At 55.6% G+C, this 115,343-nt stretch carries 114 protein-coding genes, 2 tRNA genes, 1 other RNA gene, 6 pseudogenes and 1 CRISPR repeat array (1 of these 124 cut by a window edge); of the genes and pseudogenes, 75 read left to right on the forward strand and 48 right to left on the reverse strand.

Features of this window, described 5'->3' with window-relative positions:
* From csy1 to H6973_04510, 9 genes are all read left to right on the forward strand, one after another.
* On the forward strand, positions 1–1,243 hold the 3' portion of the coding sequence (gene csy1, locus H6973_04470) for a type I-F CRISPR-associated protein Csy1 (GenBank protein ID MCP5124899.1). It extends 74 nt beyond the left edge of the window; only the last 1,243 of its 1,317 coding nucleotides appear in the window; the start codon falls outside the window, past its left edge; it ends in the stop codon at positions 1,241–1,243.
* Complete coding sequence (gene csy2, locus H6973_04475) at positions 1,236–2,243, forward strand: type I-F CRISPR-associated protein Csy2 (protein MCP5124900.1); 1,008 nt, start codon at positions 1,236–1,238, stop codon at positions 2,241–2,243. The genes csy1 and csy2 overlap by 8 nt, the downstream gene beginning before the upstream one ends.
* A 12-nt stretch (positions 2,244–2,255) precedes the next feature.
* Positions 2,256–3,296, forward strand: coding sequence for a type I-F CRISPR-associated protein Csy3 (gene csy3 / locus H6973_04480; GenBank protein ID MCP5124901.1), 1,041 nt, complete (start codon positions 2,256–2,258; stop codon positions 3,294–3,296).
* A gap of 3 nt (positions 3,297–3,299) precedes the next feature.
* Positions 3,300–3,863: a type I-F CRISPR-associated endoribonuclease Cas6/Csy4 gene (cas6f, locus tag H6973_04485; protein ID MCP5124902.1), complete on the forward strand. Its 564-nt coding sequence runs from the start codon at positions 3,300–3,302 to the stop codon at positions 3,861–3,863.
* 130 nt (positions 3,864–3,993) lie between these two features.
* A CRISPR array of direct repeats spans positions 3,994–4,922; the repeat unit is 28 nt; unit sequence ATTCACTGCCGGATAGGCAGCTCAGAAA.
* Between the two features lie 25 nt (positions 4,923–4,947).
* Positions 4,948–5,151, forward strand: a complete 204-nt coding sequence (locus H6973_04490; protein ID MCP5124903.1) for a hypothetical protein — start codon at positions 4,948–4,950, stop codon at positions 5,149–5,151.
* Complete coding sequence (locus H6973_04495) at positions 5,148–5,927, forward strand: aspartate/glutamate racemase family protein (GenBank protein ID MCP5124904.1); 780 nt, start codon at positions 5,148–5,150, stop codon at positions 5,925–5,927. The genes H6973_04490 and H6973_04495 overlap by 4 nt, the downstream gene beginning before the upstream one ends.
* A complete protein-coding gene (locus H6973_04500) occupies positions 5,924–6,529 on the forward strand; it encodes a hypothetical protein (protein MCP5124905.1) in 606 nt (201 codons plus the stop codon). The genes H6973_04495 and H6973_04500 overlap by 4 nt, the downstream gene beginning before the upstream one ends.
* Entirely contained in the window at positions 6,519–7,001 is a 483-nt protein-coding gene (locus H6973_04505; GenBank protein ID MCP5124906.1) for a putative molybdenum carrier protein, read from the forward strand. The genes H6973_04500 and H6973_04505 overlap by 11 nt, the downstream gene beginning before the upstream one ends.
* Positions 6,998–7,327, forward strand: a complete 330-nt coding sequence (locus H6973_04510; protein ID MCP5124907.1) for a hypothetical protein — start codon at positions 6,998–7,000, stop codon at positions 7,325–7,327. Before H6973_04505 ends, H6973_04510 begins: the two co-directional genes overlap by 4 nt.
* A 5-nt stretch (positions 7,328–7,332) precedes the next feature.
* Here H6973_04510 and H6973_04515 read toward each other — a convergent pair whose 3' ends face one another.
* From H6973_04515 to H6973_04530, 4 genes are all read right to left on the reverse strand, one after another.
* Positions 7,333–7,749, reverse strand: coding sequence for a group II truncated hemoglobin (locus tag H6973_04515; protein MCP5124908.1), 417 nt, complete (start codon positions 7,747–7,749; stop codon positions 7,333–7,335).
* 171 nt (positions 7,750–7,920) lie between these two features.
* Positions 7,921–8,103, reverse strand: coding sequence for a hypothetical protein (locus H6973_04520; protein ID MCP5124909.1), 183 nt, complete (start codon positions 8,101–8,103; stop codon positions 7,921–7,923).
* Positions 8,104–8,105: 2 nt separating this feature from the next.
* Positions 8,106–8,294, reverse strand: coding sequence for a hypothetical protein (locus H6973_04525; protein ID MCP5124910.1), 189 nt, complete (start codon positions 8,292–8,294; stop codon positions 8,106–8,108).
* A 38-nt stretch (positions 8,295–8,332) separates the two neighbouring features.
* Complete coding sequence (locus H6973_04530) at positions 8,333–8,722, reverse strand: helix-turn-helix transcriptional regulator (GenBank protein ID MCP5124911.1); 390 nt, start codon at positions 8,720–8,722, stop codon at positions 8,333–8,335.
* Between the two features lie 126 nt (positions 8,723–8,848).
* Between H6973_04530 and H6973_04535 the strand changes: the two genes are divergently transcribed.
* Together H6973_04535 and H6973_04540 are read left to right on the forward strand one after the other, a co-directional pair.
* Entirely contained in the window at positions 8,849–9,055 is a 207-nt protein-coding gene (locus tag H6973_04535; protein ID MCP5124912.1) for a helix-turn-helix transcriptional regulator, read from the forward strand.
* Between the two features lie 18 nt (positions 9,056–9,073).
* Complete coding sequence (locus tag H6973_04540; GenBank protein ID MCP5124913.1) at positions 9,074–9,283, forward strand: hypothetical protein; 210 nt, start codon at positions 9,074–9,076, stop codon at positions 9,281–9,283.
* A gap of 19 nt (positions 9,284–9,302) precedes the next feature.
* Here H6973_04540 and H6973_04545 read toward each other — a convergent pair whose 3' ends face one another.
* Positions 9,303–10,328 carry an IS630 family transposase gene (locus tag H6973_04545; protein MCP5124914.1) on the reverse strand — a complete coding sequence of 342 codons (1,026 nt, stop codon included), beginning with the start codon at positions 10,326–10,328 and terminating at the stop codon, positions 9,303–9,305.
* Positions 10,329–10,452: 124 nt separating this feature from the next.
* Positions 10,453–10,983: a hypothetical protein gene (locus tag H6973_04550; GenBank protein ID MCP5124915.1), complete on the reverse strand. Its 531-nt coding sequence runs from the start codon at positions 10,981–10,983 to the stop codon at positions 10,453–10,455.
* Between the two features lie 308 nt (positions 10,984–11,291).
* On the opposite strand from H6973_04550, the pseudogene H6973_04555 reads away from it, so the two are divergent.
* From H6973_04555 to H6973_04565, 3 genes and pseudogenes are all read left to right on the forward strand, one after another.
* Positions 11,292–12,821, forward strand: a pseudogene (locus H6973_04555) (IS21 family transposase).
* A 68-nt stretch (positions 12,822–12,889) separates the two neighbouring features.
* Complete coding sequence (locus H6973_04560) at positions 12,890–13,594, forward strand: ATP-binding protein (protein MCP5124916.1); 705 nt, start codon at positions 12,890–12,892, stop codon at positions 13,592–13,594.
* Positions 13,595–13,789: 195 nt separating this feature from the next.
* Positions 13,790–14,844, forward strand: a pseudogene (locus tag H6973_04565) (IS110 family transposase).
* A 320-nt stretch (positions 14,845–15,164) separates the two neighbouring features.
* Here the strand turns inward: H6973_04565 and H6973_04570 are convergent.
* Both H6973_04570 and H6973_04575 read right to left on the reverse strand, forming a co-directional pair.
* Positions 15,165–16,052, reverse strand: a complete 888-nt coding sequence (locus tag H6973_04570; GenBank protein MCP5124917.1) for an IS982 family transposase — start codon at positions 16,050–16,052, stop codon at positions 15,165–15,167.
* A gap of 130 nt (positions 16,053–16,182) precedes the next feature.
* Positions 16,183–16,806, reverse strand: coding sequence for an IS5 family transposase (locus tag H6973_04575; GenBank protein ID MCP5124918.1), 624 nt, complete (start codon positions 16,804–16,806; stop codon positions 16,183–16,185).
* Between the two features lie 104 nt (positions 16,807–16,910).
* Here H6973_04575 and tnpA point away from each other — a divergent pair, with 104 nt between their 5' ends.
* Entirely contained in the window at positions 16,911–17,345 is a 435-nt protein-coding gene (tnpA, locus tag H6973_04580; protein MCP5124919.1) for an IS200/IS605 family transposase, read from the forward strand.
* Positions 17,346–17,418: 73 nt separating this feature from the next.
* On the opposite strand, the gene H6973_04585 is transcribed toward tnpA, so the two are convergent.
* Positions 17,419–17,703 (reverse strand): transposase, encoded by a 285-nt coding sequence (locus tag H6973_04585; GenBank protein MCP5124920.1) that lies wholly within the window; start codon positions 17,701–17,703, stop codon positions 17,419–17,421.
* Positions 17,704–17,831: 128 nt separating this feature from the next.
* Here H6973_04585 and H6973_04590 point away from each other — a divergent pair, with 128 nt between their 5' ends.
* Entirely contained in the window at positions 17,832–18,797 is a 966-nt protein-coding gene (locus H6973_04590) for an IS5 family transposase (GenBank protein MCP5124921.1), read from the forward strand.
* Between the two features lie 250 nt (positions 18,798–19,047).
* Positions 19,048–20,133 carry a helix-turn-helix domain-containing protein gene (locus tag H6973_04595; protein MCP5124922.1) on the forward strand — a complete coding sequence of 362 codons (1,086 nt, stop codon included), beginning with the start codon at positions 19,048–19,050 and terminating at the stop codon, positions 20,131–20,133.
* A 379-nt stretch (positions 20,134–20,512) separates the two neighbouring features.
* Here H6973_04595 and H6973_04600 read toward each other — a convergent pair whose 3' ends face one another.
* The 3 genes from H6973_04600 to H6973_04610 all read right to left on the reverse strand — a co-directional run bounded on the left by H6973_04600 (position 20,513) and on the right by H6973_04610 (position 23,060).
* A complete protein-coding gene (locus H6973_04600; GenBank protein ID MCP5124923.1) occupies positions 20,513–21,571 on the reverse strand; it encodes an IS110 family transposase in 1,059 nt (352 codons plus the stop codon).
* A 433-nt stretch (positions 21,572–22,004) separates the two neighbouring features.
* Positions 22,005–22,370 carry a transposase gene (locus tag H6973_04605; GenBank protein ID MCP5124924.1) on the reverse strand — a complete coding sequence of 122 codons (366 nt, stop codon included), beginning with the start codon at positions 22,368–22,370 and terminating at the stop codon, positions 22,005–22,007.
* The gene (locus H6973_04610; protein ID MCP5124925.1) at positions 22,371–23,060 is read right to left on the reverse strand and encodes an IS630 family transposase; all 690 of its coding nucleotides are present in this window, start codon (positions 23,058–23,060) and stop codon (positions 22,371–22,373) included.
* A gap of 403 nt (positions 23,061–23,463) precedes the next feature.
* Between H6973_04610 and H6973_04615 the strand changes: the two genes are divergently transcribed.
* A complete protein-coding gene (locus H6973_04615) occupies positions 23,464–24,351 on the forward strand; it encodes an IS982 family transposase (GenBank protein ID MCP5124926.1) in 888 nt (295 codons plus the stop codon).
* Positions 24,352–24,483: 132 nt separating this feature from the next.
* Here H6973_04615 and H6973_04620 read toward each other — a convergent pair whose 3' ends face one another.
* The 4 genes from H6973_04620 to H6973_04635 all read right to left on the reverse strand — a co-directional run bounded on the left by H6973_04620 (position 24,484) and on the right by H6973_04635 (position 26,309).
* Positions 24,484–24,945, reverse strand: coding sequence for a hypothetical protein (locus H6973_04620; GenBank protein MCP5124927.1), 462 nt, complete (start codon positions 24,943–24,945; stop codon positions 24,484–24,486).
* 73 nt (positions 24,946–25,018) lie between these two features.
* Positions 25,019–25,384: a transposase gene (locus tag H6973_04625; GenBank protein MCP5124928.1), complete on the reverse strand. Its 366-nt coding sequence runs from the start codon at positions 25,382–25,384 to the stop codon at positions 25,019–25,021.
* A complete protein-coding gene (locus tag H6973_04630) occupies positions 25,385–26,074 on the reverse strand; it encodes an IS630 family transposase (GenBank protein ID MCP5124929.1) in 690 nt (229 codons plus the stop codon). It lies immediately after the preceding gene.
* A gap of 52 nt (positions 26,075–26,126) precedes the next feature.
* Positions 26,127–26,309 carry a hypothetical protein gene (locus H6973_04635; protein MCP5124930.1) on the reverse strand — a complete coding sequence of 61 codons (183 nt, stop codon included), beginning with the start codon at positions 26,307–26,309 and terminating at the stop codon, positions 26,127–26,129.
* A gap of 436 nt (positions 26,310–26,745) precedes the next feature.
* Here H6973_04635 and H6973_04640 point away from each other — a divergent pair.
* Both H6973_04640 and H6973_04645 read left to right on the forward strand, forming a co-directional pair.
* Positions 26,746–27,674: pseudogene (locus tag H6973_04640) on the forward strand (IS1595 family transposase).
* Between the two features lie 565 nt (positions 27,675–28,239).
* Positions 28,240–28,485: a transposase gene (locus H6973_04645; GenBank protein MCP5124931.1), complete on the forward strand. Its 246-nt coding sequence runs from the start codon at positions 28,240–28,242 to the stop codon at positions 28,483–28,485.
* A gap of 275 nt (positions 28,486–28,760) precedes the next feature.
* Here the strand turns inward: H6973_04645 and H6973_04650 are convergent, their stop codons facing one another.
* The 4 genes from H6973_04650 to H6973_04665 all read right to left on the reverse strand — a co-directional run bounded on the left by H6973_04650 (position 28,761) and on the right by H6973_04665 (position 31,423).
* Positions 28,761–29,126 (reverse strand): transposase, encoded by a 366-nt coding sequence (locus tag H6973_04650; GenBank protein MCP5124932.1) that lies wholly within the window; start codon positions 29,124–29,126, stop codon positions 28,761–28,763.
* Positions 29,127–29,816, reverse strand: coding sequence for an IS630 family transposase (locus H6973_04655; GenBank protein MCP5124933.1), 690 nt, complete (start codon positions 29,814–29,816; stop codon positions 29,127–29,129). It abuts the gene before it with no gap.
* 110 nt (positions 29,817–29,926) lie between these two features.
* Positions 29,927–30,499 carry a hypothetical protein gene (locus H6973_04660; GenBank protein ID MCP5124934.1) on the reverse strand — a complete coding sequence of 191 codons (573 nt, stop codon included), beginning with the start codon at positions 30,497–30,499 and terminating at the stop codon, positions 29,927–29,929.
* 129 nt (positions 30,500–30,628) lie between these two features.
* Positions 30,629–31,423 carry a methyltransferase domain-containing protein gene (locus tag H6973_04665; protein MCP5124935.1) on the reverse strand — a complete coding sequence of 265 codons (795 nt, stop codon included), beginning with the start codon at positions 31,421–31,423 and terminating at the stop codon, positions 30,629–30,631.
* A gap of 832 nt (positions 31,424–32,255) precedes the next feature.
* Here H6973_04665 and H6973_04670 point away from each other — a divergent pair.
* The gene (locus tag H6973_04670) at positions 32,256–32,597 is read left to right on the forward strand and encodes a hypothetical protein (protein MCP5124936.1); all 342 of its coding nucleotides are present in this window, start codon (positions 32,256–32,258) and stop codon (positions 32,595–32,597) included.
* On the opposite strand, the pseudogene H6973_04675 reads toward H6973_04670, so the two are convergent.
* Together H6973_04675 and H6973_04680 are read right to left on the reverse strand one after the other, a co-directional pair.
* Positions 32,566–32,670: pseudogene (locus H6973_04675) on the reverse strand (transposase). The gene H6973_04670 and the pseudogene H6973_04675 sit on opposite strands and share 32 nt — an antisense overlap.
* A 31-nt stretch (positions 32,671–32,701) precedes the next feature.
* Positions 32,702–33,313 carry an IS630 family transposase gene (locus H6973_04680; GenBank protein MCP5124937.1) on the reverse strand — a complete coding sequence of 204 codons (612 nt, stop codon included), beginning with the start codon at positions 33,311–33,313 and terminating at the stop codon, positions 32,702–32,704.
* A gap of 61 nt (positions 33,314–33,374) precedes the next feature.
* On the opposite strand from H6973_04680, the gene H6973_04685 reads away from it, so the two are divergent.
* Positions 33,375–34,430 carry an IS630 family transposase gene (locus tag H6973_04685; protein ID MCP5124938.1) on the forward strand — a complete coding sequence of 352 codons (1,056 nt, stop codon included), beginning with the start codon at positions 33,375–33,377 and terminating at the stop codon, positions 34,428–34,430.
* On the opposite strand, the gene H6973_04690 is transcribed toward H6973_04685, so the two are convergent.
* From H6973_04690 to H6973_04700, 3 genes are all read right to left on the reverse strand, one after another.
* Entirely contained in the window at positions 34,397–34,645 is a 249-nt protein-coding gene (locus H6973_04690) for a winged helix-turn-helix domain-containing protein (GenBank protein MCP5124939.1), read from the reverse strand. The genes H6973_04685 and H6973_04690 overlap by 34 nt on opposite strands.
* Before the next feature lie 63 nt (positions 34,646–34,708).
* Positions 34,709–34,891, reverse strand: a complete 183-nt coding sequence (locus H6973_04695; protein MCP5124940.1) for a helix-turn-helix domain-containing protein — start codon at positions 34,889–34,891, stop codon at positions 34,709–34,711.
* Between the two features lie 234 nt (positions 34,892–35,125).
* A complete protein-coding gene (locus tag H6973_04700; GenBank protein ID MCP5124941.1) occupies positions 35,126–35,284 on the reverse strand; it encodes a hypothetical protein in 159 nt (52 codons plus the stop codon).
* A gap of 35 nt (positions 35,285–35,319) precedes the next feature.
* Here H6973_04700 and H6973_04705 point away from each other — a divergent pair.
* Positions 35,320–36,374: pseudogene (locus H6973_04705) on the forward strand (site-specific integrase).
* 6 nt (positions 36,375–36,380) lie between these two features.
* Here H6973_04705 and H6973_04710 read toward each other — a convergent pair.
* The 6 genes from H6973_04710 to alaS form a co-directional block, all read right to left on the reverse strand.
* A tRNA-Arg gene (locus tag H6973_04710) sits at positions 36,381–36,457 on the reverse strand.
* A gap of 67 nt (positions 36,458–36,524) precedes the next feature.
* Positions 36,525–36,617, reverse strand: a tRNA-Ser gene (locus tag H6973_04715).
* A gap of 73 nt (positions 36,618–36,690) precedes the next feature.
* On the reverse strand, positions 36,691–36,906 hold the full coding sequence (gene csrA / locus H6973_04720; GenBank protein MCP5124942.1) for a carbon storage regulator CsrA: 216 nt from the start codon (positions 36,904–36,906) through the stop codon (positions 36,691–36,693).
* A gap of 129 nt (positions 36,907–37,035) precedes the next feature.
* Positions 37,036–38,268 (reverse strand): aspartate kinase, encoded by a 1,233-nt coding sequence (locus H6973_04725; protein ID MCP5124943.1) that lies wholly within the window; start codon positions 38,266–38,268, stop codon positions 37,036–37,038.
* Between the two features lie 182 nt (positions 38,269–38,450).
* Positions 38,451–39,149 carry a queuosine precursor transporter gene (locus tag H6973_04730; GenBank protein ID MCP5124944.1) on the reverse strand — a complete coding sequence of 233 codons (699 nt, stop codon included), beginning with the start codon at positions 39,147–39,149 and terminating at the stop codon, positions 38,451–38,453.
* Between the two features lie 41 nt (positions 39,150–39,190).
* The gene (gene alaS / locus H6973_04735) at positions 39,191–41,824 is read right to left on the reverse strand and encodes an alanine--tRNA ligase (protein ID MCP5124945.1); all 2,634 of its coding nucleotides are present in this window, start codon (positions 41,822–41,824) and stop codon (positions 39,191–39,193) included.
* Positions 41,825–42,202: 378 nt separating this feature from the next.
* On the opposite strand from alaS, the gene H6973_04740 reads away from it, so the two are divergent.
* The 19 genes from H6973_04740 to recO all read left to right on the forward strand — a co-directional run bounded on the left by H6973_04740 (position 42,203) and on the right by recO (position 61,162).
* Positions 42,203–42,688 carry a HyaD/HybD family hydrogenase maturation endopeptidase gene (locus tag H6973_04740; GenBank protein ID MCP5124946.1) on the forward strand — a complete coding sequence of 162 codons (486 nt, stop codon included), beginning with the start codon at positions 42,203–42,205 and terminating at the stop codon, positions 42,686–42,688.
* 84 nt (positions 42,689–42,772) lie between these two features.
* A complete protein-coding gene (locus H6973_04745; protein MCP5124947.1) occupies positions 42,773–44,167 on the forward strand; it encodes a DUF4921 family protein in 1,395 nt (464 codons plus the stop codon).
* Between the two features lie 60 nt (positions 44,168–44,227).
* An RNA gene (gene rnpB / locus H6973_04750) (RNase P RNA component class A) lies at positions 44,228–44,577 on the forward strand.
* Positions 44,578–44,719: 142 nt separating this feature from the next.
* Complete coding sequence (locus tag H6973_04755; protein MCP5124948.1) at positions 44,720–45,364, forward strand: cupin domain-containing protein; 645 nt, start codon at positions 44,720–44,722, stop codon at positions 45,362–45,364.
* A 132-nt stretch (positions 45,365–45,496) separates the two neighbouring features.
* Entirely contained in the window at positions 45,497–45,736 is a 240-nt protein-coding gene (locus tag H6973_04760; GenBank protein ID MCP5124949.1) for a hypothetical protein, read from the forward strand.
* Positions 45,700–48,279: an EAL domain-containing protein gene (locus H6973_04765; protein ID MCP5124950.1), complete on the forward strand. Its 2,580-nt coding sequence runs from the start codon at positions 45,700–45,702 to the stop codon at positions 48,277–48,279. The genes H6973_04760 and H6973_04765 overlap by 37 nt, the downstream gene beginning before the upstream one ends.
* Positions 48,280–48,847: 568 nt before the next feature.
* Positions 48,848–50,275 carry a UbiA family prenyltransferase gene (locus H6973_04770; GenBank protein MCP5124951.1) on the forward strand — a complete coding sequence of 476 codons (1,428 nt, stop codon included), beginning with the start codon at positions 48,848–48,850 and terminating at the stop codon, positions 50,273–50,275.
* Positions 50,272–51,714, forward strand: a complete 1,443-nt coding sequence (locus H6973_04775; protein ID MCP5124952.1) for an FAD-binding oxidoreductase — start codon at positions 50,272–50,274, stop codon at positions 51,712–51,714. Before H6973_04770 ends, H6973_04775 begins: the two co-directional genes overlap by 4 nt.
* Before the next feature lie 63 nt (positions 51,715–51,777).
* Complete coding sequence (locus H6973_04780; GenBank protein ID MCP5124953.1) at positions 51,778–52,518, forward strand: SDR family oxidoreductase; 741 nt, start codon at positions 51,778–51,780, stop codon at positions 52,516–52,518.
* Between the two features lie 342 nt (positions 52,519–52,860).
* Positions 52,861–53,436: an RNA polymerase sigma factor RpoE gene (rpoE, locus tag H6973_04785; GenBank protein MCP5124954.1), complete on the forward strand. Its 576-nt coding sequence runs from the start codon at positions 52,861–52,863 to the stop codon at positions 53,434–53,436.
* Positions 53,437–53,451: 15 nt separating this feature from the next.
* Positions 53,452–54,063 carry a hypothetical protein gene (locus H6973_04790; GenBank protein ID MCP5124955.1) on the forward strand — a complete coding sequence of 204 codons (612 nt, stop codon included), beginning with the start codon at positions 53,452–53,454 and terminating at the stop codon, positions 54,061–54,063.
* A gap of 24 nt (positions 54,064–54,087) precedes the next feature.
* Complete coding sequence (locus H6973_04795; protein MCP5124956.1) at positions 54,088–55,098, forward strand: MucB/RseB C-terminal domain-containing protein; 1,011 nt, start codon at positions 54,088–54,090, stop codon at positions 55,096–55,098.
* Positions 55,095–55,568 carry a SoxR reducing system RseC family protein gene (locus H6973_04800; GenBank protein MCP5124957.1) on the forward strand — a complete coding sequence of 158 codons (474 nt, stop codon included), beginning with the start codon at positions 55,095–55,097 and terminating at the stop codon, positions 55,566–55,568. The genes H6973_04795 and H6973_04800 overlap by 4 nt, the downstream gene beginning before the upstream one ends.
* 122 nt (positions 55,569–55,690) lie before the next feature.
* Positions 55,691–57,496, forward strand: coding sequence for an elongation factor 4 (gene lepA, locus H6973_04805; protein ID MCP5124958.1), 1,806 nt, complete (start codon positions 55,691–55,693; stop codon positions 57,494–57,496).
* 47 nt (positions 57,497–57,543) lie between these two features.
* Positions 57,544–58,392 (forward strand): signal peptidase I, encoded by an 849-nt coding sequence (gene lepB / locus H6973_04810; protein ID MCP5124959.1) that lies wholly within the window; start codon positions 57,544–57,546, stop codon positions 58,390–58,392.
* A 45-nt stretch (positions 58,393–58,437) separates the two neighbouring features.
* Entirely contained in the window at positions 58,438–58,824 is a 387-nt protein-coding gene (locus tag H6973_04815; GenBank protein ID MCP5124960.1) for a DUF4845 domain-containing protein, read from the forward strand.
* A 10-nt stretch (positions 58,825–58,834) separates the two neighbouring features.
* Positions 58,835–59,500 (forward strand): ribonuclease III, encoded by a 666-nt coding sequence (gene rnc, locus H6973_04820; GenBank protein ID MCP5124961.1) that lies wholly within the window; start codon positions 58,835–58,837, stop codon positions 59,498–59,500.
* Positions 59,500–60,447 (forward strand): GTPase Era, encoded by a 948-nt coding sequence (gene era, locus H6973_04825; GenBank protein ID MCP5124962.1) that lies wholly within the window; start codon positions 59,500–59,502, stop codon positions 60,445–60,447. The genes rnc and era overlap by 1 nt, the downstream gene beginning before the upstream one ends.
* Before the next feature lie 7 nt (positions 60,448–60,454).
* A complete protein-coding gene (gene recO / locus H6973_04830; GenBank protein MCP5124963.1) occupies positions 60,455–61,162 on the forward strand; it encodes a DNA repair protein RecO in 708 nt (235 codons plus the stop codon).
* Between the two features lie 9 nt (positions 61,163–61,171).
* Here recO and H6973_04835 read toward each other — a convergent pair whose 3' ends face one another.
* Positions 61,172–62,359: a Bcr/CflA family multidrug efflux MFS transporter gene (locus H6973_04835; protein MCP5124964.1), complete on the reverse strand. Its 1,188-nt coding sequence runs from the start codon at positions 62,357–62,359 to the stop codon at positions 61,172–61,174.
* A 438-nt stretch (positions 62,360–62,797) separates the two neighbouring features.
* Between H6973_04835 and H6973_04840 the strand changes: the two genes are divergently transcribed.
* The gene (locus tag H6973_04840) at positions 62,798–63,046 is read left to right on the forward strand and encodes a hypothetical protein (protein MCP5124965.1); all 249 of its coding nucleotides are present in this window, start codon (positions 62,798–62,800) and stop codon (positions 63,044–63,046) included.
* Between the two features lie 100 nt (positions 63,047–63,146).
* Here the strand turns inward: H6973_04840 and H6973_04845 are convergent, their stop codons facing one another.
* From H6973_04845 to H6973_04865, 5 genes are all read right to left on the reverse strand, one after another.
* Positions 63,147–63,761, reverse strand: a complete 615-nt coding sequence (locus H6973_04845) for a Sua5/YciO/YrdC/YwlC family protein (protein ID MCP5124966.1) — start codon at positions 63,759–63,761, stop codon at positions 63,147–63,149.
* Positions 63,754–66,144 (reverse strand): DNA topoisomerase I, encoded by a 2,391-nt coding sequence (locus H6973_04850; GenBank protein ID MCP5124967.1) that lies wholly within the window; start codon positions 66,142–66,144, stop codon positions 63,754–63,756. The genes H6973_04845 and H6973_04850 overlap by 8 nt, the downstream gene beginning before the upstream one ends.
* A 133-nt stretch (positions 66,145–66,277) precedes the next feature.
* Positions 66,278–66,748 (reverse strand): DUF494 domain-containing protein, encoded by a 471-nt coding sequence (locus H6973_04855; GenBank protein MCP5124968.1) that lies wholly within the window; start codon positions 66,746–66,748, stop codon positions 66,278–66,280.
* Between the two features lie 120 nt (positions 66,749–66,868).
* Positions 66,869–67,999, reverse strand: coding sequence for a DNA-protecting protein DprA (dprA, locus tag H6973_04860; protein ID MCP5124969.1), 1,131 nt, complete (start codon positions 67,997–67,999; stop codon positions 66,869–66,871).
* A gap of 5 nt (positions 68,000–68,004) precedes the next feature.
* Positions 68,005–69,159 carry a LysM peptidoglycan-binding domain-containing protein gene (locus H6973_04865; GenBank protein MCP5124970.1) on the reverse strand — a complete coding sequence of 385 codons (1,155 nt, stop codon included), beginning with the start codon at positions 69,157–69,159 and terminating at the stop codon, positions 68,005–68,007.
* Positions 69,160–69,321: 162 nt separating this feature from the next.
* On the opposite strand from H6973_04865, the gene H6973_04870 reads away from it, so the two are divergent.
* The 12 genes from H6973_04870 to H6973_04925 all read left to right on the forward strand — a co-directional run bounded on the left by H6973_04870 (position 69,322) and on the right by H6973_04925 (position 83,632).
* Positions 69,322–69,834 carry a peptide deformylase gene (locus tag H6973_04870; GenBank protein ID MCP5124971.1) on the forward strand — a complete coding sequence of 171 codons (513 nt, stop codon included), beginning with the start codon at positions 69,322–69,324 and terminating at the stop codon, positions 69,832–69,834.
* 2 nt (positions 69,835–69,836) lie between these two features.
* Positions 69,837–70,781, forward strand: coding sequence for a methionyl-tRNA formyltransferase (locus H6973_04875; protein MCP5124972.1), 945 nt, complete (start codon positions 69,837–69,839; stop codon positions 70,779–70,781).
* Complete coding sequence (gene rsmB / locus H6973_04880) at positions 70,778–72,115, forward strand: 16S rRNA (cytosine(967)-C(5))-methyltransferase RsmB (protein MCP5124973.1); 1,338 nt, start codon at positions 70,778–70,780, stop codon at positions 72,113–72,115. Before H6973_04875 ends, rsmB begins: the two co-directional genes overlap by 4 nt.
* Positions 72,097–72,675 (forward strand): DUF4390 domain-containing protein, encoded by a 579-nt coding sequence (locus tag H6973_04885; GenBank protein MCP5124974.1) that lies wholly within the window; start codon positions 72,097–72,099, stop codon positions 72,673–72,675. The genes rsmB and H6973_04885 overlap by 19 nt, the downstream gene beginning before the upstream one ends.
* Positions 72,654–74,900, forward strand: coding sequence for a HAMP domain-containing protein (locus tag H6973_04890; GenBank protein MCP5124975.1), 2,247 nt, complete (start codon positions 72,654–72,656; stop codon positions 74,898–74,900). Before H6973_04885 ends, H6973_04890 begins: the two co-directional genes overlap by 22 nt.
* Positions 74,897–76,267: a sigma-54-dependent Fis family transcriptional regulator gene (locus tag H6973_04895; GenBank protein MCP5124976.1), complete on the forward strand. Its 1,371-nt coding sequence runs from the start codon at positions 74,897–74,899 to the stop codon at positions 76,265–76,267. Before H6973_04890 ends, H6973_04895 begins: the two co-directional genes overlap by 4 nt.
* Before the next feature lie 7 nt (positions 76,268–76,274).
* Positions 76,275–77,654 carry a Trk system potassium transporter TrkA gene (gene trkA, locus H6973_04900; GenBank protein MCP5124977.1) on the forward strand — a complete coding sequence of 460 codons (1,380 nt, stop codon included), beginning with the start codon at positions 76,275–76,277 and terminating at the stop codon, positions 77,652–77,654.
* Between the two features lie 107 nt (positions 77,655–77,761).
* The gene (locus H6973_04905) at positions 77,762–78,421 is read left to right on the forward strand and encodes a protein-L-isoaspartate O-methyltransferase (protein ID MCP5124978.1); all 660 of its coding nucleotides are present in this window, start codon (positions 77,762–77,764) and stop codon (positions 78,419–78,421) included.
* 132 nt (positions 78,422–78,553) lie between these two features.
* Positions 78,554–79,972 carry a TolC family outer membrane protein gene (locus tag H6973_04910; GenBank protein ID MCP5124979.1) on the forward strand — a complete coding sequence of 473 codons (1,419 nt, stop codon included), beginning with the start codon at positions 78,554–78,556 and terminating at the stop codon, positions 79,970–79,972.
* A gap of 113 nt (positions 79,973–80,085) precedes the next feature.
* A complete protein-coding gene (locus H6973_04915; GenBank protein ID MCP5124980.1) occupies positions 80,086–80,580 on the forward strand; it encodes an RDD family protein in 495 nt (164 codons plus the stop codon).
* Positions 80,577–81,533: an oxygen-dependent coproporphyrinogen oxidase gene (hemF, locus tag H6973_04920; protein MCP5124981.1), complete on the forward strand. Its 957-nt coding sequence runs from the start codon at positions 80,577–80,579 to the stop codon at positions 81,531–81,533. The genes H6973_04915 and hemF overlap by 4 nt, the downstream gene beginning before the upstream one ends.
* 191 nt (positions 81,534–81,724) lie before the next feature.
* Entirely contained in the window at positions 81,725–83,632 is a 1,908-nt protein-coding gene (locus H6973_04925) for a hypothetical protein (protein MCP5124982.1), read from the forward strand.
* A gap of 100 nt (positions 83,633–83,732) precedes the next feature.
* On the opposite strand, the gene H6973_04930 is transcribed toward H6973_04925, so the two are convergent.
* The 3 genes from H6973_04930 to H6973_04940 form a co-directional block, all read right to left on the reverse strand.
* On the reverse strand, positions 83,733–84,218 hold the full coding sequence (locus tag H6973_04930; GenBank protein MCP5124983.1) for a prepilin-type N-terminal cleavage/methylation domain-containing protein: 486 nt from the start codon (positions 84,216–84,218) through the stop codon (positions 83,733–83,735).
* Positions 84,219–84,374: 156 nt separating this feature from the next.
* A complete protein-coding gene (locus H6973_04935) occupies positions 84,375–85,412 on the reverse strand; it encodes a hypothetical protein (GenBank protein ID MCP5124984.1) in 1,038 nt (345 codons plus the stop codon).
* A 65-nt stretch (positions 85,413–85,477) separates the two neighbouring features.
* On the reverse strand, positions 85,478–86,077 hold the full coding sequence (locus H6973_04940; protein MCP5124985.1) for an HNH endonuclease: 600 nt from the start codon (positions 86,075–86,077) through the stop codon (positions 85,478–85,480).
* Between the two features lie 331 nt (positions 86,078–86,408).
* Between H6973_04940 and H6973_04945 the strand changes: the two genes are divergently transcribed.
* The 3 genes from H6973_04945 to H6973_04955 are packed head-to-tail and all read left to right on the forward strand — an operon-like array spanning position 86,409 to position 89,273.
* Entirely contained in the window at positions 86,409–87,530 is a 1,122-nt protein-coding gene (locus H6973_04945) for a Re/Si-specific NAD(P)(+) transhydrogenase subunit alpha (GenBank protein MCP5124986.1), read from the forward strand.
* A 27-nt stretch (positions 87,531–87,557) separates the two neighbouring features.
* Positions 87,558–87,860, forward strand: a complete 303-nt coding sequence (locus H6973_04950) for an NAD(P) transhydrogenase subunit alpha (protein ID MCP5124987.1) — start codon at positions 87,558–87,560, stop codon at positions 87,858–87,860.
* Between the two features lie 3 nt (positions 87,861–87,863).
* Positions 87,864–89,273: an NAD(P)(+) transhydrogenase (Re/Si-specific) subunit beta gene (locus H6973_04955; GenBank protein ID MCP5124988.1), complete on the forward strand. Its 1,410-nt coding sequence runs from the start codon at positions 87,864–87,866 to the stop codon at positions 89,271–89,273.
* 112 nt (positions 89,274–89,385) lie between these two features.
* Here H6973_04955 and H6973_04960 read toward each other — a convergent pair whose 3' ends face one another.
* A complete protein-coding gene (locus H6973_04960; GenBank protein MCP5124989.1) occupies positions 89,386–90,789 on the reverse strand; it encodes a DegQ family serine endoprotease in 1,404 nt (467 codons plus the stop codon).
* 76 nt (positions 90,790–90,865) lie between these two features.
* Entirely contained in the window at positions 90,866–91,960 is a 1,095-nt protein-coding gene (locus tag H6973_04965) for a nucleotidyltransferase family protein (protein ID MCP5124990.1), read from the reverse strand.
* A gap of 209 nt (positions 91,961–92,169) precedes the next feature.
* Here H6973_04965 and H6973_04970 point away from each other — a divergent pair, with 209 nt between their 5' ends.
* Genes H6973_04970 through H6973_04985 form a run of 4 tightly spaced genes read left to right on the forward strand, consistent with a single transcriptional unit; the run spans position 92,170 to position 94,337 of the window.
* Positions 92,170–92,499: a hypothetical protein gene (locus H6973_04970; protein ID MCP5124991.1), complete on the forward strand. Its 330-nt coding sequence runs from the start codon at positions 92,170–92,172 to the stop codon at positions 92,497–92,499.
* A 15-nt stretch (positions 92,500–92,514) separates the two neighbouring features.
* Complete coding sequence (locus H6973_04975) at positions 92,515–92,808, forward strand: HPr-rel-A system PqqD family peptide chaperone (GenBank protein MCP5124992.1); 294 nt, start codon at positions 92,515–92,517, stop codon at positions 92,806–92,808.
* A gap of 53 nt (positions 92,809–92,861) precedes the next feature.
* Positions 92,862–93,728 carry an HprK-related kinase A gene (locus H6973_04980; GenBank protein ID MCP5124993.1) on the forward strand — a complete coding sequence of 289 codons (867 nt, stop codon included), beginning with the start codon at positions 92,862–92,864 and terminating at the stop codon, positions 93,726–93,728.
* A 27-nt stretch (positions 93,729–93,755) separates the two neighbouring features.
* Positions 93,756–94,337, forward strand: coding sequence for a thioredoxin family protein (locus tag H6973_04985; GenBank protein MCP5124994.1), 582 nt, complete (start codon positions 93,756–93,758; stop codon positions 94,335–94,337).
* On the opposite strand, the gene purU is transcribed toward H6973_04985, so the two are convergent.
* From purU to moaB, 3 genes are read right to left on the reverse strand one after another with little or no spacing between them, the layout of a single operon-like run.
* Positions 94,334–95,185 carry a formyltetrahydrofolate deformylase gene (gene purU, locus H6973_04990; protein MCP5124995.1) on the reverse strand — a complete coding sequence of 284 codons (852 nt, stop codon included), beginning with the start codon at positions 95,183–95,185 and terminating at the stop codon, positions 94,334–94,336. The two genes, H6973_04985 and purU, sit on opposite strands and share 4 nt — an antisense overlap.
* 56 nt (positions 95,186–95,241) lie before the next feature.
* On the reverse strand, positions 95,242–96,153 hold the full coding sequence (rssA, locus tag H6973_04995) for a patatin-like phospholipase RssA (GenBank protein MCP5124996.1): 912 nt from the start codon (positions 96,151–96,153) through the stop codon (positions 95,242–95,244).
* A gap of 54 nt (positions 96,154–96,207) precedes the next feature.
* Positions 96,208–96,723 (reverse strand): molybdenum cofactor biosynthesis protein B, encoded by a 516-nt coding sequence (gene moaB, locus H6973_05000; protein MCP5124997.1) that lies wholly within the window; start codon positions 96,721–96,723, stop codon positions 96,208–96,210.
* A 107-nt stretch (positions 96,724–96,830) separates the two neighbouring features.
* Between moaB and H6973_05005 the strand changes: the two genes are divergently transcribed.
* The 4 genes and pseudogenes from H6973_05005 to H6973_05020 all read left to right on the forward strand — a co-directional run bounded on the left by H6973_05005 (position 96,831) and on the right by H6973_05020 (position 100,957).
* Complete coding sequence (locus H6973_05005; protein ID MCP5124998.1) at positions 96,831–97,271, forward strand: Hsp20/alpha crystallin family protein; 441 nt, start codon at positions 96,831–96,833, stop codon at positions 97,269–97,271.
* A gap of 63 nt (positions 97,272–97,334) precedes the next feature.
* Entirely contained in the window at positions 97,335–98,291 is a 957-nt protein-coding gene (locus H6973_05010) for a DnaJ domain-containing protein (protein MCP5124999.1), read from the forward strand.
* Between the two features lie 34 nt (positions 98,292–98,325).
* The gene (locus H6973_05015) at positions 98,326–99,702 is read left to right on the forward strand and encodes a DegQ family serine endoprotease (protein ID MCP5125000.1); all 1,377 of its coding nucleotides are present in this window, start codon (positions 98,326–98,328) and stop codon (positions 99,700–99,702) included.
* Between the two features lie 80 nt (positions 99,703–99,782).
* Positions 99,783–100,957 (forward strand): annotated as a pseudogene (locus tag H6973_05020) (IS630 family transposase).
* Positions 100,958–101,050: 93 nt separating this feature from the next.
* Here the strand turns inward: H6973_05020 and H6973_05025 are convergent.
* Genes H6973_05025 through H6973_05035 form a run of 3 tightly spaced genes read right to left on the reverse strand, consistent with a single transcriptional unit; the run spans position 101,051 to position 104,617 of the window.
* Complete coding sequence (locus tag H6973_05025) at positions 101,051–102,472, reverse strand: hypothetical protein (GenBank protein ID MCP5125001.1); 1,422 nt, start codon at positions 102,470–102,472, stop codon at positions 101,051–101,053.
* Between the two features lie 5 nt (positions 102,473–102,477).
* Positions 102,478–103,665: a hypothetical protein gene (locus H6973_05030; protein ID MCP5125002.1), complete on the reverse strand. Its 1,188-nt coding sequence runs from the start codon at positions 103,663–103,665 to the stop codon at positions 102,478–102,480.
* Between the two features lie 25 nt (positions 103,666–103,690).
* Positions 103,691–104,617, reverse strand: a complete 927-nt coding sequence (locus H6973_05035; GenBank protein MCP5125003.1) for a hydrogen peroxide-inducible genes activator — start codon at positions 104,615–104,617, stop codon at positions 103,691–103,693.
* Positions 104,618–104,796: 179 nt separating this feature from the next.
* Here H6973_05035 and icd point away from each other — a divergent pair, with 179 nt between their 5' ends.
* From icd to H6973_05080, 9 genes are all read left to right on the forward strand, one after another.
* Positions 104,797–106,560, forward strand: a complete 1,764-nt coding sequence (icd, locus tag H6973_05040; GenBank protein ID MCP5125004.1) for an isocitrate dehydrogenase (NADP(+)) — start codon at positions 104,797–104,799, stop codon at positions 106,558–106,560.
* 239 nt (positions 106,561–106,799) lie between these two features.
* Positions 106,800–109,277, forward strand: coding sequence for a chemotaxis protein CheA (locus H6973_05045; protein ID MCP5125005.1), 2,478 nt, complete (start codon positions 106,800–106,802; stop codon positions 109,275–109,277).
* Between the two features lie 4 nt (positions 109,278–109,281).
* Positions 109,282–109,749, forward strand: a complete 468-nt coding sequence (locus tag H6973_05050) for a chemotaxis protein CheW (GenBank protein ID MCP5125006.1) — start codon at positions 109,282–109,284, stop codon at positions 109,747–109,749.
* Positions 109,750–109,754: 5 nt separating this feature from the next.
* Positions 109,755–112,049 carry a cache domain-containing protein gene (locus H6973_05055; GenBank protein MCP5125007.1) on the forward strand — a complete coding sequence of 765 codons (2,295 nt, stop codon included), beginning with the start codon at positions 109,755–109,757 and terminating at the stop codon, positions 112,047–112,049.
* 53 nt (positions 112,050–112,102) lie between these two features.
* On the forward strand, positions 112,103–112,474 hold the full coding sequence (locus H6973_05060; GenBank protein MCP5125008.1) for a response regulator: 372 nt from the start codon (positions 112,103–112,105) through the stop codon (positions 112,472–112,474).
* A 2-nt stretch (positions 112,475–112,476) separates the two neighbouring features.
* Positions 112,477–113,622: a chemotaxis response regulator protein-glutamate methylesterase gene (locus tag H6973_05065; protein ID MCP5125009.1), complete on the forward strand. Its 1,146-nt coding sequence runs from the start codon at positions 112,477–112,479 to the stop codon at positions 113,620–113,622.
* 32 nt (positions 113,623–113,654) lie between these two features.
* Complete coding sequence (locus tag H6973_05070) at positions 113,655–114,488, forward strand: protein-glutamate O-methyltransferase CheR (GenBank protein MCP5125010.1); 834 nt, start codon at positions 113,655–113,657, stop codon at positions 114,486–114,488.
* A gap of 53 nt (positions 114,489–114,541) precedes the next feature.
* On the forward strand, positions 114,542–114,937 hold the full coding sequence (locus H6973_05075) for a chemotaxis protein CheX (protein MCP5125011.1): 396 nt from the start codon (positions 114,542–114,544) through the stop codon (positions 114,935–114,937).
* Positions 114,934–115,299, forward strand: a complete 366-nt coding sequence (locus H6973_05080) for a response regulator (GenBank protein MCP5125012.1) — start codon at positions 114,934–114,936, stop codon at positions 115,297–115,299. The genes H6973_05075 and H6973_05080 overlap by 4 nt, the downstream gene beginning before the upstream one ends.
* The last annotated feature ends 44 nt before the right edge of the window (positions 115,300–115,343 follow it).

The following is a 115,343-nucleotide window of genomic DNA, read 5'->3' on the forward strand; positions in this document are numbered from 1 at the left end:
TTTCCAGCCCAAGCTTGATAAGCTCAAAGATGGCGATGATGAGGCGCGTCGAAAGCTGCTGGCCGAGCACGAGCCGCAAGCCTGGATTGCCGATGCAGCGCGGCGCGTGAGTCAAATTCAACAAGTGACTCATGCGCTTAAATTTACCCATCCTGACGCCAAGGGTTCGAGCCTTAGCGCTCCCGGCAATGTGCAAGCTGGCGAGTTTCTAATCGGTTCTCATACTCTTGCAGACTCACTGCCGCCCGATATCGTCGGTAATGCGGCAGCGCTTGATGTGTATAAATTCCTGCGCCTCGAAGTGGACGGTCAATCGCTGCTGGATCGCGCCATTGCGGGCGATCCAGCGTTGGCGTCTGCCCTGTCGGACGATGCCGACTTGGCCGCTCAGTGGATGGCTGCCTTTGCCACCTTGCCCGAACCCAACGGCCAACCGGCCACCCATAAATTAGCCAAGCAACTTTACTGGCCACTGGGCGAAGGACGCTATCACCTGCTCGCGCCCTTGTTCCCGACCTCGCTGGCGCAGGTGGTATGGGCGGGCATCCGCAAGGATCGCTTTTCCGACGAGGCCAAGGCAGCGCGAGAAGCGCAGCGCGAGAAGCGCGCTCATCCAAACGGCTATTGCGAGTATCGGAATCTCGCAATCCAGAAGTTCGGCGGCACGAAACCACAAAATATCAGCCAGTTGAATAGCGAGCGCCACGGCGAAAACTGGCTGTTGCCCTCGTTGCCCCCCAACTGGCAATCCGACCCGATCCGTTCGCCGTTTTTCACCGAAAGCGTCTTTTCCCGCCGTTTCGGCAATCGCCGCGACGTGAAGGAACTGACCCGAATCTTGCGGGATTTCCTGCGCAGTGTGGCGAAACCCGATTTCAACAATATCCGCATTCGTAACAAACGCGCGGAACTGGTGGGTTATATCCGCGATGAATTGCTGCAATTCGCTGCCGAGATCCACGAAATCGACGGGGGTTGGAGTCAGGACGAACGCTGCCGCTTGAACGCGGCGGAACAATGCTGGCTTGACCCGAAGCGCGCCAGCGGCGACGAAGCGTTTGCTGCTCGTTGGCGGCGCGGCGATTGGCAAGACGAAATTTGCCAGCGTTTTGGAAACTGGCTTAACGCCGCCATCAGTGACGACAAGAAAACACCGATGGGTCAAGCGGAAGCCGAAGCCTGGCAAGCCGTGCTGGACGATGAATTGCGCATGATCCGCCTGGAGTTGACCGACCATGATTAGCCCATTGATCGATGGGGGCGGCTTGCTCATCCTGCCGCGCCTTCAAATCCAGAACGCCAACGCGATTTCTGGCCCGTTGACCTGGGGCTTCCCCGCGCCGACTGCGTTTATCGGCTTCGCTCACGCCTTGGAACGGCGTTTGTCCGAAGGTTCGCCCTATGATTTTGGCGAGGTGCGGGAAGGCTTTGACGGGGTCGGTATCGTTTGCCACGGGTTTCAACCTCAGATTACCCAGCCTGCTGGACGACGCACTCAAGTTTTCAATCTGACCCGCAACCCGGTCGGCAAGGATGGTATGCCTACCGCCTTGATCGAGGAAGGCCGCATTCACCTGGAAATCACGCTGATCATCGTCGTGAAGGATGGTTTTGGCGAATACGATGGCGATGAATTCGCCAGAATGGCTCACCATATCACGCTGGGGATGCGGTTGGCCGGCGGCAGCCTTCTTCCGGCCCGGTCAGGCGAGCGCTATGCAGCGCAATGGCAGGTCTTGCCCGATGATTTGGACGGGCAAAAGGATCTCTTTAGCAAATTGCGCCGCCGCTTGCTACCCGGTTACGCCCTAGTACAGCGGCAAGACCTGCTGGTCGAGCGGTTGGCCGAAATCCGCGTGACCCGGCCTGACGCCACCGCCTTGGATACCTTGCTGGATCTCTCCCGGCTCAACATCGAGCCGGTCGGCCCTGACCCCACCAAACCGCAAGAAACACTCTGGCAAGTCCGTAAACGGCCAGGCTGGTTGGTTCCGCTACCGATTGGCTACGCGGGTATTTCGCCCCTTTACCGGCCAGGCGAGGTCGAGAATGCCCGCGATGACCACACGCCCTTCCGCTTCGTGGAAAGTCTGTATTCGCTAGGCCAGTGGATCGGCCCTCACCATCTCGAACACTTACGCCAACTGCTCTGGAACACCGAAGACGACGCCGAAAACGGTATTTACCGCTGCGTCAATCACTACTCCGAAGCCACTTCCAACGCCCGCGCTGACCTCGTATAAGGAAACCCTCTCATGGCTAAAACCGAACTGAAAACCGCCTCTGTCCTCGCTTTTGAACGCAAACTGGACCCGTCCGATGCACTCTTCAGCGCCGGTCGTTGGGAGGACCGGAACAATGGTGAACGGTGGAGCACATTTGGTGTGCGCGAAAAATCCGTGCGCGGCACCATTTCCAACCGCCTGGCCACTAAGGACCAGGACCCCGCTAAGCTGGATGCTTCGATCCAGTCGCCCAACCTGCAAACTGTGGATGTCGCGACCCTGCCCAATGATGCGGATACCTTGCGCATCCGGTTTACCCTGCGCGTGCTCGGCGGTGCTGGCACGCCATCGGCTTGCAACAACGCCGACTATCAAGAGAAATTGCAACGCACCGTGCAGGAATACGCGAAACAGGTAGGGTTTTCTGAGTTGGCCCGTCGCTACGCTTGCAATTTGGCCGATGGTCGCTTCCTGTGGCGCAATCGAGTTGGAGCGGAACAGGTGGAGGTTCGGATTCATCATCTGACCCAAGGCGAAACCAATCAAGCCTGGATCTTTGACGCGCAGGACTTTTCCCTGCGGAATTTCGATGTCACCCCTCACGCTCAGACCGATCTGCAATCCTTGGCCACCGTCATCGAGCAGGGTTTGGCGGGCAAGGACTATGTGTTGCTGGAAGTGGTCGCCTATGCTCGCGTCGGCGATGGGCAGGAAGTCTATCCTTCACAGGAGTTGATCCTCGACCGGGGCGACAAGAAGGGCCAGAAGAGCAAAACGCTTTACAGCGTGGGCGGTGTGGCCGCCATCCATAGTCAGAAAATCGGCAACGCCTTGCGTACCATCGATACCTGGTATCCCAACGAAGAGGGTATCGAAATTGGCCCCATCGCCATCGAGCCTTATGGTTCCGTGACTTCGCAAGGCAAAGCCTACCGCCAACCCAAGGATAAAGCAGACTTCTATAACCTGCTGGATAGCTGGGTGCTCAAGGATAAGGCGCCAGATATCGGCAACCAGCATTATGTGATGGCGACGCTGATTCGTGGCGGTGTCTTTGGCGAGAAGGATTGACGAATGGACGCCTACCTTGAAATCCGGCTCCTGCCTGACCCGGAATTCCCGCCGACCACGTTGATGAACGCTCTTTTCAGCAAATTGCACCGTGGACTGGTGGCGCATGGCGGGCGCAATATCGGCGTGAGTTTCCCGGATGTCGGAAAGAATGGCCGATCCTTGGGTGAACGCTTGCGCTTGCACGGTAGCAGGGCCGAGCTGGAAAAGCTGATGACCTCTAACTGGTTGGTGGGAATGCGGGATCATGCAACCGTGAGCGAGATTACCGAGGTTCCTGCTTGCGCCAAACAGCGCATGGTGAGGCGTGTTCAGGCGAAAAGCAGCCCGGAGCGGCAACGACGGCGATTGATCGCCCGGAAGGGCATCACCACTGAGCAGGCCATGCAGTCTATTCCAGACGGTGCGGCGGAAAAGTTGAATCTGCCCTATCTGATTTTGACCAGCCAGAGCACTGGCCAGCAGTTTCGTTTGTTCGTGGAGCATCTGGCTATCCAAGAACAAGCGGTGAAGGGAGAGTTTGGTGCCTATGGCTTAAGTTCGATAGCAACGATTCCGTGGTTTTGAACCCTAATTTTTTGACGGCCTAATCCAGCTTTTTAAATCAATTACTTGGATAAATCGTCTTAATTTGGGTTTTGGAAGTAGTTGCGAATTTTTTCTTTAATAATTAATCTATTATTAGGAATCAATTCTTATTCACTGCCGGATAGGCAGCTCAGAAAACACGGTCAATCTCAAGCCGCGCTCCCTCCTGATTCACTGCCGGATAGGCAGCTCAGAAATTGGTAGCGATAAGCGATGAACAGGAACGCATATTCACTGCCGGATAGGCAGCTCAGAAAGGGCAACGCCCGCAAAGGCGAGAGCGCCACAGATTCACTGCCGGATAGGCAGCTCAGAAACCGAGCAAGCGCTGGGGATCGTAATCAATACGATTCACTGCCGGATAGGCAGCTCAGAAAAGAAGGCAAGGCCAAGGTCACTCAGAATCTGCATTCACTGCCGGATAGGCAGCTCAGAAAAGTGACGATAGTTGGCGTCCCGACATCGCCCCATTCACTGCCGGATAGGCAGCTCAGAAAGCTCACGGCGATGTTCAGGCTCCCCGGCAAGCGTTCACTGCCGGATAGGCAGCTCAGAAAGTACAGGCTGCGCAAGCCGTGGCGCCGGTGGCATTCACTGCCGGATAGGCAGCTCAGAAAACCCTGGCGCGTGAATGGATGCTGGCGGGAATATTCACTGCCGGATAGGCAGCTCAGAAATGATGGCTGGATTAAAAAAAAGAATCGATAATATTCACTGCCGGATAGGCAGCTCAGAAACTGGATACCTGACACCGGGAGGTATCAGCAATTATTCATTGCCGGATAGGCAGCTCAGAAAAATCCTCCTTTGATGGTTATGCCCTCTCCAACATTCACTGCCGGATAGGCAGCTCAGAAATCAAAAGGGACGCGCCAGGGAGGGTGCTTGCAATTCACTGCCGGATAGGCAGCTCAGAAATCGGGGTTCAGGGGAAGGAGATAGCGATGTACATTCACTGCCGGATAGGCAGCTCAGAAAAAGGACGAAGCCAGCAGCATTCTTGGAAAAATATTCACTGCCGGATAGGCAGCTGGCCCAGCAGATTATCCATGAAGCCGTCACGGTGGGTTATACCGTGATGCGCCTGGATACGCTGGAGCGCGCGATGCGGATTTATGAAACCCTGGGCTTCCAGCGGTGCGCGCCCTATTACGCTAACCCGTTGCCGGGCGTGGTGTACTGGCAGCGCGCGTTATCAGAACCGGCCCCGGCCCTCCTGGCGGTGTCCGAACAGCGGCGGGATCGCCCGGATGGAGTACCGCGATGAAAACCATCGGCCTGATCGGCGGCATGAGTTGGGAATCCACCGTGCCGTATTACCGGATCATCAACGAAACGGTTCGGGAACGCCTGGGCGGAATGCATTCCGCCCGGCTGATCCTGTACAGCGTGGATTTTGCCGACATCGAACGGCGGCAACAGGCCGGGGCGTGGGATGAAGCCGGGACCCTTCTGGCGGACACGGCCCGCGCTCTGGAAGCCGCTGGAGCCGAGGGACTGGCGCTGTGTACGAACACCATGCATAAGGTTGCGCCGACGATTGAGGCGGCGGTGTCCCTTCCGCTGTTGCACATCGCCGATCCCACGGCAGCGGCGGTGAAACAGGCCGGATTCCACACCGTGGGGTTGCTCGGCACCCGGTTCACCATGGAACAGGACTTCTACCGGGGCCGGTTGATGGAGCGGCATGGTCTGACGGTGATCATTCCCGACCTCGCGGATCGAGAGACGGTCCATCGCATCATCTACGAAGAGTTGTGTCGGGGTGAAGTCCGCGAGGATTCACGGGCGCAGTACCGCGCGATCCTACAGCGCTGCATGGTGGCTGGGGCCGAAGGGATCATTCTGGGCTGTACCGAGATCGGCTTACTGGTCAAGCCGACGGATGCACCGGTTCCGCTGTTTGACACCACGTACCTTCATGCCCGTTCTGTGGCGGAATGGGCGTTAGCTGACGATCCCGGTTGCCCCTCGGACGCCGCTCCTGAAGCGAAGCGAAGCGCCTTTTACGGGCCTGCTTCGGCAACGGCCACCGCGCCATGAGTGCTTGCGACCTTGGGGGGTACGCCATCGTCTCGGCGGCGCGTCCGGGCCTCGATGAGGACGATTTCCGGCAGGCGATGATCATTGCCGAGCGCTGTTTTCAGAGCGCCCAGGACGCCTTTCAAATGCCGATTGAGGAAGGCACGATTGGCTGGATTCGGGCGACGATTCCAGCTCATTGGCACTTGATCCAGCATCAGGGAAAGGTCATCGGTAGCACCCTGCTGATGCCCACTTCCTCGGCGGTCATGACGGCTTTCCTGGCCGGCGCGCTCACCGAGGCGGGGCTGTTTGCGTCCGCTCGCCAGACATGCCCACACCCGGCGGACTGTGGGTACTGGGCGGGAACGTCGGTGATGGAGGCACACCGGCGGCGCGGGTTGGGATTAGCCAGCCTGAATGCGGCGCTGCAAGCGTTTATTGCACATGAACACCCGCAGCCGACGTTCTACTACTGGAGCTATTCAGCGGCTGGGCAACGGTTGGCGCAGCGCTGGCGACCGACGCTTGCTCAGCAGGGGTTGCGCTTGCTGGAACGCCGTGAACCCGACAGCAAGCGCCATGATCGCCTGTCGACGCAGGGTTGTCCGGATGTGGAATAGAAGCAGTTTTTGTCTCAAGGTGCAGAAAATCATCAGTGGTGGCCAGACCGGCGTCGACCGGGCGGCGCTTGATGTCGCCTTGGCCCTGGGCTTGGATGTCGGCGGCTGGTGCCCGAAAGGACGGCGAGCCGAGGACGGGCGGATTCCCGACCGCTACCCCCTGACGGAAACGGCGGAGATGGACTATGAAACCCGCACCCGGCGCAACATCGAAGATTCGGATGGGACGCTCATTCTCAATCGGGGTAAGATGGAAGGCGGTACGGCATTAACCGCTGACTTGGCCCGGCAAATCGGCAAGCCGTGTCTGATCGTGGCGTTGGAGGAAGGGATCGAACCAGCAACGTTCCAGGACTGGCTGGTAGCCAACTCCATCACTGTGCTGAACGTCGCCGGCCCGCGCGAGAGTAAACGGCCAGGGATGTACGATGCGGCCTACGACTGTTTAAAATCGCTGTTTGGATCACCATGAAGGCCATTCTTCATCACGCTGTCCTACCGGCGGCGGTTCCTGATCGCCTGCCGCCCATCTTCCGACCGCTGATTGACCCCAAGCGGCTCGGCGCTTCGCCGGTGACGCTCGCCGTTTTCCCGGCTACTTCCACTGCTGTCGTTTCCGCCAGCGCAGCACGGCGGCTGTTAGCTCGGCTCGACGATGCTCCCACGCCATTGGTTGTCGTCGGATACAATTTCACTCAAGACGCTGTTGTCGTCTTGCAAGACGCTCACGCCATGCTCTTTGCTGTGTCCAGTTTTTGGTGGTCAGACGCCCGTTGGCAGGCGATTCGCCAGCGGTGAGCCGGTTACTCCTGGTTTCGGCTTCGCTCGGCAGGCACATAGAGCTGCTCCAGCAGATATTCTTTGAAGGCCGCCGCGTAGGGCTGGGTTTTCAGGGCTTCCTGCATACATCGCAACCAGGCGTCCCGCTCACTTCGTCCGATTTCCAAATGGCGATGCGCTTGAGGAATGCGGATCGGCCCATATTTTTGGGTATATAGAGCGGGACCATTCAACCAGCCACATAAAAACAGCGTCAACTTGTCGCGGGAAACGGTCAGGTCAGCAGGGTGCATTTTTCGAATCTTTTCCGCTTCGGGCAAGCGTTCCATCGCATCGTAAAAAGCGTCCACCAGCTTTCTAATCCCCGCTTCACCGCCGGCGACTTGATAGGAGGCATCGCCTACTCCATATCGGGGTCTGTCGTCGATCTGCGTCTTCAATTCCACGTCCGTTACTTCGCTTTATAGTGTCACGGTTCTTTATGACGGTTTGGCGCTGATTGGGTCCCATAGGATGAATCGATAGCGCCTATCGGGGTCGGTACATCCTTCAAGGGCAAACCGCCTGCGTTCTTACGGCAGCGGTGCGCTGCTTCGGGAGCCGCCACGCTCTTAACCGTCCGTCGATTCCCCGACCTCGGGCGGCGGCGACAGCCATACCTCATCGCGCAGGGCTTCATCCTGAGTAGCCGCCAGCAATCGGCGTTGCCGTTCCAGTTCCGCCTTTGCCTCAGCCTCACTGGCGTACTCGCCTGCGCAATAAGTTTCACGAGCAAAGGTATCGTAGCCGCGCATCTTTACTCATACGTCCAATCAGACAGCGCCTGTTTGGCCTTCTGGCCATAAGGTTGCTTGAGTTCCGGCGCATCAGTCTCGGCCAGGCGCACCTTGACTTGCCGAGTTCCGACCCGCAGCGTCAAGGTATCGCCGTCATGGACGCCGACCACGCGGCCCGTGAGAGTATCCGCCATTGCGGGAATTAACATCACGGACAGCATTAGCCCTATTACGCGCCATTGACCCATCAACGACTACCGACATGCAATCGAGTTTCACAACCTTTCGGCTGAGAAAGCGCATCAACAAGCGTCTGCAACGCGCCCCGTTCCTCAGAAGTAAGCGCTTCAATCGCCATCGCCAGGCGAAGGGCATCCGCGCTCACTTCCGTCACCTCTTCATTCGCCGCCACCTTCATCCGATCCGCTGGTAACGGCATATCACCCCGCAACTGTGAGACGGATAGACCGAAATACTGAGCTAGAGGGCGCAACGTGCTATCCCGAGGATCCCGGATGGCTCCATTCCGAATCCGCGAGATCGTAGGTTGAGGAACACCTACACGATCTGACAATTCGTTATCCGTCAGCCCCGCACGATCCATCAGCGTCGATAATATTTGTGACACTGTAGGCATATTTAACCTCCCAAGTGTGTACTAAAGCGACCTGAGAACCTGCCTCGCATTATGCAAAAACGCATAAGTCAACGCTAAAACATAAAAGTATTGATTTTAATGCATAAATGAATTAGCCTTTCAGGCATGAACGCCCAACACACCATTAAAAAACTTAGAGGAGCCGGCTGGAGTGACGCCGCTATTGCCCGGGCTGTCGGTTGCAGCCAACCCACCATCACGCGGATTCGTAACGGCAAAAGCGATCCACGCGAATCAACCGCCTGCGAGCTGCAAAAGCTACTGGCGAATCAACCCGTCACCCCACCCGCACCGCTTGAAAATGCGGCTTAACTCTATGGAGTCGAGAACATGCCCAACAAAGAGAAATGCCTGGAATCCATCCACATCCACACCGGTGAATCCTTGAAACGCGACCTACAAGACCTGGCCATGCTGGAGAGTCGAGCGGTTGGCGAATACGCCCGCGCGGTGCTTGATCTGCATGTTTATGGGGCCAGAAGCAGGCTAGAGCGTCTTGACGCAGAAGAGAAGGCGCGATCACCCAAGTTCGACAGATAATCTTATAACTATAGCAGTCCTATACAGGTTGTGGAATATTCATATACCAACCACGCTTTCCAAGATTGAAAACTTTATTATTAAGAAAATTTAAAAAACTCATTTTAACTTTATAGAAAGTGTTGTTCTCATAAAAGTGCTTTCTTAGAAAATTTTTGCCCGCTAACCAGACATCTTCAACCGGATTTTGTTCCGGTGCATTGGGAGCTAAAATAATACAAGTTATTTTCCAGTCTTTTTCTTCAAGACCTTGATTGACTTGATTCAGATAAGCCCGCATTTCTTTACTATGATGGTAGGTGGCTCCATCCCAAATAATAATCAACTTCTTATCAGGGTAGAGCCTCTGTAAATACTTGATAAATTCAATCGTATTCTTCCCGTTTCCAGAAGCATAAGGATTAAGAATAAATTTCTGATCATACAGATTTAATACCCCATAATAGGTCTGTCTTTGTTTCACATTTTGTATCGGTGCCTCCGTTCTTTCATTACACCAACCCCAAATATAACCCAGCGTATCTCTCCAAATTAAGTGACATTCGTCTTCAATAAGAACAATAACTTCACCGGATACAATCTTAGCCTGACACGCCTCAAGTTGAGTCTTGATCTCTTCCTGCTTTAAAAGCACTTCCGTTTCGTTATGCTTCGGATTCATGGCTTGGCTTCGATGCCAACTGAATCCCGCTTCTTTTAGAAAATCATAGTAAGATTGCCAAGATTGATAAACTACACCGTAATGGCGCTCAATATAATCTTTCAATTCTTCAACTGTACAATGAGGAAGGTTTCTTAAATGATAGATAATTTCATAACGCTCATCCTCTGTTAAAAACCCTTTACCCCCTTTATATTGAATTCGTAGGGCTTCTGGACCTTCGTTTTCGTAAATGATTTTCCATTTGCTTACAAAAGCATCTGAAACGCCTAACAGTTTACAAATATCCTTTGTTTTGAACCCAAGGAGCACCATCCTGACCGCTAATGCTCTTTTCATTTCCAGATTTTCTTTCGAATCGATAATGTCATCTAGTGTTAACATGATAACATCTCCTAAAAATTTTTACTAAAATGATAATGTATTTTTAATATTCCACAACCTGTAAAGGACTGATATATCTCTGAAAAAATGTGGTCTGCTCCCTATTTCCCAATTCCTCTCTTCATCAATTGGAGGCTTTGTTAAACCACACCTCAAGGGTGCCAGGCTTAGCGTCAATCGCTGGCTTTACAGTGTCAACATCTGCTCGTGTATTTTCAGAAACAACCTTGGCCAAAACTTCAGCTCCAGCTTCGTCTGACTGATTGAAGTAACGAACTTGAATTCTATTTGGCATCTTTCTTGGCTCGATCTCTTCTATTCCAGGTGCTATCAATGACTTTGATCGCAGTGTCTTGAGAAGGTTCGTAGCATTTTTCATTTGTTCGTCGCTTTTGCTTGTTATTTGAATATAAATGACTGCATTTCTCAGCCTTTCAAAAATGTCCTCAGAATTTGGTGGAGAAGATGAAGCCCCAAATGATGATGTCGGACTAGGGATATTTGAGGTATCTATAGATGTTCGCGGCTGTGCCTCAGCCTTAATAACAGTGATAGTTGCTAGAATAGCTTCGAAAATGGGTGAACTCTGTTCATCCTCGTGCGCCGCTTTTGACGCCTTGTTAAGTTCCTGCAAAGCAGCGATTGCCGCATTCAATTTGGTTGGCTCGCTTGTGTTGAGGTTAGAGATGAATGGGCCGACTAAGAGACTAATGGAATGGTCCGCCCCGCTCTGCGTATTTCACGGGATGACGGCAGGTCGTTTCACGGGATGACGGCAGGTCGTTTCACGGGATGACGGCAGGTCGTTTCACGGGATGACGGCAGGTCGTTTCACGGAAGGCGGCAGGCCATTACACGGAAGGCGGCGGGTTGTTTCGCCAATGAGCAGCGACGCAGGTTAACAACTTGTAGGCTGGTTCCTTTTTTTCCGAGGAGGAACTCATGCCGACTGAGAGGTTATCCATGCGCAAGATTCAAGAAGTGCTTCGTTTGCAGGCGGCGGGCCATAGCCAACCACAAATTGCCCGGAGTTGCGGGATCGGCCGTAGCACGGTCGGAGAGTATCTGCAACGCGCCCGACGAGCGGGCCTGGGTTGGCCCCTGCCCAAGGGCATGATGGCCGATGAATTGGAACGACGGTTGTTTCCGCCGCGCCCCGCCGCTGGGTCTGCGGATCGCGGAAAACCGGATTGGGCCACCGTCCACCAGGAATTACGCCGCCCCGGCGTCACCTTGTGGCTCTTGTGGGAAGAGTACAAAGCCACGCATCCCCAGGGCTATCAATACACCTGGTTCTGCCAGCAGTATCGGGCTTGGGTGGCGCATACCGATGTGGTGATGCGCCAGACCCATCGGGCCGGTGAGAAGGTGTTTGTGGACTACGCCGGTCCCCACCGTGCCCATCGTGGGCCGCATCACGGGTGAACTCCGCCAGGCCCAAGTGTTTGTTGCGGTGCTGGGCGCCAGCAATTACACCTATGTGGAGGCGACCTGGGCCCAAGGACTGGATGACTGGCTCATGGCGCATGTCCGGGCCTTTGCATTTTTCGGCGGTGTCCCGGAAATTGTGGTTCCAGATAATTTGAAAACCGGCGTCCAGACGCCGCACCGCTATGAGCCCGACCTCAACCCCAGTTATCTGGAGTTAGCCGCCCATTATGGCGTCGCGGTGATCCCGCGCGTGTCCGAAAACCGCGTGATAAAGCCAAAGCGGAAAGTGGCGTGCTCGTGGTGGAACGCTGGATTCTGGCCCGCTTGCGCCATCGGACTCTGTTCAGTCTCGACGAACTCAACACGGTCATCCGCGAACTGCGCGACGCCCTCAATCAGCGCGCCTTCAAAAACTCCCCGGTTCCCGTCAGCATTGGTTTGCAACGCTGGAACAACCGGCGTTGCGTCCTTTACCGGCCGAACCCTACGTGTTCGCGCAATGGAAAAAAAAAGCGCGCGTCAACATTGACTATCACATTGACATCGAGCGCCATTACTATTCGGTCCCCTACCTCCTGGTGCGCCAGGAAGTGGAGGTGCGCCTGACCGCCACCACGGTCGAGGTCTTCCATCAACGTCAGCGGGTGGCTTGTCATCGCCGCCATCCGCAGCCTGGTCGCCATACCACCGTAACCGCCCACATGCCCAAAGCCCATCGGGAGTACGCCGAATGGACGCCCGAACGGTTAGTGCGCTGGGCTCACCAGACCGGCCCCCACACGGCGACTCTAGTGGAACGTATCCTGGCCACGCGGCCCCATCCTCAGCAGGGCTACCGCTCGTGCTTGGGCATCTTGCGTCTGGGCAAAGCCTATGGCGCCGACCGCTTGAGGCCGCCTGTCAGCGCGCGTTAGCCATTGGGGACTGAGTTACAAGAGCATCGAGTCGATTCTCAAGCATGGCCTGGGCCAGCAACGCCTCCCGGATGCGGGGACTTCGCCACCGCCCATCCCTTCGACCGCGACCCACGCGAACGTGCGCGGCGCACGCTATTACCAATAACCCAGGAGCCTCCGCCATGCTGAAACAACCCCCTTCTCGATCAACTGCACACCTTGAAACTCAGCGGCATGCGTCAGGCCTTGCACGAGCAACTCCAGATGCCCGATAGCGATCAGCTCAGCTTTACGGATCGCTTGAGTCTCCTGGTTGATCGCGAACTGACCGAACGCGCGAATCGTCGCCTCCAGTACCGCTTACAGCAAGCCCGTTTGCCCCAGCAAGCCTGCCGGGAAGACCTGGATTACCAACATCCCCGGGGCCTGGATAAAACCCTCATCCAGCATCTGCTCGGTGAACGCTGGCTTGTGGAGCATCTCAACTGCCTGATTACCGGCCCCACCGGCGTGGGGAAAACATGGATTGCTTGTGCCTTGGCTCAGCATGCGTGTCGTCTGGGCTATACCGCGCGCTATGTCCGTTTGCCCCGCTTGCTCCCTGAACTGGCGTTGGCCCGCGCCGATGGCCGCTATCCCAAGCTGCTACGCGAGTACGCTAAAGCACACGTGTTGGTCATCGATGACTGGGGCTTAACACCGCTCACCAGCGAGGGCCGCCGTGATCTTCTGGAAATCCTCGATGACCGGCATCACCGTCAATCCACCCTCGTGACCAGCCAGTTGCCCGTGGCAAGCTGGCACGCCTATCTGGACGAACCCACTCTGGCTGATGCCCTCCTCGATCGGCTCGTCCATAACGCCTACACCCTCAACCTGACCGGAGAATCCTTACGAAAACGTAAAACCCCCTTGACGAACTCCATCACGGAACAGTAAACACTCATCCACTGCGTCGCTGCGCTCCGACCGAGTGAAATACGCTGCCGCCTTCGACTGAACTCGCCGGCCGTCATCCCGTGAAATGGATGGCCGGCATCAGTGAAATACGCCCCGCTCCTCCAACGAGCCCAAAGCGGGCAAGATAGTGAATGCTGACTCACATCATATTAACCGAGATAACGGAGCGGACCCATGAAAGAGTATACCAATGAGCGCGTCATTAAGGTTGTCGGCATTGATCTGGCCAAGCGGAGTTTTCACGTTTACGGCGTGGACGAGAACGGTCAACGGGTGATCCGCAGGACCTTCAACCGGGTACGTCTGAGTGAATTCATGGCGAATCTGCCCGCCTGTACGGTGGCCATGGAAGCCTGTGGCAGTGCGCACTATTGGGCGCGGCAGTTCCGGGAGGACGGCCATGAGGTACGGTTGATCGCGCCCCAGTTCGTGAAGCCCTTTGTGAAATCCAATAAAAACGACGCCGTCGATGCCGAGGCGATTTGCGAAGCGGCCCAGCGGCCCAGGATGCGGTTGGTGGCGATCAAGAGCGTGGAACAGCAAGATATCCAGGCGATTCACCGGATGCGCAGTTTGGGGTGGAACGCCGCACCGCCCAGGTCAATCAGATTCGCGGTTTTTGTTGGAATACGGCATTGAAATCCCGCAGGGGCGTGTGGCGGTGAACCAGCGCCTGCCGGAGATTCTTGAGGATCCAGAGAACGGCCTCAGCGAGCGCTTCCGGGCTGAGCTACGCGAGTTGGCTGACGAACTCCGTCACTTGGATGAACGGGTTGCTCATTATGACGCCCAGATTGAGACCCTGGCGGAAAGCCATCCGCAGGCGCAAGCGTTGATGACGATCCCCGGTCTGGGCGCCAAGGGCGCGACCGCGTTGGTAGCGGCCGTCGGCGAGGATCCCCGACTCTTTAAGAACGGGCGGGGTTTGGCGGCTTGGCTGGGCCTGGTGCCGCGCCAGCACTCCACCGGTGGACGGGACCGCTTACTGGGTATCAGTAAACGGGGGATGTCACCTGCGGCAGTTGCTGATTCATGGCGCCCGCGCCGTGTTGCGCTGGGTCGAGCGCAAGGACGATCCGACGAGCCGCTGGGCCTGGGGACTGAAAGGCCGTCGCCATGCCAACGTGGCGGCCGTCGCGTTGGCCAACAAGATCGCCCGGATCGCCTATGCGGTGATGACGACCGGCCAGCCCTATGATGCGGCCAAAGGCGCTCTGGCTCCGGTTTGAGTCTTTCTACGCTTCATCCGCGACCCGGTCGCTACGACCACCCCAGTACCTCCCACCATAAGTTGCGAAGAGTGAATCTCACGGTGATGGCATGAAAGACCAGTTCTGCATTTCCGAAAACCTGATTCGTACAAAAGCCGGCTCTGCCGAGACTGCGAGACTGATAAGGACGGAGATGCGCGCGAATTCCATCAGGGCACGAGGGCAGGCGAGCGCCTCAACACGATGCCGGATATATGGCCGCAACTTTTCCTTCAGCCAAACGGCGATTTCCTCTTGCATCGCGGGGCGGACCATATATGTAACGCGATGTTCGACTTTCAGGCGATCAGGCCCTCAAACTGGAGGTCTGACCGACCGACTTGTCGGTTCATGAAAATACCCAAGGTGTGCGCTAAGACTTTTCGGGCGATCCGACTCGTCAAGTGCCACACATCCCGCGCCCGGATTTTCTCAAAATGGAATGGCTCGGTGAGCTGACCGATGACCGTTTCCACGAGGCGGCGGGTTCTCGTAAGCTGCTGGACAGCCCACGGGGGACGCGGATCGATCATGTTGGCCCGCAAGGGGGTTTGCAAGTCAATCCCGGTCGTGGCCAGTTCCGTCTGAAGAAAGGCGCTCAGGTAACCTTTGTCGCCGATCACCCAACCCTGAACACCTTCGGTCAAATCCCACAACGCCTCGCGTTCATCACCCGTAGCGGGCGTCACCGTCCACGCCGTGATGACGCCATGGATCGTGACCATCAGATGACCGTGAAGCCCGTAATAGTACTGCTTCTTTGCCGCACAATAGCCAAAATCCGCCACCGCAGGAAATAACCGACAGTGCGGGGCACGGGTCAACACACAGAGGGGCAGAGGGCAACCATCCACCAAGCGAATCGGGTCCGTCGCCGCCCCCAACTCGATCAGCAGCTGCTGATGAAGCCCCTGCTTGATCACCCACAGATTCGCCGCCTGCTGGGCAAACGTCGTCCGCGATCCGAGTTCCGGGAACCACGACGGCCAATGACGACCGAAGTACTTCCAGATGCCCACATCCGTATCCAGCCCTAAGAACTCGCCGACGACTTCCATCGTGATCACTTCACTATCATTCAGCTTGGGGGCGAAGCCTCGCGAGCGTAAGCAGTGATCCCCGAGCAGGGCATTCAGGTGTTCGTCTACCCAACAAAACACCGTGATGATAAAGTCTTCGAGCGGCATGGCGGTCTCTCCGTGCGGTTGAGGCGGTTGGTTCCTCTCAGCTTAGCTCACATCGCCATGCCGCATCCGCCTGCTCTCATCTCCCCTCGGAAAAGTCGAACATCGCGTATATGTACGAAAATTTAATATCCTACGCAGCCTCTAAAATGGGTTCCTGCAATAATTCACGATTCTTAAATATTTTTCGCAACATTAATCGAATTGAAGCAAGGTAGACTTGACTTTGACTCGATGCAGGCTTCCTTTCGTAATCTCTACTTAATCGACGAGATCGCCCCAACCAAGCGAGGCTTCTTTCAACAACCCATCGCCGAGGTAGAACCTGAAATCCTTTCTCTTCTTTATTTTTGTTAACAACTTCAATCGTGCAGTTAAAGTTTTTCTCAAGCCATTGAGCCAGGGACTCACCTTGATAAGCACCATCGGCCCAAACTTTCCGGATCGTATTGGCGATGGATAGCCCACCTTGTAATACCTGTGGTGCGCCTTTTACATCCGGAATATTCGCGGCATGCACCCCGACATAAATTAGACAACCCATTGTATCCACTAGAATATGCCTTTTTCTTCCTTTAACTAACTTGCCTCCATCAAATCCTGTTTCATCCGCACATTCCTGGGTGCCTTTCACCGATTGGCTATCAATGATCGCAGCGCTTGGGGTCTCATTTCGCCCTACTTCTTGACGAAATTTTTGGTGAAGCGCCGTGTTAATTTTCTCGAAAACACCGTTATTAACAACGTAGAAAACCACGCCCTTAGGGCGTGGTCAGAGATCAACGGCTTTGCCAGTTGATCGACTCATGGGGTACTACTACGGTTTGTTGTCCCCACAACAGATCGAGAGGAGTACTGACCATGAGTCGATTCAGAAAGTTATCACATACGATCTGGCACTGCCAGTATCATATTGTTTGGGTTCCGAAATACCGGTATCGAGTCCTCACAGGGCACATTGCAGAAGAGGTATCGCGATGTATTCACGCCTTTTCGGACTATCAAAAAGTGGAAATTGTTGAATTAAATATCCAGGTGGATCATGTTCATCTGTTGGTGATGATTCCGCCGAAGTTGTCGATTTCTAACTTTGTGGGAACGCTGAAGGGGCGGACGGCCATTCGGGTCTTCAATCGGTTTTGCGAACTGAAAAGGAGACCCTATTGGGGCAACCACTTTTGGGCGCGCGGCTACTGTGTGGATACGATAGGACTGGATGTCGAGAAGATTCGCAAGTATGTGCGGTATCAAGAGCGTAAGGAAAGAGACGCCGAACAGCGCGGTTTCGATTTCTAAAGTGAGAACCCATCCTGTGGGGACGACGCCCTTGCCTCCTCAGGGGGCAAGGCAGACTATCCCCTTTTAGGGGTTAACCAAAACCACCCGCTTTGCGGGTGGTTTCTTTACTGATCCATTGATGATAATAAGTGCTGACGGTGGTATACGCCGGAAAATCTTTGGGAAGATATCGCCACTGACAACCCGTTTTATTGATGTAAAAAATTGCATTTAAAATCTCGCGGAGATCCACTTCTCGGGAACGTCCTCGCGTATTTGGCTCGCGTTCTTCCAAAAGGGGTTGAACCCTCTCCCATTCCGCATCGGTGAGATCACTGGGATAGCGATTAAACGGTTTTTCCTTCGGCCAAGACATCGCGCACCTCGAACAAAAATTTCGAAACTAAAATAATTTGGGCTTTTTTGGGTAATTCTAGGCGTTGGTGCACAAATAGGCTCTGGGATGGTCAAAGTGGTTAAGGATCCCCGAACGGAGAAGCCGTCATGACCGCGCAAGCCACCCCTGCGACGGAAGCCGCCCCTCAAAAAGTCCAGTATCGGGTGACGAACTGGCCCGAGTATGACCGCGCGCTGGTGCGCCGGGGCCGTTTGACGATCTGGTTCGATGAAGCGTTTTTACAAGACCACTGGCGACCGGCCCCGACTGGCCAGCGAGGTGCACCGTTCCAGTACTCGGACACGGCCATTCAAGCGCTGTTGATGCTGAAGGCGGTGTTCGATCTGCCCTATCGGATGGTCGAAGGGCTGGCCGGTTCGATCATCCAGTGGATGGGCCTGACGCTGTCGATTCCCGACCATACCCTGATGTCGCGTCGAGCGAAAACCCTGACGGTGGTGATTCCGCGCCGGTCGCGGAGTGGACCCATCGACGTGGTGGTCGATTCCACCGACTTGAAAGTGTATGGGGAGGGGGAATGGAAAGTCCGCCAGCATGGCGCGGGGAAACGGCGCACCTGGCGCAAGGTCCATTTGGCCGTTGATGCCGACGTCAAGGATGTGCTGGCCGTGGAGGTCACGACCGAACAATGGACCGATAGCGAAGTCTTGGCCGGCTTGCTCGAGCTAATTGACGACCCGATCGGCCACGTCCGGGGCGACGGGGCATACGACACGCATGACGTCTACACGGCGACCGAGGAACGGGGCGCCGCAGTCACCATCCCCCCACGGGCGAACGCCGTACCGTGGACACCCGATCATCCTCGCACCCAAGCCCTGGCGGCTATCGCTGCGCAAGGGTTGCCGGCCTGGAAACAGGCGGTCGGCTATCATCGTCGCAGTATCGCTGAAAATGCCATGTATCGTTTCAAACAGTTGTTCGGTGATCGTCTGGCTTCCCGTTTATTCGAAACCCAGGTCTCGGAGGTCCAGGTACGAGTCGCCGCGTTGAATGTCATGACCTACCTGGGCATGCCCGTTTCCGTCCCTTGCAGGGTTATTCTGTCTTGAAAAAACAGAGAGAGGGGAAATATCGCCCTCATTTTATTTATGGGTGGTGTCCCTCAGTTTACGTGATGAGCTAAGCCAGTGACGACGACAACATGTATCCTCATTGTGATTGTGGTGTTAATCACTGACCGGGGATCTTATGAAGTGGGAAACGCTCTACTGCCCCAATCGTTCCTGTCACCACTACGGTCGGCCCTTTGGTCAAGGGTTGTTGGTCAAAAATGGTTCCAGTCACGGGAAAAAGCAGGCGTTGTGTCGTTCGTGCGGGAGGAGAGTGTCCTTGACGTACGGAACTGCGTATTTTGACCTCGAGGCCGACCCCGCCGTTTTCGAACTGGCGATGCGGGCGTTGGCGGAGGGAAATTCCATCCAGGGTACGGCACGAATCGTCCAGATCGACAAGGATACGGTTTGTGCGTGGTTGACTCGGGCCGCCCAGCAATGTCGTTTGGTGGTTTTGTCCCATTGGCGCGAGCTGACGGTGACCGAGTGTCAACTGGATGAATTGTGGAGCTTTGTCCATACCAAGGACCAGAATCTGCCGATGGCGCAGCAATGGTGCGAGACGGATGGCGATGCTTGGGTGTGGGTCGCCTTTGCGCCCGAATGGCGCCTGGTGGTAGGGTTTGTCGTGGGCCAGCGCACGCAGGCTCAGGCGAACCTGCTCCTGGAGCGCGTGGTGTATGTGACCGACGATCACGTCCCCTTCTTTACTAGCGACCAATGGCCGGGCTATCCCAGCGCCTTGCTCCATGCCTATGGGGAATGGTATCAGCCCGAGCGCCAAGGGACGCGAGGACGATATCCGGCCCCACGGTGCCGCCCACCGCCGAATTTGCTGTATGCTCAAGTGGTTAAGCGACGTGAAAAAGGACGGGTGGTCGAGGTGACCCGTAAGAGGGTCTGGGGAAGCGCGGACGAGCTTCAGGCGCGATTGGCCGCATCCGCCACCAGCACGACGATCAACACGAGCTTTGTGGAGCGGGATAACCTGGCCTGGCGCGAACACAATCGGCGGTTGGCTCGCAAGACGACCGCGTTTTCCAAGCAACGGTCGTGGATGGAAAAGCAGGTGTGGCTGTCGTTGGCTTACTACCATTTCTGCTTGCCCCACCTGAGCCTGCGTGAGGAATTGCCCACCCCGGAACCGACCCGAGGCAACGGATCGCCCCGTAAATGGCGGCCTGTCACGCCGGCCATGGCGGCGGGGATGACCGATCATATCTGGACCACGGCGGAGTTGCTGGGCTTTCGGGTACCCGCACCGTTTCTGAATACCTTGGAAACCATCAAACACTTGTTCCCCGCACTCGACGATGCTCATCACGTAAACTGAGGGACACCACCTATTTATGCACCAACGCCGTAATTCTATCAAAAAACAATAATAAAATAAATATGTTATTTTTAGTACATATATGGTCCGCCCCGCGATGCAAGAGGAAATCGCCGTTTGGCTGAAGGAAAAGTTGCGGCCATATATCCGGCATCGTGTTGAGGCGCTCGCCTGCCCTCGTGCCCTGATGGAATTCGCGCGCATCTCCGTCCTTATCAGTCTCGCAGTCTCGGCAGAGCCGGCTTTTGTACGAATCAGGTTTTCGGAAATGCAGAACTGGTCTTTCATGCCATCACCGTGAGATTCACTCTTCGCAACTTATGGTGGGAGGTACTGGGGTGGTCGTAGCGACCGGGTCGCGGATGAAGCGTAGAAAGACTCAAACCGGAGCCAGAGCGCCTTTGGCCGCATCATAGGGCTGGCCGGTCGTCATCACCGCATAGGCGATCCGGGCGATCTTGTTGGCCAACGCGACGGCCGCCACGTTGGCATGGCGACGGCCTTTCAGTCCCCGGGCCCAGCGGCTCGTCGGATCGTCCTTGCGCTCGACCCAGCGCAACACGGCGCGGGCGCCATGAATCAGCAACTGCCGCAGGTAGACATCCCCCCGTTTACTGATACCCAGTAAGCGGTCCCGTCCACCGGTGGAGTGCTGGCGCGGCACCAGGCCCAGCCAAGCCGCCAAACCCCGCCCGTTCTTAAAGAGTCGGGGATCCTCGCCGACGGCCGCTACCAACGCGGTCGCGCCCTTGGCGCCCAGACCGGGGATCGTCATCAACGCTTGCGCCTGCGGATGGCTTTCCGCCAGGGTCTCAATCTGGGCGTCATAATGAGCAACCCGTTCATCCAAGTGACGGAGTTCGTCAGCCAACTCGCGTAGCTCAGCCCGGAAGCGCTCGCTGAGGCCGTTCTCTGGATCCTCAAGAATCTCCGGCAGGCGCTGGTTCACCGCCACACGCCCCTGCGGGATTTCAATGCCGTATTCCAACAAAAAACCGCGAATCTGATTGACCTGGGCGGTGCGGCGTTCCACCCCCAAACTGCGCATCCGGTGAATCGCCTGGATATCTTGCTGTTCCACGCTCTTGATCGCCACCAACCGCATCCTGGGCCGCTGGGCCGCTTCGCAAATCGCCTCGGCATCGACGGCGTCGTTTTTATTGGATTTCACAAAGGGCTTCACGAACTGGGGCGCGATCAACCGTACCTCATGGCCGTCCTCCCGGAACTGCCGCGCCCAATAGTGCGCACTGCCACAGGCTTCCATGGCCACCGTACAGGCGGGCAGATTCGCCATGAATTCACTCAGACGTACCCGGTTGAAGGTCCTGCGGATCACCCGTTGACCGTTCTCGTCCACGCCGTAAACGTGAAAACTCCGCTTGGCCAGATCAATGCCGACAACCTTAATGACGCGCTCATTGGTATACTCTTTCATGGGTCCGCTCCGTTATCTCGGTTAATATGATGTGAGTCAGCATTCACTATCTTGCCCGCTTTGGGCTCGTTGGAGGAGCGGGGCGGACCATTCCATTAGTCTCTAAGACAGCGTCAGCCTTTGCCATCTGTTCTTTTTCCTGCGCCTTCCGCATATCTTCAGGTATAGTTAATACCTGCAAATGAGCTAATAGCGTCGCGAAGCTGGCCCCAAAAACAAACGAGAAGAATGGACTCTTAATGAATTCGTTGATGAAATGCCAAACCCTAGCGCTACCGGTTAGTTTGTCCGGTTCAGTTGGCTTTAATACTACAGTGATTTCTCTGTTCATTGTGGCCTTTATCCAACATTATCAGGACTTTCGCTTTGTTTTTTTTAACTCTATTATCTGATATAATAACCGTTGTCTTGCTAATAGTTATCCCCACAAAAATCATGCTGGAGCTTTTTCAGGATTAGCGTATTGAGTATCAGGGAGCCTAAAAAATGATTTGACCCTTTCCTGAAATTCTTTTAGCTTTTCCAAAGCAGAATAAACGCGCGCTCTGAAATCAGCCCGGTTTTTAATTGGCTCCTTTTCCAGATGATCATTTTTGATCTCATTCCAAACCTGTTCATCCGGATTTAACTCTGGCGAGTGGGGGGGAAGAAAGAACAAGCGGATTTGTTTTCGATGCGTCTCAAGAAAGGCTTTGACTTCTTTCGAGGTATGATAAGACGCATTGTCCGTGATGACAATTAATGGGCGCTCTCGACCCTCTAATGCCTTCTCTAAAAAGGCAATGAAAACCCCACTCACTCATTTTTGAGTGGTCACTTCAAATATTAACTCGCCCGTCGCCGTAACCATCGATAAAATGTGAAACCCACCCCGGTCATCACTCACTTTAATTTCAGGCGGATGACCGACTAAGCCCCACGTCCGTCCAGAACGCGTATGGCCTTGAACCCATGACTCATCCTGAAACGCAATATCCGCTCCAAGTTCTTGAGCCCGCTTCTGAATCTCTTTAAATTCTTCATTAATAAACTTTTTAACTTCCTCCTGATCCTGGTTTAAGGCATGATAACAAGGTTTTTGACAACTCAGTCCTAATTGATGTAAATGCAGACGAACCGTGGCATCCGATACCCATAAACCAAAGTACTCTTTCAATAAATTAACCATGATCTCTAAAGTCCATAAAACCGTATCATAGCCATGATCCGCCGGCGTCGTATTGAGTATCGTTTCTTTTAACCATCGATCAATATCCGGAGTCATCACACACGTGGCGCCGAGCGCTTTCCGGGTATCCAGGGCTTCTTCTCCTTCATAACGATAGTTGCGAAGCCAATCATAAATACTCGTTCGGTCGATACCCAAAAAATCAGCAACAAGCTCCGGACCATAATGCTTCTCTTCGACCGCGCGAACCGCAATACGCCGGATGTAATTCATCACTTCATCCGGTATTTTACGTGCATCAAACATCCATTCCGCGTTCATTGCCGCACCTCCTCTATAAATTTAGAGTCTCTAAAGAGGTCTTCTATAGTTATTAGACAATTTGATTAACGCTCAGTTCGTTGATAATGTAGGGATAATCGTTGGCAAGCCTACGAATGAAAATAACCAAACAATGATACGTTGAGTACATTACTAGTACTCTGATTAACTATACTTGCACTAATCTTGCTGATCATTTAGATAACATAAGTCATGATGCGATCAGCAATTCCCGCTCTCTTTATTTAGACCTGCTTTTGAATAAGTAGTCGATGATTATAGAATCACTTAATAAACGCGATGTTCGACTTTTCCGAGGGGAGATGAGAGCAGGCGGATGCGGCATGGCGATGTGAGCTAAGCTGAGAGGAACCAACCGCCTCAACCGCACGGAGAGACCGCCATGCCGCTCGAAGACTTTATCATCACGGTGTTTTGTTGGGTAGACGAACACCTGAATGCCCTGCTCGGGGATCACTGCTTACGCTCGCGAGGCTTCGCCCCCAAGCTGAATGATAGTGAAGTGATCACGATGGAAGTCGTCGGCGAGTTCTTAGGGCTGGATACGGATGTGGGCATCTGGAAGTACTTCGGTCGTCATTGGCCGTCGTGGTTCCCGGAACTCGGATCGCGGACGACGTTTGCCCAGCAGGCGGCGAATCTGTGGGTGATCAAGCAGCGGCTTCATCAGCAGCTGCTGATCGAGTTGGGGGCGGCGACGGACCCGATTCGCTTGGTGGATGGTTGCCCTCTGCCCCTCTGTGTGTTGACCCGTGCCCCGCACTGTCGGTTATTTCCTGCGGTGGCGGATTTTGGCTATTGTGCGGCAAAGAAGCAGTACTATTACGGGCTTCACGGTCATCTGATGGTCACGATCCATGGCGTCATCACGGCGTGGACGGTGACGCCCGCTACGGGTGATGAACGCGAGGCGTTGTGGGATTTGACCGAAGGTGTTCAGGGTTGGGTGATCGGCGACAAAGGTTACCTGAGCGCCTTTCTTCAGACGGAACTGGCCACGACCGGGATTGACTTGCAAACCCCCTTGCGGGCCAACATGATCGATCCGCGTCCCCCGTGGGCTGTCCAGCAGCTTACGAGAACCCGCCGCCTCGTGGAAACGGTCATCGGTCAGCTCACCGAGCCATTCCATTTTGAGAAAATCCGGGCGCGGGATGTGTGGCACTTGACGAGTCGGATCGCCCGAAAAGTCTTAGCGCACACCTTGGGTATTTTCATGAACCGACAAGTCGGTCGGTCAGACCTCCAGTTTGAGGGCCTGATCGCCTGAAAGTCGAACATCGCGTTTAATAAGAAAGAAAAACACCACTCTAAGCGTTCAAAGACGCTTAATAATTTATATAATAGAGATACCCTGATACTCGACTCAATAAATAGAACATGCCCACAGACCATCAAGAGACTAAGCGGTATTCGGCTGTAAGAATCCACCGTAATGTCCATAGATAATCGCACGCCAGAGTGATTCCCAAGTATCAATAAAAAATTCGGTAAAAAGTCCTTTGATTTTGATCCATAGCGAGGTCCGTGAATGAAATCGCTGACGGGCTGCCTGGAAAAAGGCACAGCCATATTCCTGGACTTGATCAATGAGAAAAGCCAGCATCATCAGCAGGGCAAAAACAGTTGCTAAATGCTGTTCCCCATGCCCATCGTTGTGTTCGAACTCGTAGTCTTGATTCTTCAGGGTATTGAAGACTTGGTTTTCAATATGCCAACGGCTGCGACTTCCTTCCATCACAAGGGATACATTTTTTGCGGTGAGTTTAATCTCAGTTACCCAGGAAAAGTTAAATTCTTTGCCGTCGCGAATTTCCCAATAATCGAGAAAATTGACGAGTAAATCGGGATGGGATTTATTCAAAGGAATCTCATTAATCCACCAATAGCCCTGGAGAATTTTGTCATTGTCTTGCTAATAGTTATCCCCACAAAAATCATGCTGGAGCTTTTTCAGGATTAGCGTATTGAGTATCAGGGAGCCTAAAAAATGATTTGACCCTTTCCTGAAATTCTTTTAGCTTTTCCAAAGCAGAATAAACGCGCGCTCTGAAATCAGCCCGGTTTTTAATTGGCTCCTTTTCCAGATGATCATTTTTGATCTCATTCCAAACCTGTTCATCCGGATTTAACTCTGGCGAGTGGGGGGGAAGAAAGAACAAGCGGATTTGTTTTCGATGCGTCTCAAGAAAGGCTTTGACTTCTTTCGAGGTATGATAAGACGCATTGTCCGTGATGACAATTAATGGGCGCTCTCGACCCTCTAATGCCTTCTCTAAAAAGGCAATGAAAACCCCACTCACTCATTTTTGAGTGGTCACTTCAAATATTAACTCGCCCGTCGCCGTAACCATCGATAAAATGTGAAACCCACCCCGGTCATCACTCACTTTAATTTCAGGCGGATGACCGACTAAGCCCCACGTCCGTCCAGAACGCGTATGGCCTTGAACCCATGACTCATCCTGAAACGCAATATCCGCTCCAAGTTCTTGAGCCCGCTTCTGAATCTCTTTAAATTCTTCATTAATAAACTTTTTAACTTCCTCCTGATCCTGGTTTAAGGCATGATAACAAGGTTTTTGACAACTCAGTCCTAATTGATGTAAATGCAGACGAACCGTGGCATCCGATACCCATAAACCAAAGTACTCTTTCAATAAATTAACCATGATCTCTAAAGTCCATAAAACCGTATCATAGCCATGATCCGCCGGCGTCGTATTGAGTATCGTTTCTTTTAACCATCGATCAATATCCGGAGTCATCACACACGTGGCGCCGAGCGCTTTCCGGGTATCCAGGGCTTCTTCTCCTTCATAACGATAGTTGCGAAGCCAATCATAAATACTCGTTCGGTCGATACCCAAAAAATCAGCAACAAGCTCCGGACCATAATGCTTCTCTTCGACCGCGCGAACCGCAATACGCCGGATGTAATTCATCACTTCATCCGGTATTTTACGTGCATCAAACATCCATTCCGCGTTCATTGCCGCACCTCCTCTATAAATTTAGAGTCTCTAAAGAGGTCTTCTATAGTTATTAGACAATTTGATTAACGCTCAGTTCGTTGATAATGTAGGGATAATCGTTGGCAAGCCTATGACCATAACGGCAGGGGTCAGGGATCTTTTCAAAAGCCTGGCGTGCTTGGTTTAACAACGCCGGTGCTGACACCGATTGATTTAAAGCGTTTGGTAAAGGGCGAGAAGGTAATTTCTTCATGATCAAACCACACCGGATGCGTCTTAAATCCAAACATGCCAAAAAATTCAAAATTGAGGCCAAGAAACGACTTTTTATAATACACTGATTAAATAGAACTTTTCAAGAGGCCGGGAATTGCTGTGATGCGATTAATGATTATCTACGACGTGAAAGACATACGGCCAACGGCGTGTGGAAATTAGCGGAATCACTGATCAATAATAGTAACGAAGCCTACCTGATTTTTGATGATTGCGTTCAAGATAAAGGCTTTTCCAAAAAAATTGAGAGGGTGAAACGTCAGCAATTCCCGCTCTCTTTTGCTCATCTAAATGATTTATCAATATATTTTGGCTCAATATGGATTCCAGGCTGTTGAAGATGGCTCGCCCTGCCAAGGGACAGGAGCTACACTGAAGAGGTTTTGAACCGCCGCGCTCCAGGTTTCCCGTCGATGATCAACCTTCAGAATCTACTGGACGATGTCCGGTGTTACGAAACGGTCCGCCAACTGCGCTGGCCCGATGGGGTTCACTGCCCCCATTGTGGGGCGGCGAACGTGACGAAGCAGGGTCACGACACGACCCAACCGGCGCGACAGAAATATCGGTGTGCCGGGTGCCATCGCTCTTTTGACGATCTAACCGGGACGGTGTTGGCCGGCCACCACCCGCCGTTACGAATTTGGATATTATGTTTATATTTTATGGGTTTGAACTTGTCTAATGCCCAGATTGCCCAAGAGTTGGCGTTGAATCCGGACGACGTGCAGCGGATGACCGAGCAACTGCGCCAAGGTATCGTCGCCCGCCAACCCGAACCCACCTTGGCGGGGGAAGTGGAATGCGACGAGGTCTATATGGTGGCCGGGCATAAAGGGCATCCGGACGCGGTGAAAAAAAAGGCCGCCGCGGGCGGCGTCGCCGGCTGAAGGGGGCACGGGGTCGAGGCACCCTGGAGCAGGAAAAGCCGCCGATTCTCGGCATGATTGAGCGCGGCGGCGCGGTGGTCGTCCGGATGCTGGATAATGTCCAGCAAGCGACCATCCAACCGCTCCTTCAGACTTTCATCGCCCCGGGAACCCGGGTGTATACCGATGAATATGCAATCTATAACCCATTGAAGGATTGGGGCTTTGATCATCATACGGTGTGTCACAGCCGGGGTGAATACGCCCGCGACGACGATGGCGATGGCTTCCATGAGATTCATGTTAATACCGCTGAGGGTTTCTGGTCCCTGTTGCGTTCCTGGTTGCGACCCCATCGAGGAATTTCGCAAGAAAAGCTGCCGCTCTACCTGGGCTTCTTTCAGTTCGTGCATAACGTCCGCATTCGGGGCAAAGGCTTGCTCAGACCTCTCTTGGAACTGCTGGTCGCCTAACAACGCCAACTGACTGGAATCCATATTGAGCCTATATTTTTTATTAAACACTGATAAATTTTTTAGAAAAAACCATTATCAATCAAAGACTAGGAAAGAGACCGGGAATCGCTGGTGAAACGTCAGTATAGTGGAAATGCGCATGGTTTAGTGAGGGGAATTGGGATTGTGAATTGAGTTCACACCTATAAAGACGATTATCATCCCCTCGATTTTCGCATCTATTCACCCGATTCTGATGGCAAAACCAAAAATGATCACTTTCGAGATATGTTGCAACAAGCGTTTGAAGAAAAAGGTATTAAAGCACAAACAATTTTATTCGATTGCTGGTATGCCGCTTCAGAAAATCTCAAATATATCCATCGTCTTGACAAATTCTTCGTGACGACCTTGAAAGAAAATCGTCGCGTCAGCCTCAGTAAAAACAAGGTTATATTCGTCTACAACAGATTGAGTAGACGGACAAACAACTCCAATACGGTCTGACCGTTAAACTTAAAGAAGTCCCATTTAAAGTGCAGCTTTTCAAGGTAGTCACCACACACGGTGACATTGAAAATGGGTGATTACGAATCGTACTCTAGGTTCTATTGACACGCAGGTGGTTCAAAATGAGAACCAGGTGCGTTGGTTTATAGAGCAACTGCATCGAGAACTTAAACAACTGACCGGCATTGAACGGTGTCAATGTCGTAAACAGCGCGCACAACGTAATCATTTCGCTTGTTGCTATCACGCTTGGTTTTCACTCAAAGTGATCGCTAAAAAAACAGGTCAGACACTTTATCAAATTAAACACAGTTTATAGAGTGATTATTTGCGTAATGAGCTACGAAATTCACGTATTACCGCCTACCAATCTACCTAGCGAAAGTCCTGATTCTAATCCAAAATTAAAGTTTATGCGGAGCGAAGTGCAGCTTTTCGCCAGTCCACTTGACCGCCATGTTAGCGCTTATACATTCCAGTCAGATGGTGACGCGGTGTTAAAACGCGATATTTTCTTGGTTGCATCGCCCTTTAATTGGTAATACATATCTTGATATATTTTCCTTGTCTTGCTAATAGTTATCCCCACAAAAATCATGCTGGAGCTTTTTCAGGATTAGCGTATTGAGTATCAGGGAGCCTAAAAAATGATTTGACCCTTTCCTGAAATTCTTTTAGCTTTTCCAAAGCAGAATAAACGCGCGCTCTGAAATCAGCCCGGTTTTTAATTGGCTCCTTTTCCAGATGATCATTTTTGATCTCATTCCAAACCTGTTCATCCGGATTTAACTCTGGCGAGTGGGGGGGAAGAAAGAACAAGCGGATTTGTTTTCGATGCGTCTCAAGAAAGGCTTTGACTTCTTTCGAGGTATGATAAGACGCATTGTCCGTGATGACAATTAATGGGCGCTCTCGACCCTCTAATGCCTTCTCTAAAAAGGCAATGAAAACCCCACTCACTCATTTTTGAGTGGTCACTTCAAATATTAACTCGCCCGTCGCCGTAACCATCGATAAAATGTGAAACCCACCCCGGTCATCACTCACTTTAATTTCAGGCGGATGACCGACTAAGCCCCACGTCCGTCCAGAACGCGTATGGCCTTGAACCCATGACTCATCCTGAAACGCAATATCCGCTCCAAGTTCTTGAGCCCGCTTCTGAATCTCTTTAAATTCTTCATTAATAAACTTTTTAACTTCCTCCTGATCCTGGTTTAAGGCATGATAACAAGGTTTTTGACAACTCAGTCCTAATTGATGTAAATGCAGACGAACCGTGGCATCCGATACCCATAAACCAAAGTACTCTTTCAATAAATTAACCATGATCTCTAAAGTCCATAAAACCGTATCATAGCCATGATCCGCCGGCGTCGTATTGAGTATCGTTTCTTTTAACCATCGATCAATATCCGGAGTCATCACACACGTGGCGCCGAGCGCTTTCCGGGTATCCAGGGCTTCTTCTCCTTCATAACGATAGTTGCGAAGCCAATCATAAATACTCGTTCGGTCGATACCCAAAAAATCAGCAACAAGCTCCGGACCATAATGCTTCTCTTCGACCGCGCGAACCGCAATACGCCGGATGTAATTCATCACTTCATCCGGTATTTTACGTGCATCAAACATCCATTCCGCGTTCATTGCCGCACCTCCTCTATAAATTTAGAGTCTCTAAAGAGGTCTTCTATAGTTATTAGACAATTTGATTAACGCTCAGTTCGTTGATAATGTAGGGATAATCGTTGGCAAGCCTACCATCGACAGAGATCAATGGGCGTAACTTCCGATGCATTCACTGTTCCTACCGCGCCAGCCTTCTCTAGCCCTGCCGCAACCAGCTCAGAACAGAAAAATTTGCTGAAATCTTCTCGGTTGTAACCAGGGCCGTTCATTCCGAAAGGCAAGTTGTCGAGGGCGTCGAGTGACGACTTGATGGCCTGTGGCATATCATACGGCTTGCGTTCTTTGGCCTGGTTAAACAGAAAATCGTAAAAAGCCTTCTGGTCGAATCGTGTATTTCGGATTTCTTCGCTTAGAGGCAACCACCATAGCTCTCCATCATAGGATTCAAGTCGATCACTGAAACGGGAGATATTCACACCGTTGAAGCCATTCAAGGATGTGGATTCAATGATTTGGTTAAAGAACCGATCCGTCGTGTCATCTGTGATTTTGGTTTGCAGAATGACTCCGACATGAGATACATCGGAAAATGTGGCGAACTTTATTATCTCTGAAAAATGCCCCTTTCCTCCAAAGGCTATAACATCGCCGGGGCGCATTTGAGAGCGCGCTTCTTCGTATTGGATCTGTATTGCGGCCATTTCTCTCTCCTTTTCTGATGTTGCATTGGATTGTCGATGTGCTGCGCTAACGCCTGCCATCACAGCCGACCCCAAAAACGCGTAGCGTTTTTGGGGTCGGCTGATGGCCTTGTTGGGCGATCTGAACGATCACACTCTTCCTTTCGCTGCCCAAGCGCGTGCGTACAACACGATTGAGCCGTCTTGTTCAACTGGTAAACGCTGTTTTAAGGTTTCCCGAAGATGGGTTTTTTCTGAATCTTCTAATTTCGACACATAGGTTGGCGCTGGTCCTTGGCCGCCGAGAAACGGCTTCCAATAATCATCAAAGTCATTGAAGTGCGTTGCGATTTCAAGAGGAGCTGCTTCGACTTCTAATAAACCAACGTGATTGAAGGTATCAACAAGCTGCTCGGCATTTGAGTCGGGAAAACGGTGACCTTCGTGAAGGGCTGATGCACCTGGATCCAATTCCACCACCACATCCCAAAAGTGGTTAAGAAATTCCATTTTCTCTGCGTAATCCCAGATATATACCGCAACAGTGCCGTTCATACTGGTTACTCGTTTCATTTCTGCGAGTGCTTTTTCAGGCTCTGGTATGAAATTCAATACTAGGCCAGATACCGCGATATTCACCGATGCGTCATCAAGTGGTAACGACATCGCGTTTCCTACTTTGCAGTTGGCCTTATTGCCAAGACGTTGCTGAGCCGTACGGACGAAACCTTCCGATTGGTCAATAGCGATAACCGCTGCTGGATCGTGCCTATCGATTGCGGCTTCACTCAAGGCACCCGATCCACACCCAACATCTAACCACTGGATCCCGGGTCTGGGTGACAGCCAATCTACAAATTGCTCGGCAATCAGCTTGCTCCACCTGCCCATGTAGTATTCGTACGAATCGCCTGACTGCCATGAATCTTGCATTTTGTTCTCCATTGGCCTCTTTACGCCCAACGAAAAAGCTGAGCGCCGCTGCATAACCGATATTTGAAGTTTTTGCCAGAATTTTATTAAGAATTTCTAATAAAATCAATACGGGCGATGGGCTAACATCAAGTAGACATCATGAACGATGCCTTGTTTTACGTCAAAATTGACGGCTAAACGAGCTTTCTTTGAGTCAACGTCCTGATTTACCCGATCTCGTGCAGAGAAAGGCGTCCATTATCCGCTGATCAAAGGCGTCGGTTTTCATCCCTCTTTCCATCGATCGAGCAGATACGGATGAAGCCCGCTCTTACATGCCGATCCCATTCCCTTACCGCGATCCACCGCTTCGCCCAGCGCGGGGAACTCCAACACATTCGTCATGACACACCTCTCTGTCACTAAACAAGTGGTCGTGATTGTAAAAACAACGCCAAAAGCGAGGTCGACTGAGGACACACCCGCTACATCTGAATGCCCATACTATAAAAAAACCGAGCGTTTCCCGCACTGACGGAAAACGCCCACAAGGTTTTGGAGGAATCAACGCCGACTCCATCGAATGCCTGTGAATAACAGCAAATCCCATGCCCCTTAGAGACGGCAAACGGAAAAACCCACGATTCATCACGTATTCAACATGCTCGATTCATTTCCGCAGCGGGTGCCGACCCTGAATCATCCTCCGATTGTTTCAATTTGAAACACGAGCCGTGAACATTTTTTCATTTTGAAACACGGTCCGCCCTTTTTTTCGCCCAACCGCCACACCTGCCACAATCGCCGTGCCTTTTCATCACTTCCCGTCGAAGCTACGCCCATTCTTTCCAGAGAGACCGACATGGGCGACTTCTACCGCTGCATTGACCTCATCATCGCCGAAGAAGGCGGCTACGCCAATCACCCCGCTGATCCGGGGGGTGAGACGAAATACGGCATTTCCAAGCGTGCCTATCCGCACCTGAACATCGCCACCTTGACCCTCGAAGACGCCACTGAACTCTACGAGCGCGACTACTGGCAGCCCATTCACGGGGAGGCTTTTCCCGATGGCCTGGCCCTGCTACTGTTCGATGCCGCCGTCAACCAGGGCCCCAACACCGCCATCCGGCTGCTGCAACAAGCGCTCGGTAGTGTTCCAGACATGGTTTTTATACTAAAACCCAGAATTCATACCGATTAATAAATAGACCAACAACAATGTCATGCATTTTGTCCACCTTGGAGAAACAAATAGTCTTTCTCACTAATCGTTTATTGTCTTGCTAATAGTTATCCCCATAAAAATCATGCTAGAGCTTGTTCGAGACTAACATATTGAGTATCAGGAAGCCCAAAGAATGATTTGACCCTTTCCTTAAATTCTTTTAGCTTTATCAAAGCAGAATAAACATATTGTCTGAAATCAGCCCTGTTTTTAATCGGCTCCTTTTCCAGATGACCATTTTTGATCTCATTCCAAACCTGTTCATCAGGATTTAGCTCCGGGGAATGCGGCGGAAAAAAGAACAAACGAATCTGTTGCCGATGCGTCTCAAGAAAGGCTTTGACCTCTTTTGAAGTATGATAAGAAGCGTTGTCTGCAATCACAATTAATGGGCGCTCCCGGCCTTCTAACACCTGCTTTAGAAATTCAATGAACACCGCACTCACTAATTTTTCAGTGGTCACCTCAAATGTCAGTTCACCGGTCGCCGTTACCATCGATAACATGTGAAACCCACTCCGGTCATCACTCACTTTAATTTCCGGAGGGTGACCAATTAAGCCCCACGTCCGGCCAGAACGTGTATTGCCTTGAATCCACGATTCATCCGCAAACCCAATATCCGCTCCAAGCGCTTGAGTAGGCTTGCCAACGATTATCCCTACATTATCAACGAACTGAGCGTTAATCAAATGGTCTAATAACTATAGAAAACCTCTTTAGATACTCTAAATTTATAGAGGAGGTGCGGCAATGAACGCGGAATGGATGTTTGATGCACGTAAAATACCGGATGAAGTGATGAATTACATCCGGCGTATTGCGGTTCGCGCGGTCGAAGAGAAGCATTATAGTCCGGAGCTTGTTGCTGATTTTTTGGGTATCGACCGAACGAGTATTTATGACTGGCTTCGCAACTATCGTTATGAAGGAGAAGAAGCCCTAGATACTCGCAAAGCGCCCGGTGCTCCGTGTGTGATTACTCCGGCTATTGATCGATGGTTAAAAGAAACGATCCTCAATACGACGCCGGCGGATCATGGTTATGATACGGTTTTATGGACTTTAGAGATTATTGTTCATTTATTGAAGGAGTCCTTTGGTCTCTGGGTATCGGATGCCACGGTACGCCTTCATTTGCATGATTTAGGGTTAAGTTGTCAAAAGCCTTGTTATCGAGCGATCAACCAGGATAAGGAGCAAGTTAAAACGTTTGTTAATGAAGGTTTCGAAGAAATTAAGAAGTTGGCTCAAAAACTTGGAGCGGATATTGCGTTTGAGGATGAATCGTGGGTGCAAGGCCATACGCGTTCCGGTCGGACGTGGGGGTTAGTGGGGCATCCTCCGGAAATTAAAGTGAGTGATGACCGGGGTGGGTTTCATATTTTATCGATGGTCACGGCGACCGGGGAGTTCATGTTTGAGGTGACCACTGAAAAATTAGTGAGTGCAGTTTTCATTGCGTTTCTGGAGAAGACATTAGAAGGTCGAAAGCGCCCATTAATTGTGATTGCGGATAACGCATCCTATCATACTTCAGGAGAGGTCAAAGCCTTTCTTGAGACGCATCGGCAACAAATTCGTCTCTTTTTTCTTCCGACGCATTCCCCCGAGTTAAATCCGGATGAACAGGTTTGGAATGAGATCAAAAATGGTCATCTGGAAAAAGAGCCGATTAAAAACCGAGCTGATTTCAGAGCGCGCGTTTATTCTGCTTTGGAAAAGCTAAAAGCATTTAAGGAGAGAGTCAAATCATTTTTTAGGCTCCCTGATACTCAATATGCTAATCCCGAAAAAGCTCCAGCATGATTTTTGTGGGGATAACTATTAGCAAGACAAAGCCAACCTCTGAATCTCTTTAATCCTTCATTAACAAACTTTTTAACTTGCCCTTTATCCTGGTTTATCGCACGATAGCAAGGCTTTTGACAACTGAGCCCTAACTCATGTAAGTGAAGGCGCACCGTGGCATCCGATACCCCGATACCAAAGGACTCACTCAATAAATGAACCAGAATATCCAAAGTCCATAAAACCGTATCATAACCATGATCCGCAGGCGTTGTCTTTAATATCGTTTCTTTTAATCATCGATCAATCGCTGGCGTAATAATACACGCAGCTCCCGGCGCTTTCCAGGTATCCAGAGCCTCTTCTCCTTCATAACGATATTTGCAAAGCCAGTCATAAATACTCGTTCGATCAATACCTAAAAAATCAGCAACAAGTTCTGGGCTATAATGCTTCTCTTCAACCGCTCGAACCCCAATTCACCGAATATAGTTCATCACTTCATCAGGAATTTTACGTGCATCAAACAGCCATTCAGCGTTCATCGTAGCACCTCCTCTATAAATTTAGAGTCTCTAAAGAGGTTTTCTACAGTCATTAGACAATTTGATTAACACTCAGCTCGTTGATAATGTAGGGATAATCATTGGAAAGGCTATAATACAATTTCTAAAATATAGCATATCCAAATCTAGAACACTACCCCCAATGTCCTACTCTGGAACTTCGACAAAGTCGCCCGCCAACTTGGCGGCATCAGCACCAAAACCGTGCGCCGCTTCGCGCAACAAGGCGCTTCTCCCATCGTCAAGCTGGGACGCCGCGCCATGATCTCGGCGATTGCAGTGACAACCTGGATCAATAACAACCATAATCAACAGGCGCGACCGGCGCAGGAGACCACGATATGTCACTCTACAAACGCGGTACGGTCTGGTGGATCCGCTTCACGACTCCGGACGGCCGCGAGCTACGCGAAACTACTGCAACTACCGACCGCCGACAGGCGCAGGAATACCACGATACCCGTAAGGCCGAGTGCTGGCGGCAAGTCAAGCTAGGCGAACAGCCACGGCATACATAGCAGGAAGCCGTAGTGCGTTGGCTTGAGGAGCAACCGTACGGGAAATATTTAAATGACGCCAAATGGCACTTGCGGTTACTCAATCCACTCTTGGGGGAACTGGAGCTGAAACAGATCAATCGAGAAACGCTGGATCGATGGACGAAGGAACGACTAAAAACAGGTGTAGCTAACGCGACGGTCAACCGGACACTTGAGATTGTCCGCGCTATCCTGAACGCCGCAAAGAAGCAATGGGACTGGCTGGAGCATGTTCCGACCGTGCGCATGTTGCCAAAACCCAATCGGCGGATCCGCTGGTTGACCCACGAGGAAGCTGACCGGATGATTGTCGAACTGCCAGAGCATTTAGCGGCCATGGCCAGGTTTACGCTGGCGACCGGATTACGGGAAAGCAACGTGGTTGAACTGGAATGGAATCAGGTCAACCTTGAACAGCATCACGCCTGGATTCATGCTGACCAGACAAAGGGTGGACAGCAGCAATTTCTGTACCGCTTAACGCCAATGCGCTGGTTGTTTTGCGGGAGCAACAAGGCCAGCATTCAACCCGAGTTTTCACCTACCAGGGAAATCCAGTGACCCGCGCTAATAACCACGCCTGGCGCAAAGCGTTGAAGCGCACAGGCATTGAGGATTTTCGTTGGCACGATTTTCGCCACACTTGGGCAAGCTGGCATGTTCAGGCCGGGACGCCGCTGAACGTTCTGCAGGAACTGGGCGGATGAGCCAGCCTGGAAATGGTGATGCGCTATGCGCATCTCGGGGCTAAACACTTGCAAGATCACGCCGAGCGGATTAGTACGCCGAGACTGGTCAGCACAAATTCCGGCACACCCAATGAAAACGCCCTGCCGAAAATAGCGGCAAGGCGTTGATCTATTTGGCGCGCCCGGAGAGATTCGAACTCCCGACCCCCTGGTTCGTAGCCAGGTACTCTATCCAACTGAGCTACGGGCGCGTTAAAGAAGGGCGCGAATTATGCGGGACAAGATGATCACTGTCAAATCACGCACAATCCAGCAAACTGGCGGAGAGAGAGGGATTCGAACCCTCGATGGAGCTTTTAACCCCATACTCCCTTAGCAGGGGAGCGCCTTCAGCCGCTCGGCCATCTCTCCAAATTACGTCGGATACGCAACCATTGCGAGTCGTTAAGGATACCGCCAGAAACCACTGGCGTAAAGACCCGAATCAGAACTCGGAACCGGAAGGCGATTGTCCGACGCCTGGAGCAGAACCATCCTGCTCGCGTTTGATCCGCTCATAGATTTCCTCGCGGTGCACCGCAATGTCCTTCGGAGCATTAACCCCGATGCGAACCTGATTACCTTTCACGCCCAGCACGGTTACGGTCACTTCGTCGCCGATCATCAGCGTTTCCCCAACTCTACGTGTCAAAATCAACATATTAGGCTACTCCTTGTTCTCCATTAACAGCACCAGGTCGTCTTGCGGTTTTTTGACAGTCCGTACCGGTAAACGGTTCGCTCCCGCCAGCAAATGAATAAGGATATCCTCTATCAGCCAACGATGAGATCAGTTCGCCTTGTCCAACTCGAACGCTTCATGCAGTGCGCGCACCCCAAGCTCCAGATACTTTTCGTCGATCACCACCGAAATCTTGATCTCGGAAGTGGAAATCATGCGGATATTGATGCCTTCCTTTCCCAAGGCTGCAAACATCTTGCTGGCAACGCCGGCATGGGAACGCATGCCGATGCCAACCAGCGAGAGTTTAGCGATCCGGGTGTCGCCGGAAACCTCACGGGCGTTTAGACTGACAGCATGTTCCCTGAGAATTTCCAGCGTCCGCTCATAGTCATTGCGATGCACGGTGAACGTGAAATCCGTCGTGCCATCGTGGCCAATGTTCTGAATAATCATGTCCACTTCGATATTCGCGGCCGAGATCGGCCCCAGGATGCTATAGGCAATGCCTGGTCGGTCGGGAACGCCCAATACAGTGAGCTTGGCCTCGTCACGATTGAAGGCAATGCCGGAAATCAGCTCTTTTTCCATTGGATCCGTCTCAAACGCTTCCTCAAAGGTAATCAATGTGCCCGAGCCTTCCTGAAAGGAAGAGAGCACACGAAGTGGGACATTATGTTTGCCAGCGAATTCCACCGAGCGAATCTGCAAAACCTTGGATCCAAGGCTGGCCATCTCCAGCATCTCTTCAAAGGTGATGCGATCCAGCCGGCGCGCCTCAGGAACCACACGTGGATCAGTGGTGTACACCCCATCCACATCGGTATAGATCTGGCATTCGTCAGCCTTGAGCGCAGCAGCTAGCGCTACGCCCGTGGTATCCGATCCGCCTCGCCCCAAAGTGGTAATGTTGCCATCTTCGTCTACGCCTTGGAACCCCGCAACCACAATTATCCGCCCAGCATTGAGGTCGTTGCGCATGGCGGTGACTTCCACATCCTGAATACGGGCCTTATTGAAGGCGTTATCGGTGAGGATGCGAACCTGGCCGCCCGTATAAGAACGGGCGGAGCAGCCCCGTTTTTCCAGCGCCATGCATAAAAGCGCGATGGTGACCTGCTCGCCAGTCGCCAGCAGGACATCCATTTCGCGGAGGTGAGGACGGGGGGAAATCGCCTTGGCCAAGCCGATCAGGCGGTCCGTCTCGCCGCTCATGGCTGAAACCACGACCACCATCTGATGGCCACGCTCGCGCCAGTCCATGACTTTTTCGGCAACGTTCTCGATACGCTCGATCGTGCCAACCGAGGTGCCGCCATATTTCTGTACAATCAGCGCCATGCAATGTCTCTGCTGAGGAATGTGCTATCGAAATCTGACCGTAGGGGCGCTACGATCATCATAAAGGGCGCGATTATAGCGGAAGTCAGGCCATCGCCAAGCAGTTGCCCGCGGAGCGGGTAGTTTTTTTGGATTCTCGAACCTGAAAGAAACCATCAGCAACAGGTTCGCATCCATTTTTATCAACCATGCACCTTCAACGGATTGAAATCCGTTCTGGTGTCATACACATCCACTCCCTCGTATCGCTTGAGAACACCCACTACCCAATAGGTCAGCGGCGTCGCAGCAGCCTCATAGGCGCACTTGATCAGCCATTGCACCCCAATCGCCGTGAACAACGCATCCTGCGGCAATACGCCCGCAAACGCCACCGTGATAAATACCCCGGAATCCAGTAACTGTCCGACCAGGGTTGACCCAATCGTGCGAGTCCATAACCAGCGTCCTTGAGTCAGAATTTTCATGCGCGCCAACACATAGGCATTAACAAACTCCCCAACCAGGTACGCCAGGAACGAAGCCAACAACAAACGCGGCGCATAACCGAGAATGCGCTCAAAAGCGGTTTGTCCATCCCAGAACCTGGGGTGTGGCAAGAACTGCGCCACAGCAATGGCCAGCACCGCCAGCAAATTGCACACGAAGCCCAGCCAAATGACCTGCCGGGCGCGATGGTATCCGTACACTTCGGTCAATACATCGCTCAGAATGTAGCTGACTGGAAAAATGATCACTCCAGCCGGCATGATCCAGGAGCCAATTTCAATCAACTTGACTGCAATGATATTCGCTACTAATAGACTGGTGACGAAACCGGTGACTACCATGACGAAGGCTATCGAATAGCCCGACGCTAGAGAATGTGAATCAGACGCCATTGATTTGATCACTATCTGTTTCTCAAAGTTTGCGTTTGCTTTTACGCCAATTGTGCGCGCACCCACTCCGGTGCCGAACGCAACGCGGCGTCAAGTTGAGTCGGATCGGTTCCGCCGGCCTGGGCCAGATCAGGTCGCCCACCGCCCTTGCCGCCGACCTGACGCGCGATCATGTTCGCCAGATCGCCGGCCTTGATGCGCGCCGTTTCTCCCGGCGTCACGCCCGCTACCAGGCGCACCTTGTCGCCCTCGACCGTCGCCAGCACAATCGCCGCCGTCTTCAGTTGCTCCTTGCAACGGTCCACGGCTTCGCGCAGGGTCTTGGCGTCGACGCCATCCAGGCGGGCAGCCAGCACTTTGATGCCATCCACGTCCACGGTCTGACCCAGCAGATCTGCGCCCTGACCGCTGGCCAGGCGACCTTTGAGTTGTTCAATTTCCTTCTCCAACTGCCGGGTGCGTTCCACCAGTTGCCGCACCTTGTCCGGGAAGTTATCACGGTCACCCTTGACCAGTTGCGCTGTCTGCCGGGCGCGCTCCTGTAGGGAAGCGATGTAGTTCAGCGCTTGCTCACCGGTGACCGCCTCGATGCGCCGCACCCCCGCTGCAACGCCGCTCTCGGCAACGATTTTGAACAGACCAATGTCCCCGACCCGCTGAACATGGGTGCCGCCGCACAATTCCGTGGAGAAATCGCCCATTTTCAGTACGCGCACCTGGTCGCCGTACTTCTCGCCGAACAGCGCCATCGCGCCGGCGGCGATGGCTTCTTCCGGGGCCATGATGGTCGTTTCCACCGCCACGTTGCCGCGAATCTGAGCGTTGACCAGCCGCTCGATAGTTTCCAGTTGTTCCGGCGTCACCGGTTCAAAATGCGAGAAGTCGAAGCGCAGCCGCTGCGGATCAACTCGTGAGCCTTTCTGCGTCACATGGGGACCGAGCACCTGGCGCAAGGCGGCGTGCATGAGATGGGTCGCGGAGTGATGCAGGGCGGTCGCCTGACGCTGAGCAACGTCGACTTGAGCCAGCACTTGCGCGCCGCGCTTTAACTGGCCCTGCTGCATCACGCCGATGTGGGTAAACACGCCTTCCCCCTGTTTTTGGGTATCGCGCACCGCGAACGCCACGCCATCCGCGCGCAGCCAGCCGGTATCGCCGACCTGACCGCCGGATTCCGCATAGAAGGGGGTGTGATCCAGGACGACAGCACCTTCTTCGCCCGCGTTCAGCGTCTCCACCGCTTGGCCATCATGGATTAGCGTGATCACAGTTGCGTTTTCTTCCACCCGGTCATAACCGTTGAACGGCGTAGCAGCAACGCTCTCCCAACTGGCTTCATGCGTTGCCATGACACCAAAGCGGCTGTGAGCGCGGGCACGCTCCCGTTGTGCGGCCATCTCACGGTCAAAACCAGCCATGTCCAGTTGCAAACTCCGTTCGCGGGCAATGTCAGCCGTGAGGTCGACCGGGAACCCGTAGGTGTCATACAGCTTGAAGACCGCCTCGCCGGGAATAACTGTCCCCGACAGATCAGCGATGCTTTCCTCCAGCAGTTTCATGCCATGCGCCAAGGTTTCGGCGAAACGCTCTTCTTCCTGGCGAATCACCTTCGTCACCTGTTCCGCAGCGGCAGGCAGTTCCGGGTAAGCCGCGCCCATTTCCTCAACCAGTGGCGCAACTAGGGTGTGGAAAAAATAACCTTCAGCTCCCAGCTTATAACCATGGCGAATGGCCCGGCGCATGATGCGGCGTAATACATAGCCGCGCCCTTCATTAGATGGCAACACGCCATCGGTGATAAGAAACGCGGTGGCGCGAATGTGGTCGGCAATCACCTTGAGCGAACTGGATGCTAAATCCTGCGCGCCGGTGGCCTGCGCGGCGGCCTGGATCAGATGGCGAAACAGGTCGATCTCATAATTGCTGTGGACGCCCTGCATGACCGCCGCCAATCGCTCCAGCCCCATGCCGGTATCTACCGAAGGCTTGGGCAAAGGCGTCAGCGTTCCGTCGGCGCTGCGGTCGAACTGCATGAACACCAGGTTCCAAATCTCGATGTAACGGTCGCCGTCCTCATCCGGCGTACCAGGAGGACCACCGGCGATCTCCGGACCATGATCGTAGAAAATTTCCGAACAGGGGCCACAGGGACCCGTATCGCCCATCGCCCAGAAATTGTCGCTTTCGTAACGCTTGCCGCCGGGCTTGTCGCCAATGCGGGCAATGCGCTCGCGAGGCACCTGAATTTCTTCAGCCCAGACTTGATAAGCCTCGTCGTCGGTTTCATAGACCGTGACCCACAGCCTGTCTGCCGGCAGTTTCAAAATGCCGGTTAGAAACTCCCAGGCAAAATGAATGGCGTTGGTCTTGAAATAGTCGCCAAAACTGAAGTTGCCCAGCATCTCGAAAAAGGTGTGATGACGGGCGGTGTAGCCGACGTTTTCCAAATCGTTGTGCTTACCACCGGCGCGCACGCAGCGTTGAGCGGTGGCGGCCCGGCGATAAGAGCGCAGGTCGCGGCCAGTGAAGACATCCTTGAACTGCACCATGCCGGCGTTGGTGAACAACAGCGTGGTGTCGTTAATAGGAACCAAGGGACTGCTGGCCACCACTTCGTGGCCGTGGTCATGAAAGTAGCTTAGAAACAGTTGGCGAAGTTCGGCGCTGCTGGTCATGGTCGGTGATCGGTGTTCGGTAGCTAAGTGAGTAGACAAGGTATAAAGTGTAACGCAATTCCTAGAACCCCAAAACGATTCGGAATTCTTCGCTAGTCGTGGCAAAGCCGAATTTCCCGGATCATAGGCTAAAAAGGAATGTCGTCGAATGGGGAGGAGCCTTTCAGATTGGTTGCTGGTCCAGACATTGATCGGAATGAGGTTCTTCGAGGGTTCTTGTGGAATCAATTCCATTTAAGCAGGTTCACTCTATTAAACTCGCTGGAAGCCGGCCATGCTGCTTTTTAGATTAACAAGTTGGCAAGATAGCCTCATCTTTCCAGCATTGATTCCATCGCCCTGTTCTCTCGCCTCGAGTGGGGGAAAGGGCTTTCATTCATGAACCGGGTCATTGTGCTGGGCGTTGGCAATATCCTACTCCGGGACGAGGGCGTCGGGGTGCGAGTGGTCGAGGCGTTGGCGGAACGCTATGATCTGCCTCCCGAAGTGGAAGTAGTCGATGGCGGCACGGTGGGCATGGATTTGCTCGACACCCTGGCCGGTTGTGATCATTTACTCATCTGTGATGCGGTGCAGACCGGCGCACCGCCCGCGACGGTGGTGAAACTGGCCGATGCCGAAATACCCGCCTTGTTTCAGGCCCGCTATTCGCCCCATCAACTCGGGTTGTCTGAAGTGCTGGCCACCTTGATTCTGATGGAGGAAGCGCCACGCGCAATCACGTTAATTGGCGTGGTTCCGGCAGATATGGAGTTGGGCGCTGAACTGTCTTCCGAGGTAGCGTCGGTTGTCGGCGAAGCGGTCGATATGGTGGCGGCGGAGCTTTGCGCACTGGGCTTTCCTCTTACTCTGCCCAGCGCTTGAAGTCACATGGAGCGAATGGCGTGTCTGGACTAGAATGAAGTAACGCAGACTCATTACCAAACGCAACAGCGAGGCACACTGGGCATGTCGCCGCAGATTATCCCTGAATCCAATTATTTGATGCGGATGGCCGACGGGACCATCAAACAGGTGAATCCCTTTACAGGAACGGAAGTCTGGACCGTTCCCGGTCGGGGCAATCGACCTTTGGGCGTTAGCATGCCCAATCCTTTGCCCCTTGAACCGACTCAGAGGGACGCTCACTGTTCGTTTTGCACTCGGCGCTATCTGGAAACTCCACCCGAGAAGGCGCGTTTAGTCAAAACCGATGGGGGTTTTACGACCCTGCGCCATCTCCACGCCGATGCGCTGTTCAATACTGTCGCGGAATTCCGGCGCATCCCCAATCTGTTCGAGATCGTGTCCTTTGACTATTGGCAAAAGAACTTTGGCTACCGGATTCCTGACGCCATTGAAGCTCACAAATGTGATTATCTGGCTTCGGAAGCCGGTCGCCACCACGTTTTGCAGGTGGTGGAACAGCGCCTCAAGGCTGCGGGTATGGATGATACCGCCTGTAACCGGCTGTCCCAGGACGAGAAGTTGCAAATGGCGAATGCCTTTTTCGGCGGCGGCCATGAAGTGGTCGTCGCCCGGCGCCATTTCGTCGACGGCGCAACTCATAATCATCAATTGGCGTCCTCGGGTGCGCTGACACCGGAAGAGCATTACCAGTATTTGCGCTTCACCATCGACGCCATGCGCGATTTATACGTCAATAATCGCTACGTGCGTTATGTCGCGGTCTTCCAGAACTGGTTGAAACCGGCGGGGGCGTCTTTCGATCACTTGCACAAGCAACTGGTGGCGATTGACGAGCGCGGCGTCCAGAACGAGGTGGAGTTGCAAAGGGTGCGAGCCAACCCGAATATTTACAACGAAGCAGCGGTTAATTTCGCCGCCTACCGCAATTTGGTCGTCGCCGAAAACGATCATGCCATCGCTTATGCCGGTTTTGGTCATCGCTATCCGACGCTGGAGATTTTCTCCAAGAGCGAGCGTAGCCAGCCGTGGAATCACTCCCCGGAAGAACTGCGCGCCATGTCTGATCTGGTACATGGCTGCCATGCTGCCGCCGGCGCGGAGATTCCCTGTAACGAAGAGTGGTACTACAAACCGCCTGACGTGGATGTGCCGATGCCATGGCGGATTCTGATTAAATGGCGGGTGTCGACGCCAGCGGGTTTTGAGGGTGGCACCAAGATCTATGTCAATACCATCGATCCGGAAACTTTGCGCGACCGGATGGTGCCCCGGCTGTTTCAACTTAAGAACGAGGGGCGAATTGCGCTGATGAAGATCGCTTTTGAGTGCGCCTGCGTACCCAACTGTCTTCGGTACAATCCGGCTGTGCGGCAACAGGAATCCCACCATCCCGAATTTCCGCCGCTGTCGAGCGGCCTGGCGCCGGAGGAATGAGGGTTGCGCCTTCTGGTGGGGCCTTGTGAACGATAGATGATCAACGGATACTAAACCTTGGGAACCGGCTGGACGGTCGCTGTGCCGCTGATGGCATAGAGGAAAGTCCGGGCTCCACAGGACAGGGCGCCAGGTAACGCCTGGGCGGCGCAAGCCGACGGAAAGTGCCACAGAAAACATACCGCCCACGTTCGCAAGAACCGGCAAGGGTGAAAAGGTGTGGTAAGAGCGCACCGCGCGGCTGGCAACAGGCGCGGCACGGTAAACCCCGCCCGGAGCAAGACCAAATAGAGGAGCGTTTACGTGTGGTCCGCACGGCTCCTGGGTAGGTCGCTACAGGCGCTTGGCGACAAGCGTCGCAGATGAATGGCCGTCCTCGACAGAACCCGGCTTACAGGCCGGTTCCCGCTTGATTCTCATTCGAGATACATACCCCGCAGCAAGCTGCGAGGTCCTTTTTCAGCCTATTGAGGATTTTTGTCCTGTACTGAGTCATTTAACATAATGAGAATTGGTATTACCTCCTGAGCGATGAATTCTCGGTCAATCACCATGAACACCTTTGTGCTACTTGAAATCCGTCCCGGATTATTGTTGGATTTAGCACCGATACAGGTCTGGGGGTGGCTGGAAAATGCCCTGTTGCTGCCGGCCGACGCCACTTGCTATGGCATGGTCACCACCGGTCAAGCGCAATTGCGCGATCTAGAGGCAGGCCGCTTCGATCTGTGTCGGGGGATGTTCTTCACCGTGCCTAATGTGAGTTCAGTACAGGGCGGCAGTGGCCTGGTGATTGTCTTGGCTGGTTATCGCGGCTTACGGCAGATCGGCGGCCCGCTGGAGGCAACTGGGCGCTTACGCTATATCGATGGGTGCAGTGATACGCTACTGATTTGCCCGCCGCGCTGGGGCGAGCCTTGCCTCAACCACTTGCACATTCCACCGCATACCGACCAGACGCCACATACCCATCCTTCCGTACGGATCGGAGTGATTATGGGAGGAACTGGTGAGTGCCGTACTCCTGATGGTGTGTATCCGCTGCAACCCGGCATTGGCTGGTATATTCCGACCGGTTATCAGCACTCCTTTTTCACACAGGATGAAGCGCTGGACGTGGTGGCTTGGCACCCGGACAGCGATTTTGGACCGCACGATGAAGATCATCCGATGATTAATCGGACGATCATTGAATGATACTAAATTGCGTTCAATGATATATTGACAACCCATTCGAACCCTGCGAGTCCGGAGACTCGGACTGGATCTTTTTCCAGGGTGCGCAGGACATCCTCAAGGACATCTTCCACGGCGCTTAAATCGTGAAAAATGATCGCCCGCGATGTGCCGGAAATGGCCGATCATTTAGCAAATTCGTTTCGACCGGGAATCAACCTGGAATTGCAAAGCGCCGTGGAAAAAAATTTGTTGAATATGCATGAAAATCCAATGGGCCCGGATGCGCTTCAGGCAACGTCCGGCATTCAACGCTTCGAACGGTTGACCGCCGCCGATCAAGATGGACTGGCTGAATGGCGGAAAACGCTGGCTTTGGCGGTAGACGATTGACTACCTCGAACATCAATCGCCGGTATATTGTTTTCTTTCTGCTGTTGTTGACACTGGTCGTGGGCGCCGTCCTCGGCGCTTCGGGATACCTGGTTTTGCAAGGTGCAACGCGGTTGCAGCAGGACTTGCAGGATTTTTTCGAGGCTGAGGAAAGCACTCGTCAGGAAGAAGCCTTGCGCGCGACTGCGGTCTACCTGCGGAGCCGGCTGTTCAACCCGCTCTATAGCCTGAACATCGAAAAACTGAACGAGGAAATCGCTCAGGTTTGCGCTTGGCTACCGGTATCCCGCTTTCTGGTCAGCGACCGCACCGGGCGCATTTTGAGCGATGGTACGCCAGAAAACCGTTTGTATGGCGCAACCCTGGCGTTGCCGATGTCCGGTTCGACCGAAGAAGAACCGATCATCCGGCCTACATCCGAAGGTCTGGAACTGTTTTTCGTGATTAGCTACGGTGAAGTGATTGCCGGTTTCGCCAACGTGAAGCTCTCCAATGCATCTCTGGAGATGTCCCTGCACCGCTTAAATGCCGCCAGCAACCAATCCTGGCAGGATTATCGGCAAGGGTTGACGCGGCTGGCGATAGCCGCCGTACTAACCATAGTCTTGCTGGGTAGTCTGCTCAGTGTCCTGCTCTCGCGCATCCTGGCGCGACCGCTGGCCCCAATGGCCAAAGCAGCGCATAAATATGTTGAAGGCCGGCGAGAACCGGCGTTGCCGGTGCAGTCGAACGATGAACTTGATCAATTGGCCCTGACGCTCAATAAACTGGCCCAAAATTTACGAAACAGCCATGAACTTCTCGACCAGGCGCAGCGCATTGCCCGTCTGGGTTCCTGGAGTTGGCAGCCAGGTCGTCCGGAATTGCACTGGTCGGCGGAAGTCTATCGCATCTTTGGCGCGCATCCCCTGGCTTTCACACCCACGGTCGATGAGATGCTTGGTTTCATCAGGTTCGATCAGCGCGATCAGATCCGCAAATATTTTACCCTGCCCCTGCACGAAACTCGTTTCCAACAGGAAACGACCCTGGTCTGTCCGGGCGGCGAGGAGCGCATCGTCCTCTTGCAAGGAGAGGCGAGCGACACGGAAGTGTCGGGAAAGCGATGGGTCGGCACGATCCAGGACATTACCGAGCGTAAGCACGCCGAAGGACAAATGGCCTATTTGGCCAACTATGACGCACTCACCGGTTTACCTAACCGTTATCTGTTCCAGGACCGGCTGGAGCATGCCTTGAGCCAGGCTGATCGCAGTGGCGAACAATTGGCGCTGCTATTTCTCGATCTGGATCGTTTCAAGGCGATTAACGATACCTTTGGGCATGATGTGGGCGATGAACTCCTGAAAAAAGCAGCTCGGCGGCTGATGGATACCGTGCGCAACAGCGACACAGTGGCGAGATTGGGCGGCGATGAATTCATCCTGTTGCTGGAAAACGTGATCGATAGCGAGGAAGTCAGCCACGTCGCCGGAAAGGTGCTCGCCCGCATGAATCAGCCTTTCCATCTGAGCGGACGCGACCTGTTCGTCTCGGCCAGCATCGGCATTGCGCTGTACCCCGGCGACGCCAGCGATGTCCATACCCTGCTGAAGCATGCCGATACGGCGATGTATCAGGCCAAGGAGCAGGGCCGCGCCGCCTATCGCTTTTTCACCAGCGAACTGAACCAACAGGTACAAGCGCACTTGCTGCTGGAAACCGCTTTGCGCCATGCGCTGGAGCGCGGCGAATTCGCCTTGCATTTCCAACCCCAAGCGCAACTTGACGATGGCCGGATCATCGGGGTCGAGGCGTTGTTACGCTGGCAGCCGGCGCAGAGCGATCCGATTTCGCCCGCCGACTTTATTCCGATTCTGGAAGACACCGGACTGATTCTGGCCGTAGGCGAATGGGTATTGCGCGAAGCATGCGGTTGGCTGAAGCGCTGGGAGCAAGCGGGATTGCCCATGCCGCGCGTGGCGGTCAATCTTTCAGCGCGGCAGCTTCAGCAGGGCGCCCTGGTGCGGATCATTGCCGATATTCTGGCATCCCATGAATTGGCAGCCGAGCGCTTGGAGTTGGAAATCACCGAAAGCATTCTGGTAGAGCAGGCGACCAGCGCACCGGCCATCACCGAGTTACAGGCGATGGGTGTGCGTTGGGCAATTGACGATTTCGGCACCGGTTATTGTTCGCTGAGCTATCTCAAACGGTTTGCCGTGGATACGCTGAAGATCGACCGCAGTTTCGTGCGCGATGTGGCTACCGACAGCGATGACGCCGCGATCACCGCCGCCATCATTACCCTGGCGCACAACCTGGAGCTAACGGTTGTCGCTGAAGGCGTGGAATCTGTGGAGCAAGTCATGTTCCTGCGTCACCACGACTGCGACTCTCTGCAAGGCTTCCTGGCCAGTCCGCCGTTGCCGCCGGAGGCTTGCGAAGCGTGGTTGCGCCAGCAGACGGTTCAGGATGGCGCATTATTCTGGCGGGCACCCGCCAACACCTGTTCGTATGAAGGCGGTTCAAGCGCGACTTGCTCCGTGGGTATTGCCGGGTAAGAGCCGATTGGTGGGCGATTAACCTGCTGCCGACTCCTCACCCGATAATGTTTAACGGTCCCACGCGTTGTCTTAAGGTACAATTAAAGCGTTCAATTTTATGCGTTTGACCACTTTCTTTACCGACGGCTTTATGGCGTTTGCTGGGGAATGTCACACTGTAGGACTCTCAGAAATCCGTGTAGCAGATGGTGCACTGTCGATAAACGGGCGGTAACGAGTCCCACAGTCCTTGGGCGCCTTTCTAGCTCTGATCTCCAACAAAAACGCCAATGATCTCATCGGCTCTTTGATCGATGGTCAGAAAAACCCATTATTTATCATTCTCATTTCCGAAAAAAGACCAGAGTTCGTCACATTGGATCACGAGCTTGCCTTTAAGCTTTTTTTTGGCTCTTCGAGGTTATGTTTATGATTATAAATACTGCCGTTTTTAACGACATTTAATGAATGGCAACGTGGATAAATCATGGATTTTTATCGCTCATCTTACCATCACTAAAATCATCCTATAAGTCAGTCACCACTTTCTACAGGACTACCCAAAAATTATTAAGGAGCAAGTCTAATGAACACACCGATTCCCCTCTGCATCGACCTTGACGGCACGTTGCTCAATTCCGACCTACTGCTGGAATCGGCGTTGGTCCAACTCAAGCAAGCTCCGCTGTCCATTTTGCGCTGGCCGCGCTGGCTGGCGCAGGGCAAGGCGACCCTCAAGGCGCACATTGCCCAACGTGTGGAGATAGATATCGAGACCTTGCCCTACAATGCGGAATTGCTGACCTTTCTTCATGAGCAGAAAGCCGCAGGACGAATTTTGATCCTAGTCACCGCTTCCCATCGAAAATTCGCCGAACCGATTGCTGCGCACCTCGGACTCTTTGATGAGGTGCTGGCGACCGACGGCGAGCGTAATCTGGCCGGCGTGCATAAGGCCGAAATCCTGGTGGAACGCTACGGCCAACGCGGTTTTGATTATGCCGGCAACGCCCCCGTCGATCTCGCCATCTGGAAACAGGCTCGTCGCGCCTTGATGGTCAATGCCAGTCTGCCTTTAATCAAGCAAGCGCAAGCCGTTTGCGAAGTTGAACAGGTTTTCAATACCAGGGAAAAATCGTTATGGCGCTGGGTTAGGGCCTTACGGTTTTATCAATGGCTCAAAAACGGCTTGATCTTCGTGCCGCTGGCCGCCGGTCATGTCTGGGATCAGCCGGATAAACTGCTATTAGCGCTGTTGGCTTTTCTGAGCTTCGGGCTGTGCGCCTCCAGCGTTTACCTGCTCAACGATCTGTTCGACCTCAGCGCCGACCGTCGCCATTCCCACAAGCGCCAGCGTCCGTTCGCCGCCGGCAAGCTACCGATTGCTCAGGGCATCACCGCTATTCCGTTGCTCCTGGTGGCCGCCTTTGGCCTGAGCCTGCTGATTCATCCGTGGTTCACGACAGTACTGGCCATCTATTACGTCTTAACCCTCGCCTACTCGCTACGGCTCAAGCAGACGCTGATGCTGGATGCTATCGTGCTGGCCGGGCTGTACACCCTGCGGATCATCGCTGGCGCAGCGGCAGTGCAAATCATGCCCTCGTTCTGGTTGCTGGCGTTCTCCATGTTCCTCTTTCTGAGCCTGGCACTGGTCAAGCGCTATGCTGAATTGCTGACCTTGCGGGAACAAGGCGAGTTAAGCGCGCGGGGGCGAGGTTATCATGTCGATGATCTGGGCATCCTGCAAAGCCTGGGCGGCGCAGCCGGTTATCTGGCGGTGCTGGTACTGGCGCTGTATGTCAATACTGAAACCAGTCATGCGCTTTACGGCCAACCCATGATGATCTGGCTGCTCTGCCCGGCGCTGTTATACTGGATCAGCCGGGTCTGGCTGGTCACGCATCGCGGCGAGATGCGCGACGATCCTATTCTCTTCGCCGTTACCGATACGCATAGCCGCTATGTGCTGCTGGCCTGCGTACTGATCTTTCTGGGCGCGCTGCCAAAATGAGTCCTGCTGTATTAAACCTGAATTACGCACCCGGTAGTTGGGGTCGCTTTCCGCCTTCCCAGCCGCGTCAAGTCGTCCCCTGCCGCGACCGGCAATTCCTGGTTCTACCCGAGAAGCCGCCTTCCTGCCTACCCTTCGGCAATGGCCGTAGTTACGGCGATGTCTGCCTGAACAATGACGGCGCGTTGCTGCTGACGCGCGGGCTGGATCGCTTCATCGCCTTCGATCCAGCAACCGGCGTATTGCGGGCTGAAGCCGGGGTCTTGTTGTCCGAGATTCTGGCGCTCGTCGTCCCCCAGGGCTGGTTCCTGCCGGTAACTCCCGGCACCCAGTTTGTGACCCTGGGCGGCGCTATCGCCAACGACGTACACGGTAAAAACCATCATGTCGCCGGCAGTTTCGGCTGCCAGGTGCGCGCTTTTGAATTGTGGCGCTCCGATGGCAGTCGGCGACTCTGTACGCCGGAAGTAACCATTCCTTTGGCAAAGGAGGGTGAGGGGAGATTTTGGCCCCATCGCCCGCGCGAAATCCCCCCCAACCCCCCTTTTTCAAAGGAGGGAGGTGAATGCTTACCATCGGAACAGAATCCCGACTGGTTTCAGGCCACCGTGGGCGGATTGGGACTGACCGGCCTGATCACCTGGGTGGAAATCCGGTTGCAGCGCATCGCCAATCCGTGGATCGTCGCTGAAAATCGCCGCTTCGCTAACCTGGACGAGTTCCTAGCCATCGATGCCGAATACGAGGCGCGCTATCCCTACATTGTGTCCTGGATCGACTGCGCCGCTACCGGTAAAATTCTGGGTCGAGGGATTTACCTGGCGGGAATACATGCGCCGCCCGGTCTGCGGAAATCCCCACCGCTGGAGCGCCGCGCTTTGACCATCCCATTCATGCCGCCCTTCTCGCTGGTAAACCGTCTCAGCGTGGGCGATTTTAACCGGTTCTATTACCATCTGCCCCGTCCGGCGCGTGGACTCACGCCCTATCAACCGTTCTTTTATCCGCTGGATAATCTGTTGCACTGGAACCGGCTGTATGGACCGCGCGGCTTGTTCCAATACCAGTGCGTTATTCCCCCTGCAAACGCCCGCGACGCGCTGCGGGAAATCCTGGCTCGCATCGCCGCCAGCAGGCAGGGATCAATGCTGGCCGTACTGAAACGCTTTGGCGAAAGGACGTCGGGCGGATTACTGTCCTTCCCCCGGCCCGGCGTGACCCTGGCGCTGGACTTTCCCAATCAGGGATCACGCACCCTGGACTTGCTGGGGCGACTCGACGAGGTGACCCGGCAGGCTGACGGGGCGGTTTATCCGGCCAAGGACGCCCGGATGAGCGGGGACAGTTTTCGCCAGTATTTCCCCCAGTGGCGAAAATTCAGCGAATATGTGGATCCAAGATTTTCATCCAGCTTCTGGCGAAGAGTCATGGACAGATGAACGACGCCCTCGCTTCCGGCCTCTATCTCAGGAGGCGAGAGAAACATCCTGCAAGGTAACAACATGCGCAACATTCTGATTATCGGCGCCACTTCAGCCATTGCTGAAGCGACCGCCCGGCGATGGGCGGCGACCGGCGCGCGCTTCTATCTGGTCGGACGCAATATAGAACGGTTGGCAACCATCGCCTGCGATCTGGAAATCCGTTCTAGCCAGCCGGTCGTTCAGGAAAGCCTGGACCTGGACCGGATCGACCAGCATTCCGCGCTGTTGGAGCGGGTCCATCAAGCGCTCGGCAATCTTGATATAGCGCTGATCGCTCATGGCATACTGCCTGATCAATCGGTTTGCCAACAGTCGGCGCCGGCGGCGCTGGCCGCAATTCACACTAACGCGCTTAGCGTGATCAGTCTGGCGACGCTGCTGGCCAACGATTTTGAAGCACAGGGACGTGGGACTTTGATCGCCATCGGTTCCGTTGCCGGCGACCGGGGCCGGCAAAGCAACTATGTCTATGGCGCCGCAAAGGGTATGGTCACTTTGTTCCTGCAAGGACTGCGCAATCGGTTAAGCCGCAAGGGCGTCCAAGTGATCACCGTCAAACCGGGATTCGTCGACACTCCGATGACCGCTGCTTTCGAGAAAAAGGGATTGCTGTGGGCGCAGCCCGATCAAATCGCCCAGGGCATCGTCGCCGCCGTCGACCAGGGCCGGAATGAAGTCTACTTGCCCTGGTTCTGGCGCTGGATCATGCTGATCATCATTCATATCCCGGAAAGCATATTCAAGCGATTGAAACTCTAACGACGATTTCCAGCCACGTCCTGCCTACCGCCAATAATCAAGTCAATGGCAATATGCTGGTTTGAGCCAACCGCGGCGCCAGACCGAGACCGGCGCCGCTGCAGCTAATAACGCGAACCTGAAGGTCAACAAGCGAAGTCATGACTTGTGAGCCACTCCAAGAATAAGGTATCGTTTCAAGGCGCTGGGTTTACTATTAGACACGCGGTAGTGTCATACTTTACTCATATCACGCCACAACTATAACCATATCCCGGCGAGTCTGCGAACTTACGTAATGGCCATCGGTCTACCGTGACGGTCGCATGGAGATTGCCATTGAGTCGAAAGGGGTCTGCCCGGATGGGCGAAGGGCATCTGGATCGAGAACTGGTCCAAAGGGTACAGAAAGGCGACAAAAGCGCGTTCGATCTGCTGGTGCGCAAGTACCAGTACAAGATTATCAAGTTGATCTCCCGCTATGTGCATGATCCGAGCGAAGCTTTGGATGTATCCCAGGAAGCCTTCCTCAAGGCGTATCGCGCCTTGCCCGGCTTTCGTGGAGACAGCGCGTTCTATACATGGCTCTATCGAATTGCTATCAATACGGCCAAAAACTATCTGGTCGCGCAAGGTCGGCGTCCGCCGGGTTCCGATATCGACGCCCAGGAGGCTGAACAATATGAAGGCCAGTCCTTGCTCAAAGAGTACGAGACTCCCGAAAGACTCCTGCTCAAGGATGAAATCGAGGCGACCGTGTTCAGAGCAATTGAAGACTTGCCGGAAGATTTGCGCACCGCAATCACGCTCCGGGAGCTTGAAGGCATGAGTTACGAAGAAATCGCCCAAACTATGGGGTGTCCAATCGGTACGGTGCGTTCCCGGATTTTCCGGGCCCGGGAATCGATTGACGCCAAACTGCGTCCACTACTGAGCTAGTTTCGGGATAGAGTCATGGCTGATAAAACGGCTGAAGAAATCTTAGCGCCAACCATCCCCCCCGTTGATATCGTCGCCAGTCAGCTTTCAGCAATGGTTGATGATGAGTTGGCAAATGCGGAGATCCCCCTGGCATTGCGCCGGTTAAGTCGGGATGATGATTGGCAGGGGCGATGGGAGCGCTATCATTTAATCAGCGATGCCTTGCAGAGCCATATCCCCGCGGCGCTGGATACCCGTTTCAGCGATCGCATCCACCAGGTTGTAGCGAATGAACCTTTGTCGCGCGTCACTACCCGACCACTACCGTCCTGGTACAAACCGGTGACCGGTTTCGCGCTCGCCGCTTCGGTGGTTCTGGTGGCCCTGTTCGGACTGAAATTAAACCAGAGCGACGCCACCTTCGCGCCCACGGCCTCACTGGCCGCTGATATTTCCTCTTCTCCCACTATGATCTCTCCGCCGCTCCAGACCGTATCGCTGACCCCGTCGGCTGGCGACGCCAACGAACCGGTTGAAGCCCGGTTGAACAGCTATCTGGTAAACCATAATAGCTATGCCTCCAGGAACAGCGTGAATGGCATGCTGCCCTATGTGCGCATGGTCGGCTATCAAGCTTCCCGCTGACGCTCCTCGCGAATGAAGCGAAAATTGTTGACTTGCGCCGCGTTGGCGCTTGCCGCCGGTTCTCTGTCTCCCATCGGGTGGACCGACTCTTCCCCACGGGCGCTCAAAGAAGCGCGACAATGGTTGGAGCGAATGATTGAAGCCACGCAAACACTGAATTACGAAGGCACTTTCATCTACATTCAGGGTCCCCATGTGGAATCCATGCGGATTATTCACGGCAGTGGTCCTAACGGTGAGCGGCAACGATTGTTTTCTCTGAACGGTCCGCCCCGTGAAGTTGTGGTGGCGAATAATCATGTCGTTTGCCTGTTGCCACGCCAACAGGCCACTTTCCCAGGCAGTGATTATCAGCGCTCTCCGTTCCCTCTATCGATTCCTCGCGAACTGGGGCGGCTGGAAAGTCACTATGCTTTCGAGATGCTCGGTGAGGATCGCATCGCCGGTCTGGACACACAGGTGATCGCCATCAAACCTCGGGATGCCTGGCGGTTTGGCTATCGATTATGGCTGGATGAAGGTAATGGCCTGTTACTGCGTTCGGCGCTGTTGAGCGAGCAGGGTCAGCCGATGGAGCAGCTGATGTTCACCGACTTACAGGTCAAGCCGCATATCGATGAATCCGCCTTTCAATCCCCTGCCGCGCCGCCAGAGGCCGCATTGATTTCAGGGGAGCCAGGCAATCCAGAACCATCGTCTCCAGCCGGCGAACCGGTCGCAGAGTCCGCCTGGCGGGTTGGCCCATTGCCCGAGGGGTTTGCCAAGGTGTTGCACAACCGCTTCACGGAAGCGTCCGGGGGACATCCGACCGAACATCTGGTGTTCGCTGATGGTCTCGCTACGATCTCGGTGTTTCTGGAAAAGCTGGATCATCAACCTCCCCTGTTACAAGGGCAATCGCGGCTCGGCTCGATGAATGCTTTCGGTACGGTGATCGCAGGGCACCAAGTGCTCGTGGTGGGCGAAGTGCCCGCCGCCACTGTGCAACGCATTGCGACTTCGATTGAATATACTCCGGAGGCGGCCAAACCATGATTGAGGAGCGCGCCAGGGTGGCGGAGGCTGGCAATGGCTACGCCTGGGTGGAAATTGAGCGGCGGTCGGCCTGTGGCAGTTGCCAGGCGAGCAGCGGCTGTGGCACAGCGACGCTGTCGAAGGTGTGGAGCGGTCGCCAGGTGCGAACGCGAGCGATTTCCGATTTGCCGCTGTGTCCGGGCGACGAAGTCATCGTCGGACTGGCGGAGGGCGTCCTGTTGCGCGGGGCGCTATTGGCTTACCTCTTGCCCCTAGCATTGATGTTGGCCGGGGCGCTGCTGGGCGAAGCCGCGTTCGCTAGCGCCGGCGAGGAACCGGTTATTCTGCTAGGCGCATTAGGGCTAGGACTGGGTTTTCTGGCGGTGCGCATTGCAGCACGGCGCTGGCGGGACGATGTCCGGTTTCAGCCTGTTGTGTTGCGGCGAGCGGAGGCCGCGCCTGTGCCCATCAATGTGCTTTCCATGTCCTGATGTCGCTATAATTTCATTTCCCTTTGTACTTGCTGCGATGGCCAATCCAAAACAACAAGGATTGAAACTGGATCACATTCACAATTTCTCGATCATCGCACACATTTCCAAGAGAACAAGGATTGAAACTGGATCACATTCGCAACTTCTCAATCATCGCCCATATCGACCATGGCAAATCCACGCTGGCTGACCGATTCATTCAGATGTGCGGTGGTTTGAGCCAGCGGGAAATGGCTGATCAAGTGCTCGATTCGATGGAACTGGAGCGCGAGCGCGGCATTACGATCAAAGCGCAGAGCGTCTCGTTACGCTATCCAGCCCGCGATGGCTATACCTACCAACTCAATATCATCGACACGCCGGGGCATGTGGACTTTTCCTATGAGGTCTCCCGTTCACTAGCGGCTTGCGAAGGCGCGCTGCTGGTAGTAGACGCTGCCCAGGGCGTCGAAGCGCAAAGCGTTGCCAATTGCTATACCGCTATTGAACAGGGACTGGAAGTACTGCCCGTGCTCAACAAGATCGACCTGCCCTCGGCGGATCCGGGACGGGTGGCGCACGAAATCGGTGACATCATTGGCCTGGACGCCAGCCACGCCCTACAGGTCAGCGCCAAATCCGGTCTGGGCGTCGAAGATTTACTGGAGGCGATTGTCGCCCACATTCCAGCGCCCAGGGGCCAAGCGGACGGATCGCTCAAGGCGCTGATCATCGACTCCTGGTTCGATAACTTCGTCGGCGTGATTTCGCTGGTGCGCGTGGTGAATGGGCGCATCGTTCCTAAACAGAAGATTCAGGTCATGTCTACCGGCCGGACCTTTCAGGTGGAAGGGGTCGGTATCTTCACCCCCAAGCGCACCGATCAGCCCGTATTAAATGCGGGCGAGGTAGGCTATGTGATCGCCGGGATCAAAGACATCGACGGAGCGCCGGTCGGAGATACGCTCACCGGCGCTGATCAGCCGGCGAGCGAACCATTACCCGGTTTCCAGAAAGTGCAGCCCCGAGTCTTCGCCGGGTTGTTTCCCGTTGATTCGGATGATTTTGGCAATCTACGCGAGGCGTTACAGAAACTGCGGTTGAACGACGCCTCGCTATTTTTCGAGCCGGAAACTTCACAGGCCATGGGCTTTGGATTTCGTTGCGGCTTTCTGGGTCTGCTGCACATGGAAATCGTCCAGGAGCGTTTGGAGCGCGAGTACAACCTCGATCTGGTCACAACTGCGCCGACGGTGATTTATGAAGCACTGACTACCAAAGATGAAATCCTGAAGATCGATAATCCCGCCAAATTGCCGCCGACCAATGAAATCGCCGAGGTGCGTGAACCGATTATCGTGGCTCATATCCTGACGCCGCAAGATTATCTGGGCGCTATCATCACCCTGTGTATCGAGAAGCGTGGCGTCCAGCGTGCTTTGCATTACGCGGGGGGTCAAGTGCAATTGAGCTTCGAGTTGCCCATGAGTGAAGTGGTGATGGATTTCTTCGATCGGTTGAAGTCAGTAAGCCGGGGGTTCGCGTCCTTTGAATACAGCTTTGAACGCTTCCAGGCCGCGCCGCTGGTCAAGCTGGATGTGTTGATCAACGGCGAAAAAGTAGACGCGCTGTCGGCAATTGTTCACCGCGATCAGGCGCAACGTCAGGGCCATGCGCTGGCGGTTAGACTCAAGAAATTGATCCCGCAACAAATGTTTGAAGTAGCGATTCAGGCGGCTATCGGCAATCAGATTATTGCTCGCACGACGGTTAAAGCATTGCGTAAAAACGTCCTAGCCAAATGCTACGGCGGCGACGTAACGCGCAAGCGCAAGTTGCTCGAAAAACAGAAGGCGGGTAAAAAGCGCATGAAGCAGGTGGGCAAAGTGGAAATCCCGCAAGATGCTTTTCTGGCGGTATTGCAGGTGGACAGGAATAATTCCTGATCCCAACCGCTGATCACTCTTACTTAATCGACTGGATCGTTATACGCATGAATATCGATTTTGCCGCCGTTCTGGTGGTTTTGACCGTGGCGACCGGAGCCATCTGGTTGCTGGATATCCTGATGCTGGCGCCGCGTCGCGCCCGTAGCGCATTCACGCCGGGCAAGACGGGTGAAGCTCGTGCAGTTGCCGCCAGATTACCGTGGTACGTCGATCTTTCAAAGTCGTTTTTTCCGGTGATCCTGGCGGTGCTCGTGCTACGCTCATTTATTGTCGAGCCGTTCCGCATTCCTTCGGAGTCCATGTTGCCGACCCTGCTCAATGGTGATTTCATCCTGGTCAACAAGTTCGCTTATGGGTTGCGATTACCGGTGCTCAACACCAAACTGTTTGGCAATGGCCACCCAGAGCGTGGCAATGTGGTGGTGTTTCGCTACCCGCGTGAACCGGCTGTGGCCTATATCAAACGGGTTGTTGGATTGCCTGGCGACCGGGTGGAATATCGGAACAAGCAGCTGTTCATCAACGGTCAATCCGCGCCGCTGACTTCGCTGCCCGATAATCCGGCTGAACCGGGTTATCAGCAATTTGATGAGCAATTGGGCGCGGCCAACCATTACATTCAGGTTTTGGCTGATGGGCGCTGGAATCTGATGGGCTTGTGGCCGGGCCTGCAACCACGCCGGGAACCGGATGGGACTGTCGCCTGGGAATATCAAGTGCCGGAAGGACACTACTTTGTCATGGGCGACAACCGCGACAACAGCAGCGACAGTCGGATCTGGGGGCCGCTGCCCGAGGAAAATCTGATCGGCAAGGCTTTTTTCATCTGGATGAATCTGGATTGCATTACGTTTAACGGCCACTGTAGCCGAATCGGCAATCGCATCGAGTAGGTGAAACCACAAATAAGGGGAGAGATAAGCATGATACAGAGTACAGTGGGCAAGCGTCAAAATGATCAACAACGCGGCATGACGGTGATTGGCATGCTGTTATTGTTGATTGTTATCGGATTTGTCGCGCTCATCGCGATGAAGGTCATACCGATGTATATTGAATTGTATACGATTAAATCGACCATCGAGAGCATTCGCAAAGAGCCGCAGCTTGCGCAAATGAGTATGCAGGACATTCAGAACGCGATTCAGAGACGCTTCGATATTGGTTATGTGGAGAGAATCACGGCCCGTGATCTCAAGATCAAGAATGATCCCAGCGGGCGGGGCCGGGTGCTGGAACTGGTTTATGATGACGAGCGGGAGCTGTTTTATGGTTTATTTGTGTTACTCAAGGTGAATGAAACCATTCCGCTGACCCCTAATTGAATGTGAATTCGTGAATCCACCGCTTGCTCGACTGTGCACTGCATTAGGTTATCGCTTCCAAACGCCGGAGTGGCTGGAAGAGGCGTTAACCCATCGCAGCGCCTCGGCCCGTAATAACGAACGGCTGGAATTCCTGGGCGACGCCTTGTTGAACCTGATCATCGCGGAATATCTGTTCCAACACTATCCCAAAGCCAGCGAGGGCGAGTTGAGTCGATTACGAGCCAGTCTGGTCAAGGGGGAAACCCTGGCGGATTTGGCGCGCGGTTTAAAACTGGGCGACTGGTTGCGATTGGGTCAGGGCGAACTCAAGAGCGGCGGCTATCGACGTGAGTCGATTTTATCAGACGCGCTGGAGGCGATTATCGGTGCAGTTTATCTGGACAGTAATTTTAGCGCCTGCCGGGACTGGGTGTTGCATCTCTACCGAGACTGGCTGATGCGATTATCCAGCGCCAGTGATTTGAAAGATCCGAAGACCCGTTTGCAGGAGTATCTGCAAGCGGACCAGCGTCCTTTACCGATTTACAACGTGCTGGAAATCCGTGGCGAACCACATGCGCAGAGTTTTACTGTGGAATGCGAGGTTGCCCAGTTGCGGACGATAGCCGTGGGCAATAGTCGCCGCAAAGCCGAACAGGAATCAGCCCGTCTGATGTTGGAGCAACTGGCTTGATGGCGCCTTCATCATCGTCCTTTTCCCGCCCAACTGCTGGGGAAAGTGAACTGCGCGCCGGCTACGTCGCTTTGCTGGGTCGTCCTAATGTGGGTAAATCCACGCTTCTGAACCGACTCATCGGCCAGAAAATTAGTATTACTGCACCTAAGCCGCAAACCACTCGGCATGTCATTCTGGGTATTCAGACCTTGCCGGATGCGCAGATCATTTACGTGGACACGCCGGGCTTACACCGCCAAGGTCAGCGAGCGATGAATCGTTACCTGAACCGGGCGGCGGCTAGCGTACTGGGTTATGTCGATGTCGTAGTGTTCCTGATTGAAGCCTTGCGTTGGATTGAGGAGGATCAGGACGTGCTGCAACGCCTGACCGAGTTCGGCAAACCAGTGGTGTTGGCGGTCAACAAGGTCGATCGGCTTACCGATAAACGGCGGTTGTTACCGTTCCTGCAAGAGATGGCTGCTAAGCGTCTGTTTACTGAGGTTGTGCCATTGGCTGCGATCAACGGTGACAACGTGGCTGCGCTGGAACAAGTCATTGCCCGGTTATTGCCGATCGGAGAGCGTATCTTTCCTGAAGACCAGATCACCACGATCAGCGAACGCTTCATGGCCGCTGAATTGATTCGCGAAAAATTGACCCGGCTTTTGCGTGAAGAATTGCCCTACGCCCTGACCGTAGAGATTGAGCAGTTCGTCGAGGAAGGTCGACTCGTGCGCATCCATGCGGTTATCTGGGTTGAGCGCAACAGCCAGAAAGGCATTGTCATCGGCGAGAAAGGCGTCACGTTGCGTGAGGTCGGTCGCCAGGCCCGCGAGGATCTGGAGCGGTTACTGGATCGCAAAGTGTTTTTAGAAACCTGGGTCAAGGTCCGCGAAGGCTGGTCGGATGATGAACGCGCCCTGCGCAGTCTGGGTTACGGCGATCCAGACAGTCAGTTTTAAGTGGTTAATGCGCGCCCTGTTGCAATCGGCCTTCGTTCTGCATCGCCGCCCGTATCGGGACAGTAGCCTGTTGCTGGAGGTATTGACTCGTGAACACGGACGGTTGGGATTGGTGGCGCGTGGCGCAGGATCGTCCCGATCGCGTCTGAAAGGGTTATTGCAAGCGTTTACTCCCTTGCTGCTCTCCTGGACCGGCGACGGCGATTTGGTCACGCTGAGCGGCGGTGAGGAAATCGGGCTACCCATCCCCTTGTTGCACAATCGGGCGCTGGCTGGACTGTATGTTAACGAGTTACTGGTGCGCTTATTGCCACGCTGCGATCCGCAGCCTGGATTATTTGCCGCCTATGAGGTTCTACTAACAGACTTGGCGGCGGCAGATGATGCAGAACCGCCTTTGCGGCGTTTTGAGAAGCGGTTGCTGGAAGAATTGGGTTACGGCTTGAGTCTGGATCGCGAGGCGGACAGCGGAGCGCCGATCGTAGCTGAGACGCACTATCGCTATGTTCTCGATCGAGGACCGCTGACGGTTAATGCAACGCAAACCGGCGTGCCGATTTCCGGTCGTGGCTTGCTGGCTCTGCGGGACGGGATGTTCAATGACCCAGACGTACTTAAAGAGGTCAAACGCCTGACCCGCGCTGCGCTGGCGGAGCAATTACAGGGCCGGGCGCTTAAGACGAGGGAACTGTACCGGGTCAAGCGGGAAGCGTAGCCAGCGTCCTCACATCATGCCCTTTCCGACCCAAGCGCGATGCGCGATGTAGGCCAGCAACCCGCAACTCGCAATGACCGCGGCCATCGGCAGCGCCGAGCCGCCGCCCGCCAGGCCAACCGCCATACTGGCAAGAGTCGCTACGCCAAATTGCAACGCACCGATCAGGGCCGAGGCGCTGCCTGCGCGTTGCCCCTGCTGCGCCAGCGCATTAGCCATAGCATTAGGCGCAGTAAAGCCGAGACTGACGCTATAGCAAAATAGCGGAGCCAGCAGCCCCGGTAAGCCGCCCCAGTCACTGGCGGCGATCAACAGCATGGCCAGTCCAAGCAGTACAGTTGCGCGGTTTGCGCGGCGCAGAAGCGTATCGGTGGAATAGCGCAGCAACAGACGACGGTTGACCTGGGAACTGGCGATCAACCCCAGCGCATTGAGGCCGAACAGCCAGCCGAAATTCTGCGCCGATACGCCATACACCTCGATGAACACATGCGGCGAACCGGTGATGTAAGCGAACATTCCGGCATGGGCGAACCCACCGCTCAAAACATAGCCAATGAACCGGCGGTCGATCAGCAAATCGCCATACACCCGCAGCGCAGCGCCGATCCCCGTACTGGCGATCGTATCTGCCGGTCGGGTTTCCGGCAGCACACGCCAGACGGCGAACAGGCAGCCCAGCCCGAAGAGCGCCAGCACCGCGAAGATCGCTCGCCAGCCTGCGAACCAGAGAATCCAGCCGCCAATAAACGGTGCGAGAATCGGCGCCAATCCCATGATCAGCATGAGCAGGGAAAACACCCGCGCGGCAGTCAGCGGGTCGCAGCAATCGCGCACTATTGCCCGAGCAATAACAATCCCGGCGCAGCCCCCGATGGCCTGGATGAAACGCAAGGCAATCAGCATGACCATATCGGTTGTCAGTGCGCAACCGACCGAGGCGATCACATACAGCGTCAGACCAAGATAGAGCGGCGGTTTGCGGCCATAACGGTCCGCCAGCGGTCCGTGAATTGCTTGCCCGAGCGCCAGACCAATGAAGAAGCTCGACAGGGTGAACTGGGCAGCAGAAGTCGCAACGCTAAAATCAGCAGCGATGGCCGGCAGACCCGGCAGATACATGTCGATCGACATCGGCGCGAAGGCGATGAGGCCGCCGAGAATCAACAGCCAGGAAAGGGGTAGGGTAGCGCTCAATGGGCGTTGCCTAATAATTACCTAATCACATAGAATCTAATAGAATCTACCCATCAAATTTGGAAACCGGCGCCATATCGTCCGGTAGTCTTCTCATGTCATTGTCTCGCTCAATGATAAAACGACATCCTGACTCGCCAAGTGATCAGACCAATCTCTTGGCGTTCTTGGCGGTTCAAATGTATGGATATCGCTACGCAAGACTATAGTAGGCAGTTACCTTTGAAAAATAACAATTAGAAGCTATTTTATTCCAAAAAATTCAGTCAATAAATTTAATACTGCGCACGGCGTCAACGGCGCCAGGTACAACACAAAAAGTCTTCAGCTATATCGAGGATGCGGCCGGGCGGAACGGTGTTGACCAATTTATGGTTTATCCTCCCGAATCCGGCAGCCTTTTGGAATCGAGCTTTTCATTTACCCTGGAATGAGTCCATGCAACGCAGCAACCTTCTAGCTTTTCTGGTTTCACTGGGGATAACTGGTCTGCTAATCTGGGGACTGGTTTATTTCATCAACACTTGGTGGGATCATTTACCCAAGGTCGTTGCGCTTACCATCTGTATCCTGCTGGCGGTGATGGTGATCGGTTACCCCATCTATGCCCTGGCGCGCTGGTCGGATCGTCATCTGGCCCGAGTCAAGGAGCAGCAGCAAAAGCAGAATCGCCAGAACGACCTGTGATGCGCGCACTCATCAGTGTTGACCGCCAATGTTCAATATCCTGCGTGATTGGCGGCGGCGACGCTGGTTGCAAAACGCTCGTCTCTCCGAGGGGACCGATTCAGGCTCCCCGTACCAATCGATGACTGCGCAAGTCCCTAATTTCCGTCGGTTTATCCGCGCCTCCGGTCAGACCGGGCAGCAGCGCGTCAATGCTCAGCCCCAATTGTCGGCGCACCGCCAATACGTTGCGCGCCGGAGGACGGCCACTGAAGTTCGCGCTGGTGGAGACCAGCGCATGGCCACAGGCCCGACAGAGCGCCGCCGCCAATGGATGGGCCGTGACCCGCACCGCCAGCGTGTCATGACGACCCCGCAGCCAGTACGGCGTATCGGCCCGGGTTGGAACCAGCCAGGTGTAGGGACCCGGCCAGGTCGCAGCCAACCGTGTTTGCTCATCAAATGAGAGTGGTTGCAGGAAAGGCGCAAGTTGCGTGAAATCGGCGGCAATCAGGATCAATCCCTTGCGCAGCGTCCGCCGCTTGAGCGCCAGCAAGCGACGAACCACCCGCTCATTCCGTGGGTCACAACCCAACCCATAAACGGCCTCGGTGGGATAGGCGACGATGCCGCCCGCCTGAACCACGCGGGCAACGGCGCGCAGACACAGGCGTGGGCTCCCCCCACCCCAACCCTCCCCCACGCGGGGAGAGGGCGTTTTGGCATCGCTAACCATTACTGGACCGCTTCTTTTTCGCGGGCGCGGCAGTTCGTCGGCGGTTCGTGGCGCGCTTCTTTTTCTCCGGCGCTTCCCGGAGCAACACCTCACATTCCTCCAAACTCAAACTCTCCGGCTCCCGCTCCTTGGGTGCCCGGACGTTTTTGTTACCGTCGGTGATGTAGGGGCCGAAACGCCCCTTGAGAATTTCGATGGGTGAATCCGGAAAGGTCCGTAATCGGCGATTAGCCTTCGCTTCCTCATGTGCAGCGATCAATTCCAGCGCCTGTTCCCGGCTGATGGTGTAAGGATCGCCATTCTTGATCGAGACATAGTTCTTGCCGTAACGCACATAAGGCCCGAAACGGCCAATATTCGCCTGCACCGGTTCGCCGTCCACCGTTGTCCCCAGGTCGCGCGGCAATTGAAACAGCGCCAGGGCTTCTTCAAGCGTGATCGTATCCAGCCGCTGATCAGGTCGCAGGCTGGCGAAACGCGGCTTATCGGCATCTTCCTTGACGCCGATCTGCGCGAACGAGCCAAACCGGCCCATGCGCACCGACACTAGTTTACCGGTCTTGGGATCTGTCCCCAGTTCCCGACTTTGAATCACATCCTGCCGCGAGACATTTTCCGCCTTTTCCGTCACACGTTGCTTGAAAGGATCCCAGAAACCGCGCATCAGCGGCAGCCAGTCTTCCTCGCCGCGCGACACGGCGTCCAGTTCATCTTCCAGGCGAGCGGTGAATTCATAATCCACATATTGATCGAAATGCCGGGTCAGAAACCGGTTGACAATCCGGCCAATGTCAGTGGGCTTGAAACGGCGGTTATCCAGTATCGCGTATTCGCGCGCCAGCAGGGTCGAAATAATCGCAGCATACGTCGAAGGTCGACCGATGCCATGCTCCTCCAGCGTCTTCACCAGACTGGCCTCGGAATAGCGCGGCGGCGGTTCGGTAAAATGCTGTTCGGAACGCAACGCCCGCAAGTCCAGCCACTCACCCTTTTTCAAAGGCGGCAATGCCCGACTCTCCTCCTCATCGCTCTGATCGTCTACGCCTTCCTGATAAACCGCCATGAAGCCGGGATCAGCAATCGTCGAACCGGTCGCGCGAAATAGGTTGCCAGACCCACATTCCAGATCAGCCGATACGGTATCCAGGGTCGCTGGAATCATCTGACAGGCCACGGTGCGTTTCCAGATTAATTCATACAGCGCGTGCTGGTCCGCATTCAGATGCGCGCGGACGGCCTCCGGGGTAAGATTGACGGCGGTGGGACGAATCGCCTCATGCGCTTCCTGAGCATTCTTGGCCTTGGTTTTGAAAATCCGGGGATTGGACGGCAGATTGTGCGCGCCATAGCGCTGGGCAATCAGCGCCCGAATGTCATTGAGCGCATCCTGAGCCAGGTTGACCGAATCGGTGCGCATGTAAGTGATCAGGCCTACCGCGCCGCTACCGGTATCAATACCTTCGTACAACTGTTGTGCGACCCGCATGGTGCGCTGGGTAGAAAACCCTAATTTGCGCGAGGCTTCCTGTTGTAAGGTCGAAGTAGTAAAGGGCGCCGCGGGATTGCGCTTACGCTGTTTACGCTCAACCCTGGCAACAAGCAGGCGGCCGATCACCCCCTCACTGGCGATTGCTCCAGAATCGCTCAGCTGCGCACTCGCAGCATCCAGCAAGCTCCGTTCCATGCGATGCGCCTGCTCGCCATCGGTCACGCTAAATTGCGTCAGCTTCTCGCCGACATACTCCAGCAGCCGGGCCGTGACCGGCTGACGCGCCTTAGCAGCGTCGGCTTCCAATGTCCAATACTCGCGCGCCTGGAACCGCTCGATTTCTTCCTCACGCTCGACAATCATCCGCAAGGCTGGCGATTGCACCCGGCCCGCCGACAGACCCGGACGGATTTTCTTCCACAGCAAGGGCGACAGATTAAAACCGACTAAATAGTCCAGCGCTCGCCGCGCTTGTTGCGCATTGACCAGATCCAGCGACAGACTACGTGGATGGGCAACCGCGTCCAGAATCGCCCGTTGCGTGACTTCGTGGAATACCACGCGCCGAACCGGTTTATTACTTAACACATCGCGTTGCCGGAGAATTTCACACAGGTGCCAGGAAATGGCTTCGCCTTCGCGATCTGGGTCAGTGGCCAGATAGAGCGCCTCCGCCTTGGCCGCCGCCTTGGCGATGGTTTCAACATGGCGTTCGTTCTTATCAATGATCTGATACTTCATGGCGAAGTCGTGATCGGGATCGACCGCGCCTTCCTTAGGCACCAGATCGCGCACATGACCATAGGAAGCGAGAACCTCAAAGTCCTTGCCCAGATATTTCTTAATGGTCTTCGCCTTGGCCGGCGATTCCACGATGACCAAATTTTTACTCATAACCTTACTGGGGGCTAACGGAAACAGAAATAACGCCGGGAGCGCGTCCGGCCATAAAAAAGCGGCGCCCTCGGCTTAAAATCCGCTACATGGCGGACTCTAGCGAAGCGGCGAAGAATGCTTTACTGAATGATTAATGGAGGTAGCCAGGAACCTCGTCAAAGATCAATTCTTCCATCCAGGCATAGGCTTCTTCCTGGCCAGGCTGATTGAGCAACACCATCAGGATGATCCATTTCAGCTGATGCAGGTCGATGTCGTCGGTCTCCAGCGCCATGACCCGGTCAATGACGAGTTCGCGGGTTTCCGAATCGAGAATGCCGCGCTGCTCCAGAGACAGCAGGAACCCGCGGCAATCCACATCTAGTCGGGTCTGTTCTGCCTGAATGTAAATACGGCATGAACGGGAGTTCACCGGCAGTGGGATGGACGGATGATCGACCAGACTGTCCAGCCAGTTGAACGCCTGGCGTACTTCCCGCGAGGGAAAACCGGCTGCCAACAACTCGGTTTGGATGGATTCGCGATCAGGATCGGTGTCAATATCCTGGTCTATGTCGCTCTGGAATAGATACATCAACACATCCAGCATGTTTTCTTTCATTCAGAAGCTCGCCTTGAAAGTACAAAAGACCCAACCATCAGGCGGGGCGCGAGACGCGAGTCCAATTTGGCCAGCGCGCGAAAACCACCACTACGCCATCACGTAGGCGGCGACCAGCATTCAGCATTTCAGACGACAGTAAAAACCACCGGGAACCGCCGCAATGAATCCTTCCAACTCCAGAATTAAGAGCATGGAGGAAACCACTTCTGCCGTCAATCCACAACGTTCCACTAACAGATCGATTCCACACGACTCATCGCCCATAGCCGCCAGCAATTGCCGATACTCTTCATCCAGTGCATCCATCGCCGGCTTGGCGGTCTCCAGCCCGGTTTCAGTTGTTGATTCAATCGCGCTGGCTGTGGCCAGGGAACCCAGTTCCTCCAGAATATCGGTTGCGGTTTCCACCAGTTTGGCGCCTTCGCGGATCAGGGCGTGGCAACCTTTGGCCAGTGGGTTATGAATCGAACCGGGAATGGCAAAGACTTCCCGGCTCTGTTCCAGCGCCAGGCGGGCGGTAATCAGTGAGCCACTGCGCGCGGCGGCTTCGACCACCAGTACGCCTAGCGCCAGTCCGCTGATCAGGCGATTGCGCTGGGGAAAATTACCCGCCGCCGCTGGCGTGCCAGTGGGCAACTCGGAAACCAGCGCGCCACATTCGGCAATCGCGTAGGCCAAATCGCGATTTTTGGCGGGGTATACCCGGTCGAGACTGGTGCCCATGACGGCAATCGTGCGACCTTCGTGGCTGGCTAACGCCCCCTGGTGAGCGGACGTATCAATGCCTAGCGCCAATCCACTGGTAATCGTCATACCGGCCCCGGCCAAATGCTCGGCGAAACGGTGGGCGGTTTCCCGACCCAGCGGCGTCGGATTGCGGGTGCCGACTATGGCCAACTGCAGCGTCCGCAAGCAAAGCGGATCGCCATGGACAAACAGCAGGGGCGGAGGGTAGGGAATCTGGCGCAACAGGGGCGGATAGCGAGGATCGGCCAGCGCCAGCAGATAATTGCCGTGCTGCTCCAGCCAGCTGAGATCGGCTTCAACCGACCGCCAGTCTGGCGCGCTTAGATAGTCGAGCGCGGCGCTGGGCAGGTCCAGTCGCCCCCATTCGGCGCGACCCGCAGCAAACACCTCCGCCGCCGAACCAAAGTAGTCTAGCAATCGGGCAAACCGCGCCGGTCCGATGCCCGGCGCGCGCAACAATGCGAGCAACCAGGCCGGATCGTCCGTTGGGGGCGGAAAGATATCGTTCAGGGCGTCGTCACCTGGTCCTGCAGACGGATGGCGCGTTCCGCCTGCATCACCAGCGCATAACTCACCAGATCATGCACTTTGTATACCATGATCAGACCAGAACGTTCGCCCGGCAAGCGCACAGTTCCACCGGAAACCGGGTCATCGACGGTGCGCTCTTTGCTGTAGATCGCCAGCACATGGCCAGGTTCGAGACCTTCCTGAGCGCCCAGATTGATAATCACACTACTATACTGGGTGATCTGAGTCACATCGGTATCCAGCTTGGCGAGAATGAACCCATAGGTATCCGGCGGCACGGGGTGTGGTTCGAAGCTGTAAAGCTGGGCTTCAGTCTCCAGTGGGAACAGGCGATCGCCCGCGCGGACCGGCGCGACCGTGTTGGCCAGCACCAGGGTTGCTGGATCAGCATCCTTCTCCAGAGCCGCCTGACCGAGATAAATACCTGCGGTGCCGAGATAACGACCGGAATTCGGTTCGCGCAACGGCTCGCTAGGGCGGAACACCTGATAACGCGGCTGGTCAAAAATAGCGCCCCGAGCATAAACCCGGTCGCGGTCGGCATAGACGATTTGCTCATCGTCATCAGCCACAATGTACGGCGAACCTTGCCATTGCGCGTCGCTCAGGATCAGAGCGCGAGTCAGGAAGGATTCAACCGCGTCGCGCGGCACCGGTGGAATCGGCTGAGTCAATTCCTCGACCCGGATTTGTGGAGACAGCTTGATCAGCGGTACGTCCTCGCGTTCGGCAACTTCCAGTTGCGGTTTTCCGCTGGCATCGTAGCTGAAACGCAACACGTCGCCGGGATAAATCCGGTTGGGATTGCGAATCTGTGGATTCTGTCGCCAGATTTCGCGCCATTGCCAGGGATTTTGCAGAAACCGGCCAGCAATGCTCCACAAGGTGTCGCCCGGGACCACCGTGTAGGTTTGGGGGTGGTCGGGGCGTAGCGCAACCGGCCCGGGAGCGGCCGGCGGTTGGCCTGGAGTCGATCCGGCCAGCAACGGGGGTTCGCCAGGGGTTGAAGCGCCCGAACCGGGTTCGGGCGCATCGGATTCAGAGGGATTCTGGGCGCATGCCCCGAACAAAACCGCTGCCGTCAATGACAGAGCAGTTCCGAGGCGCCTTGAGGAACGCGTGATGTTCATGGTCCTTGCTCATCCTTCGGAGGTACGGGCGGGAGTGTAGCGGATCACTCCCCTCGCGCAAAGTATAGCCCCGATGCATGAGTTTCTCGTATGATTTCGCATCGAATGGCAAAATCGCAAGACTTAAATTTAAGCACCTAACCAGGCTTTCACGGAGGAGTCATGGCGCAACTCAATATACTGCATTATCCCGACCCCCGCTTGCGCAAGCCTGCGCTGCCGGTGGAAACCGTTGATGACAGCGTGCGCACCCTGGTCGCCAACATGCTGGAGACCATGTATGCAGCACCGGGCATCGGCTTGGCCGCAACCCAGGTCAATATCCGAAAACGGGTGGTGGTCATGGACATATCCGAAAATAAAGACCAGCCGCGCGTATTCATCAATCCCACCCTTCTGGAACGCGAAGGCGAAGGCGAAATGGAAGAAGGGTGTCTCTCGGTGCCCGGTTTCTACGAAACGGTTCGTCGCGCCGAGCGGATTCGGGTCAGCGCGCTTGACGCCGATGGCGAACCCTTTGAGCTGGAAGCGCACGGTTTGTTGGCGGTATGCATTCAGCACGAGATTGATCATTTGGATGGCAAACTTTTTGTGGACTATCTGTCAGCGCTGAAACGCGACCGCATTCGCAAGAAGCTGGAAAAGCAGGCTCGCCACGAAGCGCGCGCTGCCTAAGCATGGATGCGCCGCGCCTGATTTTCGCGGGAACTCCCGAATTCGCTGTTCCCTCTCTGCAAACCCTGTTGGATGAGGGTTATTCGCCGGTCGCCGTTTATACCCAGCCGGATCGACCGGCGGGACGGGGTCGCCAACTGCGAGCCAGCCCACTTAAAACCTGTGCTCAAGCCGCCGGGATCCCGGTCTATCAGCCGACCACCTTGCGCGATCCTGTTGTGCAAGCCGAGCTGGCGGCGCTGCAACCGGATTTACTGGTAGTCGCCGCCTACGGGTTGATCCTGCCGCCCGAGGCGCTGGCTATTCCCCGGCTGGGTTGCGTTAATGTTCACGCTTCGCTCTTACCGCGCTGGCGCGGCGCAGCCCCCATTCACTGGGCGTTATTGACCGGCGATGACGAGACCGGCATTAGCATCATGCGCATGGAAGCGGGTCTCGACACTGGGCCGGTGTTTACCCAGGCGGCCTGTCCGATTCCACGGGGCATCACCGGTGGTGAGTTGCACAATGGCCTGGCGATGCTGGGCGCGCTGCTGTTGCAAGCCACCCTGCCGGAACTGCTGACCGGACGTCTCGTTCCACAACCTCAGGATGACGCGCTGGCGACTTACGCCCCCAAGCTGAGTAAAACCGATCTCGAGCTGGACTGGAGCCGGCCTGCGCTGGATCTGGAGCGGCGGGTGCTGGCGTTTAACCCTTATCCGGTCACGCATACCCGTCTGGATGATTCTATCCTGCGCATCTGGCGGGCGGTCGCTGATGAAGCAGAACCGGTGACTGTGCCGCCGGGTTCGGTGCTGCGCGAGGACCCTTCCGGGATCGTGGTTGCCACCGGTTCTGGCGTTTTGCGGCTGACTGAAGTGCAACTGCCCGGCGGCAAGCCGTTGCCGGTCGCGGCGTTCCTGAACGCCCGTCGACTGGCCGGCAGGCGGCTGGGCGCGGCATGAACGTCCGCGCGCTGGCGGCTCAGGTGCTGGGACAGGTTCTGGGCGAGCGCCGATCGCTGGCAACGACGCTGCCCCCCGCTTTGGAACGCGCCGAACGGACGGATCGTGGTCTGCTCCAGGAATTGTGTCATGGCGTCTGTCGCTGGCATCCCCAATTACAAGCCTTGCTGCAATCGCTGCTGGCGCGGCCGCTGGACCCGCGTGAACCTGCCCTCCGGGCATTGCTGCTGGTCGGCCTTTACCAATTATGGCATTTACGCATCCCCGAACATGCCGCGGTGGCGGAAACCGTGACCGCCGCCCGACAGTTAAAAAAATCATGGGCGGCAGGATTGACGAACGCGGTGTTGCGCGCGGCGCTGCGTCGTCGCCAGGAATTGACAGTTGCGCTGGAGAAGGAGCCTGAAGCCTGTACCGCCCATCCCCGCTGGTTGCTGCAACGCTTGCAACAGGACTGGCCGGACGATTGGCCGGCTATCGTTGCTGCTAACAATGCCCGCCCACCGTTCACCTTGCGCGTCAATGCGCGTCACTTTGACCGTAACGCCTGTCAGCAATGGTTGCAGAAGCTGGGATACGATGCCGAACCGTCAGCGGCCGTGGCTACAGCGCTGACATTGAATGCAGCAGTCGAACCCGCAACGCTGCCAGGATTCGCCGAAGGCTGGATTTCGGTGCAGGACGCCGCTGCACAACTGGCTGCGCCCTTGCTGGCGCTGGATGTTCAGCCGGGTTTGCGCGTACTGGACGCCTGCGCTGCGCCAGGTGGCAAGACGGGTCATTTGCTGGAATGTGAACCGCACCTGGAGCTGACGGCGCTGGATCAGGACGCCGCTCGCCTGGAGCGCGTCGCAGGGAATCTTAACCGACTGCGGTTTCAGGCGCGTCTGATCGCCGGCGATGCCCGCCAGCCGGCGGATTGGTGGGACGGTGCGCCCTACGACCGGATTCTGCTAGACGCGCCCTGCTCGGCAACCGGGGTGATTCGCCGCCATCCCGACATCAAACTGCTGCGTCGGGACAGCGACATCGCCACGCTGGCTGATCAGCAACAAACGCTGCTCACCAGCTTGTGGCCGCTGCTGCGCTCGGAAGGTCAGTTGCTGTACGCGACCTGTTCGGTGCTACGGCAGGAAAACGAACAGGTGGTGGATCGTTTTCTTGCGAATCAGTCCGATGCTGAAGAGCACCCGATCACCACGCCCTGGGGGCGCTCCTTGTCGCATGGTCGGCAGATCCTTCCCGGCGAAGCAGGCATGGACGGATTCTATTACGCCATGTTGGTCAAGCGCGGGCCATCCATCGGGGAGGTTGCATGTCGGCAGGTCGCTTGACCCGACCGTATGGGCAGACCCTGGCCACTGGACTGATTTCCCTACTGGCGTTGCTGAATGCATCGCTGGTCTGGGCGGCCGGTTTTGAAATTATCAGCGCCTCGACTCGACTGGAAGGCGATGTTTATCGTCTGAACGCCCAGATCGAATACCGCTTCAGCCAGGCCGCGATCGAAGCCTTGAAAAACGGGGTGCCACTGACCATTGAACTCGAAATGGAGGTTCGCCGACAGCGCGCCTGGGCATGGGATGAAACCGTTTACGCGCTGTCCCAGCGCTTTCGACTCGAATATCACACTCTCAGCCGGCAATATCTGGTCACCACCCTGAACAGCGGCGAGCGACGCGGCTTCCCCAGCCAAAGCAGTGCCTTGCAGTTCATGGGACACATTACCGACTTTCCATTTCTGGATAAAGGCTTGCTGCTGCCGAATCAGCGCTATAAAGGTGCCCTGCGCGCCCGGCTCGACGTCGACGCATTGCCGACGCCGTTGCGGCTGTTCGCCTATATTTCCGACGACTGGCGATTGGCAAGCGCATGGCGCGTATGGCGGCTTTGATTCTGCGCCGACTCGCGCGCGGCCGGGGATTGTCCGCGATGCTGGCGTTGCTGGGCGTGTTGCTAATCCTCCTAGTGCTTATGAGTGGCGCCACGACCGATTCAGCGCAGTTCCAACAGGTGTATGGCTGGCTCTTGCTGACCAGCGCCATTGGCCTCGGCTCACTGGCCGCACTCATTCTTTATAACTTGATTGACTTACTGCGACGCTACTGGCGCCGGTCGCCAGGCGCCGGTTTGACTCTGCGATTGGCCGGCGTCTTCGCGATTCTGGCTATCCTGCCGGTCGCTCTGGTCTATGGTTTTTCGCTGAATTTCTTACAGCGCGGCATCGATAGCTGGTTTAATGTCCAGGTAGACCGCGGTCTTGAAGACGCACTGGAACTCAGCCGCACGGCCCTGGATCTACGCATGCGCGACGTGCTCAAGCAAACCACGCGAATGGCTGAAAGTGTCGCTGAAATCGAAGGCGAACAAGCAGCGCGGCGTCTGGACGACCTGCTAGATTTCAGCGAGGCTTCCGAACTGACCCTGTTTGGCCGCGATGGACAGATTATCGCAACCGCTGCCGCCGATCCTTCACTGGTTCTGCCCGCGCCGCCCCCGGATACGGTTTTGTTGCAAGTCCGGCAGGGCCGGAATTATGTCGGTCTAGAGCCGATCGGTGATGCCGGCTTTCATATCCGTGTAGCGGTGCGGGTGGCGGTTCCCGGCGCTGAGGATCGTTTGCTCCAAGCGCTGTTTCCGGTCACTGATCGCCTCAGCCTGTTGGCGGACGCCGTACAAGCCGCTTTCGACAGCTATAAGGAGCTGATCTTTTTACGCGCGCCGCTCAAAGCCAGCTTTACGCTCATTTTGTCGCTGGCACTGCTGCTGGCCGTGCTGGCGGCCTTCTGGGCGGCGTTTTACACAGCGCGTCGCTTAGTGCAGCCGCTGCGGGAACTGGCGGAAGGCACCCAGGCAGTGGCGGCTGGCCAGTTTGACAAACAACTGGCGCAAGCCAGCAGCGACGAACTGGGTTTTCTGGTGCAGTCCTTTAATGAAATGACCCGCAACCTGGCCCAGGCCCGCGATGCAGCGCAGCACAGCCAGCAACAACTGGAGAGCCAGCACGCCTATCTGGAAACGGTGCTGGCCCGATTGTCTTCCGGGGTGCTCACTATTGATTACGCGGGCCGTTTGCAAACCTGTAACGCCGCCGCCAGTCAGATTCTCGGGGTGGACTTGCAACCGTTCATCGGCGCCAACAGCCAGCATATCGTCGCTGTCCAGCCAGTGTTGCAGGACTTGATCGACATCATCAGTCCACAATTAATCCAGACCGGCGACTGGCGGCAGGAAATTCCCTGGTTCAGTAGCACGGGCCGGCGTATTCTGATGTGTCGCGGCAGTTCGCTACCGGACGCCGTGGGACTGCGTGGAGGCCATGTCATTGTGTTTGATGACATTACCCATCTGGTGCAGGCCGAACGCGACGCTGCCTGGGCCGAAGTGGCGCGCCGACTAGCCCATGAAATCAAAAACCCGCTGACGCCGATTCAACTGGCCGCCGAACGCATCCGTCACAAATACCTTAAACAAATGGATGGGGAACAGGGACGGGTGTTGGAACGCGGTACGCACACGATCGTTCAGCAGGTGCAGGCGATGAAGGAGATGGTGGACGCCTTCAACGAATACGCCCGACCGCCGCGTCTAAAACTGGCGCCGCTGGACCTGAACGAGTTCGTGACCGAGGTGCTGTACCTCTATCGCGATTATCCGGCCAATGTAGAGATTCGCCTGGAACTGGCCCAGGAGCCGCTGTGGATCAACGCTGACAAAGGCCGCTTGCGGCAATTGCTGCATAATCTGGTCAAGAACGCCATTGAGGCGATTCACGACGGCCAAGGCTCTACGCTCTGGATCTGCACCCAGCGCGAGCATGTCACCGGGGCCGATTGCGCCGAATTAATTGTGCGCGACGATGGCCCCGGGTTCCCCGACCACTTGTCAGCCAGCGCCTTTGAGCCTTATGTGACTACCAAACCCAAGGGAACCGGACTAGGATTAGCAGTTGTTAAAAAAATCGTCGAGGAACATGGCGGCTGGATTCAGCTGGAAACGCCGGCTGAGGGCGGCGCCCGGATTGTGATCCGCTTGCCATTCCGCCATGAGGATGGCGAGGTTTCGATAACGCCCGGTGTTCCCGCCGCGCCTTTAAATACCGATCAGGAGGCTGGATGAGCGCGCCCTATATTCTGGTCGTCGATGACGAACCCGATATTCGCGACCTGGTGATGGAAATTCTGGAAGATGAAGGCTATAGCGTAGCGATCGCAGAAAACGCCGCCGCCGCCCGCGAAGCGCGCCGCGCCCAACGGCCTGATTTGATCCTGCTCGATATCTGGATGCCGGATACCGATGGCATCACGCTGCTTAAGGAATGGAGCGAAGGGGACCATTTGCCCTGTCCGGTGATCATGATGTCCGGCCACGGCACCGTGGAAACCGCGGTGGAAGCCACCCGCCTGGGTGCCTACGATTTCATCGAGAAGCCGTTGTCGATGGCCAAGCTGCTATTGACTGTGGAGCGGGCGTTGGAGGCCGACCGGCTGGCGCGGGAAAATCAGAACCTGCGCCGTCAGCAACGCACGGTCTCTGAACCGGTAGGGCGTAGCGAGGTCGTGCAACGGTTGCGCGCACAGGTGCTGAAAATCGCGCAACACGATGCCCCGGCGCTGATCTTTGGCGAACCGGGCACGGGCAAAGAGGTATACGCCCGGTTCCTGCACGCCCACAGTCCACGACGCGATGGGCCATTCGTGGATGTCGGCGTGGGTTCCATCGCCCGGGAAAACGCCAGCCTAGAGTTATTTGGCTCGGAGCAGGGCGAACGCATTCACTATGGCCGGCTGGAACAGGCCAGCGGCGGCACTCTGTTTCTCGACGAACTGGCCGACATGGACCTCGAAGCTCAAGCTAAGCTGGCCAGCGCTCTGGAGAATGGCTCCTTTCTGCGCATTGGCGGCAAGGAGTCGGTGCGGGTTAACGTGCGGGTGGTGACTGCTACCCATCGCGATCTGGAGCAGGAAGTGGCGCTGGAACGGTTCCGCGAAGATTTGTACTACCAGCTCAACGTGGTGCCCATCAAGTTGCCGCCGCTGCGTGAGCATATTGAAGACGTGCCGGAATTGCTCAACTACTATGTCAGTTATTTTGTCGATCAGGAAAACCTGACTTATCGCCACTTTACGCTGGCGGCGCAGAACCGGCTGCGCAACTACAATTGGCCGGGCAACATCCGCGAACTCAAGAATCTGGTGCAGCGCCTGCTGATTCTGGGCAGTGAGGAAGAAATCACCCAGGAAGAAGTGGATGCTGCGGTGCGCGGCGCGACTTCCGCCAAATCGCATGATGTGGGCAGCATTCCCCTGAACTTGCCGCTACGCGAAGCCCGTGAGCAATTCGAGCGCACTTATTTAATGCAGCAATTCCGTGAATGCGAGGGTAACGTCGCACGCCTGGCCGAACGCGTCGGCATGGAGCGCACTAACCTGTACCGGAAATTGCGCGCATTGGGAATTGACCCTAAAAAAGCCTTGGACGAATGATGCTGCTATGAAAATTGTCATCCTCGGCGCCGGGCAGGTAGGCAGTTCGGTCGCACACATTCTGGCCAGCGAGGCGAACGATGTCACGGTCGTCGATGCCAACGCCGAGCGTCTGCAAACTCTCCAGGACCGGCTGGATATTCGCACCCTGGCCGGTCATGCCTCTCATCCGACAGTGCTGGAACAGGCGGGTATGGCCGACGCAGATATGCTGGTTGCGCTGACCGATAATGATGAAGTCAACATGATTGCCTGTCAGATCGCCTACACGCTGTTCAATACGCCGCGACGGATCGCCCGGGTTCGGTCAGGGGGGTATCTCTCCTATAAGGATCAATTGCTGAATGACCAAGCCCTGCCCATCGACGTGCTGATCAGTCCTGAACAACTGGTGACCGATTATATTCAGCGGATCATTGAACATCCTGGAGCGTTACAGGTTCTCGATTTCGCCGAGGGTCAGGTGCGGTTGATGGGCGTCAGGGCCTATGAAGGCAGCTCTCTGGTCGGTCAGGCGCTGCGCGTGTTACCGGATCGGATGCCAGGTATCGAAACCCGGGTAGCCGCCATCTTCCGACAGGGCCGCCCCATCATCCCGGAAGGCAATACGCTGATCGAGGCGGATGATGAAGTATTCTTCATCGCCGCCCGCAAAAACGCCCGGGCGATTGTTAGCGAGCTGCGCAAACTGGACCGCATGGTCAAGCGCTTGATCATCGCCGGCGGCGGGCATATTGGCGCCCGGTTGGCCCAGGGCCTGGAAGACCGGTTTCAGGTCAAGATCATCGAACATAATCCGATCACTGCTCGTCACTTGTCCGAGCAACTCAACCGGGCCATCGTGTTGCAGGGCGACGCTGCTGATGAAAATCTGTTGCGACAGGAGAACATTGAGAATATGGATGTTTTTTGCGCCGTAACCAATGATGATGAAGCCAACATTCTGTCCGCAATGCTGGCCAAGCGTATGGGCGCTCACAAGGCGATGGCGTTGATCAACCGGGTCTCATACGTCGATCTGGTGGAATCCTCGGGCATTATCGACGTCGCGATTTCACCGCAACAGGCGACGATCGGTAGTTTGCTGACTCATGTCCGGCGCGGCCATGTCGCCAAGGTCCATTCCCTGCGCCGGGGCGCCGCCGAAGCTATAGAGGCGGTCGCGCATGGCGATTACAAAACCTCCAAGGTGGTGGGCCGGCGTCTGGACGAAATCCGCTTACCGCCGGGCACCACCATCGGCGCCGTTGCGCGCGAGGACGAGGTGATTATTTGCCACCACGACACCATGATCCAGGCTGAGGACCATGTCATCCTGTTCCTCATCGATAAAAAGCGGGTTCCGGAAGTGGAGCGTCTGTTTACCCCGGCGCCGACCTTTTTGTAAGCCACATCGCAGCGCGCTGCCTTGTGGTAGAATTTCCACATCCCGAACCTGGGGGCGTCGCTCCCGTCAGAATCCCAAAAACCAGGCGTTAACAGGATCCCGAACCGATGACCGCATTCAATTTTGAGCAGGCGCGTTTTAACATGATCGAGCAGCAGATCCGGCCCTGGGAGGTGCTGGATCAGCGCGTACTGGATACCCTGACCCGGACGCCGCGCGAGGATTTCACGCCGGAACGCTACCGCAATCTGGCTTTCAGCGACGTCGCTATCCCCATTGGCCACGGTGAAGTCATGCTGAAACCCAATATCGAGGGTCGCATTCTCCAGGCGTTGGCGGTGCAGCCGACGGATCAAATCCTGGAAGTGGGCGCCGGCAGCGGCTACCTGACGGCTTGTCTGGCGCAGCTGGCCAACAGCGTGATCAGCGTCGACATTATTCCCGACTTCATTGAAGCAGCCCATGGTAAGCTCAAGGCGCATGGAATCACTAATGTTGTACTCCATACCGGGGACGCCAGCCGTGGTTGGGGTGAACGCCGCTATCACGTTATCGCCGTGACCGGCTCGGTTGCCAGGGTTGATGAAGTTTGGCGCCAGAGTCTACGTTTGGGTGGACGACTGTTTATCGTGACGGGTCAATTGCCGGTGATGGAAGCCTTGCTGATCACTCGGGTTGGCGAACAGGAATGGACCCAGGAAAGTTTGTTTGAAACCGAATTACCTCCATTGCGCGGCGCTAATCCGGTCAAGACGTTTGAATTTTGAAAGAAAAAAAGTATCAGGCTCCAAGCTTCAGGCTCCAGATCGGGAAATTCGTCTTGACCTGACACCTGGCACCTAACATCGGGCGCCTGGTGCTTGATACCTTCAAAAAAATATCAGGGGAGCCTATTGACTATGACTAAAATGCGTTACTCACTAGGAGCGGTGATCGTTGCTGCATTATTGTACAGTTCATCCGTGGGGGCGGAAGACCTGCTGCACATCTATCGCCAGTCTTTGGAAAGCGATCCGGTGCTCAAGGCCGCCGCCGCCAGCCAGCAAGCCTCCCAGGAGGCCAAGCCGCAGGCCCGGGCTTTATTATTGCCTAATATCGGGGTCACCGCTTCCCAGGGAAACACCTTTGGCGCTGTAGGATCAACAACCGGACGATCCTCATACGACACCCACAACTATGCGATCAGCGTGGTGCAACCACTCTATAACCGAAGCAGTCAGGTGCAGCAACGGCTGGCGGAGGCGACGGTCAATCAGGCGGACATTGATTTTCTCAATGCCGAAAACGACTTGATCCTGCGGGTCGCGCAAGCCTACTTCAGCGTATTAGCAGCGCTGGATAATCTGACTTTCGCGACGGCGGAAAAAAATGCATTCGCCCGTCAACTAGAGCAGGCCAACCGGCGATTCGAGGTCGGTCTGGCGACGATTACTGACGTTTACGATGCCCAGGCGCGCTTTGACGGCGCGGTGTCTTCCGAGATCAGCGCGCTCAACACGCTGGCGAATACGCGCGAACAATTGCGGCAATTGACCGGTCAGGATTATGCGCAGTTGAACATCCTGGGTAACCGGATGCCGCTGGCGCTGCCCAAACCAAGCGACCCCGAAGCCTGGGTGCGCATGGCCCTGGAGAATAATCTGTCGCTGCAAAGCGCCGGTTTCGGCGTGGAACAGGCGCGGGAAAATATCAAACTCCAGAAATCCGGCCATTATCCCAAATTGGACTTGAGCGTCAGTCGTGCGGATGTCGACAGCGGTTTTACCCATAGCTACAGCAGCCAGGCTAATCTTCAACTGACTATTCCCATCTATAGCGGCGGCGCGGTGTCCTCGCGTTCCCGCCAAGCTGCTTATAACTATGAAGCATCCCGTCAAAATCTGGAAGATTTGCAGCGTAACACCATTACTACCGTTCGTAATGCCTATCGGGGTCAGGAAACTGCTATCAGTCAAATCAAGGCGCTTGATCAGACCCGCGTTTCGACCCGCAGCGCCCTGGAAGCAACCCAGGCGGGTTATGAAGTGGGCACCCGCACCATCGTGGATGTGTTGAACGCTGAAACCGATGTGTACCGAGCCGAACGGGATTATGCCCAAGCCCGCTATTCCTACGTGGTCAATGTCTTGACGCTGCGGCAGGCTGCGGGTCGGCTGACCGAGGAAGATGTGATCGAAATCAATGGCTGGCTGGGCGCCGCCCATCCGACCAGCGGCGTTCCTGTTGCGCAGGCAGATGCGGGATCGACGAATGCTCTCACTGGCAAGAACATGAATAATGGCAGCAAGCGCACCATCGCTAAACCCTCCAAACCGTAAACCGGTAGGTCTTGCCTGAGCGACGGGTATCAATCATCCATGTCCGAAATCACATTCTGAATGTTGCTGACGCGAAATTCCCCCGCTCCACCTTTTTCCAAGGGGGAAAATGAATGCTGACGCCAGCCGAATTGCCGCGCCGGTTGGCGGCTATCGTTTACGATGGCCTGTTGCTGGCTGGGGTATTGATCTTTGCCTCCGCGCTAGCCTGGGGCCTAATGGCGCTGCTGCTGGGCAGCGCGGCGGTTACCCTCGATAATCCGCTAAGTGGTAATCCCTTTTTTCAAACTTATCTGCTCCTGGTCTGCTTCTTTTTCTATGGCGGCTTCTGGGTTCGCGATGGCCAAACCCTGGGGATGCGCGCCTGGCGCTTACGCATCACGCGGCATGATGGCCGGGGCATCGGTTGGTCGCAAGCGTTACTGCGCTTTCTGACCGCCAGTCTGTGGCTAACGCCCTTCTATTTACACCCGCTGTTTCAAGTCAGCGTGGCTACCAGCGTATGGATCGGCCTGGCGGTTCTGCTGTTCCTGTTGGCGTTGCGCGTACCGGATCAGGTTTCAGAAACCGAGCTGGTGGTCTTGCCTCGTCCAGGGCAAGTTGAATGAACAGTGATGACGCTTTATCGGTTCACGGTCCACCGGTTCTGACTTATCTGCACGAATTGCAGGACCGCTTGACCGCCGCGCTGGAAACGGTCGATGGCGGCGCGACCTTTCACGAAGACGCCTGGGAGCGTCCCGTGTCTGATTCTGCATTAGCCGGCGGCGGTCGCAGCCGGGTGTTGCGCGAGGGCGCATTGTTCGAACAGGCGGGAATTAATCTCTCGCATGTCACGGGAACCCGTCTGCCGCCCTCAGCGACCGCGCAACGCCCGGAGTTGGCGGGGCGCGGTTTTGCAGCGATGGGTGTGTCCCTGGTGGTCCATCCACGCAATCCTTATATCCCAACTTCCCATGCCAATGTCCGGTTTTTTAATGCGTTCCGGGAGGACGCTGAGCCGGCCTGGTGGTTCGGCGGCGGGTTCGATCTCACGCCGTACTATGGTTTCGAGGAGGACTGTGTGCATTGGCATCGCACAGCGCAAGCGGCCTGCGAATCGTTTGGGCCGGAGGTTTACCCGCGCTGCAAACGCGCCTGTGACGAGTATTTCTTTCTGAAGCACCGCAATGAACCGCGTGGAGTTGGTGGGTTGTTCTTCGACGATCTGAACGAAGGCGGTTTCGCGCACTGTTTCGCCTTCATGCGCAGCGTCGGCGACCATTTTTTGCCGGCCTATCTGCCCATCGTCGAACAGCGGCGGGCGTGGCCCTATGGCGAGAGGGAGCGGGAGTTTCAACTGTATAGGCGGGGGCGCTATGTCGAATTCAACCTGGTGTACGACCGGGGAACGTTATTTGGCTTGCAATCCGGCGGGCGGACCGAATCCATTCTGATGTCGCTGCCACCCCGGGTGCGCTGGGAATATTACTGGCGACCCGAACCCGGCAGTCCCGAAGCACAGCTTTATGAGTTTTTTCTGCAACCGCGTGACTGGCTGGCCCCGCTTGACAGGCAGTAGGACTATGCAGGCGATTAATGAAGCTATTGGAGCGTGGCCGATTCGTTAGGATTATCCCAAATTACACACTGGTCAAGGCGCAAAGAGTGGAATGGATTTACAAAAGTATCTCATTAAGCATCAATTAGTGTATATTTTGGCAAACTCACCCACTTTTCTGACAGCATGATCAATTTAATTAGGTAATCTTCATGGAATCTACATTTAAACTGTCGGCCCTGGGCATTCAACCGGGCTGGGATACCCAGGTTGTGCGCGCTCAGTTACAACCCTTGCTCAAGGGTGATCCAGCTACTTTTGCCGACATCTTCCATCGTCTTTCCCTGAACGAACAGGTTGTGCTGAGCACAAACTTGCCGAAGGACAAGGCAGAGAGGCTCCTGGAAAAATTGACAGCTATCGGCCTGAAGTGCCGCATGGACCCCATGGCGCTGAGCTTGGCGCCGCTAGGGGGTGGAGAGTATACCTGCCCGGCTTGTGGCCACCGCCAACCGCGCAGCTTTGATGACACGCCGGACATCTGTGAACGCTGTGGCATTGTGGGCCGCAATTATGAGAGCGCCAGCGACCTGAAGCGTCTCGTCGAAATTGAACGCCAACGCTTACAGGCTATCAAGGATCGGGCGGAAGCCAAGACAACAAAATCAGCAGAAGACAAGACTCGCGAACAACATGAAAAACTGCGCGCCATCGCTCAGCGCCAGGTGGAAAAGGAATTGGGGATTACCCCCATGGTCAAGCTGAAGGCCAAACTCAAGTCACTGCATGAACAAAATGTATTGATCCCAATTTTTGGCGGTTCGACAGCGGCGATTATCGGTATCGGTCTGCTGGTGTGGCAACTTGTACTCACTCCCTCGAAAACCATCGTTACAGCTTCGACTGCTAAACCTCCTCCTCAACCCGCTGGTTTGCAGATCACCGTTAAACCAGCGCCGGATGCGGTGTTCAAAGTGGAAGGTTCAACGCCGTCGGCAACGACTGCCGGCGCTCCAGGCATGACGGTCGCGGCGGCGGATTCTCCAGCAGAATCAGAGCAGGGCGCGCTGGCCGCTAATGCAGCTACCTCGAACGCGACGCCAGCGACAGAGAGCTTGAATACACCGCCAGTCAATTCCGCCCTGACCCAGCCCCAGTCGCTACTGGATGTCAATCAACTAGCGCTGGCCCGTCCTGCTGCGGGAAATACAAATGTACCAGGCGCGCTAGGCGCCGCTGGGCAGTCGTCGGCGCGATATCCACAGATAATGAACAATCTGGCGTTGTATCAAATTTCCATTGGCAATGTTGACGCAGCTACCGGCAGCGTCGACCAGGTGGTCAAATGGCTGGGCAATCAGAAGAACCGTCTGTCCAACAGCCAACTGGATCAACTTAATCGCTTTCAGGTGGATATCCGCGCCAGGATTGCCAGCCAGTACTTCAAGCGGCAGGAGCCGGCGATTGCGCAAACCCAGTGGTTTCAGGCGACCGATCTGGCTAATTCGATTGTGACGCCTAGCGAACGCGCCCAGGCTTTCAGCAAGCTGGCGCGCACGCTGCATGAAGTGCAAGCCTCGACGGCGAAGGATTATTTTAGCCGGGCGCTGGAAACGACGCGGTTGGTCGCCGATCCGATGGGTCAAGTGGTCGCGCTGAGTGCGGTAGGTCGGGATTTGGCGCGCACTGGCCGGCGCCAGCAGTCTCAGGATTTGTTCGGCCGGGCGACGTTGGCAATAGAGGCGTTGAAGGCCCCGAGCGACCGGTTAGTAGCGCTAGCGATTCTGGCGAAACATCGGGCAGAGGGCGGTGATACAACGACGGCGAAGTCTTTATTGAGCACGCTTGCCAAGCAGATGGAGTCCTTTCGTGGCCAGTTTCCAGAGACGCTAGCCCAGCATCGGGCCGAGGCCTTCAGCGCACTGGCCTTGAATTTGGCGATCCTGCGGGAGACGGCGGCGGCGCAATCTGAATTTACGGCGGCCTTCAACCAAGCTGAGGCGCTGACCGAGCCGGAAATGCGGGCGAATGCGTTGTTTTATTTAGCGCAGGATCTTGCTCTGGCCGGCGATCGCCAGGCGGCGGCCAAACTGGCGGCGGCGGTGACGTCAAAGGATTAGCATTTTGCTTTTAGCAGTAACTTAATGTTATTTCGCGCTACGTCCGTCCAAAAAAAAGCCGGCGCGAAGCCGGCTTGCTTTTCTTGGGAGAGTGTAAGGGCTAACGCCAGCATTGCTCGATGACGTTAGCGGCAATTGCTGGAGGAAATTGATTATTCAATCCTTTTTGGCCGGCTTGGTTGAGGTTCAGCGTTGGTCCGGTCAGCCCACCACATTGATCGTTGCCTTGGTCAGCAGTCGCTGGCGTGGCGGTTACGGTAAAAGTGTTCTGACCCAGATTCCCCACAGTAATGGTGTAATAGCCACCGGGCGGCCCACCTTCTTTGGGAGATTGCGTAAGGCCCATGTTAACTAATCGAGTCGCTGCATCATTGGGTGGAGGACCACCGGCATAGCCCGTTGTTAAATTCTCTGTGTAAATCCGCTCCATGAACTGCGCCGCTTCCAGCAGCACCGCCCGGGCGTCCGCCCGCCGCGATTTACGCACACTCTCGGTATAAGACGGGTAAGCAATCGCGGCGACAATCGCGACAATCGCTAAGGTAATCATCAACTCGATCAGGGTAAAGCCTCGTTGTCGTTTCATCATCTTGCGCCTCTAAGCCAAATTTTAAGCGCTCTCGTCAAAAGAAGCGTCATTGTTAAGTTGAATAAGGCATAGTCCGTGCGTCCGCCGGACAGAGCGTTGATCTGTTCACACCGCTTCTGATTCAATGGTCGCAATTTTCCGACAAATGGTCAACTAGATCGTAGTCATCACGGGTGGCGGCGGCAACGCCTCTTGCCGACTGAAGCGCACCAACGCGCCAATTCGCTGGTCTCCCAGCGAGTCCAGTTCGATCAGGGAAAGCGTTTCGCCTGGTTCGCTCGACTCAGGGGACAACTTGATTCCGAGGCGAGTCAGGCGCAAAGTCAGCGGGCGTGCCTGCAAATACTTCTCAGGCTGGCTGAGCACTTGCTGCACCTGCTCCAGATAGTCGTCCAGCGTCCCCAGCCGCTTGCGGACCGCGACCAGATCTTCCTCGACCTGAACCAACCGCTGCTCCAGCGCGGTTTCCCGGCGCGGATGTTCATCCGTGGACAACAGCAACGGCTGCAACCCCTGAGCGTGACTGCGCAAAGCCCGCAATTGCGCCTGCAAGCGCCGCCGCTGCTCCTCGAGCGAACTGCGCTGATCACGAATCTCATTGATCCGCTCTAGCGCTCGCATCGCCAGAAACACCAGCATCCGCTGCTGTAAACCCTCTCGCAACCGCTTTTCGCTGGTCGTCGGAAAAAACAGTCGATGCTTGGAAAAACTGACCCGGATCTGCCGGACATCGCGCACCAGCACATCACCCCGCAGCGCTGCGCCAAAGGTTTCGGTCTCGCGCCTGACCATCAGCATCAGGGCATAGCCCCGCTCCGCTCCACTCTCCTGGAAAAAAAGCCGGAGACCGGAATCTTCCGCCAGCATCTTGCGCAAATCGTCGACCGTCGCAAAAAAAGCATTCACCTCAGGATGTCGAGACCAGGCGTGAGCATCCAGGGTAATGGCCGGCGGCAACTGCTTCAGCATCTTTTCCGCGTAAATTGACGCTGTCTCCACCGCATTCAGCAGCTTATCAGCATAGCTGCCAACCAAGCGAATGCGCGGCTCGCTGGCGTCTACTACCGCCTCGATGGCGTCGCGCATGGCCGCCAGCCGTTCCTGATGATGGCGATGCTCGGCTAGGCGTTCCTGGGCAAACGCCGCTAGACCGCCGAAAACCTGCTGGAGAAAGCCTTGCTCGTCGGTCATTTTCTCTCACCTTTGTAACCGTTTCCCCCCTTTGGTAAAGGGGGGTTAGGGGGGATTCCACACCTTCAAGCCAGCCCTGCCAGGCGCCGGTGCAAGGGACTCGACCGGGGAAAATGCGCGCGCAGAAAATCCATCTGATCAGCCAGCACCCGCTTGCCTTGCAGATACACATACTCCGCATGATTGGGCACGAACGGAATGGCTAATAATTGCATACCCGCTTGTTCCGGGGTCTTGCCGCCCTTGCGATGGTTGCACGGCTTGCAAGCGGTGACCACATTGTTCCAGTGGTCAATCCCACCCTGCACCACCGGCCGGACGTGGTCACGGGATAAATCCCGAACTGAAAAGGTTTCGCCGCAATACAAGCAGGTGTTGCAATCACGCCGGAACAGCGCCGCATTCGACAACGGCGGCACGTAGTCTTCGCGCGCGCGCAACCGGGCGTAAGCGCCGCCCTGCGTGGCCAGGATGGAATTCACCGTGAGAACGCTGCGCCGACCCGTGCGCGCATTGACGCCGCCGCGCACCGTATAAAGCGCCATGCCGCAGGTGTAGGCTACCTGCTCGGCGCAATAGAGGCGCACCGCCTGTTGATAATCAATCCATTCCAACGGCATTCCCGTGACATCCGTGTGCAGCACCTGCTGTTCCAACCCGTACATAACTCACCTTTACCTGCTTCCTGATCCAGGGGCGTATCGTCGCCAACGGACATGAACCTCTGTTGACACTCCACCGATAGACGTAAGATAGACGTGGAAATAGCCTACAGGTTGCGGCGGTTCGTCACGCATCATACCTGTTTTGGCCCTGCCCCTATTGTGATGTCGCCAGTCTAGGCTACTATTCTACAAGTATGGCGCGTCTCCCGCCGCCGGCGCGCATGCCCACCTGCAAATTTGAACCTCTGGCCGACTTCGCGCCAGCTTTTTTTATGTCCGTTTCCAGGCGGGCGGGCGTCTGGAAGAATAACCACCGTGTGAGGACAACAATATGCCTGTTCGTATGGCCGTCCCGAAAGAAATCATTTCGGGCGAACAGCGGGTCGCGCTAGACCCGACTATGGCCGAGCGTTTTAGCAAGCTCGGCGCAGAAATCCTGGTGGAAAAAGGTGCCGGTCTCAGCGCCTTCTTCACTGACGAAGCGTATGGCAAAAGCAGCCGTTTGATAGATAGCGCGCAAGCGTTGTACGCCGAAGCCGATGTGGTCTTCAAGGTGCAAGGGCCGACCCTGGAGGAAGTAGAATTGCTCAAGGACGGCTCGACGCTGCTCGCCGTGCTGATGCCGCACCGCAACCTGGATGTCGTCAAGCGGTTGCGCGACAAGAAGATCACCAGCTTCGCCATGGAGTTGATTCCGCGCATCTCTCGCGCCCAGTCGATGGACGTGCTGTCCTCCCAGGCCGCCGTGGCCGGCTATTACGTCGCCTTGCGCGCCGCCAGCTTGGCCAGCGGGTTCTTCCCGATGCTGACCACCGCCGCCGGCACCATCCGCCCCTCCAAGGTCGTCATCGTCGGCGCAGGCGTCGCGGGCTTGCAAGCCATCGCCACCGCCAAACGGCTAGGCGCAATGGTGGAAGCCTACGATATCCGTCCGGCGGCTCGCCAGGAAATCGAATCGTTGGGCGCCAAGATGATCGACACCGGCGTCAACGCTGCCGCCGAAGGCGGTTACGCCCGTGAATTGACAGCGGAAGAAAAGCAGAAACAGGCTGACGTGTTGGCTAAGCACATCGCGGCTTGCAATGCCGTTATCACCACTGCTGCTATTCCTGGCCGGCCTGCACCGAAGATTGTCACCACCGCCATGGTGGAAAACATGAAGCGTGGCGCGGTGATCGTTGATCTCGCGGCGGAATCCGGCGGCAATTGCGAGTTGACCCGCCCTGGCGAGACCTACGAGTCTAACGGCGTGATCATCGACGGCCCGCTCAACATCCCCAGTAATTTCCCGGTTCCCGCCAGCGAAATGTACGCCAAGAATCTGTTCAACTTCCTGTCGCCGATGATCAAGGATGGCGCGTTGAATTTGGACTGGGATGACGAAGTGATCGCCAAAAGCGCGTTGACCCGCGATGGGCAGATTGTCCACGAACCCACCAGCAAGCTGGTCTAACCTAACCGGAGAAGCGTTATGGAAGTCATGAAAGACGTTGTCGCGTTTTTCTCCCCGATTTACATCCTGATGTTGGCCGGATTTCTCGGCTATGAAATTATCGGCCGGGTGCCGGTCATCCTGCACACGCCGTTGATGTCCGGCACTAACTTCGTGCATGGCATCGTGCTGGTCGGCGCGATGGTGGCACTGGGCCAGGCCGTGACTCCCCTGGAGCAGGCGATTGGGTTCCTGGCGGTATTGCTGGGCGCCGGTAATGCGGTCGGCGGCTACTTCGTCACGGAACGGATGCTCGAAATGTTCAAGAGCAGCAAGGGTCAGGAGAAGTAAGTCATGGGTTATCTGATTGAAACGGTGTATTTCCTGACGGCCGCGATCTTCATCATCGGCCTCAAGCAGATGTCGCATCCGACGACCGCCCGCAAAGGCATTGTTTGGGCGGGCTATGGCATGGTGCTAGCCACGCTGGTCAGCTTCGTCCATCCCCAAATCACGGCGCACATTAACGCGTTCAATTATGTATTGACGCTGATCGCCATCGCTATTGGCGGCGCGATTGCCTGGTGGGGCGCTAAAAAAGTGCCGATGACTGCTATGCCGCAGATGATCGCCATCTACAACGGCATGGGCGGCGGCGCGGCGGCGGCCATCGCGGCGGTCGAATTGCTCAAGGATCATGGCCACGAACTGCCGTCCAACACCACGCTGCTGATGGCGGTGGCGGGCGCGCTGATCGGTACGGTGGCATTCTCCGGTTCGGTAGTCGCCTTCGGCAAATTGCAGGAACTCAAGTTTTTCCGCGATGACGCCAAGTTCCGTTTTGCCGGGCAGCAAAAAGTTAACGCAATCGTTTTTGGTGCAGCGGTGGTGCTGGGGTTGGTCATTTCGCTGGGTCATGTCTTCGGCGGACCGGCGCTGACCCTTTTCTTCCTGCTGGCGCTGGCTTTCGGCGCGATGATGGCCCTGCCCATCGGCGGCGCGGACATGCCGGTCGTTATCTCCCTGTTCAACGCCTTTACCGGTCTGGCCGTCGCCCTGGAAGGTTTCGTGCTGGGCAACTCAGCCATGATTATCGCCGGCATCATCGTCGGCTCGTCGGGTACTTTGCTAACCCTGATGATGGCCAAGGCGATGAACCGTTCAGTCGCTAACGTGCTGTTCAGTAACTGGGCGGCGCTGGCCAGTGGCGAGGCGCAGGCGGTCACCGGCAGTCTCAAACCGATGGAGCCGCCGGATGCGGCGATTCAGATGGCCTATGCCGCCAAGGTGATCATTGTGCCCGGCTATGGCATGGCGGTGGCTCAGGCGCAGCACAAGATTTGGGAAATGTGCAAACTGCTGATAGAGCGGGATGTTGTGGTCAAATTCGCTATTCACCCGGTCGCTGGCCGGATGCCCGGGCACATGAATGTGCTGCTGGCGGAAGCTGGAGTGCCCTACGACCTGATCTTCGATATGGATGAGATCAACGAAGAGTTTCAAACCGCAGATGTCGCGCTGGTGATTGGCGCGAATGACGTGGTGAATCCAGCGGCGCGCACCGACAAGGCCAGCCCGATCTACGGGATGCCGATCCTGAATGTGGATCACGCCAAGAACGTGCAGGTCATCAAGCGCGGCAAAGGCGTGGGCTTCGCGGGCATCGAGAACGCGCTGTTCTTCGCCGACAATACCCGGATGGTGTACGGTGATGCGCAGAAAGTTGCGGCGGGCCTGATCCAGGGCATCAAGGATCTGGGTTAGGAATCACAAACCGCAGATGAATAGGCGGGTTAGCATAGCGCAACCCGCCATAACCGAAGTTGAACAGAGGGCGGGTTACGGGCTGACGCCCTAACCCGCCCTCGTTATTCCGTCACTCGGCCTTTGCCGGAATCGTCAGCGCCAGAAACAGCGCGCCGTTATCGCGTTTGACCAGGATGGGGATCGGTCGTCCGGTCGGCAATTCCTTGACCAGCTTTCCAAACTGGTCCAGGTCGGTGATTTCAACATTGTTCAGGCGGGCAATAATGTCCCCCGAACGGATGCCAGCGCTGGCTGCAGGACCCTCGTTCACTTCCTTAACCAATACCCCTTTGGCGCCTTCTTTCTGCTGATTGACGGCTAATTCACTCACCACCAGGCCCAGTCGGCCGCCGGAGGGCGGTACGGCAATCGCCTGCTGTAACTTTTGGTCCTCAGGCAATTCTTCAAGCTTGATCGTCAACGTCTGTTCCTTGCCTTCACGGATCAGGGTCAGCGGCGCGCTGGAACCAGGCCGGATGCGTCCGACAAGCGGTGGCAGCTCGCTGGACTGGTGGACAGGCTGGTCGTTGAAGGCGACGATAATATCGCCGACCTGGACGCCGGCGGCCTGGGCCGGGCTATCAGGCAACACTTGACCGACCAGCGCACCGCGTGGCTTGTCGAGATTGAAGGATTGCGCCAGTTCCGGAGTGACTTCCTGGATCATAACGCCCAGCCAGCCGCGACTGACCTTGCCGCCAGTCTTGAGTTGCTCGATGACTTCCATCGCCACATCGATGGGTATGGCAAAGGACAGACCCTGATAACCGCCGGAGCGGCTGTAAATCTGTGAATTGACGCCGATCACCTCACCGTCGAGATTGAATAGCGGACCGCCGGAGTTGCCGGGGTTAACCGCAGCGTCAGTCTGGATAAAGGGTACATAGCTATCGCGGGGCAGGCTGCGACCGAGAGCGCTAATAATGCCCTGAGTGGCGCTGCGCTCAAAGCCAAAGGGCGAGCCAATCGCCAGCACCCACTGGCCGACCTTGACCTTGCCGATGTCGCCAATTTTCACCGTTGGCAAGGACTTGTCGGCTTTGACCTTGAGTAACGCAATATCGCTGCGGCTATCCTTGCCCACGACTTCGGCGGGCCATTCGGTGCGATCAGAGAGACCGACGATGATGCTGTCCATCTCGTCGACGACGTGGGCGTTGGTAACCACGTAGCCATCTGCAGAGAGGATAAAGCCGGAACCGACCGAGGAGCGTGGTTGCGGGACGGAATCGGGCATTTGATCGAAGAATTTCTTGAAGTAGTCGAAGAACGGGCTGTTCTCGGGGATGGGCGGATGATTACGCCAAGGCCGATCCTTTTCCTTGGGTTCCGATTTGGTGTTGATGCTGACCACCGCTGGGCTGTATTTCTCGACCAGGGTGACGAAATCAGGATATTCGGCGGAATGGGCGGCAACGGCCCAAAACAGGGCCAGAGCGGCGACCAGCCAGTAGGGCTGTTTCAGTCGTGGCATGGAAATCCTCCCGGAGGATGGGGTAGATGAGTAGGGAAGTGGTCGAAAAAACCACGGGGTTAGCGGGGATTGACCATCAGAGACGGGCTTGGTTCGTCCTTCCCGGTTTCCACTGTAGCCAGGCTTTATAGCCGAGGTGACGAGCGAGCAGCAGGGGCGGCATGCGCAGCCAGTGGGAGCGGATGTAGAGCAGCCAGCCGGCGATGGCGGGACCCCAGCGACGGGGATGCTCGCTTAACGCGACCTGGTCGATGAGCCGATCCATGATTTGGAGAAGGAGCCAGGGCGGCCTGACGCTTTTGAGCGCCTGATTGACGTTTTCCGGCACGGGAGTGTCGAGAATGCGCCGGGTATAGCGCAGGGCGTAGAAGAGTGGACGGCTGAGCTTGAGTTGGCGGGCGCGTTGTGGCAGGTTTTCCCAGAAACCAGGTTCGCGTTGGTTGAAGTAGGTGAGCAACTCGTGCAGATCGAGGAGATCGCGCAGGGGGTTGCCGAGTTCTTCCTGGAAGGCGTGGGCAGCGCTGTGCAGCACCAGATCAGCGGGACAGAAGACGTGGAATGGGGTGTTGGGTACGGAACGGGCGGCGGCGATAAGCAGGGCCGGATCGGGTTTGAGGCGGCTGGTTTCCGGTAGAATGGTATGGTGAACGTCGAGGATGGTTCCGCGCAGCCGGTGGCGCATGGGCGGCAGTTCGTGCATCCATTGCCGGTAGTATTTCTGGTCGTAGTCGGAATTTTTTACAGTTTCCCATCCGTGCTTTTGCAGGATTTTTTCCAGGGTCGGCAGGCGCGCTTTGGGAACCATAATGTCCACGTCTGACACTAAACGGCCATGCGCGCAGGGTAGACTGCTCATCACGTAGGCAGCGCCCTTGAGTAAAATCACTGGAAAATCAATCTTGCCAAGATCGAACAAAGCGCGCTGAATGCGATTGCATTCCCAGCGGATGCGGCGTTCGTGTTCGGCGGCGATGATGGATGCGGCTTCGAGATGGGGTTGCACTTGAGGAGGCACGCGGTTGAGTTGACCTTGTGCTTCCAAGGTGGTGTAAAGTTTAGCCACTACCCCGACCCGCCGCGCCCAGGGTAGTAAATGATCCCATTCACGCAGACTAACTTTTTGTAATAAATCTTTTTTTTTGAGAATGTCCGGCAAGGTGCAGGATGACATGTCGTGAAAGTCCGGTTTGAAAGTCATCAGGATTATGGCAAATTTTACAACTTGAGATGTTGGGCTGCTTTGAGATTTGATCAAAAATTATTTAATAACAAATAATTGTGATATCACTCTTAATCTGGAACAATCATTGCATTAATTTTACCTAATCGATCAACTTCAGTCTGCCGTCCTGGAGCGGTACAGCGTTTAGGAGTCGAACAATGACTGAGCATGATGACAAGCAAGTGGCCAGCGTGGATGCTATGGCGAATGCTGAGCCTTCCAAGGGGCGGCGGCGGTTGGTGAAAGGACTGATTATTGGGACGCCTGCGATCATGACTATCAGTCATAATACGTTTGCGCAAGCAATTACTAGTTTGGGATACCAGGAAGGATTAGATAAACTATGTAATAGTAGTTTTGTAATCAGAGATGGCGATAACAATCTAATCGGTGTTAACGTAAGTACACAATCTTACTCATCTTTTATAAACAGATGGGGAGGTGACGACACAATCTGTGGTGTTCCTCCTCCTCCTCCTCCTATTTAATGCTTCTTGGAAAGCATGATTGATCATATAAACTGTTGGGCTTTTCAAGTCAGTCGGGTATCGTGTCATAAATTTGATGATGACCGCTATTTCCTCTTCGATAAGCTATCAGGTAGAACTCATTTAATTAATGAGTTTTGTATGAATGCTCTAAGCATTCTTCAGCAAGGCTGCTTAAGTGCTGAGAGCCTGCTTACCGCTCTCAGTGAAGAAAATGGTTTTTTTATCGATGAAGAATGGGTTATTTACATTGACAATATGTTAACCGATTTAGATGAGCAAGGGCTGATTGAACCATCGACGCTGTGAAAATTAGTCAGTTAGATCTAGCGCAGTTATCGTCTTTTTTACGATCAGAGGGATTGATTTTTGCTGTTGGTCCCTTTGTTTTTCGCTTGTCCTGTCCAGCACTGGATATACCAAATTTAATCAACCGTCTTTATAGTGACTACAAAGTTGCGCAAGATCATTTGTTCTGTGATTTTCACATCAAAATTGTCCACAAAAAGAAATGGTGGTTTGCTAAAAATCCTCAATGGCTTTTTGGTACGGATGATGATCTGCCAGTTCCGTATGTACCCTTTCCTGAAGACACTATCCTTCCTTTCTTGGAATGGGGTACTAATTGGTGTGTTGCAACTCAAGCACATCAATATCTGATGCTGCATGCAGGGATGCTGGAAAAAAACGGTAAGACTTTGTTGTTGCCCGCTCATCCTGGTTCTGGAAAAAGCACTATCTGTGCAGCCCTATGTCATCGAGGCTGGCGATTGCTCACCGACGAAATTGCATTGGTGAAACCGGTTAATCTGAATTTAGTTCCTTTTCCACGTCTAATTCCACTTAAAAATCAAGCAATTGATGTTTTTCGCTCATTCGCGCCAGAAGCGGTGATGGGGCCGGAATTTCCCAAAACTCATAAAGGCACCGTTTGTCATGTGCGTCCACCTAAGGACAGTATCGACCGTTCCAATGAGATTGGCTGCGCCCGCTGGATTGTTTTTCCACAATTCAGGGCTGGTGCATCAATGACCTTAAAACCTCTTGATAAAACCCAGGCTTTTATCCAACTTACCGGCCACTCCTTCAATTACGAACTCATCGGCCTGCGCGGCTTCCAAGCTATGACCGCCTTGGTCGACGTCTGCGACTGCTACACTTTCGAATACGGTGGCGACCTCGAACAAGCTGTCGCGCAACTCAACGCCCTGGCGGACGGTCTTATTTAGCCAATCCAACGCAAAGGGGACCCGCTCATGGCCCAAACCGCCTCCACCATGCTGCCACTCGGCACCTCTGCTTCCAATTTCAGCCTGCCCGAACCGGCCACCGGCAAGACCCTCTCCCTCAGCGACTTCCAAAGCGCTCCGGCCTTGTTGATCATGGTCATCTGCAACCACTGCCCATTCGTCAAGCACATCCGCCAGGGCCTGATTCAGTTCGCCCAGAACTACCAGCCCAAGGGCTTGGCCATCGTCGCCCTCAGCGCCAACGATGCCGCCAACTACCCCGACGACAGTCCGGCGAAAATGGCTGAGGAAGCCAAAGCTTTCGGCTATCCCTTTCCCTATCTGTACGACGAAAGCCAATCTGTGGCCAAAGCCTATCACGCTGCTTGCACCCCGGACTTCTTCCTGTTCGACGCCGAAAGCAAACTGGCCTATCGTGGCCAATTCGACGGTAGCCGACCCGGCAACGCCATTCCCGTCACCGGCGCCGACCTGCGCGCAGCGGCGGACGCCGTTCTGGCCGGTCAACCTGCCCCCACCGACCAGAAACCCAGTATCGGTTGCAATATCAAGTGGAAAGCCGGCAACGAACCGGATTACTACTGCTAACGCAACACCACCGTTTTGCCGCCGTTCAAAAACACCCGGCGCTCCAGGTAATAATGCAGCGCCCGGGCCAACACGATGTTCTCAATGTCGCGCCCGACCGCAGCCAACTGCTCCGGCGTCTGCGCATGATCCACTCGCTCTACTTCCTGCTCGATGATTGGCCCTTCATCCAGATTGGCGGTGACGAAATGCGCTGTCGCGCCGATCAGCTTCACTCCACGCGCATACGCCTGATGATAAGGCCGCGCGCCCCGAAACCCCGGCAGAAAGGAATGATGAATGTTGATCGCCTGCCCCTCCAGCGCCGTGCATAACTCCGGCGACAGAATCTGCATATAGCGGGCAAGAATCACTAGCTCTGTGCCTGTTTGTTCAACCAGATCAAGAATCTGCCGCTCCTGCGCCGGTTTGGTCACCGGCGTGACCGGCAGATGATGATAAGGAATCGCATGCCACTCGGCCAGATGCGCCAACTCGCGATGATTGGACACGATCGCCACAATATCCATCGGCAACGCGCCAGTGCGATGCCGGTATAGCAGATCGTTCAGGCAATGCTCAGCGGTCGAAACCAGAATCATCACCCGGAGTCGGCGGCGCGGATCATGCAGATGCCAATCCATACGGAATTGAGTGGCCAGCGGCGCGAAATGCTCCGCCAGAACCGGTTCAGTGGCCTCATCCAGATCAAAAACCAGCCGCATGAAGAATCGGCCCGATTCCGTATCGCTGAACTGATCAGATTCAATGACATTTCCATCATGAGCCGCCAACAGACCGGATACCGCCGCCACAATGCCCACTCGATCCGGGCAGGTGATCGTTAAAATATAGCGAAGAATTTGCATGATCGTCTTGACCGGTTGCGCTGAAAAGCCGGCATTGTAGGCGAAACGTCCGCGATTTACTCACCAGCATCTGGAAGATTCAGCGCATCCCTCAACAGCGGCATCTGCCGCCGCACACAATCCATACCCGCAGCGATTGCTTCAGCAGCATGGTCAAAATCCATTAATCCCAGATGGGCCAGACGCGGCGCCAACACCACATCCGGTGGATCGCCCGCCATGCGCGTTCGGGTGATGCGATCTTGCATGATGCTGATCGCACCGGCCATGACATCAAATAGTCCGGGCGGCTCTTCCTCCAGCTCCGGCATCGCTGGTTGATGATTGCCCAGCACTGCCAGCCAGCCAGCGCTGAGCCGGGCTAGCAGCGGATTTGGCGCAGCGCGGCGCAGCGTGCGCAAGTTGAAATGCCGACCGACAATATCCCCGTTCAAATTCACTGCGATCACCTGTTCAGCCCTCATCGCCCGGCACAGCGAAATCGGCAACGGGTCGACCAGTCCGCCATCCACCAGCCAGCGATTCTGGTAACGCACCGGACTAAACAAGCCCGGTAGGGCAATGGATGCCCGCACCGCTTCCAGTAATGAGCCGCTCTGAAACCAGACCTCGCGACCGGTATGCAGATCGGTCGCCACCGCTCCAAACGGCTTAGGCAACGTCTCGATCAGCGCCTCCTCGACCCGCTCGCGGAACGCCTGCATCAGCCGCTCGCCCTCGACGCCGCCTAGGCGCAGATCCATGTAGCGGATAATCTCCCACCAATCGATTTGAACTACCCATTGCTCCAGCTGGTCCAGCCGGCCGCTGGCGTAAGCGGCCCCAACCAGCGCGCCAATCGACGTACCCGCGACAATATCCGGGACGATGCCGGCTTCTTCCAGCGCCCGCAGAATGCCGATATGCGCCCAGCCGCGCGCCGCGCCGCTGCCCAACGCAATGCCGAGTCGAGGTTTGCCGGATCGCATGGTTTAACTATAACGGATCACGAAGTCCACGGTGAGGCTCCCTGATAGCAATGGCTATTCCCGCAACCGGGGCAACAATTGCACCAGATTGCAGGGCCGAGTGCGAGCGTCCAGTTGCGCCTGCAGAATGCGATCCCAGCCAGTGCAACAAGCCCCGGTCGATCCCGGTAAGCAGAAAATAAACGTCCCATTGGCTAACCCGGCCAGCGCCCGCGATTGCAGCGTCGACGTCCCGATCTCTTCCCAGGACAGCATTCGGAACAATTCGCCGAATCCTTCGATGACCTTGTCCAGCAATGGCCGCACCGCCTCCGGTGTACTGTCCCGCCCAGTCATGCCGGTGCCGCCCGTCATTAGCACAATCTGCACCGCTGGATCGGCAATCCAGCGCGAGAGAATCGCCCGGATTTGATAAATATCATCGGAAACAATGGCTTTTTCCGTCAACCGATGACCGGCCAGGGTCAATCGCTCCGCCAGAGTTTGCCCAGAGGCGTCGTCCGCTGCGGTCCGGGTGTCAGAGACCGTTAACACCGCTATATTTAAGGGTAGAAACTCCGTTGCGCTCATGCTCGCCTCCTGTCAGCGGTCGAAGAAAAATGGCGCGAATCTCTTGAAATCCGCTTCGTTAGCCTTATTTAAATGATAACAATCATTCACTGAGCGAGGCTCTTACCATGAACCCGACCCATTATGAACCCTGGCAACAAGTCCAACGCCTGCGCCGCGAGCTCGACCGCATGTTCCAGCCCTATCAGACGGGAGACGATCAATCCAGCGTCGCCACCTGCGACTGGATTCCTCCGGTTGACATCAAAGAGGAAAAGGATCGCTATGTGCTGCGCGCTGATATTCCAGGCGTCGATCCCAAGGATATCGAGATTATCGCTGAAAATGGCGTTTTGACCATTCGCGGCAATCGTCCCAGTGAAACCCGCGAAACTCGCGTGGGCTACAGTCGGGTCGAACGGCCCTGCGGTAGCTTCTACCGCCGTTTCAGTCTGCCGGATACGGCTGATCTGGCGCAAATCGCCGCCCGCAGCATCAACGGCGTACTGGAAATCGGCATTCCCAAGCTGACCCACACCGTGTCGCGGACCATCAAGGTCGAGGGCTAAATCCCGAACCCGTGATCGGTAGCGACAAACCACCGGTCACGTCCCTAACCGCCTGGAACCGCTATGGAATATAAGGACTACTACCAAATCCTCGGTGTAAACCGCGATGCTTCGGAAGAGGCGATTAAGAAAGCCTATCGCCGGCTGGCGCGCAAGTATCACCCTGATGTCAGCAAGGAATCGAGCGCTGAGGAGCGTTTCAAAGAGGTTGCCGAAGCCTACGAAGTGCTGCGTGACAAGGAAAAGCGCGCCGCCTACGATCGATTGGGCAGCAACTGGCGAGCGGGTCAGGAATTCCGTCCGCCGCCGGGTTGGCAGGGGCGGGGTGGTGGTTCGCACACCCACGCCGGTGGTTTCAGCAGCCGCGATTTCAGCGACTTCTTCGAGTCGTTGTTCGGCGGCATGGGCGGACGCGGCGGTTTCAGCGGCATGGGCGGCATGGGCGGTGGGTTCGCGACTGCCGGACAGGATCAGACCATCGGTCTGGAAATCAACCTGGAGGAAGCCTACCAGGGCGGCAGTCGCACTCTGCAACTGCAAACGCCGGAACGGGATAACAGCGGCCAGGTCGTTAATCGAACGCGCACTTTGAACGTGAAAATTCCCGCGGGCGTGACCAATGGACAAAAGATTCGCTTGAGCGGCCAGGGTAGCGCGGGTATGGGGGGCGGTCCCCGCGGCGATCTTTATCTGGAAGTATCGATCAAACCGCATCATCTCTACAAGTTGCGCGGACGAGATATCAGTGTGGAGCTGCCGCTGGCGCCCTGGGAAGCGGCGCTGGGCTGCAAGGTTGAAGTACCGACTCTGGGCGGAATGGTCACCCTCAATATCCCAGCTAACGCCAAGAACGGGCAGAAGTTGCGCCTGCGCGGTCGCGGATTGCCGGGCGATCCGCCAGGCGATCAATTTGCCGTGCTGCGTATCGTCAACCCGCCGGCGGATACCGAAACCGCCCGCGAGACCTTTGAGCGCATGAAACGGGAATTGCCATTCAATCCACGCGCGCACTGGCGCTGATTTTTGTTAAAAACCTGAAACCTGAAACAGCCAAATGAACACACAACGCTCTCTGCTATCGGCGATCGTGCTGGCGCTGAGCCTGATCGTCGCCTTCCCCGCACCGGTGCTTGCCGCGCTGCCCGCGACGCTAGACGGTCAACCTCTGCCCACCCTGGCGCCGATGCTGGAGCGAGCGACTCCGGCAGTGGTCAACATCGCCACTGAAAGTCAGGTGGCGCTACGCCGCAATCCCCTGCTGGATGATCCTTTTTTCCGGCACTTCTTCAACATTCCCGATCAACCGCGCCAACGCCGGACGCAAAGCGTCGGGTCCGGGGTTGTGGTCGATGCTCGGCGCGGCTATGTGATTACCAATCATCACGTTGTCGAAGGCGCTAGCACCATTACAGTGACATTGAATGATGGACGCCAACTGGACGCTAAAGTCATTGGGTCCGACCCGGAAAGCGATGTAGCCGTGATTCGCATTCCCAGCGAAAATCTGACCGCCTTGCCGCTGGCTGATTCTGATCGCCTGCGGGTGGGAGATTTCGTGGTGGCGATTGGCAATCCTTTTGGTTTAGGTCAAACAGTGACTTCGGGGATCGTGAGCGCCCTGGGTCGCACCGGTCTGGGCATTCAGGGCTATGAGGACTTCATTCAGACCGACGCTTCGATTAATCCCGGCAATTCCGGCGGAGCGCTGGTCAACCTGCGCGGCGAGCTGGTCGGCGTCAATACAGCGATCATCGCGCCGGGCGGTGGCAATGTCGGCATCGGTTTCGCTATTCCCTCCAATATGGTCTCACGGTTGATGAACCAGATCATTGAGCACGGTTCGGTGCGGCGCGGACAACTCGGCGTGTCGGCGCAGGATCTTACTCCGGAGCTGGCGCGGGCGTTCAATATTCCGGCTAATCAGGGCGCGGTCATTGCGCAAGTCGTTCCCCGCTCCGCCGCTGCTCGCGCGGGTCTACGGGAAGGCGATGTGGTGTTGCGAGTGAATGACCGACCGATTCGCGACTCGAACAGTTTGCGCAACGCTGTTGGCCTGCTGGAAATCGGGGCCTCCGTGCAGTTGGATATTTTGCGCGATGGCCGTCCGCTGACGATTAAAGCGAAAGTCGGCGAGTATGTGCCGGACAAGGCGGAAGGTGATGATCTCAATCCACGATTAGCGGGCGCAGTTTTTGAGGACATCGGGCCAAATTCGCCGCTGGCCGGAAAGGTGCAGGGCGTCCGGGTCGCCCGCGTGGAATCGGGCAGCCCGGCGGCACAGGCGGGATTACGTTCGAATGACGTGATTACCGCGATCAACCGCCGGCGCGTATCCAGCACCGATGAGCTGCGACGCATCGCCGCTGACAACAATACCTTGATGATCAATCTGATTCGCGGTCGGGGGGAATTGCTGTTAGTGTTGCGGTGATAACGCCTAGTGGGCTGACACAGAAGTTTTGACAGGTAGCGGTGGGTGCCCTATGGTTGAGATCAACAGGAGGAATCACCATGGCCCACAAGTATCTGGTTGATCTAACTGAAGAGGAGCGGGAAGACCTGCTGAAGGTCATTCATAAAGGCAAGGCAGCGGCGCGCAAGGTTGCCCGTGCCCATGTGTTGCTGCAGGCTGCGGAAGGGGCGACGGATGAGGCCATTGCCCAAAGCCTTCACTTGGGGATTTCGACCGTTCATCGTACCCGTCAACGGTTTGTCGACGAAGGGTTGCTGGCGGCGTTAAGCGAGCGGCCACGAGTCGGTTTGCCCCCGGCCTTGACCGGCAAACAGGCCGCCTTTCTGGTCGCCTTGGCCTGTAGTACCCCGCCCGCTGGCCGTTGTCAGTGGACTCTCCAATTGTTAGCGGACCGCTTCATGGAACTCCGGCCCATCGAAGCCATTTCCCGTGAGAGTGTGCGGCGCATCCTTAAAAAAACGACCTCAAACCCTGGCAACGTCAAGAATGGTGTATTCCCAGTGTCAGTCCCGATTATGTTTGGCATATGGAGGATGTGTTGGACCTGTACGCCGAACCCGATGATCCTCAATACCCCCAAGTGTGCTTCGATGAAAGTCCGGTGCAATTGACCAGCGAAACCCGCTGTCCTCAACCCGCCCGCCCGGGTCAACCGGCGCGCTATGACTGTGAATACAAACGCGAAGGCACCGCCAATTTATTTCTATTCGTACAACCCTTGCGCGGGTGGCGTCATGTTAATGTCACGAAACAGCGCACCAAACGCGATTTTGCCCAGCAAATGCAGCAACTCGTTGATGTGTACTTTCCGAAGGCGGAGCGAATCCGGTTGGTCGTGGATAACCTCAATACCCACACTCCTGCGGCCTTGTATAGTGTCTTTTCTCCAGAGGAAGCCCGCCGGATCACCCGCAAGCTCGAATTTCATTACACCCCCAAGCATGGCAGTTGGCTCAATATGGCGGAATGTGAGTTCGCTGTTCTCGCCGGCCAGTGTTTGAATCGCCGCATTGCGAACCTCGAAACTTTGCGGAAGGAAATCGCCGCTTGGCAAGGCCCACGCAACCTACGTCAGACCAAAATCCACTGGCAGTTCGGCACCGACTTGGCCCGGGTCAAACTCAAGCGCCTCTATCCTCCCTTGAAATCTTCTGAAACCCCGGTGGACCTAGAAACCTCTGAACCTGTCAAAACTTCTGTGTCAGCCCACTAGGCGTTGGCGATTAATATTGAAAAGGCCAAGTCTGCATTCATCTCATGGCATTGTCACCCTCTGCCCCCTTTGAAAAAGGAGGGGAGTGAATAGTTATTGTAGTTCGACCCGATTCTGCTTCTGGTTATAACCCATGTGGGCGATAATCTCGTAGTCCAGCCCGGCTTTTTCACCGGCATCCACATCGGTTTCGAACTGCACGGTCTGGAAATCATGCAGAGCCGGATTCAGTTGGCTGCGGAATACGATGTCCCCTGGATAGTCGCGGCGAATTTGCAGATGAATCGGCTTATCGCGGTAATTGCGAATTTTCTGCCGATAAACCGTATGTTCATCCCAACCTGCTACCTGACTGTCCAGTTCCAGTTTGAATCCGTCATCGCCCAACTTGCGATACAGATTACCGCCCTTGATTTGGAACCAGAGATTGTCCCGGTACACCTTTTGTTTGACCAACTCGAAAATCACGGATGGGTCAACGCCCAGGTTCAGTTCAATCTTGTCGCCGATGGGGACATATTTCAGGTTTTGGGTCGCCAGATAGCTCAGCCCTTCGTCGCCATTCGCGCGGAAGACCCGGAGAACGCCGTCTGGAAGCGGCGTACTACCCAGTTTTGACGCCGCGTCATTTTTCATTAAATACAGGCGCGTCAGTTGATCGCCGTACTCGCGGGGCCGGTAGCGATACTCGACCGTCATCGGCACCGCCTCCGCTTCGAAGCTGCGCAGGCGCTTGGCCCAGCCGTTAGGTACGGTTTCCGTACCCTCGATGGTGTAGATGAAGTATTCGCTCAGTCCTTCCTTGATAATTTCCTTGGGCGCTTCCATCTCGGCGGCGTCGGCAGCCGTTGCGCCACTCATCATCAACGCGCGCGAAGGGGCCATCATCTTGCGAGCGGCCTTTTGCCGATAATCCTGGTATTCCTCGCGTTTGAGTTCGTTTAACCGCCCTGCCGGCAATTTGGCCAGTTCAGCGATTTTCTCGACCAGATTGATCGTTCCAACCACCAGCCGTACTTGGGCATTTTCGTAGTCTTCGCCGGAGAGATTTTTCACCCGGACGAAGCTTTCCAGCCGCAGGTGGGTTTCATCAGGATTGGCGACCGCCAGATAGTCCGCCGCCCAGGAGATGCCCGAGGTGAAATAAGTGATCTCGATGATCGCCTCATAACCGGCGTCGCTCTGTACATTCCAGTAAAGCGTTTGTGGTCGGTCATGCGGGAAAGTGGTGTCGAGCACTTCCAACCCGACCTTGGGTTCGCGGAACTTCAGTTCCACCGAGGTCGGGTCAATCAGAGTATTGGCCCAGGAGAATTGCAGTGGGTTGACGCCTTTTTTGAACGTGACCACGCGACTTTCCCGCACCAAGGTCAAATCCTCCGAATTGTAAATGGTCAATTGCACGGTGCTCCGTTCCGGGACGGTAGCCAGATCGACGTTGCCCGCCGAAGCCGTCAGCGGCAGCCATAACCCCAACAAGCCTAATAACCAGACGTTACGATTCATTTTCGTCATGGCGTTCACCACTCATTATTCAGCGTCAGCCGCAAGGTATGCGTCTGTTTTCGCGCCTGACCATCAGCGGTGCGGGCGGGTAATTCGACGTGAAACAGCAGCTTGTCTGCGTCGCTCTTTTCCGGATCGGGATTACGTAAAGTGCCATCGCCCAAGCGCCATTCCGGGTCACGGTTAATCGTACCCCGCACCTGGTCACGAATCTGGCGAACGCTTTCAGCAATGTCCAGAATCGCCGGCGTGTCCTTAAAATTCTCGATTTCGTACTTGAGGGTCACGTCGTAGCGGTACAGGTTGCCGGCGATGCGCTGCCGTTCGCTGCGGTCGATGGTGCGCCGCACGCTGATGTCGCGAGCCAGACCCAGGTACAGTTCCAGTTCGTCGTCGGGTGGGGTGAATTTGCCGCGATCCTCACCGAGAAAGGCCGTTCCGCCCTGGTCATCGTCCTGAAAAATGCGGGCCTTGCCGGCGGGCAACGGTTCCTGGCCGAGAGAACCTCCCGCATTCCTGATGACATAGTGCATGGGAACGTTGAGCTTGTCCTGGGCGCGGTCAAGATAGCCGAACGCGACCGGATCGCAAGCGTAGGTCTTGCGGATCGGGACGCTGGCGAAGCGACTGAGTTGCACTTCCTTCGTTTCGTTGAGGCCCAGCGGTTTGTTGAACGGTTCACCAACGCCGGCCCAGAATTCTGCAGCAGCATAGGCTTCATTGGCGTCGTTGTGGACTCGCAGGTATTGCACCAGATCCAGCGTTGCCTCGTCATGATCGGCAACAGCCCGGTATTTGAAATCCTTACTTAAACCGCCCAAAACGTAGCTGATCCGCACCCGGGCCGCGCCGGAAGCGCTAGCGGCGACCGACCAGACTAAGGCGTTCTCGTTCGGCGGGTAACTCACCGAGAGAACTTTAGCGTTCAACACCGGTTCGATGCTGGAAGGCAAAATGCGCAGGATTAATGTGTCAGGATTAATACGAGTGTTTGACCAGGAGAAATCCACCTGATTGACGCCCTTGACCAGCGGCACGATGCGCTCTTCCTCAACCAGGGCGATCTCCGCATGATCGAGTTGGATAGCGACCCGTTCGCGCACCGGCAAGGTAGTTAGTTTAATGCGCGCCATCGCCTCAAGCGGTGCGGCGCTAAGTAGCAATAGAAGGCTGAGGGGGTAAAGCCATCGCGTTCGGTTCATAGTTTTTGTCTCCAGGATGAGGAGTTTACAGAGTCCGCACAGCCTCACCTAGCGGGCAAGCGCGGATCGCTTCGCCCAGCAGAGTAATCACCCGTTGACGGGGAAAGCTCTTGCGCCAGGCCAGCGCCACAATCCGGGTCGGCGCGGGGTCGGCAAAGGGCCGGATGCTCAACAGATCGCTGGCATGGGCATAACCGCTGACCGAGGTGTACGGTAGGACCGTGACGCCGACGCCAGTCGCCACCATCAACCGGATGGTTTCCAGGGAACTACCTTCGAGCGTCTTTTGCATGTTACCCGAAGTCACGCTCAACCGATTGCATTCCGGGCAGAAACGCAACACCTGGTCGCGGAAACAGTGGCCAGGCCCCAGCAATAATAAATCCTGTTGCGCTAAAGTAGCCGAGTCGATCACTTCCGCCTGTTCCAGCGGATGACCAATCGGCATTAATACCACGAACGGTTCTTCATACACGGCTTGCGTGAGCAGACCTGGCTCGTCAAATGGCAACGACAGGATCAACACATCCAGATCGCCGTCCTTGAGCCGCTCGCTTAATACCGCCGTGTAGCTTTCCTCGATTTGCAACGGCATGTTCGGCGCGCGGCGATACAAGCGTGGAATCAGGTGCGGCAACAAATAGGGGCCAATCGTGTAGATCACCCCCAGCCGCAACATTCCGGCCAAGTCATCCTGACTCTGGTTAGCAATCTGTTTGATTACCGCAGCTTCTTCAACGACCCGCTGCGCCTGTTCGATGATCCGCCAACCGCCGGGAGTGATGGTCACTTCACCCGGCGCACGTTCGAACAGGGCAACACCCAGTTCTTCCTCCAGTTTTCGCACTGCCACGCTCAGGGTGGGCTGGCTGATATGGCAAGCTTCGGCAGCTCGGCCAAAATGCCGCTCACGGGCGACAGCAATGATGTAGCGCAGTTCATTCAAGGTCATGGCGGTATCCCGGTCGTTCCAGCAATCGGCGCAGACGGCCGATATTCCCTTATCATGGACAGAAACAGCGTTTACGTGTAGCTTAATGCGCGTTTTTTGCGCCGGACGCGGCATTTTCTTACGCACCGCGCGTTCCAGAATTCAATACCCTGTGGAAACCAAAATGAGAAGGAGGGCCCATGGCCTACCAACATATTCGCATTCCTGCAAGCGGTGAAAAAATCACGGTCAAGGATGGCAAGTTGCACGTTCCCGATCAACCCGTTGTCGGTTATGTCGAGGGTGACGGCATTGGTCCGGATATTACCCGCGCCTCGTTGCGCGTCTGGGATGCGGCGGTCGAGGAAGCCTATGGCGGAGAGCGCAAGATCCACTGGTGCGAAATCTTCTTAGGCGAAAAAGCCGCGGAACTGTACGATGGCAACTACTTTCCCGAAGAAACCCTGGAGGCCATCAAGGAACTGGTGGTCGCCATCAAAGGTCCCCTGACCACCCCGGTCGGCGGCGGCTTTCGCTCGCTGAACGTGGCGCTGCGCCAAGACCTGGACCTGTACGCCTGCGTTCGCCCTGTCCGCTATTATCCCGGCGTTCCCTCGCCAATGCGCTATCCCGAGAAGGTGGACGTCATTATCTTCCGTGAGAACACCGAAGACGTCTACGCCGGCATCGAATATAAATCCGGCTCGCCGGAAAACACCAAGCTGGCCAAGTTCCTACGCGACGAATTAGGCGCGGAGTTCTTCGACGAAGCCGGCATCGGCGTCAAACCCATTTCGCCGTTCGCCTCCAAGCGACTGGTGCGCAAAGCCATCCAATACGCCATCGAACATGGGCGTGATAGCGTGACCCTGGTGCATAAGGGCAATATCATGAAGTTTACGGAAGGCGCCTTCCGTAACTGGGGCTACGAACTGGCGCGCGACGAGTTCCCGGATCAGACCATCACCGAGAACGAATTGTACAGCGTCTATGGCGGCAAACAACCGCCGGGCAAGGTGGTGATCAAGGACCGCATCGCCGACATTATCTTCCAGCTCTTGCAGTTGCGTCCGGAGGAGTTCTCGGTGCTGGCCACCATGAACCTGAATGGCGATTATCTGTCCGATGCGGTCGCGGCGGAAGTGGGCGGCATCGGCATCGCCCCAGGCGCCAACATGGCGGATCATGTCGCCGTGTTCGAAGCGACTCACGGCACCGCGCCCAAGTACGCCAATCTGGACAAGGTCAATCCCGGCTCGCTGATGCTGTCCGGGGTGATGATGTTGCAATATATGGGCTGGAAGGAAGCCGCCGACTTGATTGAAATCGCGCTCACCCAGGTCATTGCCGACAAGACTGTGACCTACGACTTTGCCCGGCAAATGGACGGGGCCACTGAGGTACCCACCAGCAAGTTTGGCGACCTGATTATCGCCAAAATGAAGGCGCACGGCGCCGCGTTACGCGCTGAGGCCGAGCGGCGGCGGCAGGCGCTCGAAGCCGAACGGCGCGCTCTGGAAGCGCAGCGCGTGGCAGATCCACTGCAGGCCATGCTGGCTTCTGGACGGATGCCGACCACAGTAGGCGGCATCATGTCGCCGGTGGTCACCGTCAAAAACGACGACATGGTCAATGTCGCCATGCATGTCATGATCGAGAAGAGCGTGAATGCAGTGATGGTCGAACCCGACGCCAGCGGTCACTGGGGGATCATGACGGACCGCGACGTGCTGAAAAAGATCATCAGCGTCAATCGCTCGCCGGCGCGGGTGCCCGTCGGTGAAATCGCCACCCGGCCACTGGTCACAGTTAAGCGCGAAATGTCGCTGGCCGAAGCTTCACAGCGCATGGCTGAAGCTAATGTCCGCCGCGTGGTGGTCGAAATGGACGGTAAACCGGTTGGCATGGTCACCGATAACGACCTGTTCCGTGCAGTGGAAGTGTTCGGCTGGGGCGAGGTCTGATCTCGAACCGCCAGGATTAATGCCAAAATCCGTAGGGTGCGCAATGCGCACCCTAAATCTATTCTCTACTTTCGGTGATTCAGATAATATCTTTATAATTATAGTCTTTCTGACTCAACCCCTCCTTGCGGGCAATCCTGACAGATGATTGTCTGCAAGCGGATTATCGCAATTAATCGGTGAGTTTCTTCCACAACACCTAAAATTCAATACGTAGCTTGCGCTAATCTCACGATAGAGTGGGTGGAACATGGGGCAACAGTCTGGGCGATCCTGCCGCTATGGATGAAATCATTGTAGAATTTTTAACCGAAAGCCTGGAAGGCCTGGATCAGCTTGATAATAAATTTGTCATGCTCGAGCAGAATCCCGATGACCGGGACACGCTCGCCAGCATCTTCCGCACGGTTCACACGATTAAGGGAACCTGTGGCTTTCTGGGTTTCAGCCATCTCGAAAAACTGGCCCACGCCGGGGAAAACCTCCTATCGTTGTTGCGCGACGGCAAACTGAACTTTACCCAGGAGATCGCCAGCGCGCTGTTGACCATGCTGGACGCCGTGCGCACCATGCTGGGCGAAATCGAACGCACCGAGTCGGATGGCGAGGAAGGTTACGCCAACCTGATTGAAACTCTGAATCGCCTTAAGGAGGGTGGTTCTGCAACGCCCGCGCCCCGGCCTGAACCTGCCGCACCCCCATCGCCTCCCCCCCCGCCAGAACCGGTGAATGCTCCACCCGCGGTTAATGAATCTTCTGCCGCTGAAAATGCTGACGCCAGTGACGCAGGCAGTGAACTCTTACCCCCCGGCGCGGTTTTTTTGCTTGAACCGGTCCCTGTTCCAGAGGCCAAACCGTCCGACTCCCCATCTACCCAGCAACCAGAACCTACTGCAACACCGCAAACTCCTGCGGAAACCGGCGCCAAGCCTGCTGCGCAACCAGCAACCCAGGCACTGGAGCGCACTGCGCTGGCCCCGGCTCCAGAACGCGCCTCCCCGGTTCCTGCGCCAGCCAGCGGCGGACCAGGTATCGCCGAAAGCTCGATTCGCGTGGATGTGCCCTTGCTGGACAAGCTAATGAATCTGGTCGGCGAACTGGTATTAGCTCGTAATCAGATCGTTGAGTACACCCTACTCCAGGAAAACCCGCAGCTCATGGCTGCCTCACAACGCCTGAATCTGATCACCAGTGAGCTTCAGGAAGGCATCATGCGCACCCGAATGCAGCCGATTAGCAACATTTGGGCCAAATTTCCCCGTATTGTGCGGGATCTGGCGGTCAGTTGCGGTAAACAGGTGCGCGTTGAGATGGAAGGCAAGGAGACTGAACTTGACAAAAGTCTGATCGAAGCGATGAAGGATCCGCTGACCCACCTGATTCGCAACGCGGTTGATCATGGCGTCGAGTTGCCTGCGGTGCGCCACGCTTCAGGTAAACCCGAGGAGGGTTGTCTCTTGCTGCGCGCCTATCATGAAGGCGGTCAGGTGCATATCGAAATCGCTGACAATGGCGCCGGCATCAACCCGATCAAACTCCGCAACAAGGCTCTGGAAAAAGGACTGATTACCTTGGAGCGCGCCGACGCCATGAGCGATCAGGATTTCCGGCGGCTGATTTTCTTGGCCGGCTTCTCCACCGCCGAAAAAATCACCAATATCTCCGGGCGCGGCGTGGGCATGGATGTGGTCAAGACCAACATCGAGAAAATTGGCGGCGTTATCGACCTGGAAAGCGTATTGGGCCAGGGCACCACCTTCAAAATTCGCATTCCCCTGACGCTGGCCATCGTCCCGGCCCTGATTGTCACCAGCGGCAGCGAGCGGTTCGCCATCCCCCAGGTCAACTTGTTGGAATTGATCCGCGTTACTGAGGAGCAACGCGATGCCGCCATCGAATACGTTCACAGCAATCCGGTTTACCGACTGCGCGGCAAACTGCTGCCCATCGTTTATCTGAATCACGAACTGGGTTTAACCGCCACCGCAAAAGTTCTGAATATCGTAGTGCTGCAAGCGGGCCAGCACCAGCTCGGGCTGGTGGTGGATCAAATCAATGATACGCAGGAAATCGTCGTTAAACCGCTCGACAAGGTGCTCCAGGATATTCCGGTCTTCGCCGGCGCCACCATCATGGGCGATGGCCGGGTTGCGCTGATTCTCGATATCCTGGGAATTGCCCAGCAAGCGCGGATTTTAAGCGATAGCCATGACCAGAATGTTGCAGCGCAATTGCGGCAAGCCCAGGAGCGCGAAGCTGAAATTCAGACGCTGTTGCTGGTGCGCTCGCCAGGGAATGGCCGGTTGGCGATCCCGCTGGCGCCGGTTTCCCGGTTGGAAGAATTTGAATCCAGCCATGTGGAAAGCGCTGGCGATGTCGACGTCGTTCAATATCGCGGTCAGATTCTGCCGCTGGTTCGCCTGAAAAATGTCCTCAGCGCCAGTTACAGTTCCGATCGCCTGGCGCGCACCGAAACTGGCGCATTCAATACCGCCCTGTTGCAGGTGATTGTCTTCGGCGATGGCGCCCGTCGCATTGGGCTGGTCGTCGATGAAATCATCGATATCGTTCAGGATGTTTTTGAAACCAAAGGTCGGGCGACCCGCGTTGGCGTGGTCGGCACCCTGGTCATTCAGGGCCGGGTGACTGAATTGTTCGATGTCCAGAGTTTCCTGCAACGAATGATGCCGTTACTGGCGCTGGCCGAGGAGGCCTGAACCGATGGCGGATTACCACCAGCTTTGCACCTTTTTCCTGGAAGACCGATTTTTTGGCGTCGACGTGGAAAAAGTCCAGGAAGTGATCCGCTATCAGGTGGTGACCCCGGTGCCCCTGGCGCCGCCGGTTGTGCGCGGCCTGATCAACTTGCGCGGCCAAATCGTCACCGCCATCGACCTGCGGCGGTTACTCCAGGTCGGCGACCGTCAAGACGATCGGCGACCGATTAATATTGTGGTTCAGACCCGCCAGGGCACCTTCAGCTTGTTGGTGGATCGCATTGGCGACGTGCTGGAAGTCGACCAATCCTGTTTTGAACGTCCACCGGATACTCTCGAAGGCATTGCCCGCGAGTTAATCCAGGGCACGTATAAACTCCAGGACCAACTGTTGCTCACGATTAATATCGACAAGCTGTTCAACCTGGCTCTCCTGAACCGTCATCGCGCAACGGCGAAAAAAACCGAGTGACTGGCATGATGCTTTTAAAAAAATTGAACTTGCAGGGTAAATTGGCTTTGCTGGTCGGCTGGGCGATCGCCAGCATGACGTTACTGGCCATCCTGTCGCTTCAGGACCGCTCGCAATCACTGGAATCCGCGCAAAACCTGGCGTTAAGCGTAGTTGAAATGGGCGCGGGCGTTATCGAGCGTTATCAGAAGCAGGAGCAGGCCGGAGCGTTGAACCGCGAGCAGGCGCAAAAGCTGGCGATCGAAACCCTGCGTAATATGCGTTATCAGGACCTCTACTTCATCATTATCGATGCCGATCAGCGCTTATTGCTCGAAACCACGCGCCCGGACCTGGAAGGTCAACCCCTGCGCGGTGGGCGTGACGCCAACCTGCTTTCCAACATCGTTGCCGATCTGATCGATGTCACCCGGCGAGAAGGCGGTGGCTTCGTGACCTATGAATGGCCGCGACCGGGCAGTAGCAAGCCGGTCGCCAAGGTAGCCTACGCCCGGGAATTCGTTCCGTGGGACTGGGTGCTGACCAGCGGGGTTTATCTCGAGGACCGGAACTATGAACTGTTAGGCGCCATTCTTCGTCAAATTTTGGTTATCATAATTCTGGCGGGACCACTCCTGGCGCTGTTTTTCCTACTGCGCCGCACCCTGCAAACCAGCATCCAGGGGGGATTGCAACTCGCGCGCGATTTCGCCGACGGCCACCTGTCTCGACCAGCGCCAATCGTCGCCGATGATGAGTTAGGTCAGATGACGCAGGCGTTGAACCAGGCTTTAACCAACATTCGGTCCGCTTTCCAGATGGATCAAGTCGACTGGAATCAGGTCGCGGAACAACGCAGCCAGGCTAACCGTATCCTGTCGATGGCGCAAAGCGCGCCCATCAATATCATGATCGCTGATCGCAACCTCCAGTTACGCTACATGAATCCAGCCATGGAGCGGACATTGCGCGAACTGGAGCCGCATTTGTCAGTCAACGTCACTCAACTCATGGGTCAACCGATCGACGCGCTTTACCGGCGCCAGGACGATTTACGGCGAATCGCCTCCGACCCAGCTTATCTTCCAGCTCACCTGCCACATAAGGCGACCCTTACTCTGGGTCATGAAGCCTTTGCCGTGCATTTCATCGCCACTCATAGTCCGGATGGCGCTTATCAGGGGCCGATGATCATCTGGGAGCGCTTGACCGGAGAGGCAGAGTCGCCTCGTCCCCGTGAAGTCATGGAAAAGGCCCCGGTCCAACCGGCAGTCAGAGACGCTGTCGATCGGGAAAGGGAGATTCCCCAGACGTTGCAAAGCCGGATCGAACAGATTCTGCAAGCCGTGAAAGCCGCGGCAACTGGCGATCTGACCCAGGAACTGACCGTAACCGGCGCGGATTCCGTCGCACATATGGCTAATGGATTCAATGAGTTGCTTGCAAATTTGCGCAACAGCATGGCTCAGATCGGGCAAAATGCGCAGACCTTGGCCAGCGCCGCCGAGGAATTGACCCTGGTCAGCCAGCAAGTGGGCGGCAACGCCGAGGCGGCTTCGAGCAAAGCCTCAATGGCCACATCGGTTGCCGATCAGGTCAGCAACAACGTCGAGGCCGTTGCGGCTTCCACCGAGGAAATGGGCGCCAGCATCCGCGAAATCGCCCAAAACGCGGCTGAGGCGACCAAGATTGTGGCTTCAGCGGTGACCATGGCGCAAAACGCTAACGCTACGATTCGCAAACTGGGGGATAGCAGCGCAGGTATTGGCAATATCATCAAGGTCATCACCTCGATTGCCGAACAAACGCATCTGCTGGCGCTGAATGCCACGATTGAGGCGGCGCGCGCGGGCGAGGCCGGCAAGGGGTTTGCGGTAGTCGCCAACGAAGTCAAGGAACTGGCCAAGGAAACCGCCAAAGCCACCGAAGAAATTGGCCGCAAGATCGAAGCGATCCAGATGGATACCGGCAGCGCGGTCGACGCAATTGGCGGCATCAGTGCGATTATTAACCAGATTAACGATATCCAGATTACTATCGCCAGCGCCGTTGAAGAACAGACCGCTACAACTAACGAAATCAGCCGCAGCGTCGCTGATGCAGCGCGCGGCAGCACCGACATCGCGCAAAACATCACCAATGTTGCCCAAGCCGCGCAAAATACCCTGAGCAGCGCCAACGACATGCATACGGCTTCAGATGAGATGGCGCGCATGGCCGCCGAACTGCAACAATGGGTCGACCGCTTCCATTATGATGAGTCCCCCCCTTATCGGAGTCCTGGCCACCCGCGGCGCGCTGGTTTACGCGCCCATCGATGAGTTCGGATTCCAGTGGGTTGCTTATCTTTGTATTACTTGGAGGGTTTTCCTGGATGGCAGTGTTGATTGTCGATGATTCCAAAGCCATGCGTTCATTGCTCAGACACATTTTGGAAGGAGCGGGCTTTGAGGTTTTTGAGGCGTGCGACGGTCAGGAAGCCCTGGATTATCTGCAACGGACGCACGAGATTAATCTGGTGTTGGTGGACTGGGACATGCCCGGCATGGATGGATACGCCTTCTTGCGGGCGGTGCGTGCTATTCCTGTTTACCATCAGTTGCGATTGATGATGGTCACCGCTGAATCCGAAATTGAACAGATTTCCAGGGCGCTAGCTGCAGGCGCCGATGAATACGTGATGAAACCGTTCACCCGAGACGCGGTGTTGGAAAAACTTAACCTGCTGGGAATTCTTCCTGACTAGCTATGGCTGAAAAAATCCGCATCATGCTGGTCGACGATTCGGCCGTGATTCGTCGACTGCTTACTGACGTATTGACGGGCGATCCGCAACTGGAGGTGGTTGGCAGCGCCCAAAATGGGCAAATTGCTCTGGAAAAATTGCCGATTCTTAATCCTGATCTGGTGATTCTTGATGTCGAGATGCCGGTGATGGATGGTCTGGAAACCCTGACCGAAATCCGCAAGCGCCAACCCCGGTTGCCGATCATCATGTTCAGCTCGATTACTGAGCGCGGCGCGGTGGTCACATTGGAAGCGTTAGCGCGCGGGGCGAATGATTACATCACCAAACCGGCGAATACCGGCAACATGAGCAAATCCCTGCAACGGGTGCGGGATGAATTAATTCCCCGGGTCAAAGCGTTTTGTCAGCACTTGCTGGGTCCGCCGGCCCCGGTTTTTCCCACCAGCCGTCCACCTGTCCCTCAGCGTCCGGTTTCCCCAGAACCCGCGCCAGCGCCCTTACCGGTTGCGCCGCTGGTTCCGATCGCCGCCCCGCCGCCTCGCCACCCTGCCGCTGGTTTGCGTGCGCGCGTCGACGTCGTGGCCATCGGCGTTTCCACCGGCGGCCCTAATGCGCTGGCGACGCTGCTGTCGCGGTTCCCGGCGCAATTCCCGGTGCCGATTGTGATTGTTCAGCACATGCCGCCGATCTTTACTCGACTACTCGCGGAACGACTGGCGACGCAAACGACGCTATCGGTCGCCGAAGGGGTCGCTGGCGAAGCGCTGCAGCCAGGCCAGATCCGTTTGGCGCCGGGTGGCTCGCATATGGTTTTAGCGCGTCAGGGGGGCCAGGTTTGTTTGCAGTTGAATCAGGATGAGCCGGAAAACTCCTGTCGGCCCGCCGTAGATGTATTGTTTCGGTCCGTGGCCGCTATCTATCGAGCGAATACCCTGGCGGTGATCCTGACCGGCATGGGCAACGATGGACTCAAGGGGTGCGAGGCGATCCATAATGCAGGTGGACAAATCCTGGTGCAGGATGAAGCCAGTTCGGTCGTCTGGGGTATGCCCGGTTTTGTGGCGAAAGCTGGCTTGGCGGATGGACAAATCGCTTTGCCCCAGCTGGCTAGGGAAATCCTGAATCGCGTGCGAATAAACCGTTAGCGCTTGTTAATCCCGGCGACCGCTCCTCTCCGATGAACGCAACCTGCGCCAGCGATTTCAACTATATCCGCGAATTGGTCCGACGCCATTCCGCTATTGTGTTGGAAGCGGACAAGGATTACCTGATCGAGACGCGGCTGACGCCATTAGCGCGACAGACCGGGTTTGCTTCATTGGAAGCGTTAATTGCGGCATTGCGCGCCAATTCCGCAACCAGCACCCTCCGCAACCAGGTCGTAGAAGCCATAACGACTCACGAAACCTCATTTTTTCGCGACTTTCACCCGTTTGAAGCGCTTAAAACCACTGTATTGCCCGAACTGCTTGCCAAACGTTCATCTTCAAATGTGACTATTTGGTGCGCGGCCTGCTCCAGCGGCCAGGAACCCTTCAGCATCGCCATGCTGGTGCGCGAACACTTTCCCATCCTCAGGAACCGGGTGCGCATCATTGCCACCGATCTGTCCGGCGCGATTCTGGCGCGCGCCAAAGAAGGGTTGTACAGTCAGATCGAAGTGAATCGCGGCCTGCCAGCGATGCTGTTGACAAAGTACTTCCAGAGACAGGGCCTGCAGTGGCGAATCAGGCCGGAAATTCGTCAGATGGTGGAATTTCGGCAGAACAATCTTGCCGAATCCTGGCCGCCTATTCCACCTCTGGATATTGTATTCATGCGCAATGTCCTGATTTACTTTGACCTGGGAACCAAAAAAGCGATTTTGGCCAGAATTCGCGGCGTCCTGAAATCAAGCGGCTATCTGTTTCTCGGTTCTTCGGAAACGACTCTGAATCTGGATGCCGCTTTCGAACCGATTTCCATGGGGAAGAGCGTATGCTACAAACTACGCCAAAACCAGAAGCTGTAGAGCTGTCTGCCGACATTTTACTCGAATTGGCGGAGAGTATTTGGAGTTCCCTTTTGGAATTGGATATCCAGCGCAGCAATGATCCTGTAACGGAATGGCCACGCGACCAGCCCCTGTTGACGGGTCGCGTGGCCATCGATGGCGACTGGCAGGGTTCCATCCTGCTCGTTTGTCCCAAAGCGATTGCCTGCAAAGCAGCGGCAGCCATGTTTGGCGTTTCGCCATCCGAGGTCGCCAAAACCGATTTATCGGATGCTATGGGCGAATTAACACACATGCTAAGCGGAAATTTGAAAAGCCTCCTGCCGACGCCCTGCCGGCTCTCGCGGCCTTCGGTCGGAGAAGGCTACAATATCACAACGGAAGAACGAATAATGGGACAGGTTTTCTTGCGTTCCGAAGGCCTGCCTTTACAGATCATTTTGTTTGAACGGGAGAAAAAATCATGAAAATCCTGATAGTTGATGACAGCAACGCCATGCGCATGATCGTCCGGCGCACACTGCGCGAGGCCGGCTTTGGTCACCTTGAAGTCCAGCAAGCCGGCGATGGCAACGAGGCGCTGGAGTCAATTCACAAGGATCCGCCCGATTTGATCCTCTCGGACTGGAACATGCCCAACAAATCGGGATTGGACTTGTTGCACACGCTTAACGAGGAAGGTTATAAAATCACTTTCGGCTTCATCACTACCGAGGGCACTGCAGAGATGCGAGCCAAAGCGGCGCAAGCCGGTGCCAAGTTTATCATCAATAAACCTTTCACTGTAGAGACCTTCTCCAAAACTCTTGGCGCTTTCATCAAGGATTGACGACAACCGGCCGGGAACATTGCCAGCGTCATCTTTGGCAAAGA

It is taken from the genome of Gammaproteobacteria bacterium, from assembly GCA_024235095.1.
Classification (GTDB): Bacteria; Pseudomonadota; Gammaproteobacteria; order Competibacterales; family Competibacteraceae; genus UBA2383.

Coding starts and splice junctions, on each gene's coding strand:
- csy2 (MCP5124900.1), top strand. CDS start 1,236: ATGATTAGCCCATTGATCGATGGGGGCGGCTTGCTCATCCTGCCGCGC.
- csy3 (MCP5124901.1), top strand. CDS start 2,256: ATGGCTAAAACCGAACTGAAAACCGCCTCTGTCCTCGCTTTTGAACGC.
- cas6f (MCP5124902.1), top strand. CDS start 3,300: ATGGACGCCTACCTTGAAATCCGGCTCCTGCCTGACCCGGAATTCCCG.
- H6973_04495 (MCP5124904.1), top strand. CDS start 5,148: ATGAAAACCATCGGCCTGATCGGCGGCATGAGTTGGGAATCCACCGTG.
- H6973_04500 (MCP5124905.1), top strand. CDS start 5,924: ATGAGTGCTTGCGACCTTGGGGGGTACGCCATCGTCTCGGCGGCGCGT.
- H6973_04505 (MCP5124906.1), top strand. CDS start 6,519: ATGTGGAATAGAAGCAGTTTTTGTCTCAAGGTGCAGAAAATCATCAGT.
- H6973_04510 (MCP5124907.1), top strand. CDS start 6,998: ATGAAGGCCATTCTTCATCACGCTGTCCTACCGGCGGCGGTTCCTGAT.
- H6973_04520 (MCP5124909.1), bottom strand. CDS start 8,103: ATGCGCGGCTACGATACCTTTGCTCGTGAAACTTATTGCGCAGGCGAG.
- H6973_04525 (MCP5124910.1), bottom strand. CDS start 8,294: ATGTTAATTCCCGCAATGGCGGATACTCTCACGGGCCGCGTGGTCGGC.
- H6973_04530 (MCP5124911.1), bottom strand. CDS start 8,722: ATGCCTACAGTGTCACAAATATTATCGACGCTGATGGATCGTGCGGGG.
- H6973_04535 (MCP5124912.1), top strand. CDS start 8,849: ATGAACGCCCAACACACCATTAAAAAACTTAGAGGAGCCGGCTGGAGT.
- H6973_04540 (MCP5124913.1), top strand. CDS start 9,074: ATGCCCAACAAAGAGAAATGCCTGGAATCCATCCACATCCACACCGGT.
- H6973_04545 (MCP5124914.1), bottom strand. CDS start 10,328: ATGTTAACACTAGATGACATTATCGATTCGAAAGAAAATCTGGAAATG.
- H6973_04560 (MCP5124916.1), top strand. CDS start 12,890: ATGCGTCAGGCCTTGCACGAGCAACTCCAGATGCCCGATAGCGATCAG.
- H6973_04570 (MCP5124917.1), bottom strand. CDS start 16,052: ATGCCGCTCGAAGACTTTATCATCACGGTGTTTTGTTGGGTAGACGAA.
- tnpA (MCP5124919.1), top strand. CDS start 16,911: ATGAGTCGATTCAGAAAGTTATCACATACGATCTGGCACTGCCAGTAT.
- H6973_04585 (MCP5124920.1), bottom strand. CDS start 17,703: ATGTCTTGGCCGAAGGAAAAACCGTTTAATCGCTATCCCAGTGATCTC.
- H6973_04590 (MCP5124921.1), top strand. CDS start 17,832: ATGACCGCGCAAGCCACCCCTGCGACGGAAGCCGCCCCTCAAAAAGTC.
- H6973_04600 (MCP5124923.1), bottom strand. CDS start 21,571: ATGAAAGAGTATACCAATGAGCGCGTCATTAAGGTTGTCGGCATTGAT.
- H6973_04610 (MCP5124925.1), bottom strand. CDS start 23,060: ATGAACGCGGAATGGATGTTTGATGCACGTAAAATACCGGATGAAGTG.
- H6973_04615 (MCP5124926.1), top strand. CDS start 23,464: ATGCCGCTCGAAGACTTTATCATCACGGTGTTTTGTTGGGTAGACGAA.
- H6973_04630 (MCP5124929.1), bottom strand. CDS start 26,074: ATGAACGCGGAATGGATGTTTGATGCACGTAAAATACCGGATGAAGTG.
- H6973_04635 (MCP5124930.1), bottom strand. CDS start 26,309: ATGAAGAAATTACCTTCTCGCCCTTTACCAAACGCTTTAAATCAATCG.
- H6973_04655 (MCP5124933.1), bottom strand. CDS start 29,816: ATGAACGCGGAATGGATGTTTGATGCACGTAAAATACCGGATGAAGTG.
- H6973_04660 (MCP5124934.1), bottom strand. CDS start 30,499: ATGGCCGCAATACAGATCCAATACGAAGAAGCGCGCTCTCAAATGCGC.
- H6973_04665 (MCP5124935.1), bottom strand. CDS start 31,423: ATGGAGAACAAAATGCAAGATTCATGGCAGTCAGGCGATTCGTACGAA.
- H6973_04670 (MCP5124936.1), top strand. CDS start 32,256: ATGGGCGACTTCTACCGCTGCATTGACCTCATCATCGCCGAAGAAGGC.
- H6973_04685 (MCP5124938.1), top strand. CDS start 33,375: ATGAACGCGGAATGGATGTTTGATGCACGTAAAATACCGGATGAAGTG.
- H6973_04700 (MCP5124941.1), bottom strand. CDS start 35,284: ATGGTTGTTATTGATCCAGGTTGTCACTGCAATCGCCGAGATCATGGC.
- csrA (MCP5124942.1), bottom strand. CDS start 36,906: ATGTTGATTTTGACACGTAGAGTTGGGGAAACGCTGATGATCGGCGAC.
- H6973_04725 (MCP5124943.1), bottom strand. CDS start 38,268: ATGGCGCTGATTGTACAGAAATATGGCGGCACCTCGGTTGGCACGATC.
- H6973_04730 (MCP5124944.1), bottom strand. CDS start 39,149: ATGGCGTCTGATTCACATTCTCTAGCGTCGGGCTATTCGATAGCCTTC.
- alaS (MCP5124945.1), bottom strand. CDS start 41,824: ATGACCAGCAGCGCCGAACTTCGCCAACTGTTTCTAAGCTACTTTCAT.
- H6973_04740 (MCP5124946.1), top strand. CDS start 42,203: ATGAACCGGGTCATTGTGCTGGGCGTTGGCAATATCCTACTCCGGGAC.
- H6973_04745 (MCP5124947.1), top strand. CDS start 42,773: ATGTCGCCGCAGATTATCCCTGAATCCAATTATTTGATGCGGATGGCC.
- H6973_04755 (MCP5124948.1), top strand. CDS start 44,720: ATGAACACCTTTGTGCTACTTGAAATCCGTCCCGGATTATTGTTGGAT.
- H6973_04760 (MCP5124949.1), top strand. CDS start 45,497: ATGATCGCCCGCGATGTGCCGGAAATGGCCGATCATTTAGCAAATTCG.
- H6973_04765 (MCP5124950.1), top strand. CDS start 45,700: ATGGCGGAAAACGCTGGCTTTGGCGGTAGACGATTGACTACCTCGAAC.
- H6973_04770 (MCP5124951.1), top strand. CDS start 48,848: ATGAACACACCGATTCCCCTCTGCATCGACCTTGACGGCACGTTGCTC.
- H6973_04775 (MCP5124952.1), top strand. CDS start 50,272: ATGAGTCCTGCTGTATTAAACCTGAATTACGCACCCGGTAGTTGGGGT.
- H6973_04780 (MCP5124953.1), top strand. CDS start 51,778: ATGCGCAACATTCTGATTATCGGCGCCACTTCAGCCATTGCTGAAGCG.
- rpoE (MCP5124954.1), top strand. CDS start 52,861: ATGGGCGAAGGGCATCTGGATCGAGAACTGGTCCAAAGGGTACAGAAA.
- H6973_04790 (MCP5124955.1), top strand. CDS start 53,452: ATGGCTGATAAAACGGCTGAAGAAATCTTAGCGCCAACCATCCCCCCC.
- H6973_04800 (MCP5124957.1), top strand. CDS start 55,095: ATGATTGAGGAGCGCGCCAGGGTGGCGGAGGCTGGCAATGGCTACGCC.
- lepB (MCP5124959.1), top strand. CDS start 57,544: ATGAATATCGATTTTGCCGCCGTTCTGGTGGTTTTGACCGTGGCGACC.
- era (MCP5124962.1), top strand. CDS start 59,500: ATGGCGCCTTCATCATCGTCCTTTTCCCGCCCAACTGCTGGGGAAAGT.
- recO (MCP5124963.1), top strand. CDS start 60,455: ATGCGCGCCCTGTTGCAATCGGCCTTCGTTCTGCATCGCCGCCCGTAT.
- H6973_04840 (MCP5124965.1), top strand. CDS start 62,798: ATGCAACGCAGCAACCTTCTAGCTTTTCTGGTTTCACTGGGGATAACT.
- H6973_04845 (MCP5124966.1), bottom strand. CDS start 63,761: ATGGTTAGCGATGCCAAAACGCCCTCTCCCCGCGTGGGGGAGGGTTGG.
- H6973_04850 (MCP5124967.1), bottom strand. CDS start 66,144: ATGAGTAAAAATTTGGTCATCGTGGAATCGCCGGCCAAGGCGAAGACC.
- H6973_04855 (MCP5124968.1), bottom strand. CDS start 66,748: ATGAAAGAAAACATGCTGGATGTGTTGATGTATCTATTCCAGAGCGAC.
- H6973_04865 (MCP5124970.1), bottom strand. CDS start 69,159: ATGAACATCACGCGTTCCTCAAGGCGCCTCGGAACTGCTCTGTCATTG.
- H6973_04870 (MCP5124971.1), top strand. CDS start 69,322: ATGGCGCAACTCAATATACTGCATTATCCCGACCCCCGCTTGCGCAAG.
- H6973_04875 (MCP5124972.1), top strand. CDS start 69,837: ATGGATGCGCCGCGCCTGATTTTCGCGGGAACTCCCGAATTCGCTGTT.
- rsmB (MCP5124973.1), top strand. CDS start 70,778: ATGAACGTCCGCGCGCTGGCGGCTCAGGTGCTGGGACAGGTTCTGGGC.
- H6973_04885 (MCP5124974.1), top strand. CDS start 72,097: ATGTCGGCAGGTCGCTTGACCCGACCGTATGGGCAGACCCTGGCCACT.
- H6973_04890 (MCP5124975.1), top strand. CDS start 72,654: ATGGCGCGTATGGCGGCTTTGATTCTGCGCCGACTCGCGCGCGGCCGG.
- H6973_04895 (MCP5124976.1), top strand. CDS start 74,897: ATGAGCGCGCCCTATATTCTGGTCGTCGATGACGAACCCGATATTCGC.
- trkA (MCP5124977.1), top strand. CDS start 76,275: ATGAAAATTGTCATCCTCGGCGCCGGGCAGGTAGGCAGTTCGGTCGCA.
- H6973_04905 (MCP5124978.1), top strand. CDS start 77,762: ATGACCGCATTCAATTTTGAGCAGGCGCGTTTTAACATGATCGAGCAG.
- H6973_04910 (MCP5124979.1), top strand. CDS start 78,554: ATGACTAAAATGCGTTACTCACTAGGAGCGGTGATCGTTGCTGCATTA.
- H6973_04915 (MCP5124980.1), top strand. CDS start 80,086: ATGCTGACGCCAGCCGAATTGCCGCGCCGGTTGGCGGCTATCGTTTAC.
- hemF (MCP5124981.1), top strand. CDS start 80,577: ATGAACAGTGATGACGCTTTATCGGTTCACGGTCCACCGGTTCTGACT.
- H6973_04925 (MCP5124982.1), top strand. CDS start 81,725: ATGGAATCTACATTTAAACTGTCGGCCCTGGGCATTCAACCGGGCTGG.
- H6973_04930 (MCP5124983.1), bottom strand. CDS start 84,218: ATGAAACGACAACGAGGCTTTACCCTGATCGAGTTGATGATTACCTTA.
- H6973_04935 (MCP5124984.1), bottom strand. CDS start 85,412: ATGACCGACGAGCAAGGCTTTCTCCAGCAGGTTTTCGGCGGTCTAGCG.
- H6973_04940 (MCP5124985.1), bottom strand. CDS start 86,077: ATGTACGGGTTGGAACAGCAGGTGCTGCACACGGATGTCACGGGAATG.
- H6973_04945 (MCP5124986.1), top strand. CDS start 86,409: ATGCCTGTTCGTATGGCCGTCCCGAAAGAAATCATTTCGGGCGAACAG.
- H6973_04950 (MCP5124987.1), top strand. CDS start 87,558: ATGAAAGACGTTGTCGCGTTTTTCTCCCCGATTTACATCCTGATGTTG.
- H6973_04955 (MCP5124988.1), top strand. CDS start 87,864: ATGGGTTATCTGATTGAAACGGTGTATTTCCTGACGGCCGCGATCTTC.
- H6973_04960 (MCP5124989.1), bottom strand. CDS start 90,789: ATGCCACGACTGAAACAGCCCTACTGGCTGGTCGCCGCTCTGGCCCTG.
- H6973_04965 (MCP5124990.1), bottom strand. CDS start 91,960: ATGTCATCCTGCACCTTGCCGGACATTCTCAAAAAAAAAGATTTATTA.
- H6973_04970 (MCP5124991.1), top strand. CDS start 92,170: ATGACTGAGCATGATGACAAGCAAGTGGCCAGCGTGGATGCTATGGCG.
- H6973_04975 (MCP5124992.1), top strand. CDS start 92,515: ATGATTGATCATATAAACTGTTGGGCTTTTCAAGTCAGTCGGGTATCG.
- H6973_04985 (MCP5124994.1), top strand. CDS start 93,756: ATGGCCCAAACCGCCTCCACCATGCTGCCACTCGGCACCTCTGCTTCC.
- purU (MCP5124995.1), bottom strand. CDS start 95,185: ATGCAAATTCTTCGCTATATTTTAACGATCACCTGCCCGGATCGAGTG.
- rssA (MCP5124996.1), bottom strand. CDS start 96,153: ATGCGATCCGGCAAACCTCGACTCGGCATTGCGTTGGGCAGCGGCGCG.
- moaB (MCP5124997.1), bottom strand. CDS start 96,723: ATGAGCGCAACGGAGTTTCTACCCTTAAATATAGCGGTGTTAACGGTC.
- H6973_05005 (MCP5124998.1), top strand. CDS start 96,831: ATGAACCCGACCCATTATGAACCCTGGCAACAAGTCCAACGCCTGCGC.
- H6973_05010 (MCP5124999.1), top strand. CDS start 97,335: ATGGAATATAAGGACTACTACCAAATCCTCGGTGTAAACCGCGATGCT.
- H6973_05015 (MCP5125000.1), top strand. CDS start 98,326: ATGAACACACAACGCTCTCTGCTATCGGCGATCGTGCTGGCGCTGAGC.
- H6973_05025 (MCP5125001.1), bottom strand. CDS start 102,472: ATGACGAAAATGAATCGTAACGTCTGGTTATTAGGCTTGTTGGGGTTA.
- H6973_05030 (MCP5125002.1), bottom strand. CDS start 103,665: ATGAACCGAACGCGATGGCTTTACCCCCTCAGCCTTCTATTGCTACTT.
- H6973_05035 (MCP5125003.1), bottom strand. CDS start 104,617: ATGACCTTGAATGAACTGCGCTACATCATTGCTGTCGCCCGTGAGCGG.
- icd (MCP5125004.1), top strand. CDS start 104,797: ATGGCCTACCAACATATTCGCATTCCTGCAAGCGGTGAAAAAATCACG.
- H6973_05050 (MCP5125006.1), top strand. CDS start 109,282: ATGGCGGATTACCACCAGCTTTGCACCTTTTTCCTGGAAGACCGATTT.
- H6973_05055 (MCP5125007.1), top strand. CDS start 109,755: ATGATGCTTTTAAAAAAATTGAACTTGCAGGGTAAATTGGCTTTGCTG.
- H6973_05060 (MCP5125008.1), top strand. CDS start 112,103: ATGGCAGTGTTGATTGTCGATGATTCCAAAGCCATGCGTTCATTGCTC.
- H6973_05065 (MCP5125009.1), top strand. CDS start 112,477: ATGGCTGAAAAAATCCGCATCATGCTGGTCGACGATTCGGCCGTGATT.
- H6973_05070 (MCP5125010.1), top strand. CDS start 113,655: ATGAACGCAACCTGCGCCAGCGATTTCAACTATATCCGCGAATTGGTC.
- H6973_05080 (MCP5125012.1), top strand. CDS start 114,934: ATGAAAATCCTGATAGTTGATGACAGCAACGCCATGCGCATGATCGTC.